At 59.6% G+C, this 112,912-nt stretch carries 105 protein-coding genes, 4 tRNA genes, 1 pseudogene and 1 riboswitch (2 of these 111 running past the window's edge); of the genes and pseudogenes, 67 read left to right on the forward strand and 43 right to left on the reverse strand.

The features are described 5' to 3' along the window. Positions 1-761: pseudogene (locus tag ACA060_RS08025) on the reverse strand (MFS transporter) (it extends 444 nt beyond the left edge of the window). A gap of 234 nt (positions 762-995) precedes the next feature. On the opposite strand from ACA060_RS08025, the gene ACA060_RS08030 reads away from it, so the two are divergent. After that, complete coding sequence (locus ACA060_RS08030; RefSeq protein ID WP_497316487.1) at positions 996-1,625, forward strand: hypothetical protein; 630 nt, start codon at positions 996-998, stop codon at positions 1,623-1,625. Positions 1,626-1,807: 182 nt separating this feature from the next. Here the strand turns inward: ACA060_RS08030 and ACA060_RS08035 are convergent, their stop codons facing one another. From ACA060_RS08035 to gcl, 8 genes are all read right to left on the reverse strand, one after another. Continuing rightward, the gene (locus tag ACA060_RS08035; protein ID WP_497316489.1) at positions 1,808-2,806 is read right to left on the reverse strand and encodes a sulfate ABC transporter substrate-binding protein; all 999 of its coding nucleotides are present in this window, start codon (positions 2,804-2,806) and stop codon (positions 1,808-1,810) included. Positions 2,807-2,898: 92 nt separating this feature from the next. Beyond that, positions 2,899-3,723: an ion transporter gene (locus ACA060_RS08040; RefSeq protein WP_109628617.1), complete on the reverse strand. Its 825-nt coding sequence runs from the start codon at positions 3,721-3,723 to the stop codon at positions 2,899-2,901. A gap of 21 nt (positions 3,724-3,744) precedes the next feature. Then, complete coding sequence (locus ACA060_RS08045; protein ID WP_497316491.1) at positions 3,745-4,659, reverse strand: urea transporter; 915 nt, start codon at positions 4,657-4,659, stop codon at positions 3,745-3,747. Positions 4,660-4,806: 147 nt separating this feature from the next. Next, the gene (pyk, locus tag ACA060_RS08050) at positions 4,807-6,222 is read right to left on the reverse strand and encodes a pyruvate kinase (protein ID WP_497316493.1); all 1,416 of its coding nucleotides are present in this window, start codon (positions 6,220-6,222) and stop codon (positions 4,807-4,809) included. Then, entirely contained in the window at positions 6,212-7,492 is a 1,281-nt protein-coding gene (locus ACA060_RS08055; protein WP_497316495.1) for a glycerate kinase type-2 family protein, read from the reverse strand. Before ACA060_RS08055 ends, pyk begins: the two co-directional genes overlap by 11 nt. A gap of 154 nt (positions 7,493-7,646) precedes the next feature. Next, positions 7,647-8,537 (reverse strand): 2-hydroxy-3-oxopropionate reductase, encoded by an 891-nt coding sequence (locus tag ACA060_RS08060; RefSeq protein WP_497316497.1) that lies wholly within the window; start codon positions 8,535-8,537, stop codon positions 7,647-7,649. A 211-nt stretch (positions 8,538-8,748) separates the two neighbouring features. Then, positions 8,749-9,531, reverse strand: a complete 783-nt coding sequence (gene hyi, locus ACA060_RS08065; RefSeq protein WP_109628622.1) for a hydroxypyruvate isomerase — start codon at positions 9,529-9,531, stop codon at positions 8,749-8,751. Between the two features lie 138 nt (positions 9,532-9,669). Continuing rightward, on the reverse strand, positions 9,670-11,445 hold the full coding sequence (gene gcl, locus ACA060_RS08070) for a glyoxylate carboligase (protein WP_497316499.1): 1,776 nt from the start codon (positions 11,443-11,445) through the stop codon (positions 9,670-9,672). Positions 11,446-11,712: 267 nt separating this feature from the next. Here gcl and ACA060_RS08075 point away from each other — a divergent pair, with 267 nt between their 5' ends. Further along, on the forward strand, positions 11,713-12,153 hold the full coding sequence (locus ACA060_RS08075; RefSeq protein ID WP_109628624.1) for a GlcG/HbpS family heme-binding protein: 441 nt from the start codon (positions 11,713-11,715) through the stop codon (positions 12,151-12,153). 215 nt (positions 12,154-12,368) lie between these two features. Next, a complete protein-coding gene (locus ACA060_RS08080) occupies positions 12,369-12,827 on the forward strand; it encodes an REP-associated tyrosine transposase (protein WP_497316501.1) in 459 nt (152 codons plus the stop codon). Between the two features lie 128 nt (positions 12,828-12,955). Here ACA060_RS08080 and ACA060_RS08085 read toward each other — a convergent pair whose 3' ends face one another. Beyond that, complete coding sequence (locus tag ACA060_RS08085) at positions 12,956-13,561, reverse strand: TetR/AcrR family transcriptional regulator (protein ID WP_077748647.1); 606 nt, start codon at positions 13,559-13,561, stop codon at positions 12,956-12,958. A 134-nt stretch (positions 13,562-13,695) separates the two neighbouring features. Between ACA060_RS08085 and ACA060_RS08090 the strand changes: the two genes are divergently transcribed. Further along, positions 13,696-14,610 carry a DUF808 domain-containing protein gene (locus tag ACA060_RS08090; protein ID WP_109628626.1) on the forward strand — a complete coding sequence of 305 codons (915 nt, stop codon included), beginning with the start codon at positions 13,696-13,698 and terminating at the stop codon, positions 14,608-14,610. A 189-nt stretch (positions 14,611-14,799) separates the two neighbouring features. On the opposite strand, the gene ACA060_RS08095 is transcribed toward ACA060_RS08090, so the two are convergent. Next, entirely contained in the window at positions 14,800-15,588 is a 789-nt protein-coding gene (locus ACA060_RS08095) for an MlaA family lipoprotein (RefSeq protein WP_497316504.1), read from the reverse strand. Continuing rightward, entirely contained in the window at positions 15,581-16,879 is a 1,299-nt protein-coding gene (locus ACA060_RS08100; protein WP_109628628.1) for a serine/threonine protein kinase, read from the reverse strand. Before ACA060_RS08100 ends, ACA060_RS08095 begins: the two co-directional genes overlap by 8 nt. Positions 16,880-17,103: 224 nt before the next feature. Here ACA060_RS08100 and ACA060_RS08105 point away from each other — a divergent pair, with 224 nt between their 5' ends. After that, positions 17,104-17,472, forward strand: coding sequence for a hypothetical protein (locus tag ACA060_RS08105; RefSeq protein WP_497316506.1), 369 nt, complete (start codon positions 17,104-17,106; stop codon positions 17,470-17,472). 107 nt (positions 17,473-17,579) lie between these two features. Here ACA060_RS08105 and ACA060_RS08110 read toward each other — a convergent pair whose 3' ends face one another. Beyond that, positions 17,580-19,175 carry a glycoside hydrolase family 17 protein gene (locus ACA060_RS08110; protein ID WP_497316508.1) on the reverse strand — a complete coding sequence of 532 codons (1,596 nt, stop codon included), beginning with the start codon at positions 19,173-19,175 and terminating at the stop codon, positions 17,580-17,582. Between the two features lie 299 nt (positions 19,176-19,474). Between ACA060_RS08110 and ACA060_RS08115 the strand changes: the two genes are divergently transcribed. The 4 genes from ACA060_RS08115 to ACA060_RS08130 all read left to right on the forward strand — a co-directional run bounded on the left by ACA060_RS08115 (position 19,475) and on the right by ACA060_RS08130 (position 23,059). After that, on the forward strand, positions 19,475-20,326 hold the full coding sequence (locus ACA060_RS08115) for a glycine betaine ABC transporter substrate-binding protein (protein ID WP_109628631.1): 852 nt from the start codon (positions 19,475-19,477) through the stop codon (positions 20,324-20,326). Positions 20,327-20,553: 227 nt separating this feature from the next. Then, complete coding sequence (locus ACA060_RS08120) at positions 20,554-20,865, forward strand: DUF485 domain-containing protein (protein ID WP_109628632.1); 312 nt, start codon at positions 20,554-20,556, stop codon at positions 20,863-20,865. Then, positions 20,862-22,520, forward strand: a complete 1,659-nt coding sequence (locus ACA060_RS08125) for a cation acetate symporter (RefSeq protein ID WP_497316510.1) — start codon at positions 20,862-20,864, stop codon at positions 22,518-22,520. Before ACA060_RS08120 ends, ACA060_RS08125 begins: the two co-directional genes overlap by 4 nt. 131 nt (positions 22,521-22,651) lie before the next feature. Continuing rightward, on the forward strand, positions 22,652-23,059 hold the full coding sequence (locus ACA060_RS08130; protein WP_497316512.1) for a hypothetical protein: 408 nt from the start codon (positions 22,652-22,654) through the stop codon (positions 23,057-23,059). A gap of 599 nt (positions 23,060-23,658) precedes the next feature. Here ACA060_RS08130 and gltA read toward each other — a convergent pair. After that, positions 23,659-24,948, reverse strand: coding sequence for a citrate synthase (gene gltA, locus ACA060_RS08135; protein WP_109628635.1), 1,290 nt, complete (start codon positions 24,946-24,948; stop codon positions 23,659-23,661). Between the two features lie 363 nt (positions 24,949-25,311). Here gltA and sdhC point away from each other — a divergent pair, with 363 nt between their 5' ends. From sdhC to ACA060_RS08195, 12 genes are all read left to right on the forward strand, one after another. After that, positions 25,312-25,686, forward strand: a complete 375-nt coding sequence (sdhC, locus tag ACA060_RS08140; RefSeq protein WP_082555868.1) for a succinate dehydrogenase, cytochrome b556 subunit — start codon at positions 25,312-25,314, stop codon at positions 25,684-25,686. After that, the gene (sdhD, locus tag ACA060_RS08145) at positions 25,680-26,048 is read left to right on the forward strand and encodes a succinate dehydrogenase, hydrophobic membrane anchor protein (protein ID WP_007945134.1); all 369 of its coding nucleotides are present in this window, start codon (positions 25,680-25,682) and stop codon (positions 26,046-26,048) included. Before sdhC ends, sdhD begins: the two co-directional genes overlap by 7 nt. A 3-nt stretch (positions 26,049-26,051) precedes the next feature. Next, positions 26,052-27,827 (forward strand): succinate dehydrogenase flavoprotein subunit, encoded by a 1,776-nt coding sequence (gene sdhA, locus ACA060_RS08150; protein WP_008032662.1) that lies wholly within the window; start codon positions 26,052-26,054, stop codon positions 27,825-27,827. An 11-nt stretch (positions 27,828-27,838) separates the two neighbouring features. Further along, entirely contained in the window at positions 27,839-28,543 is a 705-nt protein-coding gene (locus tag ACA060_RS08155) for a succinate dehydrogenase iron-sulfur subunit (protein WP_157711726.1), read from the forward strand. A 254-nt stretch (positions 28,544-28,797) separates the two neighbouring features. After that, positions 28,798-31,629: a 2-oxoglutarate dehydrogenase E1 component gene (locus tag ACA060_RS08160; RefSeq protein ID WP_497316516.1), complete on the forward strand. Its 2,832-nt coding sequence runs from the start codon at positions 28,798-28,800 to the stop codon at positions 31,627-31,629. Positions 31,630-31,671: 42 nt separating this feature from the next. Beyond that, complete coding sequence (gene odhB, locus ACA060_RS08165) at positions 31,672-32,892, forward strand: 2-oxoglutarate dehydrogenase complex dihydrolipoyllysine-residue succinyltransferase (RefSeq protein ID WP_033056077.1); 1,221 nt, start codon at positions 31,672-31,674, stop codon at positions 32,890-32,892. 110 nt (positions 32,893-33,002) lie between these two features. Next, a complete protein-coding gene (gene lpdA, locus ACA060_RS08170; protein WP_077749772.1) occupies positions 33,003-34,439 on the forward strand; it encodes a dihydrolipoyl dehydrogenase in 1,437 nt (478 codons plus the stop codon). A 200-nt stretch (positions 34,440-34,639) separates the two neighbouring features. Continuing rightward, the gene (gene sucC, locus ACA060_RS08175) at positions 34,640-35,806 is read left to right on the forward strand and encodes an ADP-forming succinate--CoA ligase subunit beta (RefSeq protein WP_008148602.1); all 1,167 of its coding nucleotides are present in this window, start codon (positions 34,640-34,642) and stop codon (positions 35,804-35,806) included. After that, a complete protein-coding gene (sucD, locus tag ACA060_RS08180) occupies positions 35,806-36,687 on the forward strand; it encodes a succinate--CoA ligase subunit alpha (protein ID WP_008148605.1) in 882 nt (293 codons plus the stop codon). The genes sucC and sucD overlap by 1 nt, the downstream gene beginning before the upstream one ends. A 457-nt stretch (positions 36,688-37,144) precedes the next feature. Continuing rightward, a complete protein-coding gene (gene brnQ, locus ACA060_RS08185) occupies positions 37,145-38,458 on the forward strand; it encodes a branched-chain amino acid transport system II carrier protein (RefSeq protein ID WP_109628637.1) in 1,314 nt (437 codons plus the stop codon). Between the two features lie 262 nt (positions 38,459-38,720). Beyond that, positions 38,721-39,458 (forward strand): DUF599 domain-containing protein, encoded by a 738-nt coding sequence (locus ACA060_RS08190; RefSeq protein ID WP_109628638.1) that lies wholly within the window; start codon positions 38,721-38,723, stop codon positions 39,456-39,458. Continuing rightward, positions 39,458-39,859 (forward strand): MAPEG family protein, encoded by a 402-nt coding sequence (locus ACA060_RS08195; RefSeq protein ID WP_497316518.1) that lies wholly within the window; start codon positions 39,458-39,460, stop codon positions 39,857-39,859. The genes ACA060_RS08190 and ACA060_RS08195 overlap by 1 nt, the downstream gene beginning before the upstream one ends. 67 nt (positions 39,860-39,926) lie before the next feature. On the opposite strand, the gene ACA060_RS08200 is transcribed toward ACA060_RS08195, so the two are convergent. Then, complete coding sequence (locus ACA060_RS08200) at positions 39,927-40,160, reverse strand: hypothetical protein (protein ID WP_109635983.1); 234 nt, start codon at positions 40,158-40,160, stop codon at positions 39,927-39,929. A 157-nt stretch (positions 40,161-40,317) separates the two neighbouring features. On the opposite strand from ACA060_RS08200, the gene ACA060_RS08205 reads away from it, so the two are divergent. The 4 genes from ACA060_RS08205 (at position 40,318) to ACA060_RS08220 (ending at position 44,024) form a co-directional block, all read left to right on the forward strand. Next, the gene (locus ACA060_RS08205) at positions 40,318-40,794 is read left to right on the forward strand and encodes a PaaI family thioesterase (RefSeq protein ID WP_497316520.1); all 477 of its coding nucleotides are present in this window, start codon (positions 40,318-40,320) and stop codon (positions 40,792-40,794) included. Then, positions 40,791-41,243 carry a PaaI family thioesterase gene (locus ACA060_RS08210; protein WP_497316522.1) on the forward strand — a complete coding sequence of 151 codons (453 nt, stop codon included), beginning with the start codon at positions 40,791-40,793 and terminating at the stop codon, positions 41,241-41,243. Before ACA060_RS08205 ends, ACA060_RS08210 begins: the two co-directional genes overlap by 4 nt. Positions 41,244-41,324: 81 nt before the next feature. After that, entirely contained in the window at positions 41,325-43,229 is a 1,905-nt protein-coding gene (htpG, locus tag ACA060_RS08215; protein ID WP_109635985.1) for a molecular chaperone HtpG, read from the forward strand. Positions 43,230-43,295: 66 nt separating this feature from the next. After that, on the forward strand, positions 43,296-44,024 hold the full coding sequence (locus ACA060_RS08220) for a dienelactone hydrolase family protein (RefSeq protein ID WP_497316524.1): 729 nt from the start codon (positions 43,296-43,298) through the stop codon (positions 44,022-44,024). 159 nt (positions 44,025-44,183) lie between these two features. On the opposite strand, the gene ACA060_RS08225 is transcribed toward ACA060_RS08220, so the two are convergent. After that, positions 44,184-45,044, reverse strand: a complete 861-nt coding sequence (locus ACA060_RS08225) for a pirin family protein (protein ID WP_497316526.1) — start codon at positions 45,042-45,044, stop codon at positions 44,184-44,186. 61 nt (positions 45,045-45,105) lie between these two features. Beyond that, positions 45,106-45,522 (reverse strand): OsmC family protein, encoded by a 417-nt coding sequence (locus ACA060_RS08230; protein WP_109628644.1) that lies wholly within the window; start codon positions 45,520-45,522, stop codon positions 45,106-45,108. Between the two features lie 106 nt (positions 45,523-45,628). On the opposite strand from ACA060_RS08230, the gene ACA060_RS08235 reads away from it, so the two are divergent. From ACA060_RS08235 to ACA060_RS08245, 3 genes are all read left to right on the forward strand, one after another. Next, positions 45,629-46,675, forward strand: a complete 1,047-nt coding sequence (locus tag ACA060_RS08235; protein WP_497316528.1) for an amidohydrolase family protein — start codon at positions 45,629-45,631, stop codon at positions 46,673-46,675. A 148-nt stretch (positions 46,676-46,823) separates the two neighbouring features. Next, a complete protein-coding gene (locus ACA060_RS08240) occupies positions 46,824-48,200 on the forward strand; it encodes a pyridoxal-phosphate dependent enzyme (RefSeq protein WP_497316530.1) in 1,377 nt (458 codons plus the stop codon). Continuing rightward, on the forward strand, positions 48,197-49,375 hold the full coding sequence (locus ACA060_RS08245; protein WP_438660779.1) for a trans-sulfuration enzyme family protein: 1,179 nt from the start codon (positions 48,197-48,199) through the stop codon (positions 49,373-49,375). Before ACA060_RS08240 ends, ACA060_RS08245 begins: the two co-directional genes overlap by 4 nt. 63 nt (positions 49,376-49,438) lie before the next feature. Here ACA060_RS08245 and ACA060_RS08250 read toward each other — a convergent pair whose 3' ends face one another. From ACA060_RS08250 to purM, 3 genes are read right to left on the reverse strand one after another with little or no spacing between them, the layout of a single operon-like run. After that, positions 49,439-50,152 carry a DUF3108 domain-containing protein gene (locus tag ACA060_RS08250; protein WP_109628648.1) on the reverse strand — a complete coding sequence of 238 codons (714 nt, stop codon included), beginning with the start codon at positions 50,150-50,152 and terminating at the stop codon, positions 49,439-49,441. A gap of 8 nt (positions 50,153-50,160) precedes the next feature. Continuing rightward, positions 50,161-50,811 carry a phosphoribosylglycinamide formyltransferase gene (gene purN / locus ACA060_RS08255; RefSeq protein ID WP_497316532.1) on the reverse strand — a complete coding sequence of 217 codons (651 nt, stop codon included), beginning with the start codon at positions 50,809-50,811 and terminating at the stop codon, positions 50,161-50,163. Continuing rightward, positions 50,811-51,869, reverse strand: a complete 1,059-nt coding sequence (purM, locus tag ACA060_RS08260; RefSeq protein ID WP_109628650.1) for a phosphoribosylformylglycinamidine cyclo-ligase — start codon at positions 51,867-51,869, stop codon at positions 50,811-50,813. The genes purN and purM overlap by 1 nt, the downstream gene beginning before the upstream one ends. A gap of 383 nt (positions 51,870-52,252) precedes the next feature. Between purM and ACA060_RS08265 the strand changes: the two genes are divergently transcribed. The 6 genes from ACA060_RS08265 to ACA060_RS08290 all read left to right on the forward strand — a co-directional run bounded on the left by ACA060_RS08265 (position 52,253) and on the right by ACA060_RS08290 (position 57,664). Continuing rightward, complete coding sequence (locus ACA060_RS08265) at positions 52,253-53,314, forward strand: DUF2066 domain-containing protein (RefSeq protein ID WP_109628651.1); 1,062 nt, start codon at positions 52,253-52,255, stop codon at positions 53,312-53,314. A 38-nt stretch (positions 53,315-53,352) separates the two neighbouring features. Further along, a complete protein-coding gene (locus ACA060_RS08270; RefSeq protein WP_497316535.1) occupies positions 53,353-54,426 on the forward strand; it encodes an AI-2E family transporter in 1,074 nt (357 codons plus the stop codon). Positions 54,427-54,656: 230 nt separating this feature from the next. Then, positions 54,657-55,361, forward strand: coding sequence for a DnaA regulatory inactivator Hda (hda, locus tag ACA060_RS08275; RefSeq protein ID WP_010456804.1), 705 nt, complete (start codon positions 54,657-54,659; stop codon positions 55,359-55,361). 229 nt (positions 55,362-55,590) lie between these two features. Further along, the gene (locus tag ACA060_RS08280) at positions 55,591-56,229 is read left to right on the forward strand and encodes a C40 family peptidase (RefSeq protein ID WP_497316537.1); all 639 of its coding nucleotides are present in this window, start codon (positions 55,591-55,593) and stop codon (positions 56,227-56,229) included. A 222-nt stretch (positions 56,230-56,451) separates the two neighbouring features. After that, entirely contained in the window at positions 56,452-56,988 is a 537-nt protein-coding gene (locus tag ACA060_RS08285; protein ID WP_497316539.1) for a C40 family peptidase, read from the forward strand. Positions 56,989-57,010: 22 nt separating this feature from the next. Further along, positions 57,011-57,664: a class I SAM-dependent methyltransferase gene (locus ACA060_RS08290; RefSeq protein WP_497316541.1), complete on the forward strand. Its 654-nt coding sequence runs from the start codon at positions 57,011-57,013 to the stop codon at positions 57,662-57,664. Between the two features lie 132 nt (positions 57,665-57,796). Here ACA060_RS08290 and ACA060_RS08295 read toward each other — a convergent pair whose 3' ends face one another. Further along, on the reverse strand, positions 57,797-59,110 hold the full coding sequence (locus ACA060_RS08295) for a PQQ-dependent sugar dehydrogenase (RefSeq protein ID WP_497316543.1): 1,314 nt from the start codon (positions 59,108-59,110) through the stop codon (positions 57,797-57,799). A gap of 67 nt (positions 59,111-59,177) precedes the next feature. Continuing rightward, a complete protein-coding gene (locus tag ACA060_RS08300) occupies positions 59,178-59,762 on the reverse strand; it encodes a hypothetical protein (RefSeq protein ID WP_497316544.1) in 585 nt (194 codons plus the stop codon). A 153-nt stretch (positions 59,763-59,915) separates the two neighbouring features. Further along, positions 59,916-60,145, forward strand: a riboswitch (cobalamin riboswitch). A gap of 81 nt (positions 60,146-60,226) precedes the next feature. Between ACA060_RS08300 and cobO the strand changes: the two genes are divergently transcribed. From cobO to ACA060_RS08370, 14 genes are all read left to right on the forward strand, one after another. After that, complete coding sequence (gene cobO / locus ACA060_RS08305) at positions 60,227-60,838, forward strand: cob(I)yrinic acid a,c-diamide adenosyltransferase (protein ID WP_010456792.1); 612 nt, start codon at positions 60,227-60,229, stop codon at positions 60,836-60,838. Then, positions 60,835-62,235 carry a cobyrinic acid a,c-diamide synthase CobB gene (locus ACA060_RS08310; RefSeq protein WP_497316546.1) on the forward strand — a complete coding sequence of 467 codons (1,401 nt, stop codon included), beginning with the start codon at positions 60,835-60,837 and terminating at the stop codon, positions 62,233-62,235. The genes cobO and ACA060_RS08310 overlap by 4 nt, the downstream gene beginning before the upstream one ends. Beyond that, complete coding sequence (bluB, locus tag ACA060_RS08315; RefSeq protein ID WP_497316548.1) at positions 62,232-62,882, forward strand: 5,6-dimethylbenzimidazole synthase; 651 nt, start codon at positions 62,232-62,234, stop codon at positions 62,880-62,882. Before ACA060_RS08310 ends, bluB begins: the two co-directional genes overlap by 4 nt. Beyond that, positions 62,879-63,787, forward strand: a complete 909-nt coding sequence (gene cbiB / locus ACA060_RS08320) for an adenosylcobinamide-phosphate synthase CbiB (protein ID WP_497316550.1) — start codon at positions 62,879-62,881, stop codon at positions 63,785-63,787. The genes bluB and cbiB overlap by 4 nt, the downstream gene beginning before the upstream one ends. Then, complete coding sequence (gene cobD, locus ACA060_RS08325; protein WP_497316552.1) at positions 63,780-64,781, forward strand: threonine-phosphate decarboxylase CobD; 1,002 nt, start codon at positions 63,780-63,782, stop codon at positions 64,779-64,781. The genes cbiB and cobD overlap by 8 nt, the downstream gene beginning before the upstream one ends. Next, positions 64,769-66,220: a cobyric acid synthase gene (locus ACA060_RS08330; RefSeq protein WP_497316553.1), complete on the forward strand. Its 1,452-nt coding sequence runs from the start codon at positions 64,769-64,771 to the stop codon at positions 66,218-66,220. Before cobD ends, ACA060_RS08330 begins: the two co-directional genes overlap by 13 nt. A 146-nt stretch (positions 66,221-66,366) precedes the next feature. Beyond that, on the forward strand, positions 66,367-66,888 hold the full coding sequence (gene cobU, locus ACA060_RS08335; protein ID WP_497316555.1) for a bifunctional adenosylcobinamide kinase/adenosylcobinamide-phosphate guanylyltransferase: 522 nt from the start codon (positions 66,367-66,369) through the stop codon (positions 66,886-66,888). Further along, positions 66,885-67,940, forward strand: coding sequence for a nicotinate-nucleotide--dimethylbenzimidazole phosphoribosyltransferase (cobT, locus tag ACA060_RS08340; RefSeq protein WP_497316557.1), 1,056 nt, complete (start codon positions 66,885-66,887; stop codon positions 67,938-67,940). Before cobU ends, cobT begins: the two co-directional genes overlap by 4 nt. Continuing rightward, positions 67,937-68,512 carry an alpha-ribazole phosphatase family protein gene (gene cobC / locus ACA060_RS08345; RefSeq protein WP_497316559.1) on the forward strand — a complete coding sequence of 192 codons (576 nt, stop codon included), beginning with the start codon at positions 67,937-67,939 and terminating at the stop codon, positions 68,510-68,512. Before cobT ends, cobC begins: the two co-directional genes overlap by 4 nt. A 2-nt stretch (positions 68,513-68,514) precedes the next feature. Next, positions 68,515-69,246, forward strand: coding sequence for an adenosylcobinamide-GDP ribazoletransferase (locus ACA060_RS08350; RefSeq protein WP_497316561.1), 732 nt, complete (start codon positions 68,515-68,517; stop codon positions 69,244-69,246). A 202-nt stretch (positions 69,247-69,448) separates the two neighbouring features. Continuing rightward, positions 69,449-69,853, forward strand: a complete 405-nt coding sequence (locus tag ACA060_RS08355) for a MarR family winged helix-turn-helix transcriptional regulator (RefSeq protein WP_109628667.1) — start codon at positions 69,449-69,451, stop codon at positions 69,851-69,853. Positions 69,854-69,905: 52 nt separating this feature from the next. Next, positions 69,906-71,114 (forward strand): MFS transporter, encoded by a 1,209-nt coding sequence (locus ACA060_RS08360; protein ID WP_497316563.1) that lies wholly within the window; start codon positions 69,906-69,908, stop codon positions 71,112-71,114. Next, positions 71,111-71,233 (forward strand): hypothetical protein, encoded by a 123-nt coding sequence (locus ACA060_RS08365; RefSeq protein WP_497316565.1) that lies wholly within the window; start codon positions 71,111-71,113, stop codon positions 71,231-71,233. The genes ACA060_RS08360 and ACA060_RS08365 overlap by 4 nt, the downstream gene beginning before the upstream one ends. A gap of 55 nt (positions 71,234-71,288) precedes the next feature. After that, positions 71,289-71,840, forward strand: a complete 552-nt coding sequence (locus tag ACA060_RS08370) for a glutathione peroxidase (RefSeq protein ID WP_109628669.1) — start codon at positions 71,289-71,291, stop codon at positions 71,838-71,840. Between the two features lie 90 nt (positions 71,841-71,930). Here the strand turns inward: ACA060_RS08370 and ACA060_RS08375 are convergent, their stop codons facing one another. The 3 genes from ACA060_RS08375 to ACA060_RS08385 form a co-directional block, all read right to left on the reverse strand. Then, positions 71,931-73,202, reverse strand: coding sequence for an OmpP1/FadL family transporter (locus ACA060_RS08375; protein WP_109628670.1), 1,272 nt, complete (start codon positions 73,200-73,202; stop codon positions 71,931-71,933). Positions 73,203-73,348: 146 nt separating this feature from the next. Continuing rightward, positions 73,349-73,831, reverse strand: a complete 483-nt coding sequence (locus ACA060_RS08380) for a hypothetical protein (RefSeq protein ID WP_109628671.1) — start codon at positions 73,829-73,831, stop codon at positions 73,349-73,351. A gap of 277 nt (positions 73,832-74,108) precedes the next feature. Next, positions 74,109-74,333: a hypothetical protein gene (locus tag ACA060_RS08385; RefSeq protein ID WP_008031832.1), complete on the reverse strand. Its 225-nt coding sequence runs from the start codon at positions 74,331-74,333 to the stop codon at positions 74,109-74,111. A gap of 941 nt (positions 74,334-75,274) precedes the next feature. On the opposite strand from ACA060_RS08385, the gene ACA060_RS08390 reads away from it, so the two are divergent. Both ACA060_RS08390 and ACA060_RS08395 read left to right on the forward strand, forming a co-directional pair. Further along, positions 75,275-75,598 carry an SEL1-like repeat protein gene (locus ACA060_RS08390; RefSeq protein ID WP_109628672.1) on the forward strand — a complete coding sequence of 108 codons (324 nt, stop codon included), beginning with the start codon at positions 75,275-75,277 and terminating at the stop codon, positions 75,596-75,598. A 175-nt stretch (positions 75,599-75,773) separates the two neighbouring features. Beyond that, the gene (locus tag ACA060_RS08395; RefSeq protein WP_178082342.1) at positions 75,774-77,138 is read left to right on the forward strand and encodes a DNA recombination protein RmuC; all 1,365 of its coding nucleotides are present in this window, start codon (positions 75,774-75,776) and stop codon (positions 77,136-77,138) included. 140 nt (positions 77,139-77,278) lie between these two features. Here ACA060_RS08395 and ACA060_RS08400 read toward each other — a convergent pair whose 3' ends face one another. Together ACA060_RS08400 and ACA060_RS08405 are read right to left on the reverse strand one after the other, a co-directional pair. Beyond that, positions 77,279-80,749 carry a hybrid sensor histidine kinase/response regulator gene (locus ACA060_RS08400; protein WP_497316568.1) on the reverse strand — a complete coding sequence of 1,157 codons (3,471 nt, stop codon included), beginning with the start codon at positions 80,747-80,749 and terminating at the stop codon, positions 77,279-77,281. Positions 80,750-80,981: 232 nt separating this feature from the next. Further along, on the reverse strand, positions 80,982-81,521 hold the full coding sequence (locus ACA060_RS08405) for a TetR/AcrR family transcriptional regulator (RefSeq protein ID WP_497316570.1): 540 nt from the start codon (positions 81,519-81,521) through the stop codon (positions 80,982-80,984). A 91-nt stretch (positions 81,522-81,612) separates the two neighbouring features. Here ACA060_RS08405 and ACA060_RS08410 point away from each other — a divergent pair, with 91 nt between their 5' ends. The 4 genes from ACA060_RS08410 (at position 81,613) to ACA060_RS08425 (ending at position 86,384) form a co-directional block, all read left to right on the forward strand. Continuing rightward, positions 81,613-82,806 carry an MFS transporter gene (locus tag ACA060_RS08410; RefSeq protein WP_497316572.1) on the forward strand — a complete coding sequence of 398 codons (1,194 nt, stop codon included), beginning with the start codon at positions 81,613-81,615 and terminating at the stop codon, positions 82,804-82,806. 42 nt (positions 82,807-82,848) lie between these two features. Beyond that, on the forward strand, positions 82,849-83,160 hold the full coding sequence (locus ACA060_RS08415; protein ID WP_497316574.1) for a cupin domain-containing protein: 312 nt from the start codon (positions 82,849-82,851) through the stop codon (positions 83,158-83,160). 105 nt (positions 83,161-83,265) lie between these two features. Further along, complete coding sequence (locus tag ACA060_RS08420) at positions 83,266-84,411, forward strand: TDT family transporter (protein ID WP_497316576.1); 1,146 nt, start codon at positions 83,266-83,268, stop codon at positions 84,409-84,411. A gap of 98 nt (positions 84,412-84,509) precedes the next feature. Further along, positions 84,510-86,384, forward strand: a complete 1,875-nt coding sequence (locus tag ACA060_RS08425) for an MFS transporter (RefSeq protein ID WP_497316578.1) — start codon at positions 84,510-84,512, stop codon at positions 86,382-86,384. A 122-nt stretch (positions 86,385-86,506) separates the two neighbouring features. Here the strand turns inward: ACA060_RS08425 and sugE are convergent, their stop codons facing one another. The 3 genes from sugE to rdgC all read right to left on the reverse strand — a co-directional run bounded on the left by sugE (position 86,507) and on the right by rdgC (position 88,971). Beyond that, positions 86,507-86,821: a quaternary ammonium compound efflux SMR transporter SugE gene (gene sugE / locus ACA060_RS08430; RefSeq protein WP_010456757.1), complete on the reverse strand. Its 315-nt coding sequence runs from the start codon at positions 86,819-86,821 to the stop codon at positions 86,507-86,509. 119 nt (positions 86,822-86,940) lie between these two features. Further along, positions 86,941-87,906 carry a bile acid:sodium symporter family protein gene (locus tag ACA060_RS08435; protein ID WP_497316580.1) on the reverse strand — a complete coding sequence of 322 codons (966 nt, stop codon included), beginning with the start codon at positions 87,904-87,906 and terminating at the stop codon, positions 86,941-86,943. Between the two features lie 144 nt (positions 87,907-88,050). After that, positions 88,051-88,971, reverse strand: coding sequence for a recombination-associated protein RdgC (gene rdgC / locus ACA060_RS08440; protein WP_109628681.1), 921 nt, complete (start codon positions 88,969-88,971; stop codon positions 88,051-88,053). Positions 88,972-89,131: 160 nt separating this feature from the next. On the opposite strand from rdgC, the gene ACA060_RS08445 reads away from it, so the two are divergent. From ACA060_RS08445 to ACA060_RS08460, 4 genes are all read left to right on the forward strand, one after another. After that, a tRNA-Val gene (locus ACA060_RS08445) sits at positions 89,132-89,207 on the forward strand. Positions 89,208-89,225: 18 nt separating this feature from the next. After that, positions 89,226-89,302: transfer RNA gene (locus ACA060_RS08450), tRNA-Asp, on the forward strand. Between the two features lie 198 nt (positions 89,303-89,500). Beyond that, a tRNA-Val gene (locus ACA060_RS08455) sits at positions 89,501-89,576 on the forward strand. A 19-nt stretch (positions 89,577-89,595) separates the two neighbouring features. Further along, a tRNA-Asp gene (locus ACA060_RS08460) sits at positions 89,596-89,672 on the forward strand. A gap of 85 nt (positions 89,673-89,757) precedes the next feature. Here the strand turns inward: ACA060_RS08460 and ACA060_RS08465 are convergent. Both ACA060_RS08465 and ACA060_RS08470 read right to left on the reverse strand, forming a co-directional pair. Then, positions 89,758-90,891, reverse strand: a complete 1,134-nt coding sequence (locus ACA060_RS08465; RefSeq protein WP_497316582.1) for a catalase family protein — start codon at positions 90,889-90,891, stop codon at positions 89,758-89,760. Next, a complete protein-coding gene (locus ACA060_RS08470) occupies positions 90,888-92,699 on the reverse strand; it encodes a di-heme-cytochrome C peroxidase (RefSeq protein WP_497316584.1) in 1,812 nt (603 codons plus the stop codon). The genes ACA060_RS08465 and ACA060_RS08470 overlap by 4 nt, the downstream gene beginning before the upstream one ends. A 269-nt stretch (positions 92,700-92,968) precedes the next feature. On the opposite strand from ACA060_RS08470, the gene bamJ reads away from it, so the two are divergent. The 6 genes from bamJ to ACA060_RS08500 all read left to right on the forward strand — a co-directional run bounded on the left by bamJ (position 92,969) and on the right by ACA060_RS08500 (position 96,473). After that, a complete protein-coding gene (gene bamJ, locus ACA060_RS08475; protein WP_497316586.1) occupies positions 92,969-93,682 on the forward strand; it encodes a BamJ family beta-barrel-assembly machinery protein in 714 nt (237 codons plus the stop codon). A 293-nt stretch (positions 93,683-93,975) separates the two neighbouring features. Further along, positions 93,976-94,431 (forward strand): YkvA family protein, encoded by a 456-nt coding sequence (locus ACA060_RS08480; RefSeq protein ID WP_109628688.1) that lies wholly within the window; start codon positions 93,976-93,978, stop codon positions 94,429-94,431. 114 nt (positions 94,432-94,545) lie between these two features. Next, entirely contained in the window at positions 94,546-94,887 is a 342-nt protein-coding gene (locus ACA060_RS08485; RefSeq protein ID WP_109628690.1) for a helix-turn-helix domain-containing protein, read from the forward strand. Continuing rightward, positions 94,884-95,255, forward strand: coding sequence for a hypothetical protein (locus tag ACA060_RS08490; RefSeq protein WP_003223109.1), 372 nt, complete (start codon positions 94,884-94,886; stop codon positions 95,253-95,255). Before ACA060_RS08485 ends, ACA060_RS08490 begins: the two co-directional genes overlap by 4 nt. Further along, complete coding sequence (locus ACA060_RS08495) at positions 95,256-95,663, forward strand: SEL1-like repeat protein (protein ID WP_497316589.1); 408 nt, start codon at positions 95,256-95,258, stop codon at positions 95,661-95,663. Between the two features lie 486 nt (positions 95,664-96,149). Then, positions 96,150-96,473: a hypothetical protein gene (locus ACA060_RS08500; protein WP_497316591.1), complete on the forward strand. Its 324-nt coding sequence runs from the start codon at positions 96,150-96,152 to the stop codon at positions 96,471-96,473. A gap of 53 nt (positions 96,474-96,526) precedes the next feature. Here the strand turns inward: ACA060_RS08500 and ACA060_RS08505 are convergent, their stop codons facing one another. Together ACA060_RS08505 and ACA060_RS08510 are read right to left on the reverse strand one after the other, a co-directional pair. Next, the gene (locus ACA060_RS08505; protein WP_497316593.1) at positions 96,527-98,317 is read right to left on the reverse strand and encodes a bifunctional diguanylate cyclase/phosphodiesterase; all 1,791 of its coding nucleotides are present in this window, start codon (positions 98,315-98,317) and stop codon (positions 96,527-96,529) included. Between the two features lie 119 nt (positions 98,318-98,436). Further along, a complete protein-coding gene (locus ACA060_RS08510) occupies positions 98,437-100,518 on the reverse strand; it encodes a carboxy terminal-processing peptidase (protein WP_162556189.1) in 2,082 nt (693 codons plus the stop codon). A gap of 140 nt (positions 100,519-100,658) precedes the next feature. Here ACA060_RS08510 and ACA060_RS08515 point away from each other — a divergent pair, with 140 nt between their 5' ends. After that, positions 100,659-101,621 (forward strand): zinc-binding dehydrogenase, encoded by a 963-nt coding sequence (locus ACA060_RS08515; RefSeq protein WP_497316594.1) that lies wholly within the window; start codon positions 100,659-100,661, stop codon positions 101,619-101,621. Between the two features lie 115 nt (positions 101,622-101,736). On the opposite strand, the gene ACA060_RS08520 is transcribed toward ACA060_RS08515, so the two are convergent. The 6 genes from ACA060_RS08520 to ACA060_RS08545 all read right to left on the reverse strand — a co-directional run bounded on the left by ACA060_RS08520 (position 101,737) and on the right by ACA060_RS08545 (position 107,090). Beyond that, a complete protein-coding gene (locus tag ACA060_RS08520) occupies positions 101,737-102,390 on the reverse strand; it encodes an HAD family hydrolase (protein ID WP_497316596.1) in 654 nt (217 codons plus the stop codon). Positions 102,391-102,424: 34 nt separating this feature from the next. Next, entirely contained in the window at positions 102,425-103,414 is a 990-nt protein-coding gene (locus ACA060_RS08525; RefSeq protein WP_497316598.1) for an ABC transporter ATP-binding protein, read from the reverse strand. After that, complete coding sequence (locus ACA060_RS08530; RefSeq protein WP_403100910.1) at positions 103,411-104,211, reverse strand: ABC transporter permease; 801 nt, start codon at positions 104,209-104,211, stop codon at positions 103,411-103,413. The genes ACA060_RS08525 and ACA060_RS08530 overlap by 4 nt, the downstream gene beginning before the upstream one ends. Next, entirely contained in the window at positions 104,198-105,034 is an 837-nt protein-coding gene (locus ACA060_RS08535) for an ABC transporter permease (RefSeq protein WP_497318202.1), read from the reverse strand. The genes ACA060_RS08530 and ACA060_RS08535 overlap by 14 nt, the downstream gene beginning before the upstream one ends. A 5-nt stretch (positions 105,035-105,039) precedes the next feature. Then, positions 105,040-105,846 carry an alkaline phosphatase family protein gene (locus ACA060_RS08540; protein ID WP_497316599.1) on the reverse strand — a complete coding sequence of 269 codons (807 nt, stop codon included), beginning with the start codon at positions 105,844-105,846 and terminating at the stop codon, positions 105,040-105,042. A 179-nt stretch (positions 105,847-106,025) separates the two neighbouring features. After that, positions 106,026-107,090: an ABC transporter substrate-binding protein gene (locus ACA060_RS08545; RefSeq protein ID WP_497316601.1), complete on the reverse strand. Its 1,065-nt coding sequence runs from the start codon at positions 107,088-107,090 to the stop codon at positions 106,026-106,028. A 349-nt stretch (positions 107,091-107,439) separates the two neighbouring features. Between ACA060_RS08545 and ACA060_RS08550 the strand changes: the two genes are divergently transcribed. Together ACA060_RS08550 and ACA060_RS08555 are read left to right on the forward strand one after the other, a co-directional pair. Next, the gene (locus ACA060_RS08550) at positions 107,440-108,153 is read left to right on the forward strand and encodes a UTRA domain-containing protein (protein WP_010456716.1); all 714 of its coding nucleotides are present in this window, start codon (positions 107,440-107,442) and stop codon (positions 108,151-108,153) included. Positions 108,154-108,393: 240 nt separating this feature from the next. Beyond that, the gene (locus ACA060_RS08555; protein ID WP_497312172.1) at positions 108,394-109,329 is read left to right on the forward strand and encodes an IS110 family transposase; all 936 of its coding nucleotides are present in this window, start codon (positions 108,394-108,396) and stop codon (positions 109,327-109,329) included. Positions 109,330-109,431: 102 nt separating this feature from the next. Here the strand turns inward: ACA060_RS08555 and ACA060_RS08560 are convergent, their stop codons facing one another. The 3 genes from ACA060_RS08560 to ACA060_RS08570 form a co-directional block, all read right to left on the reverse strand. Next, on the reverse strand, positions 109,432-111,600 hold the full coding sequence (locus ACA060_RS08560) for a mechanosensitive ion channel family protein (RefSeq protein WP_109628716.1): 2,169 nt from the start codon (positions 111,598-111,600) through the stop codon (positions 109,432-109,434). A gap of 78 nt (positions 111,601-111,678) precedes the next feature. Beyond that, positions 111,679-111,855 (reverse strand): hypothetical protein, encoded by a 177-nt coding sequence (locus tag ACA060_RS08565; protein WP_178082289.1) that lies wholly within the window; start codon positions 111,853-111,855, stop codon positions 111,679-111,681. Between the two features lie 288 nt (positions 111,856-112,143). Beyond that, a protein-coding gene (locus tag ACA060_RS08570) for a M18 family aminopeptidase (protein ID WP_497316603.1) crosses the window boundary here: on the reverse strand, positions 112,144-112,912 show its 3' portion. 521 nt of this gene lie beyond the right edge of the window; 769 of the gene's 1,290 nt are visible here — the last part of the coding sequence; its start codon lies off the right edge, out of view; the stop codon is at positions 112,144-112,146.

Genomic DNA, 112,912 nt, shown 5'->3' on the forward strand with positions numbered 1-112,912 from the left:
TTGGGTTTGCGACAAGCCATGATTGCGCGCCAGTTCCAGCGGCACGGCAGTCCAGAACAGGCTGAACGTGGCGAACATGCAGCCCTGGTAGAACGCGCGTTGACGCAACACCGGTTGCTGGCGCAACAGCGTCCATAGAGAACCCAGCAACTGGCCATAAGAGGCGCTGTGATCAGGCTGGCGCTTGGGGATCGTCAGTGCCAGCACCACGCTGATCGCCGCCATCAACACGGCCGCGATCACAAACATCGCGCGCCAGCCGAAGTGGTCAGCCACGAGGCTGGACACCGGCCGCGCCAGCAGAATCCCCAGCAGCAACCCGCCCATGATCCCGCCGACGACCCGACCCCGTGACTCTTCCGGCGCAAGGTGCGCCGCCAGCGGAATCAGGATCTGCACCGACACCGAGCTGAAACCCACCAGCAACGAGATCAGCAAAAACGCGTTCGGCTGATCGGTAAACGCCGCACCCAACAAGCTGGCGATCGCCACCACAGTGGTGATGATCATCAGCCGGCGATTTTCCAGCAGACCCCCAGTGGCACCAGGAAGAACAGGCCCAGCGCGTAACCGATCTGGGTCAGCGAAACGATCAGGCTGGCCATGGTGCTGGTCAGGCCGATGTCCGGCGCGATCAGGCCGATGATCGGCTGGGCGTAGTAGATGTTGGCCACAATCGCGCCACAGCAGAAGGCGAACAGCAGCACCATGCCTTTGGTCATTGTCGCGGTGCCGTGGGGCACCTGAGTCGCTGGGTTCATAAGGTGTCTCGCTGAACAAAAGGGAATGCGCGCAGGCTAAAGAGCTATCGAATTCGGCAGAAGAGGGGTTGGAGTGATAGCAATCATTCCTTTGCGGAATGAGTGACGGACGTGAGTGCTGTCCATCGACGAACCTTGCGTCAAAATGTTGAGGTCCGATGATACATTCACTTACATCCTGTTCGATAGCGTGCTTATGTTCTCCTTCACGATTCATAACCGGAAGGCACTTCCATGAATGCGATGTTTCGTCACCTTATTCGCGGCGTTTCAGTGGTCACCTTGATCAGCATGTTCACGGCAGGTTTCGCTCAAGCCGCCGACGCGCCGGGAATGCGCATTGGCGTGCGCGGCGAGATCACCGGGGTCAGCCCCGATGTCTTGAAAGTCCACGTCAACAGCGGTGAAAACGTGGTGATCAACCTGACCCAAGACACCAAAGTCCGCGCTGTTACCCTGGCCAATATCGAGGATATCAAACCCGGCAGCTACATTGGTTCGGCGGCCATTCCACAAGACGACGGCACCTTGAAGGCGCTGGAAGTCCACGTCTTTCCACCGGAACTGGCAGGCAGCGGCGACGGGCATCGACCGTTCGACCTGGCCAAGGGCAGCAGCATGACCAATGGCAGCGTGGGCGATCTGGTGGTCAGCAATGGCCGGGTGTTGACAGTCAACTACAAGGGCGGGCAGCAGAAGATCCTGGTGCCGGAGGATGTGCCGATCGTGAACTTGATGCCGGGGGATCGCAGCTTGCTGAAGGTGGGCGTGAAGATCGTGACGTTTGTGACTCAAAGTGCTGACGGGACGCTGACGGCGCAATCGATCTCGGCCGGCAAGGACGGTGTAACGCCACCAATGTAATGGTTGGTGATAATCCCTGTGGGAGCGGGCTTGCTCGCGAAAGCGGTGTGTCAGTCGACATCAGTGTTGAATGACACACCGCTTTCGCGAGCAAGCCCGCTCCCACAGTTGTTCAGTGGCGTGGCTAAAAACCCACAAAAAAAGGCGACCTCTGCAGGTCGCCTTTTTGTTGGGCTCAGGAATTACTGACCGCTGTAAATCTGATCAAAAACCCCACCATCATTGAAGTGAGTCTTCTGCACAGTCCGCCAGTCGCCAAAGGTCTTCTCCACCGACAGGAAATCCACTTTCGGGAAACGATCGGTGTACTTGGCCAGCACCGCCGGGTCCCGCGGACGCAGGTAATTGGCCGCCGCAATTTCCTGACCTTCCGGTGACCACAGGTACTTCAGGTACTCCTCGGCCGCGGCGCGGGTGCCTTTCTTGTCGACAGTTTTGTCCACCACCGACACGGGCGGCTCGGCTTCAGCGGAGACGCTTGGGTAGATCACTTCAAACTGGTCGCGACCAAACTCGCGGGCAATCATTTCCGCTTCGTTTTCGAAGGTCACCAGCACGTCGCCGATCTGGTTGGTCATGAACGTGGTGGTGGCGGCACGGCCACCGGTATCCAGCACCGGCGCTTGCTTGAACAGCTTGCCGACGAAGTCTTTGGCCTTGTTCTCGTCGCCACCGTTTTTCAGCACATAACCCCAGGCGGACAGGTAGGTGTAGCGACCGTTACCCGAGGTTTTCGGGTTCGGCACGATCACTTGCACGCCATCCTTGAGCAGGTCCGGCCAGTCTTTCAGGGCTTTCGGGTTGCCTTTGCGGACGATGAATACGGTGGCCGAGGTAAACGGTGCGCTGTTGTTCGGCAAGCGGGTGACCCAGTTGTCCGGGATCAGTTTACCGTTGTCCGCCAGGGCATTGATGTCGGTGGCCATGTTCATGGTGATGACGTCAGCCGGCAGGCCATCGATCACCGAACGCGCCTGTTTGCTGGAACCGCCGAAGGACATCTGCAGGGTGATGTTCTCGTTGTGCTCGGCTTGCCAGTGTTTCTGGAACGCAGTGTTGTAGTCCTTGTAGAAATCGCGCATCACGTCGTAAGAAACGTTGAGCAGGGTCGGTGCGGCCTGAGCCACGCTGGTCAGTGCCAGGCCAGCGGCCAGAAGTGAGGCGCCAAAGAGTTTTTTCACTGCGCATTCCTTGTTCTATTTAAAAGTGAGGCAATTTGCCAGCGACTATAGCCGGGCTCGCATAGGCCCTTAAAGATTAAAAAGCTCTTTGCTTATTCCAGTTTCTTAAACAGAGCGTTGCCGCATCGCGAGCAGAATGCCGCACCGTGTTCGTGGCTGTTTTTCTTGCATACCGGGCAGTCGTGTTGCAGCTGTTCACCGCGCATGGCATTGGCCAGTTCGGCGGTGAAAATCCCGGTGGGTACGGCGATGATCGAATAACCAGTGATCATCACCAGCGACGAAATCACCTGGCCCAGCGGTGTCTTTGGCACGATGTCGCCGAAGCCCACCGTGGTCAACGTCACGATCGCCCAGTAGATGCCTTTGGGAATGCTGGTGAAACCGTGTTCCGGGCCTTCGATCACATACATCAGCGTGCCGAACACCGTCACCAGCGTGCAGACGCTGACCAGAAACACCACGATTTTCTGCTTGCTGCCGCGTAGCGCCGACATCAAATAGTTGGCTTGCTTGAGGTACGGGCTGAGCTTGAGGACGCGGAAGATCCGCAGCATCCGGATGATCCGGATAATCAGCAGGTATTGCGCATCGGCGTAATACAGCGCCAGGATCCCGGGCACGATCGCCAGCAGATCCACCAGCCCGTAAAAGCTGAACGCATAGCGTAACGGCTTGGGTGAGCAGTACAGACGCAAGCCATATTCGATGGCGAAAATGACGGTGAAACCCCACTCGATGTACGCCAGCACGTCGGCGTAGTTCTTGTGGACCGTGTCGATGCTGTCGAGCATCACGATCACGATACTGGCGAGGATGATCAACAGCAATATGCCGTCGAAGCGCCGCCCCGCCTTGGTGTCGCTCTGGAAAACCATGACGTAAAGCTCTTCACGCCAGTTTTTGCTGCTGTCCATGGATACCGCCTGAACCAATGATCAGCGAAGCCTAGGTTGATTCTCCTCCAGAGTGCAAGGCGTAAGGGCGACAGGAGTCTTGCCGAGCATTTGAACAACGGTGCGGATCAGCCAGCAGGCGAGGATGAACGGCGCGGTCAGCGTTGGCAGACCGATGGCGGCAAACACCGGCGTCAGCAACAGCGCTGATGCAATACCGAGCAGCGGCAGCCAAGGTTTCTGGCGTTGCGAGCTGAAGGCGAGGGCAGCGAGTACGGCGTTATAGCCACCGAGGCCGATCAATGCGGTATAGAAGTCGTGATGCAGCAGGCTCCAGCCCATGCCCGCGACAGACGCCAATAACGCCCAACAGAATGCGCGGCGATCAGCGATCAGCAAACCCACGGCAATCATCGCGCCGGCCAGGGGATGGCCGAGGAACATCACCTGGCCAAGGCCTTTGAGTGGTGCGATGAGCATGTTCAGCGTATTGATTTCGATCAAGTGTGGAGTTGTCGAGGGCGTGGCGAAGCACAGCAGCAACCAGCCCAGCCCCACAAAGGGCGCGGTGTAGGCAGGCAGGTAGTGGCTGACCCGGACGCGTTTGAGCCACTGTTGAGTGACCATCGCACTCAGCCCACCCGCAGCGATGACCAGCGGTGGCAACAGCGCGGACCAGGGGAAATAGAGGCTCAGCAGCAGGCCGAGCAAGACACCGTTGTAACTGAACAGCCCGGCCTGGCGATCGGCCTTGGCATAGCCGCGACGTTGCGCCGTGAGCAACCCGGCGACACCGCCCAGCAGTGCACCGCCGAGCAGGGTGGGCGCGGTGAGAAGAATCGCCAACAGGCACAGCAGACCGCAAAGCGGATGACGCTGGAGGAAGATCTGGCTGAAACCGTTGAGCAGGGCAGTCGCCCAATCGGGGCAGTGGGTGTTGAAGTGGTTGGCAGGCATGGCAGTTCTAAAAGACAGTGAAACCGAGTCGCCTTCATCGCCAGCAGGCTGGCTCCCACACTGAATCTCAGTTCAGTCTTGATTCAGTGATCGACACAAAACCAATGTGGGAGCCAGCCTGCTGGCGATGAGGCCGGTATGGGCGCTCTAGATCAACGTCTCGATACGCAGTGAGTTAGTCGACCCCGGCTGCCCAAACGGCACACCCGCGGTGATCAACAACGTGTCCCCGCGCTGCGCCATTCCCTGCGCCTGCGCAATCTCCAGCGCCGTCGAGCACACCTCATCCACCTGGCGCAGCCGATCATTGACCACCGAGTGCACGCCCCACGCCACGGTCAAGCGGCGCGCGGTCTGCAGGTTCGGCGTCAGGTTGAGGATCGGCACGGTCGGCCGTTCCCGCGCCGCACGCAGGCTCGACGTCCCCGACTCGCTGTAATTCACCAGCACCGCCACCGGCAGCACGTTGCTGATGCGCCGGATTGCGCAGCTGATCGCATCGGAAACCGTCGCCTCGGCCTTCGGCCGGCTCACGTCCAGTTGTGCCTGATAATCCGGACCGTTTTCCACTTGGCGAATGATCTTGCTCATCATCTGCACGGCTTCCAGCGGGTACTCGCCGGACGCGGTTTCCGCCGACAGCATCACCGCATCGGCCCCTTCGGCCACGGCATTAGCCACGTCGGTGACTTCGGCGCGGGTCGGGGCCGGGGAGAAGCGCATCGATTCGAGCATCTGCGTCGCCACCACCACCGGTTTGCCGAGTTCGCGGCAAATGCTGATGATGTTTTTCTGAATCTGCGGCACGCTTTCCGCCGGCACTTCCACGCCCAGGTCACCGCGAGCGACCATGATCGCGTCGCTCAACTCGGCGATCTCGCGCAGCTGAGTCACGGCCGAGGGCTTCTCGATCTTGGCCATCAAAAACGCTTTGTCGCCGATCAGTTCGCGGGCTTCGCGGATGTCTTCCGGACGCTGCACAAACGACAGCGCCACCCAGTCCACACCCAGTTCCAGACCGAAGCTCAAGTCACGACGATCCTTGGCGGTCAGCGGGCTCAATTCCAGCACCGCTTGCGGCACGTTCACGCCTTTGCGGTCCGAGAGTTCGCCGCCGTTGAGCACGGTGGTATCGATCGCGTCGGCGTACTTGGTGACCACGCGCAGACGCAGCTTGCCGTCGTCCAGCAACAGGTCCATGCCGGGTTCCAGCGCGGCGATGATTTCCGGGTGCGGCAGGTTGACCCGACGCTGATCACCCGGCGTCGTATCGAGGTCCAGGCGCAGGGCCTGGCCGCGGTGCAGTTGCACCTTGCCCTCGGCGAACTTGCCGACCCGCAGTTTCGGGCCTTGCAGGTCCATCAGGATGCCCAACGGGTAATTCAGTTGGCGCTCGACCTCACGAATCCACTGATAACGCTGAGCGTGGTCGGCGTGATCGCCATGGCTGAAGTTCAGGCGAAAGATGTTGACCCCGGCCTGCACCAGCTCACGGATGTCGTCGATCCCGTCGGTGGCAGGACCGAGGGTGGCAAGGATTTTAACCTTCTTGTCAGGCGTCATTTTCAGGGCTCTCGAGGATCAGGATGGCGCGGAAGTCGTTGACGTTGGTGCGGGTCGGTTCGGTGACGATCAGTGCGTCCAGCGCCTCGAAATAGCCGTAGCCATTGTTGTTGTCCAACTCGTCGCTGGCGCTCAAGCCGAGGGCGGCGGCCCGGGCGTAGCTCTCTGGCGTCATGATCGCGCCGGCGTTGTCTTCGGAGCCGTCGATGCCATCGGTGTCACCGGCAAGGGCGTAGACGCCGGGCAGGCCTTTGAGGCTGTCGGTCAGGCTGAGCAGGAATTCGGCGTTGCGTCCGCCACGGCCATTGCCGCGCACGGTGACGGTGGTTTCGCCGCCCGACAAAATTACGCACGGCGCCGCCAACGGCTGGCCATGCAGGACCACCTGGCGGGCGATGCCGGCGTGAACCTTGGCCACTTCGCGGGATTCGCCTTCCAGATCGCCGAGGATCAGCGGACTGAAACCGGCCTGACGGGCTTTCACCGCGGCCGCTTCAAGGGATTGCTGAGGACGGGCGATCAACTGGAAATGGCTGCGTGCCAGACTCGGATCTCCGGGTTTGACGGTTTCCGATTCCGGGCTCTGCAGCCAGTTGCGCACCGAGGCCGGAACGTCGATGCCGTAGCGTTTGAGGATCGCCAGGGCTTCAGCCGAAGTGCTCGGGTCGGCCACGGTAGGGCCGGAGGCGATGACCGTGGCGAGGTCGCCTGGCACATCGGAAATCGCGTATGTATAAACAGTGGCTGGCCAGCAGGCCTTGCCGAGGCGGCCGCCCTTGATCGCCGAGAGGTGCTTGCGCACGCAATTCATCTCGCCGATGGTGGCGCCGGATTTGAGCAGGGCTTTGTTGATCGATTGCTTGTCGGCCAGGGTGATGCCAGCGGCCGGCAAGGCCAGCAGGGCAGAACCGCCGCCCGAGAGCAGGAAGATCACGCGGTCGTCTTCAGTCAGGTTGCTGACCAGTTCAAATACACGCTTGGCGACGGCTTGACCGGCGGCGTCCGGCACCGGGTGAGCGGCTTCGACGACTTCGATTTTTTCGCACGGGGCGCCGTGGCCGTAACGGGTGACCACCAGGCCGCAGACTTCACCCTGCCAGCAACGCTCGACGACTTGGGCCATGGCGGCTGCGGCTTTGCCGGCGCCAATGACGATCACCCGACCGCTGCGATCCTGGGGCAAATGGGCTTCGAGGACTTGCTGCGGATGGGCCGCGTCGATGGCTGTGGCAAACAGCTCGCGCAGGAATTGTTGCGGATTGACCGACATGGCGGGCTCCCGGGAATTCTTGTTATTCGAAAGGGCAACTCAGATCCCTGTGGGAGCTAGCCTGCTAGCGATTCAGGCGCCCAGGTCTATCAGACACACCGCGTTGATTTCATCGCTAGCAGGCTAGCTCCCACAGGTTTTGTGCAGGGCTTTGTTACTTATCGCGAATCGAGAAGTTCGCCATGTGTTCCAAGCCCTTGATCAGCGCCGAGTGGTCCCAGTTGCTGCCACCGATGGCCGCGCAAGTGCTGAACACTTGCTGGGCGTTGGCGGTGTTCGGCAGGTTGATGTTCAGCTCTTTGGCGCCTTGCAGGGCCAGGTTCAAATCCTTCTGGTGCAGGCTGATGCGGAAGCCCGGGTCGAAGGTGCCTTTGATCATGCGCTCGCCATGTACTTCGAGGATCTTCGACGAAGCGAAACCGCCCATCAGCGCTTCACGCACCTTGGCCGGATCGGCACCGTTTTTCGCGGCGAACAACAGCGCTTCGGCTACGGCCTGAATGTTCAGCGCGACGATGATCTGGTTCGCTACTTTCGCGGTTTGACCGTCGCCATTGCCACCGACCAGGGTGATGTTCTTGCCCATCGCCTGGAACAAAGGCAGTGCGCGTTCGAAAGCATCGGCATCGCCACCGACCATGATGCTCAGGCTTGCAGCCTTGGCGCCGACTTCACCGCCGGACACTGGCGCATCGAGGTATTGCGCGCCTTTTTCGTTGACCTTGGCCGCAAAGGCCTTGGTGGCGGTCGGCGAGATCGAGCTCATGTCGATGACGATTTTGCTTTTGCCCACGCCGGCCGCAACGCCATCGGCGCGGAACAGCACGTCGTCGACCTGCGGGGTATCCGGCACCATGATGATGATGACTTCGGCTTCTTGGGCGACTTCTTTCGGGTTGGCCAGGGCGACGGCACCGCCGGCAATCAGGTCAGCAGGCGCGGGGTCGTGGTGCGCCGACAGGAACAGGCTGTGACCGGCTTTCTGCAGGTTCAACGCCATTGGGTGGCCCATGATGCCAGTGCCGATAAATCCGATTTTAGCCATGAGAAATTCCTCTTGTTTTTGTGTTGCAAAATAATGTGCACGTAGCTGAGGCGACCACTTTCTGTGGCGAGGGAGCTTGCTCCCGCTCGGCTGCGTAGCCGTCGCAAAACCTGAGAACCGGTTCTGCCTGATACACCACGGTGGATGGCTTTGGGGCCGCTTCGCGACCCAGCGGGAGCAAGTACAAGGCCACAAAAGGCCTGCTTTAGTGTCAGATCGCGTTGTGGGTTTTCAACCACCCCAAGCCCGCTTCAGTGGTGGTCAGCGGCTTGTATTCACAGCCAACCCAACCCTGATAACCGATGCGGTCAAGGTGTTCGAACAGGAAGCGGTAGTTGATTTCACCGGTGCCCGGTTCGTTGCGCCCCGGGTTGTCGGCCAACTGGATATGGTTGATCTCGCCCAGGTGCGCAGCCATGGTGCGGGCCAGGTCGCCCTCCATGATTTGCATGTGGTAGATGTCGTATTGCAGGAACAGATTGGCGCTGCCGACCTGTTCGCGAATCGACAGGGCCTGCGCCGTGTTGTTCAGATAGAAGCCCGGGATGTCGCGGGTGTTGATCGCTTCCATCACCAGTTTGATGCCCGCTGCTTGCAGCTTGTCGGCGGCGTATTTGAGGTTGGCGACGAAGGTTTTTTCCACGGTGGCATCGTCGACGCCTTGTGGACGAATACCGGCCAGGCAGTTGACCTGGGTGTTGCCGAGCACTTGCGCATAAGCGATCGCCAGATCGACACCGGCACGGAACTCTTCGACACGGTCCGGCAGGCACGCGATACCGCGTTCGCCCTTGGCCCAGTCACCGGCCGGCAGGTTGAACAGCACCTGGGTCAGGCCACTGGCGTCGAGCTTGGCCTTGATCTCGGCGGAGCTGAAGTCGTAGGGGAACAGGTATTCGACACCACTGAAGCCGGCCTTGGCGGCCGCTTCGAAACGGGCAAGAAAATCCTGCTCAGTGAACAGCATGGACAGGTTGGCTGCGAAACGCGGCATGGTGGTCTCCCGAAAGTATGTGCAGATCCCCTGTGGGAGCCAGCCTGCTGGCGATAGCGGTGGGACAGTCAACATCAATGTTGAATGTGCCGGCCTCATCGCGAGCAGGCTCGCTCCCACAGGGAGAGCGTTCAGCTGTTAATCAAGCAACGAAATCGCGGTCGGCGCATCGTTGCCGACCAGCGCCAGGTCTTCGAATTCGTTGACGGCGTTGATCTCGGTGCCCATGGAAATGTTGGTCACGCGCTCCAGGATAATCTCGACGATCACCGGCACCTTGAACTCTTCGATCAGCTCCTGGGCCTTGCGTAGGGCAGGCTGGATCTGACCCGGTTCGAACACTCGCAGCGCCTTGCAGCCGAGGCCTTCGGCAACCGCGACGTGGTCGACACCGTAACCGTTGAGTTCCGGAGCGTTCAGGTTATCGAAGGACAGCTGCACGCAGTAGTCCATGTCGAAACCGCGCTGGGCCTGACGAATCAGCCCCAGGTACGAATTGTTGACCACAACGTGGATGTACGGCAGCTTGAACTGCGCGCCCACCGCCAACTCTTCGATCATGAACTGGAAATCATAGTCGCCCGACAGCGCCACGACCTTGCGGGTCGGATCGGCCTTGACCACGCCCAGTGCTGCCGAAATGGTCCAGCCCAACGGACCGGCCTGACCGCAGTTGATCCAGTGACGCGGCTTGTAGACGTGCAGGAACTGCGCGCCGGCAATCTGCGACAGACCGATGGTGCTGACGTAGCAGGTGTCTTTGCCGAACACCTGGTTCATCTCTTCGTACACACGCTGCGGTTTGACCGGCACGTTGTCGAAGTGAGTCTTGCGCTGCAGGCTGGCTTTGCGCTGCTGGCAGTCTTGCAGCCAGGCGCTGCGGTTTTTCAGCTTGCCGGCGGCTTGCCATTCGCGAGCGACTTCGATGAACACGGTCAGCGCGGCAGCGGCGTCGGAAACGATGCCCAGGTCCGGGTTGAACACGCGGCCGATTTGCGTCGGCTCGATGTCGACGTGAATGAACTTGCGGCCTTCGGTGTACACGTCGATCGAACCGGTGTGACGGTTGGCCCAACGGTTGCCGACGCCCAATACCACGTCGGACTTCAGCAGGGTGGCGTTGCCGTAACGGTGCGATGTCTGCAAGCCCACCATGCCGACCATCAGCGGGTGATCGTCCGGGATGGTGCCCCAGCCCATCAAAGTCGGGATCACCGGGATACCGGTCAGCTCGGCGAATTCAACCAGCAACTCGCTGGCGTCGGCATTGATGATGCCGCCACCGGCGACCAGCAATGGACGCTCGGCCTGATCGAGCATGGCCAGGGCCTTCTCGATTTGCACGCGGTTGGCGGTTGGCTTGGCCAGCGGCAGTGGTTGGTAGGCATCAATGTCGAATTCGATTTCAGCCATCTGCACGTCGAACGGCAGGTCGATCAGCACCGGGCCCGGACGGCCGGAGCGCATTTCATAGAAGGCTTTCTGGAACGCATACGGAACCTGGCCCGGTTCCATGACGGTGGTTGCCCACTTGGTCACTGGCTTGACGATGGTGGTGATGTCGACGGCCTGGAAGTCTTCCTTGTGCATACGGGCGCGGGGTGCTTGCCCGGTGATGCACAGAATCGGGATCGAGTCGGCCGAGGCGCTGTAGAGCCCGGTGACCATGTCGGTGCCGGCCGGGCCGGAGGTACCGATGCACACGCCGATGTTGCCGGCCTTGGTGCGGGTGTAGCCCTCGGCCATGTGCGAGGCGCCTTCAACGTGGCGCGCGAGGACGTGATCGATGCCACCGACCTTCTGCAAGGCGGAGTACAGCGGGTTGATCGCGGCGCCCGGGATGCCAAAAGCGGTATCAACCCCTTCACGGCGCATCACCAGAACGGCGGCTTCGATTGCTCTCATTTTGCTCATGGTTTTGTGCCTCTTACGTTTTGTAATTGTATACAAGTGGCTTTGCGCAGAGTGTATTCACGGCGGACGGCGCAGGTCAATCCATTTTCTCAAGCGACTGTTTCATTCGTCGGAAGCCCAGTCTACTGTGGCTTTTCGTCGCGTGTGGCGCTTTTCGAGAATTATTGTATACAAAAAAATAACTCATTGTGTTCTATTTGTTGCATCGGACTGCGGCACAACCGCGCAGGCCACTGGCTTTCCCTATAACAAAATGAGGACGGCACCATGAGCGCTTTAACCTTGAAAGTTGCAGTCAACCTGATCAATCAGGCCATCACCGCCGGGCGTGCAATCTCCGCGGCGCCACTGACCATCGCGGTACTGGATGCCGGCGGGCACGTGATTAGCCTGCAACGCGAAGACGGCGCGAGCCTGCTGCGCCCGCAGGTCGCCATCGGCAAAGCCTGGGGCGCCATCGCCCTCGGCAAAGGCTCACGCCTGCTGGCACTGGACGCCCAGCAACGCCCGGCCTTCTTCGCCGCGCTGAACAGCCTGGGGCAGGGCAGCGTCGTGCCGGCACCGGGCGGTGTGTTGATTCGGGATCAGGACGGAAACGTGCTGGGGGCAGTGGGGATCAGCGGGGATCTGTCGGATGTTGACGAGCAGTGTGCGATCAGTGCGATCGAGGCGGTGGGGTTGAGGGCGGATGCTGGGGTGGTGGCTTGATTCTGTATTGATTGATCTATCGCCATCGCCAGCAGGGCTGGCTCCCACAGGGGATGTTTGTCGCACACGAATTTTGTGTTCACAGAGATCCAGTGTGGGAGCCAGCCTGCTAGCGATGACGGACTACCAGACACATCCAGCTAAATGTATGCCCCGCCCTTGGGTGATATCAGGTCTAGCCTTCCAGATGAATTAATCATGCAAGGGGCAAAGGAATGCCTGATCTACCCGCTTCAAATCGCTTGCGCATCGGCCGCTATACCGAATCCAATCGGATTTACCTGCTGACTACCAATACACACGACCGAAAGCCAATATTCAAAGACTTCACCTTGGGTAGAGTGGTAGTTAATCAATTTCGCTGCGCTCAGGATCAAGGCATCGCGAATTCACTGGCCTGGGTTGTCATGCCCGATCATTTCCATTGGCTGGTCGAGTTACAGCAGGGATCGTTGGGTAATCTGATGCAAAAGACCAAATCACTGAGCACCAAAGCGGTGAATCAGTTCACTGGCCGCAAGGACAGTCTCTGGCAGAAAGGCTTTCATGACCGTGCACTGCGGCGGGAAGAGGATTTGGTGAAATTGGCCCGGTATGTCGTGGCAAATCCGTTGCGGGCTGGGCTGGTGGAAAAGCTTGGCGACTATCCGTTGTGGGATGCTGTTTGGGTTTGAATCGGCACCGAGTTGCCTTCATCGCTGGCAAGCCAGCTCCCACAGGGATTTGGGTCGTTCTCAACATTTGAATCCAACACAGAAACTTGTGGGAGCTGGCTTGCCAGCGATGGCTGCACCACCGTGTATCAATCCGGCTCACACCCTTTAAGCACCAACCGGATAATCGTCTGCGCCGCCGCTTCATAGTCCTCTTCATCCAGCTTGGCCTTGCCAGTGATGGCAGTGATCTGCCAGTCAAAGTCGGCGTAGGTCTGGGTCGCGGCCCAGATGCTGAACATCAGGTGGTTGGGATCGATCGGGGCGATTTGCCCGCGGTCGATCCAGGTCTGGATGCAGTCGATGTTGTGCTTGGCCTGGCCGTTAAGCTGTTCGACCAGGTCGGCGCTCAGGTGCGGGGCGCCGTGCATGATTTCGCTGGCGAACACTTTGGAGGCGAAGGGCAGGTCGCGGGAGATGCGGATTTTCGAGCGGATGTAGCCGCTCAGCACTTCGCTCGGCACGCCGTCGGCGTTGAACGGCGTCGAAGCCTGCAGAATCGGTTCGATGATGCTTTCCAGGACCTCACGGTAGAGGTTTTCCTTGGATTTGAAGTAGTAATAGACGTTGGGCTTGGGCAATCCCGCCTTGGCTGCGATATCACTGGTTTTGGTCGCAGCGAAGCCCTTGTCGGCAAATTCTTCACTGGCGGCACGCAGGATCAGTTCTTTGTTGCGCTCGCGGATAGTGCTCATAAACCAGGGGGTTCCTTGCCTGTTCTGGCGGTTGCGCATGGTAGCACCGGCCTCGCGCAGCGCTCAAGAATGCCCCGTGTGGCGCTCGGTCGCGCTATGCTGCGCAGCATTCATTCCAGAAGGACACCTGATTCATGGCAGGAAGCAGTTTGCTGTTGCTGATCGACGACATCGCCGCCGTTCTTGACGATGTGGCGTTGATGACCAAAATGGCCGCCAAGAAGACCGCTGGCGTACTCGGCGATGATCTGGCGCTCAATGCCCAACAGGTTTCCGGCGTACGCGCCGAGCGGGAAATCCCGGTCGTATGGGCGGTGGCCAAAGGCTCGTTTCTCAACAAACTGATCCTGGTGCCGTCAGCCCTGGCCATCAGCGCATTCATTCCGTGGCTGGTCACGCCGTTGTTGATGATCGGCGGCGCGTACCTGTGCTTCGAAGGTTTCGAGAAGCTCGCCCACAAATTCCTGCACAGCAAGGCTGAAGACCAGGCCGAGCATGCGGAGTTGGTCGAAGCGGTGGCCGATCCGGCTGTTGATCTGGTGGCGTTCGAGAAAGACAAGATCAAGGGCGCCATCCGCACTGACTTCATTCTGTCGGCAGAAATCATCGCCATCACCCTCGGCACCGTGGCGGATGCGTCGTTGACCCAGCAGGTCATCGTGCTGTCGGGAATCGCCATCGTCATGACCATCGGCGTCTATGGCCTGGTGGCGGGCATCGTCAAGCTTGATGACCTGGGCCTGTGGCTGACCCAGAAGCCTGGGCAGATGGCCAAAAGTATCGGCGGCGGGATTCTGCGCGCAGCGCCGTACATGATGAAAAGCCTGTCGGTGATCGGTACAGCAGCGATGTTCCTGGTGGGCGGCGGGATTCTGACCCATGGCGTGCCGGTGGTTCATCACTGGATTGAGAGCGTCAGTGCAGGGGCGGGCGGTGCCGGGTTTATCGTGCCGACGTTGCTGAATGCGGTGGCGGGGATTGTGGCGGGGGCCGTTGTGTTGGCTGGTGTGATGGTCGTCAGCAAACTCTACAAGGCGCTGAAAGGCTGAAGGCGGACACTGTCCAAATGTGGGAGCGAGCCTGCTCGCGATAGCGGAGTGTCAGTCAGCATAGATGTTGACTGTGCTGGCCCCATCGCGAGCAGGCTCGCTCCCACAGTGGTTTCGTGGTGCTTGAAAAATACCCATTAAAAAGGCCATTCGATCTGCATCGAATGGCCTTTTTTGTTGCCGCCGGATTTACTCGGCAATCTGCAACTTGCGTGACTCGGTGTACACGTAACGCACTTTCTCGTACTCGAACGGCGAGTTCAGCTGGCCGTAGCGGAAGCTGTTCTGGTAGCGCTTGTCGACGCCGCGCAGGGCCCAGACTTCAGGATGGTTAGAGCTGACTTCCGAGACGTTCAGGAAGTTGATCGCCGATTCGGCGCTGAAGTCCACCACCAGGCCGCCGGTGTCGCGGATGTTCGAAGGGCCGAGGATCGGTAACACGAAGTAGGCGCCGCCCGGTACACCGTAGAAGCCCAGGGTCTGACCGAAGTCTTCGGCCTGGCGCGGCAGGCCCATGGAGGTGGCCGGGTCCCACAGGCCGGCAATGCCGATGGTGGTGTTGAGCAGCAGGCGCGCGGTGGTTTCCATCGAACGCTTGCCTTTGAACTGCAGCAGGCTGTTCATCAGGTTCGGCACATCGCCGATGTTATTGAAGAAGTTGCTAACGCCGGTGCGCAGGAAACTTGGGGTGATGTAGCGATAACCGTCGACCACCGGCAGAAACACCCATTGGTCGAAGCGGTAGTTGAAGTGATAAACCCGGCGGTTCCACTCTTCCAGCGGGTCGTAGACGTTCAGCGCGTTGAGCGTGGAACGTTCGAACTCGCGCTGATCCAGCCCCGGGTTGAACTTGAGTTTGCTCAGCGGTTCCTTGAAACCGTCACTGTCGACCACGACAGGGGCGTTGGCTTTGCTGTTGTCTGCATTGGCGACGCCTGCACAGAGTAACGCAGCGATAAGCAGGAGGTATTTAGCCACGGAAGAACTCCAGCATAGCGTCGCTGTTGACGCGGTAATTTAGGTTGCCGCAATGGCCGCCCAGTGGATAAACGGTCAGACGGTCGCCGAAGGTCTTGCGCAGGAAACCGAGGTCGCCTGGGCCGAGGATCACGTCGTCGGCGTTGTGCATGACCGCGATTTTCGGGCTGTCGTGCAGGTAATCCTTGAGAGCATACAGGCTGACCTGATCGATCAGTTGCAGCAGGCTGCCGCCGTCGGTGCGGGCGCGCCACATCGGGATAACCTGCTCGGTGATGTAGCAGTCGAAGTCGCATTGCAGCGCACGCTTGAGGAACGGCGTGAGGCTGGTGCCTTCGGTGATCGGGTATTTCGGCGGGGTGATCAAGCCGCGACGGTTGATCAGGTCCGAGGTGAAGGCAATGTCGGCCGCAGAAAAGCGGAACGAAGTGCCGATCAGCATGGCCATCTGTTCGTTGGTCAGGTGCTGCTTGGACTGCTGGAAGTCGTAGAGCAGGGCATCGTTGAGGTCGATGTAGCCTTTTTGCTGGAAGTAGCGGGTCAGCTTGTTCAGCACCAGTTCATAGAACGTGGTGCTGTTGTTGATGCCCTTGACCTCGGTCTGGACCAGCTTGTCCAGGTTGGTGATCGAGGTGTAGAGGTTGACCGGCGGGTTGAGCAGCAAGACTTTCTTGAAGTTGAAGCTGCGACGGGTTTCGTCCAGGTGCGCGACGAAGGCCGCGTCCAGCGCGCCCAGGCTGTAACCGGTCAGGTAGTAATCAGTGACGGGGACGTTCGGGTTTTGCGCCCGCACGGCCTGCATCACCCGGTACATGTCTTCGGCATCTTCCTTGGTTATACCCGGTGTGGCAAAGCGTGAAGCCGCGCTCATGAAGTCGAAGCTGGTGGGCGACGACAGCTGCACCACGTGATAACCGGCCTTGTAGTAGAGCTTTTTCAGGTATTCGTTGAGGCTGCTGTCATAACGCGCGCCGGTGCCGGCGATCAGGAAGATCAGCGGCGCTGCCTTGTCTTGCGTGGCAATGCGGTAGGTCAGCTTTTTGACCGGCCAGAAATTGTCTGGCAGTTCGAATGCACGCTCCGGGCGCAGGGTCACGCTGCGTGTCTGTTGGTCGATGTCGTCGTCCAGCGGCAACTCCGGACGCAGGTCCGGCGGAGTCGTGGCGATGGTCGCCTCGAACGGGTTGGTCAAGGGGTAGCCATAACTGGCGGCGTCGATATCGACCGCCAGTGCGGACGCACTCAAAATAAGGCCGCCAAACAAGGCGGCGAAGCGCAAGGAACGGAGCATGACTAGATCCCTTAGAGGAAGGTGCCGAATGAAGTTTGCAGGCTATGACCACGGGGGTTGCGCCAAAGTGCCATGCTGCGGCACCAATCAGGGCGTATTTCGGATCAATAGTAGTTGGACGATACACTTTGCAGCTATTTCGTGACCAATTATCTGCTATGCGCGTTTGCTAAGCGCTGTCGGGGGATTAAGCTGGCCGCCGTTTTCGCTTATTGGAGTGCTTCATGTCCCGCCGTCTGCCTGTGATTCTGCTGCTTGTTTTGCTGCCTTTATGGCTGGCCGCCAGTTATGGCGCGCGTTATGGCTTTATGGAGGATGCGCAGTGGGTTGGCATCTGCGTGGACGAGGCGAGCCGCTGGGAATGCCAGATTCGTTCGAGCCTGGGCTTGATGATTCACTTCAAGATGTTGGGCTACGCCGCATTGGCCGCCGCGATCATCGGGTTTGTGGTGCCGGGTCGGGCGGGGTGGTGGCTGGCGGTGCTGGCGCTGGTGTTCGGGTTTCCGGCGTTGGCGTTGTACAACACTACTTTGGCTGTTTTTGCGGTGGTGATTGCTGCTCTGCGTCTGGTCAGGGCTTCCCGCAGCGCCTGACAGTCCGTTATCGCGAGCAGGCTCGCTCCCACAGGGATCATCTGAGCGACAGAGATCAACTGTGGGAGCGAGCCTGCTCGCGATGAGGCCGGTAGCCGCGCTGAAGATCAGGCCTTGCGAACCCGCAAACTGCGCCACAACGCGGCAACCATCAACACACTCACCAGCGCCCAACCCCAGGCCTGCTGGTTCTGCAAGCCTTCAACGTACAGCTGCGGCGCAATGCCGGCGCCGATGATGAAGGTCAGCAGGGCGATTTCACGACGGGGCACGCTGACCGGGCGGCACAGGTAAACCAGTGCTGGCAGGATGAACGCGACACTCGGGAAACTGCGGTAGCGCGGATCGAACACCAGCTCCAGCATCATCACCGCCGCCGCAAAACCTGCCGCAGCGACCAGCCAGCCGGCTCGACGTTCCAGTGCATTGAACGCCCGCTCACGCCAGCCAGTTCGGGCGCTCAGCGTCAGCGCGGCATGCGCCAGTACCAGCAGATTCAACCCAGTCAGCAACGCCACCCACAACCATTCACTCGCAAATCGGGTAGTGACACGCGCCAGATCGCCCCAGGCGCCAATCGAGCACGCCGCCAGTGCGCCGAGCAGCGGCAGCACCAAGGCGGCGCGCGTGGTGCGTACACGCCCGCCGAGCATCAGCGTGCCAAGGAAGATCAAGCCGCCAACGGCCAGCCACTGCAACCAGTACGGCACGTTCGACACAGGGCCGGCCAGCACGCCTTTGTCCTGGCGATCAGCGTCGAACAGCCCCCAGTAACCACCGACGGCACCTTCGCTGGCGCGTTTCCAGGGCTGGTCGAAGGCTTCGATCAGGTTGTAATGCCAGCCTTGCTGTTCGGCCATGATGACAAAACCACGGATGAACTTGGCTTCGTTAACCCGGCTCGGCAGCGCGGTTTCGCGCTGGCGGCCTTCGCTCGGCCAACCGGTTTCGCCAATCACCACGTCCTTGGGCGCGAATTTGTTGCCGAACACCTGACGCACTTCAGCCACGTGCTGCAGCGCTGCGTCGATGTTCGATGGATCGTCTTCCCAATACGGCAGCAAATGGATGGTCAGGAAATCCACCGCCGGGGCGATTTCCGGGTGCTTGAGCCAAAACTCCCAGACGTCGGCGTAAGTGACCGGCTGCTTGACCTGACTTTTGACTTTATTGATCAGCTTCGCCAGTTGCGCACCGGTGATTTCCTTGCGCAGCAGGGTTTCGTTGCCGACGATCACCGAAGTCACCACGTCCGCATTGGCGTTGGCCGAGGCGATCAGCAGGTCGACTTCTTTCTCGGTGTCCACCGGGTTGCTGTTGACCCAGGCACCGATCATCAGTTTCAGACCATGCTTGCGGGCCAGATCGGGCAGGGCCTCGAGACCGGTCATGGAATAGGTGCGAATGCATTCGAAGCTTTTGGCCAGCAGCGCCAGGTCGGCGTCCATGCGCTCGGGGCGCAATTTGAACGGCACGTCGAACGGCGACTGGTCTTTGTCGAACGGGGTATAGGAGGCGCACTGCAGCTTGTGCGTCGCACTGGCCACGTCCGGCAGAACCACCGGTTTACCGAGGCCATACCAGAAGCCGCCAAGGGCAAACAGCCCCAGCAGGCAAGCGAAGAGATAAGCCAGAAAAGGAAAGCGGGATGTCGCGGGCATGGTCAGGCCGTCTGGGAGCAAAGCCGCGCATGTTACCTGCATTTACCCCGCACTTGGGCCCTTGCATGATTTTGACATGCAAAGTTCAGGCGGATTGGCCGGTGTGCTTTCTGTGCACTAGATTAATGGCGATCTGATGTCGTTTCTCGATGCCTTGAGGTCGCTGACAGAGCAGGTCGCGGTTGTCGTCAGGTTGATGATCGACGCATCAGTGCTCTCATTGAAAATCACGCTGATGTTCGAACGAGTTTGCGGTGGGTGTGATGGGGGCGCTGTGCACCATAACAATACGTTGACGCGACTCGGCACCCGTCGAGCGCAGCACTTTCGGGGAAGTAACGATGAAGATGCGACGACTTTTAGGCGCCGGTGCCGCTCTGGTGCTTGCGATTGGCTCCACGATGGCCAATGCCGAGAGCAAAACCCTGAGCATCGGTTACGTTGACGGCTGGTCCGACAGCGTCGCGACCACCCATGTGGCCGCCGAAGTGATCAAGCAAAAGCTGGGTTACGACGTGAAACTTCAAGCCGTCGCCACCGGGATCATGTGGCAGGGTGTGGCCACCGGTAAACTCGACGCCATGTTGTCGGCCTGGCTGCCGGTGACTCACGGCGAATACTGGACCAAGAACAAGGATCAAGTCGTCGATTACGGTCCGAACTTCAAGGATGCAAAAATCGGCTTGATCGTGCCGGAATACGTCAAGGCCAAAACCATTGATGATCTGAAAACTGACGACACCTTCAAAAAACGCATCGTCGGCATCGACGCCGGTTCGGGCGTGATGCTTAAAACCGAGCAGGCGATCAAGGATTACGATCTGACCGGGTATCAACTCAAGGCCAGTTCCGGCGCCGGCATGATTGCCGAGTTGACCCGTGCCGAGAAGAAGAACGAATCCATTGCCGTGACCGGTTGGGTGCCGCACTGGATGTTCGCCAAGTGGAAACTGCGCTTCCTGGACGACCCGAAAGGCGTTTATGGCGCGGCTGAAACCGTAAACAACATCGGCAGCAAAGAACTGGCGACCAAGGCACCCGAAGTTGCCAAGTTCCTGAAGAACTTCCAGTGGGCGTCGAAAGACGAAATCGGCGAAGTCATGTTGGCGATTCAAGATGGCGCCAAGCCTGAAGCCGCGGCGAAGGATTGGGTGGCAAAACACCCTGAGCGCGTTGCAGACTGGATCAAGTGATTTGAGCTGAAGCCTCTAATCAGCACCTCTCAAGGCCCTTTGGCAGTTCTGCCAACGGGCCTTTTTCTTTTCCGCAGGAGAAGGGTGCAAAGCTGGCTAATTATTATCTGCTGGAAAATGGCCAGACCGTCATGTCGTTCTAATACTAAGGTCGTCTGGAACCAGTTCCGCAGCCGCATAGAGTGGATAACGTTCCAACTTTAATCTGTGCTGCGAGGATAAAAACAATGAACGACAGCATTTACCTCTCGATTCAAAACAGCCCGCGCTTCAAGGAGCTGGTTAGTAAGCGAGAAAGGTTCGCCTGGATTCTTTCGGCGATCATGCTTGGGCTGTACTCCGGATTCATCCTTTTGATTGCTTACGGGCCGCATATTCTTGGGGCGAAAATCAACCCCGAGTCTTCGATTACCTGGGGGATACCGATTGGTGTCGGGCTGATTCTCTCGGCCTTTGTCCTGACTGCAATCTACGTACGACGCGCCAATGGCGAATTCGACGACCTGAACAATCTGATTCTCAAGGAGGCTCAGCAATGATCCGGCGTCTATTGGCTCTATTGAGCGTTGCAGCATTCGCACCGGGTGCCTGGGCGGCTGAAGCCCTGACCGGCGCCGTGCAGAAACAACCGCTGAACGTCGCCGCGATCCTGATGTTCGTGGCGTTTGTCGGCGCGACTTTGTATATCACCTACTGGGCCTCCAAGAAAAACAACTCGGCGGCCGACTACTATGCGGCTGGCGGCAAGATCACCGGTTTCCAGAACGGTCTGGCGATTGCCGGTGACTACATGTCCGCGGCGTCCTTCCTGGGTATTTCCGCTCTGGTGTTCACCTCCGGCTACGATGGCCTGATCTACTCGATCGGCTTCCTGGTGGGCTGGCCGATCATTCTGTTCCTGATCGCCGAGCGCCTGCGTAACCTGGGTAAGTACACCTTTGCCGATGTGGCGTCCTACCGCCTTGGGCAAACCCAGATTCGCTCGCTGTCCGCTTGCGGTTCGCTGGTGGTGGTGGCGTTCTACCTGATCGCGCAAATGGTCGGGGCCGGCAAGCTGATCCAGTTGCTGTTCGGTCTGGATTACCATGTAGCCGTGATCCTGGTCGGCGTCCTGATGTGCATGTACGTGCTGTTCGGCGGCATGCTGGCGACCACTTGGGTGCAGATCATCAAGGCAGTACTGTTGCTGTCCGGTGCCTCGTTCATGGCGCTGATGGTGATGAAGCACGTCAACTTTGACTTCAACACGCTGTTCTCCGAGGCGATCAAGGTTCACGCCAAAGGCGAAGCGATCATGAGCCCGGGCGGTCTGGTGAAAGATCCGGTTTCCGCGTTCTCCCTCGGCCTGGCACTGATGTTTGGTACCGCTGGCCTGCCGCACATTCTGATGCGCTTCTTTACCGTGAGTGACGCGAAGGAAGCTCGCAAGAGCGTGCTGTACGCAACCGGCTTCATTGGCTACTTCTACATCCTGACTTTCATCATCGGCTTCGGTGCGATCCTGCTGGTCAGCACTAACCCGGTCTTTAAAGATGCGGCTGGCGCGCTGTTGGGCGGCAACAACATGGCGGCGGTGCACCTGGCCAACGCGGTGGGTGGCAGTATTTTCCTGGGCTTCATCTCGGCGGTAGCGTTCGCGACCATTCTGGCGGTGGTTGCCGGTTTGACCCTGGCCGGTGCTTCGGCGGTGTCTCACGACTTGTATGCCAGCGTGATCAAGAAAGGCAAGGCCAACGAGAAGGACGAGATCCGTGTCTCGAAAATCACCACCATCGCTTTGGCGGTGCTGGCGATCGGTCTGGGCATTCTGTTCGAAAGCCAGAACATCGCGTTCATGGTGGGCCTGGCGTTCTCCATCGCGGCGAGCTGTAACTTCCCGGTGCTGCTGCTTTCCATGTACTGGAAGAAACTGACCACTCGCGGTGCGATGATCGGTGGCTGGTTGGGTCTGATCAGCGCTGTTGGTTTGATGGTGCTTGGGCCAACCATTTGGGTGCAGATCCTGCATCACGAGAAGGCTATCTTCCCGTATGAGTACCCGGCGTTGTTCTCGATGGCCATTGCGTTTGTCGGGATCTGGTTCTTCTCGATCACTGACAAGTCCGCGGCTGGCGTTAATGAGCGTGCGCTGTTCTTCCCGCAGTTTGTTCGTTCGCAGACCGGGTTGGGGGCGAGTGGGGCGGTTTCTCACTAAGGCTTCGAGTTTGTCTGTGTAAGTTGCGTTAAACGAAAAATGCCCCGGTCGAGAGATTGGGGTATTTTTTTGGGCGTTGGGTTGAATCTGTGGGAGCTGGCTTGCCTGCGATGGCGGCCTGATAGCCGACCATGTTCTTTCAGGTGTACATATCCATTCCTGCGGTAACGGCGGCTGGCGGTTTCGCCCTTACGGCGACTCACTTTTTTTTCAAACGCCAAAAAAAAGTAAGCAAAAAAAGGCTCGCCCCGAACGTCCGGCCCCTCGCCTGGGCTCGGCGTACCTTCGCTCCGGTATCCATCCGGGGACACTGCCCTCCGGTCTGCTTCGCGACGACCTACATGCAGCGTGTTCGACTGCGTCGAACGGCGCTGCGCGCCACTCCCCGGATGAACACCTCCACTCAGCCTGCCGAAGGGGCGGGTGGATCAAGATCAAGAGCTGCAGGCGAGCTAACGCTCGGCCTGATGAGTGGTGAGAAGCAGGTGTACGTCGATCTGCTTTATGTGGGAGTGAGCCTGCTCGCGATGGCGGCCTGACAGCCGACCAATCTCTTGCAGGTATACACCGAACCCTGTGGGAGCTGGCTTGCCTGCGAAGGCGGCTTGGTAGCCGACCTGTACTTGCGGATGTACGCAAGCTTCCCGAAGGCTTTGGCTTTGGCTTTGGCTTTGGCTTTGGCTTTGGCTTTGGCTTTGGCTTTGGCTTTTGACGTTGATCTTGATCTTGATCTTGATCTTGATCTTTCGCCCCTTCGGCAGGCCGAGCGTAGGTGTTCATCAGGGGGTTAGGCGCGTAGCGCCGTGCGGCGAAGCCGCACACATCGAGAGGAGGTCGTCGCGAAGCAGACCGTAGGCGATGCCCCCTGATGGACACCGTAGCGAGGGAACGCGGAGCCTCAGCGAGGCGCCGTACGCCGGGGCGAAGCCTTTTGCTTACTTTTCGGCGTCTGGAAAAGTGAGTCGCTGTAAGAGCGAAACCGCCAGTAGCCGTCACCGCAGAAACGGATATGCACCCAACCCAAAACCCAGTCGGCCCACTGGCCGCTGATACCACTGAAACCACACAAACAAAAACGGCCTCTATATAAATAGAGGCCGTTCCCGGTACAACTTAAGACGTTATCGCAAGACAGGTCTTATTTGCGGTCTTCCAGCTTGGTAATGTCACGCGACTCGTAGCCAGTGTACAGCTGGCGCGGACGGCCAATCTTGTACGGGCTGGAGAGCATTTCTTTCCAGTGGGAGATCCAGCCGACAGTCCGCGCCAGAGCGAAGATCACGGTGAACATGCTGGTTGGAATGCCGATCGCCTTGAGGATGATCCCCGAGTAGAAGTCGACGTTCGGGTACAGCGAGCGCTCGATGAAGTACGGGTCGGTCAGCGCGATCTCTTCCAGGCGCATAGCCAGTTCGAGTTGCTTGTCGTGCTTGATACCCAGTTCCTTCAGCACTTCGTCGCAAGTCTGCTTCATGACGGTAGCGCGCGGGTCGCGGTTTTTGTAAACGCGGTGACCGAAGCCCATCAGCTTGAACGGATCGTTCTTGTCCTTGGCCTTGGCGATGTACTTGTCGATGTTCGACACATCGCCAATTTCGTCGAGCATGGTCAGAACAGCTTCGTTCGCGCCGCCGTGGGCAGGGCCCCACAGTGCAGCGATGCCGGCGGCGATACAGGCAAACGGGTTGGCACCCGAAGAGCCGGCCAGGCGTACAGTGGAAGTCGATGCGTTCTGCTCGTGGTCGGCATGGAGGATGAAAATCTTGTCCATGGCGCTGGCGAGTACCGGGCTGATCGGTTTGATCTCGCACGGGGTGTTGAACATCATGTGCAGGAAGTTTTCCGCGTACGTCAGGTCGTTGCGCGGGTACATCATGGGTTGGCCCATAGAGTACTTGTAAACCATCGCTGCCAGGGTCGGCATCTTGGCAACCAGGCGGATCGCGGAGATTTCGCGATGCTGCGGGTTATTGATGTCGAGGGAGTCGTGGTAGAAGGCCGAGAGGGCGCCGACTACACCGCACATGACGGCCATTGGGTGGGCGTCGCGACGGAAACCGTTGAAGAAGGTCTTCAGCTGCTCGTGAACCATGGTGTGGTTCTTCACGGTGCTGACGAACTGGGCCTTCTGTTCTGCGGTCGGCAATTCGCCGTTGAGCAGCAGATAGCAGGTTTCCAGGTAGTCCGACTTTTCAGCCAGCTGTTCGATCGGGTAACCGCGGTGCAGCAGAATGCCGTTGTCGCCGTCGATATAGGTGATCTTCGACTCGCAGGAAGCTGTCGACATGAAACCAGGGTCAAAGGTGAAACGGCCCGTGGCCGTCAGGCCCCGAACATCGATTACATCGGGACCAACGGTGCCGGTTAAAATGGGCAGCTCGACGGGGGCTGCGCCCTCGATGATCAACTGCGCTTTTTTGTCAGCCATGTGGCCTCCTATTTATGCTTGAAATCATCAGACAGACCCCCCACGCAGGGCCCGCACCACTATAGTGAGATAAATTCGAATGTCAATTTGCCTAAAGTCTTGCTCCAGAAGGCTTTAACCGGACTTTTTCCTCGAAATTGACTGCCATTTACGCCTTTTATCCAACTTGTGCAATGAGCTATTAGGGGAAGGTGAACGCGTTGTCATTAGTAGCCTAACTGTCTATACTCGGCCTCCGACCGCCAGGGGCTTTTGGGCCTGCTTTACTGGGGGTCGCACTCCCTGGGTGGTGGGTACCTGACCAGTGCACTCCCCAACAACTTTGCCCTGATTGTTAGGGGCTCTTCAGTGTGAAAAAAAGCCGTGAATAGCCAACGACCTGTAAACCTAGACCTAAGGACCATCAAACTCCCAGTCACTGCTTACACGTCCATTCTTCACCGAATCTCCGGAATCATTCTCTTCGTCAGCCTGGCCATCATGCTTTATGCATTGGACAAGTCGCTCGACTCGGAAGAAGGCTTCGGTCAGGTGAAAGCGTGTCTGACCAGTCCGCTAGCCAAGCTAGTGATTTGGGGCATCCTGTCCGCCTTGCTGTATCACCTGGTTGCCGGTGTGCGCCATTTGATGATGGACATGGGCATCGGCGAGTCGCTTGAAGGCGGCAAACTGGGCTCGAAAATCGTTATCGCCGTTTCCGTGGTGGTAATCGTTCTGGCAGGAGTCTGGATATGGTAACTAACGTCACGAACCTGTCGCGTTCGGGCCTCTATGACTGGATGGCACAACGTGTGTCTGCGGTCGTTCTCGCGGCTTATTTCATTTTCCTGATCGGATACGTCGTCGCCAACCCTGGCATCGGCTACGCCCAATGGCATGAACTGTTCGCAAGCAACTGGATGCGTATTTTCAGTCTCCTGGCCCTCGTTGCCCTCGGCGCTCACGCCTGGGTCGGCATGTGGACCATCGCGACCGACTACCTGACGCCAATGGCGTTCGGCAAGTCCGCGACTGCAATACGTTTCCTTTTCCAGGCAGTATGCGGCGTTGCGATGTTCGCTTACTTCGTCTGGGGTGTGCAGATTCTCTGGGGTATCTGATTCATGTCTACTACCGTTAATACGCTTTCGTTCGACGCCATCATCATTGGCGGCGGCGGTGCTGGCATGCGCGCTGCGCTGCAGCTGGCACAAGGTGGTCACAAGACTGCCGTGGTTACCAAGGTTTTCCCGACTCGTTCGCACACTGTATCCGCCCAGGGTGGCATCACCTGCGCCATCGCCTCGGCTGATCCGAACGATGACTGGCGCTGGCACATGTACGATACCGTCAAGGGTTCCGACTACATCGGTGACCAGGACGCTATCGAATACATGTGTTCCGTAGGCCCGGAAGCTGTTTTCGAACTTGAGCACATGGGCTTGCCGTTCTCCCGTACCGAGCAGGGCCGCATCTATCAGCGTCCGTTCGGCGGTCAGTCGAAAGACTTCGGTAAAGGTGGCCAGGCTGCACGTACGTGCGCCGCTGCCGACCGTACTGGTCACGCGCTGCTGCACACCCTGTACCAGGCCAACCTGAAGGCCGGCACCGTATTCCTCAACGAATACTACGGCGTCGACCTGGTGAAGAACGAAGATGGTGCCTTTGTCGGCATGATCGTCATCTGCATCGAAACTGGCGAAACTTCCTACGTCCGCGCTAACGCCACCGTACTGGCGACTGGCGGTGCAGGTCGTATCTACTCGTCCACCACCAATGCCCTGATCAACACCGGTGACGGCGTCGGCATGGCCCTGCGTGCTGGCGTGCCGGTACAAGACATTGAAATGTGGCAGTTCCACCCGACCGGCATCGCCGGCGCTGGTGTGCTGGTTACTGAAGGTTGCCGCGGTGAAGGCGGTTACCTGATCAACAAGCACGGCGAGCGTTTCATGGAGCGTTATGCTCCGAACGCCAAAGACCTGGCTGGTCGTGACGTTGTTGCTCGCTCGATGGTTAAAGAAATCATCGCCGGCAACGGTTGCGGTCCGGATGGCGACCACGTAATGCTGAAACTCGATCACCTCGGTGAAGAAGTTCTGCACAGCCGTCTGCCAGGCATCATGGAACTGTCCAAGACCTTCGCCCACGTCGATCCAGCCGTGGCGCCGATTCCGGTCGTTCCAACCTGCCACTATATGATGGGCGGCGTAGCCACCAACATTCATGGCCAGGCAATCACCCAGGACGCCGACGGCGTCGACCAGATCATTCCTGGTCTGTTCGCAGTGGGCGAAGTGGCGTGCGTATCGGTTCACGGTGCCAACCGTCTGGGCGGCAACTCGCTGCTCGACCTGGTGGTATTCGGCCGTGCGGCCGGCCTGTTCCTGGAGCAGACCCTGAAAGAAGGCGTTGATTACGCCCGTCCTCGCCAGTCCGACATCGACGCAGCCCTGGCTCGTCTCGATGGCCTGAACTCGCGTACCGAAGGCGAAGACGTCGCCACCCTGCGTAAAGAGCTGCAAAGCTGCATGCAGAACTACTTCGGTGTATTCCGTACCGGCGAATACATGCAGAAGGGTATTGCCCAGCTGGCTGATCTGCGTGGCCGTATCGCCAACGTCAAGATCAACGACAAGAGCCAGGCGTTCAACACCGCTCGAATCGAAGCCCTGGAACTGCAGAACCTGCTGGAAGTGGCCGAAGCCACTGCCATCGCTGCAGAGATCCGCAAAGAGTCCCGCGGCGCTCACGCCCGTGAAGACTACGAAGATCGCGACGACGAAAACTGGCTGTGCCACACCCTGTACTTCCCGGGTGACAAGCGCGTGACCAAGCGTGCTGTGAACTTCTCGCCGAAGACTGTTCCGACTTTTGAACCTAAGATTCGGACTTATTAAGGGTGGCCGCCATGTTGCAAGTCAGTGTTTATCGCTACAACCCTGATCAGGACGCTGCGCCGTTCATGCAGGAATTCCAGGTCGACACCGGTGGTAAAGACCTGATGGTGCTGGACGTGCTGGCCCTGATCAAAGAGCAGGACGAAGGTTTCTCCTATCGTCGCTCTTGCCGTGAAGGTGTTTGCGGTTCCGACGGCATGAACATCAACGGCAAAAACGGCCTGGCGTGTGTCACGCCGCTGTCTTCTGTCGTAAAAGGTAACAAGCTGATCGTTCGTCCGTTGCCAGGTTTGCCGGTTATCCGTGACCTGGTCGTCGATATGAGCATCTTCTACAAGCAATACGAGAAGGTTAAGCCATTCCTGCAGAACGACACGCCGGCTCCGGCCATCGAACGTCTGCAGACTCCTGAAGAGCGTGAAAAGCTCGACGGTCTGTACGAGTGCATCCTGTGCGCTTGCTGCTCGACCTCTTGCCCGTCCTTCTGGTGGAACCCGGACAAGTTCCTGGGTCCAGCTGCCCTGCTGCAAGCGTACCGCTTCCTGGCAGACAGCCGCGACACCAAGACTGCCGAGCGTCTGGCTTCACTGGATGACCCGTTCAGCGTATTCCGCTGCCGCGGGATCATGAACTGCGTCAACGTCTGTCCGAAAGGCCTGAACCCGACTAAGGCCATCGGTCACGTACGTAACATGCTGCTGCAAAGCGGCGTGTGATTCAGAAGGCAGGACCGCTGTACCCGTAGATGCTACGGCGCAGGCTTCAACCGGCGCCGTAGTTTTAACCTGAGCAGCAGCTTATAAGGCTGCGGCTCTTATTTTGAAGAAATGAGACAAGCAGGGGCATCCGGGCTGGTACCCGGACTATCAGCGTGATCCTAAGTGGCTTGTTTTGGTCGCTGCATTCGGACTTCTGCAAGTTTGCTCGGTGTCGACGCCGGTGGTGTTCCCCTAACCGAGGGTGACCAAGCATGCAAGAAAGCGTGATGCAGCGCATGTGGAACAGCGCCTACCTATCCGGTAGTAACGCTGCCTATGTGGAAGAGCTTTATGAGCTCTACCTGCACGACCCTAACGCTGTGCCAGAAGAGTGGCGCACCTACTTTCAGAAGTTGCCGGCTGACGGCAACCCTGCCACCGATGTTTCGCACTCCACAATTCGCGATCATTTCGTGCTGCTGGCAAAGAACCAGCGCCGCGCCCAACCGGTTTCCGCCGGCAGCGTGAGCAGTGAGCACGAGAAGAAGCAAGTTGAAGTGCTGCGATTGATCCAGGCCTACCGTATGCGTGGCCACCAGGCAGCCCAGCTTGACCCGCTGGGGCTGTGGCAGCGTCCTGCACCTGCAGACCTGTCGATCAATCATTACGGCTTGACCAATGCCGATCTTGATACGACCTTCCGTGCCGGCGACCTGTTCATCGGCAAAGAGGAGGCGAGCCTACGCGAAATTCACGAAGCGTTGCAGCAGACATATTGCCGCACCATCGGCGCTGAATTTACGCACATCACCGATTCCGAGCAGCGCCAGTGGTTCCAGCAGCGTCTGGAAAGCGTGCGTGGTCGCCCGACGTATTCCGCCGACATCAAGAGCCACTTGCTTGAGCGTGTTACTGCCGGCGAAGGTCTGGAAAAATACCTGGGCACCAAATACCCGGGCACCAAGCGTTTCGGTCTGGAAGGCGGCGAGAGCCTGATTCCGATGCTCGACGAACTGATCCAGCGTTCCGGTTCCTACGGCACCAAGGAAATCGTCATTGGCATGGCCCACCGTGGCCGTCTGAACGTGCTGGTCAACACCTTCGGCAAGAACCCGCGCGAGCTGTTCGACGAGTTCGAAGGCAAGAAGAAGGTCGAGCTGGGTTCCGGTGACGTTAAATATCACCAGGGCTTCTCGTCCAACGTCATGACCACCGGCGGTGAAGTTCACCTCGCGATGGCCTTCAACCCGTCTCACCTGGAAATCGTATCTCCAGTGGTCGAGGGTTCGGTTCGCGCCCGTCAGGATCGTCGTAACGACCCTACCGGCGAGAAGGTTCTGCCGATCTCCATCCACGGTGACGCGGCATTCGCCGGTCAGGGCGTGGTGATGGAAACCTTCCAGATGTCGCAGACCCGCGGTTTCAAGACCGGCGGCACTGTGCACATCGTGATCAACAACCAGGTTGGTTTCACCATCAGCAACCCGCTGGACTCGCGTTCCACCGAGTACGCGACCGACGTTGCGAAAATGATCCAGGCGCCGATCCTCCATGTGAATGGTGATGATCCGGAAGCCGTTTTGTTCGTGACCCAGCTGGCCATCGATTACCGCATGCAGTTCAAGCGTGACGTGGTGATCGACCTGGTCTGCTACCGTCGTCGCGGCCACAACGAGGCCGACGAGCCAAGCGGCACCCAGCCGATCATGTATCAGCAGATCACCAAACAGCGCACCACCCGTGAGCTGTATGCCGATCGTCTGACCCAGGGCGGCGTACTTGACGCAGAGCGTGTTCAGGCGAAAGTCGACGAATACCGCAACGCGCTGGACAACGGTCTGCATGTTGTAAAAAGCCTGGTCAAAGAGCCGAACAAAGAGTTGTTCGTGGACTGGCGTCCGTATCTGGGCCACGCCTGGACCGCACGTCATGACACCCGCTTCGACCTGAAAACCTTGCAGGAACTGTCCGCCAAGCTGCTGGAAATTCCGGAAGGCTTCGTGGTTCAGCGCCAGGTCTCGAAAATCTACGAAGACCGTCAGAAGATGCAAGCCGGCGGCCTGCCGATCAACTGGGGTTACGCTGAAACCATGGCGTACGCGACCCTGGCGTTCGAAGGTCACCCGATTCGCATGACGGGTCAGGACATCGGTCGCGGTACGTTCTCGCACCGTCACGCTGTCTTGCACAACCAGAAAGACGCGGGAACCTACGTTCCGCTGCAAAACCTGTACAAGGGCCAGCCGCGTTTCGACCTGTACGATTCGTTCCTGTCCGAAGAAGCCGTGCTGGCGTTCGAATACGGTTACTCGACCACCACGCCTGAGGCGCTGGTGATCTGGGAAGCCCAGTTCGGCGACTTCGCCAACGGTGCCCAGGTGGTTATCGACCAGTTCATCACCAGTGGCGAGCACAAGTGGGGCCGTCTCTGCGGTCTGACCATGCTGCTGCCGCACGGTTACGAAGGTCAGGGGCCGGAGCACTCGTCGGCACGTCTGGAGCGTTACCTGCAACTGTGCGCCGAGCACAACATTCAGGTGGCTGTACCGACTACCCCGGCGCAGATCTATCACTTGCTGCGCCGTCAGGTGATTCGCCCGCTGCGCAAGCCATTGATCGTTCTGACTCCGAAGTCGCTGCTGCGTCACAAACTGGCCGTATCGACCCTGGAAGATCTGGCCGAAGGTTCGTTCCAGACCGTGATCCCGGAAATCGATGCACTGGACCCGAAAAAGGTCGAGCGCGTTGTTCTGTGTAGCGGCAAGGTCTACTACGACCTGCTGGAAAAACGCCGTGCCGAAGGTCGTGATGACATCGCCATCGTGCGTATCGAGCAGCTGTACCCATTCCCTGAGGACGACTTGAACGAAGTCCTGGCTCCGTACACCAACCTCAAACATATCGTTTGGTGTCAGGAAGAGCCGATGAACCAGGGTGCCTGGTACTGCAGCCAGCATCACATGCGCCGCATCGTTGGCAATCACAACAAGTCGCTCGTACTCGAATACGCCGGCCGTGATGCTTCTGCTGCACCTGCTTGTGGTTATGCATCGATGCACGCTGAGCAGCAGGAAAAACTGCTGCAAGACGCCTTTACTGTTTAACGCCTTCGCGCACCTGAAACCGAATTTAAGGACTCACAGATAATGGCTATCGAAATCAAAGCCCCCACTTTCCCGGAATCGGTTGCCGATGGCACCGTTGCCACCTGGCACAAACAACCGGGCGACGCTGTAAAGCGTGACGACCTGATCGTCGACATCGAAACCGACAAGGTTGTGCTGGAAGTGTTGGCTACCGCCGACGGTGTGCTGGGCGCTATCGTCAAGAACGAAGGCGACACCGTTCTGTCCGACGAAGTCCTGGGCTCCATCGAAGCGGGCGGCGCTGCTGCCGCCCCAGCTGCTGCCGCTGCTCCGGCCGCCGCACAAGCTGCTGCTCCAGCCGCTGAAGGCGAAGACGATCCTGTTGCTGCACCGGCTGCTCGCAAGCTGGCTGAAGAAAACGGCATCAACATCGCCTCCGTTGCCGGCACTGGCAAAGGCGGTCGTGTGACCAAGGAAGACGTGGTTGCAGCCGTTGCTGCCAAGAAAGCCGCTCCGGCTGCCGCGCCTGCCAAGGCTGCAGCCCCGGCTGCCGCTGCTCCTGTGTTCGCCGCTGGCGACCGCATCGAGAAGCGCGTTCCAATGACCCGCGTTCGCGCTACCGTGGCCAAGCGCCTGGTAGAAGCGCAGTCGAACATGGCGATGCTGACCACCTTCAACGAAGTCGACATGACTGAAGTCATGGCCCTGCGTTCGAAGTACAAGGACCTGTTCGAGAAGTCCCACAACGGCGTACGCCTGGGCTTCATGTCGTTCTTCGTCAAGGCTGCCACCGAAGCGCTGAAACGCTTCCCGGCTGTCAACGCGTCGATCGACGGTGCCGACATCGTTTACCACGGCTACGCTGACGTCGGTGTGGCTGTTTCCAGCGACCGCGGCCTGGTTGTACCGGTTCTGCGTAACGCCGAACTGATGAGCCTGGCTGAAATCGAAGGCGGCATCGCCACCTTCGGCAAGAAGGCTCGCGACGGCAAACTGTCGATGGACGAAATGACCGGCGGTACGTTCACCATCACCAACGGTGGTACCTTCGGTTCGATGATGTCGACCCCGATCGTCAACCCGCCACAAGCGGCCATCCTGGGCATGCACAACATTCTGCAGCGTCCTATGGCGATCAACGGTCAGGTCGTAATCCGTCCGATGATGTACCTGGCTCTGTCCTACGATCACCGTCTGATCGATGGCAAAGAAGCTGTGACCTTCCTGGTTACCATCAAGAACCTGCTGGAAGACCCGGCTCGTTTGCTGCTGGATATCTGATTTCGTTGCACGGGCCGGCCAGTGATGGGCGGCCCTCCTGTAATGACCAGCTTCGTCCCACGACAATCCCCAAAAGGGATTGTCCGGTTTGATTCGAGAAGGAATGACACATGACTCAGAAATTCGACGTGGTAGTGATTGGCGCGGGCCCTGGCGGTTACGTGGCTGCCATTAAAGCAGCGCAACTGGGCCTCTCCACTGCCTGCATCGAGAAATACACCGACAAGGAAGGCAAACTGGCCCTCGGCGGTACTTGCCTGAACGTCGGCTGCATTCCATCCAAGGCGCTGCTGGACAGCTCCTGGAAATACAAGGAAGCCAAAGAAGGCTTCGCCATCCACGGTATCAATCACGCTGGCGTGACCATGGACGTGGCGGCAATGGTTGGCCGTAAAGCCAACATCGTCAAAGGCCTGACCTCTGGCGTTGCTACCCTGTTCAAGGCGAACGGCGTTACTTCCCTGCAAGGCCACGGCAAACTGCTGGCCGGCAAGAAAGTTGAACTGACCAAGCCGGACGGCACCGTCGAAATCATCGAAGCCGAGAACGTGATTCTGGCTTCGGGTTCGCGTCCGATCGACATTCCACCGGCTCCGGTTGACCAGAACGTGATTGTCGATTCGACCGGCGCGCTGGAATTCCAATCCGTACCTAAGCGTCTGGGCGTGATCGGCGCTGGCGTCATCGGTCTGGAACTGGGTTCGGTGTGGTCGCGTCTGGGTTCGCAAGTGGTTGTCCTGGAAGCGCTGGAGAAGTTCCTGCCAGCCGCTGACGAAGCCGTTTCCAAGGAAGCCTTCAAGACCCTGACCAAACAAGGTCTGGACATCAAGCTGGGCGCTCGCGTCACCGGTTCCAAAGTGAACGGCGACGAAGTCGTTGTGAACTACACCGATGCCAACGGCGAACAGAACATCACCTTCGACAAGCTGATCGTTGCCGTTGGTCGCCGTCCAGTGACCACCGAACTGTTGGCTGCCGACAGCGGTGTGAACATCGACGAGCGCGGTTTCGTATTCGTTGACGACCAGTGCGCCACCAGCGTGCCGGGCGTTTACGCGATCGGTGACGTGGTTCGCGGCATGATGCTGGCGCACAAGGCGTCCGAAGAAGGCATCATGGTGGTTGAGCGCATCAAGGGCCACAAAGCCCAAATCAACTATGACCTGATCCCGTCTGTTATTTATACTCACCCGGAAATCGCGTGGGTCGGTAAAACCGAGCAGGTCTTGAAGGCTGAAGGCGTTGAAGTTAACGTTGGCACCTTCCCGTTCGCAGCCAGTGGCCGTGCCATGGCAGCCAACGACACCGGCGGTTTCGTGAAAGTCATTGCCGATGCCAAGACTGACCGCGTATTGGGCGTCCACGTGATTGGCCCGAGCGCTGCAGAACTGGTTCAGCAGGGCGCGATCGGCATGGAATTCGGCACCAGCGCTGAAGACCTGGGCATGATGGTTTTCTCCCATCCGACCCTGTCCGAAGCCTTGCACGAAGCAGCTTTGGCTGTGAATGGCGGCGCCATCCACATTGCCAACCGCAAGAAGCGTTAAGACAAGACAATAAGAAACCACGGCGGAAGGCCCGTCGTGAGCCTTGCGTGCAAGACTCACCGCGGAATGTCCGCCGGACGCAGCCTTGCGTAGTCTCACCGGTTATCCGGAACACCTACGCAAGCAGCAGTCACAGGTGGTGCGGCACTTGAACAAGTGCAGCACCGAATGCGCAGTACCTAACGAAGACGGTAATAAGCATGAATCTTCACGAGTATCAGGGTAAGCAGCTGTTCGCTGAATACGGCCTGCCAGTATCCCAGGGTTTCGCCGTAGACACCCCGGAAGCAGCAGCAGAAGCGTGCGACAAAATCGGCGGGACCGAATGGGTTGTCAAAGCCCAGGTTCACGCAGGTGGTCGCGGTAAAGCGGGCGGCGTAAAGCTGGTTCGCAGCAAAGAAGACGCCAAGGCCTTCGCACAGCAGTGGCTGGGCAAGCGTCTGGTGACTTACCAGACTGACGCCAACGGCCAGCCAGTCACCAAGATCCTGGTTGAATCGTGCACTGATATCGCTAAAGAGCTGTACCTGGGCGCTGTCGTTGACCGTTCGAGCCGTCGCATCGTGTTCATGGCTTCCACCGAAGGTGGCGTGGACATCGAGAAAATCGCTCACGACACACCAGAAAAAATTCTGAAAGCCACTATCGATCCACTGGTTGGCGCTCAGCCATTCCAGGGTCGCGAGCTGGCATTCCAGCTGGGTCTGGAAGGCAAGCAAGTTGCTCAGTTCGCCAAGATCTTCGTAGGTCTGGCCAAGCTGTTCAAGGATCACGACCTGGCTCTGCTGGAAGTGAACCCGCTGGTGATCAAGGCTGACGGCGATCTGCATTGCCTCGACGCCAAGATCAACATCGACGCCAACGCCATGTACCGTCAGCCTAAGCTGAAGACTTTCCACGATCCGTCGCAAGACGATCCGCGCGAAGCGCACGCTGCCAAGTTCGAACTGAACTATGTAGCGCTGGAAGGCAACATCGGTTGCATGGTCAACGGTGCTGGCCTGGCCATGGGTACCATGGACATCGTCAACCTGCATGGCGGCAAACCAGCCAACTTCCTCGATGTGGGCGGCGGTGCTACCAAAGAACGCGTTACCGAAGCGTTCAAGATCATCCTGTCCGACACTAACGTCGCTGCAGTACTGGTCAACATCTTCGGCGGCATCGTTCGTTGCGACATGATTGCCGAAGGCATCATTGGCGCCGTGAAAGAAGTCGGCGTGAAAATCCCGGTTGTTGTTCGCCTTGAAGGCAACAACGCTGAGCTGGGCGCTAAAGTACTGGCAGAAAGCGGTTTGAACATCATCGCTGCTACCAGCCTGACCGACGCTGCTCAACAAGTCGTTAAAGCTGCGGAGGGCAAATAATGAGCGTCCTGATCAATAAAGACACCAAAGTTATCTGCCAGGGTATTACCGGTTCGCAAGGTAGTTTCCACACCCAGCAAGCCATCGAATACGGCACCAAGATGGTTGGCGGCGTAACTCCTGGCAAAGGCGGCACCGAGCACCTGGGCCTGCCAGTGTTCAACACCGTGAAAGATGCTGTAGCTGCCACTGGCGCCACCGCCAGCGTGATCTATGTTCCAGCTCCTTTCTGCAAGGACTCCATCCTGGAAGCAGCATTCGGCGGCATCAAGCTGATCGTTTGCATCACTGAAGGCATTCCTACCCTGGACATGCTGGATGCCAAGGTCAAGTGCGACGAACTGGGCGTAGTCCTGATCGGTCCTAACTGCCCAGGCGTGATCACTCCAGGTGAATGCAAGATCGGCATCATGCCAGGTCACATTCACTTGCCAGGCAAGGTCGGTATCGTTTCCCGTTCCGGCACCCTGACCTACGAAGCTGTTAAGCAGACCACTGACGCCGGTTTCGGTCAGTCGACTTGCGTCGGCATCGGCGGTGACCCGATCCCGGGTTCGAACTTCATCGACATCCTGAAGCTGTTCCAGGAAGACCCGAAGACCGAAGCGATCGTGATGATCGGTGAGATCGGCGGTTCGGCTGAAGAAGAAGCGGCTGCCTACATCAAGGCACACGTGACCAAGCCGGTTGTTTCCTACATCGCTGGTGTGACTGCCCCTGCGGGCAAGCGCATGGGCCATGCTGGCGCAATCATCTCTGGCGGCAAAGGTACTGCAGACGAGAAGTTTGCTGCCCTGGAAGACGCAGGCGTTAAAACCGTGCGTTCGCTGGCAGACATCGGCAAGGCTTTGTCCGAGCTGACCGGTTGGGCGATCAAGTAAGCCTCGCGCTTACCTGACGCTTCACCAAACAAAGGCCACCTTCGGGTGGCCTTTGTCGTTTCTGGAGATTGTGATGGGCCGTTGTGGCGAGGGGATTTATCCCCGTTCGACTGCGCGGCAGTCGTAAAACCATTGTATGCGGTGCATCTGATACACCTCGAATGCAGGTTTTGGGGCCGCTTCGCGACCCAACGGGGATAAATCCCCTCGCCACGGGGTTCTGTGCAAGTAAATAAAATATGTAAACGCGACACAGAAATGTCGCGTATCGGATAGATCGCCCCTTAACAGTGCGTTTGTCGGGCAAATTCGTTAGGCTAGCCGCCATTTTTGCGTTTGCGTCCCACAAGGAAGCGTCGCGCTAAACGGGTCAGTCCTATACGGACCGACAGCATTTCCCTCACCCCTCAGGGAAATCCCTCTCTAAATTCCGATTCAGTAGTGTGGTATTTCCTTAATGAAAGTGTTGAAAGGCCAGGACATCCTGGCACTTGGTTTTATGACGTTTGCCCTGTTTGTCGGGGCTGGCAACATCATCTTCCCGCCTATCGTCGGCTTACAGTCCGGGCCCAATGTCTGGATGGCGGCACTGGGCTTTCTGATCACAGCGGTCGGTCTGCCGGTCATCACGGTGGTTGCACTGGCCAAGGTCGGCGGCGCGATGGATGCGCTGAGCAGCCCGATCGGCAAAGTCGCCGGCGGTTTGCTGGCTGCGGCGTGTTACCTCGCGGTTGGCCCGTTGTTCGCCACGCCGCGCACCGCAACCGTGTCGTTCGAAGTGGGCCTGGCGCCGCTGACCGGCGAAAGCCCGTTGGCGCTGTTCCTCTACAGCTCGGTGTACTTCCTGCTGGTGTTCTTCATTTCGCTGTATCCGGGCCGTTTGCTGGATACCGTGGGACGTTTCCTCGCGCCGCTGAAGATCATCGCCCTGGCCGCCCTCGGCATCGCCGCGTTCGCACTGCCGGCCGGCGATATTGGCGTGGCCACGCCTGAGTATGTCGCGGCACCGTTCTCCCAGGGGTTCATCAATGGTTACCTGACCATGGATACCCTTGGCGCGCTGGTGTTCGGCATCGTCATCGTCAACGCGATCCGCTCCCGTGGCGTCGAGTCTCCAGCGCTGATCACCCGTTACGCGATCATCGCCGGTTTGATCGCTGGCGTGGGCCTGGCGCTGGTGTACGTCAGCCTGTTCCGGCTGGGTTCCGGCAGCCATGAAGTGGCGGCGGGTGCAACCAACGGCGCCGCGGTGCTGCACGCTTATGTTCAGCATACCTTCGGTTCGTTGGGCAGCGGCTTCCTGGCGGTGCTGATCTCCCTGGCCTGTCTGGTCACGGCGGTCGGTCTGACCTGCGCTTGCGCTGAATACTTCAGCCGTGTGCTGCCGTTGTCTTACAAGACATTGGTCATCATCCTCGCCGCATTCTCCCTGCTGGTGTCCAACCTGGGCCTCACCAATCTGATTGCGTTCTCGATCCCGGTGCTGACCGCGATTTACCCACCGTGCATCGCCCTGGTAGCGCTGAGCTTCTGCAAGGACTTCTGGCATGAACAGGGCCGTATCGTTGGCCCGGTGATGCTGGTGTCGTTCATCTTCGGCATGATCGATGCGCTCAAGGGCGCGGGTCTGGCGGACTGGATGCCGACTCAGCTGTCCCACTTGCCACTGAGCGAGCAGGGCCTGGCGTGGCTGGTGCCGTCGGTGATGACCCTGGTGGTTGCGGTGGTGTGCGACCGTCTGCTGGGCAAGCGCGAAGAAGCGCTGGCTTAAGCGGCTTCATGGCCCGCCACAAGCGGGTCTTGAGCCTCTACAGAAATGCCCCGTATCAATCGATACGGGGCATTTTTTATGCGCGTGATGCGGTGTCTTTTTTTGTCAGCTAACGTCGAAACACTGCAAATCCCCTGTGGGAGCGGGCTTGCTCGCGAGGCGGTGGGTCAGTCGACATCAATGTTGAATGATAAGCCGTCTTCGCGAGCAAGCCCGCTCCCACAGGGTTTCGGTGTACCGATCTCACATCACAAGGACCTGCATGTCGTTCATCCACGCCAACATCATCCACATCCTCGCCGCCGTCTGGTTTGTCATCTGCTGGGGCGGTTACACCCGATACGCCTCGTGGAAAGGCCGCGACACCGCGTGCCTGGCCAGTGTGCTGCACTTGTACCGTGAAGACTGGATGCGCCGTATGCTGCTGCGCGATAACCGCATCGCCGACGCCAGCGTGGTCGGCAATCTGGAGCGCAACGCCTCGTTCTTTGCTTCCAGCACGCTGATTATCCTGGCCGGTATTCTTACGGTGCTCGGCGCGTCCGAACGGGCCGTGTCGTTGCTGGCGGATATTCCGATGGTGCAGCAGGCGTCGCAAGGCATGTCCGAGATCAAGTTGCTGTGTCTGGCGCTGGTGTTTGTCTACGCGTTCTTCACCTTCAGTTGGTGCATGCGCCAGTACAACTTCGCCGCCATTTTGATCGGGTCGGCGCCAATGGTTGGCGAGCGCCACGTGTCTGAACAAGAGCGCAAAGCCTTTGCGGCCCGCGCGGCCCGGGTTATCTCCATGGCCGCCAACCAGTTCAACTTTGGCCTGCGTTCTTACTACTTCGGCATGACCATGCTGGCCTGGTTTGTCAGCCCGTGGCTGTTCATGTTGATGAGTGCCGGCGTGGTGCTGGTGTTGTATCGCCGGGAGTTTCATTCCGACGTTCTCGATGTGATGGTCTATACCCCTACAGAGGCGCCATTGCCCGAAGCCAACAAAGAGGCCGCTTGATGAGTATTCCGTTCTGGTGCGTGTTTATCAGCGCCTTGCTGATTTACGTGGCAAAGATTCCGGTGGCCAAGGCCATGAAAGAGCAGGGCGGTTACGACAATCACCTGCCGCGTCAGCAACAAGCGCAACTCACAGGCTTTGGCGCCCGCGCGGTGGCGGCTCATCAAAACTGCTTCGAGGCATTCATATTATTTGCGGTGGGAGTGTTGATGGCGCACACCACGCAAACGGCCGGGTGGCTGGTCGATTCGCTGGCAATCATCTTCGTGATCACCCGGATCATTTATTTGCTGTGCTATTGGGCAGATCTTGCCTGGCAGCGGAGTCTGGTGTGGTTCATCGGACTAGTGTGTTCGTTGCTGCTGATGATTAGTCCGACTTTTAGAACTATTTTGCTCTAGCGGGACAAATCACAGGCAAAAGAAAACCCGCACTTGGCGGGTTTTCTTTATCACGCTAAAAACTGTTTTAGTTTTTAGGTGCTTCTTTTGCTGCCGCTGCATCCGATTCAGCCTGAGCTTTGGCGGCTTCGGCGTTTTCTTTCGCAGCGTCGTTCACTTTATCCTGAGCTTTGTTCATGTCTTGCTGAGCTTGCTCGGCATGTTGGTTAGCATCTTGAGCTTTGTCCTCGGATTTTTTATCGCAAGCAGCGAGACCGAGGGAAGCGGTCAACATCAAGGCAATAGCTAAAGTCTTACGCATGGGGTGTATCTCCTTATGGAAAATATCTACTGGCCTTTCGAGCACAGCTATCAGGGTTAAGTTCCTCAATTCGTTCAGATATATAAGATTATTCCCACGGGAACTTTTACGAATACGCTGAATACGATTTTCGAGTACTAAAAAGAGTGTTTATCACATGGCCGAAAACCCCGTTTTTGAGCGCGCGACGCGATTTCTTTCCGCGCTCAGGCATTGTCAGGTATTGGGTTTGCGCGTTCACAGCGCCAGCAGCGACGGACTGACGGTCATCCTGCCGTACAGCCCGCAAATCGTAGGCAATCCGCGAACCGGGGTGATCCATGGCGGAGCGCTGACCTCACTGATGGACACCGCCTGCGGCATGTCGACCCTCTGCGTCCTGCCCGAATTTGAAGTCTGCCCGACCCTCGATTTGCGCATCGACTACATGCACGCCGCCGAGCCTCACAAGGATGTCTACGGTTTCGCCCAATGCTACCGGGTGACCACCGACGTGATCTTCGCCCGCGGCTTTGCCTACCAGGACGATCCCGAGCAGCCGATCGCCCATGTCGTCGGCACATTCATGCGCATGGGCAAGGCCGTCAAAGGCACCAAGGGTTTTGGCGGTGCGATCGCCGGAGGTGCGAAATGACTGACACGTTCAAGGAACAACTTCAGCAGGCCCACGAGCAGGGCGATTACGCCTCGCTGCTGCATTTGCTTCCCTACGCCAAACTGATCGGCGTCGAGTGTTCGCGTGTCGGGGATGAGTTGCTGTTTCGCCTGCCGGCCAACAAGGACAACATTGGTAACCCTTTACTGCCCGCCATCCACGGTGGGGTGATCGCCGGGTTCATGGAGCTGTCCGCAGCGCTGCACCTGCTGATTTTCACCGGTTCGCCCGGTGTGCCGAAGATCATCGACTTCTCCCTCGACTACCTGCGAGCCGGGCAGTTTCGCGACACCTGGGCCAAATGTCAGGTTTGCCGCCAGGGCCGGCGCGTGGCAAACGTGGCGATTACGGCCTGGCAAACCACCGAAGGCGAACCGATTGCCACGGCCCGCGGCCATTTCAAAATTGAAGAGCCCTTGAAATCCTGAACTCAGCCCCAAACTCTGATGACAACCCGCCGCCGACCCTCAAGGTCGCGGCCACTGCCATCTGATTGGAGTTTGATGACCATGAGTGTGGAAACTCAAAAGGAAACCCTGGGCTTCCAGACCGAGGTGAAGCAATTGCTGCACCTCATGATCCATTCGCTGTATTCCAACAAGGAAATTTTCCTTCGCGAATTGATCTCGAACGCCTCTGACGCTGTCGACAAATTACGTTTCGAAGCCCTGTCCAAGCCTGAACTGCTGGAAGGTGGCGCCGAACTGAAAATCCGTGTGAGCTTCGACAAGGACGCGAAAACCGTCACCCTCGAAGACAACGGCATCGGCATGAGCCGTGAAGACGCGATCACCCACTTGGGCACGATCGCCAAATCCGGCACTGCCGACTTCATGAAACACCTGTCTGGCGATCAGAAGAAAGACTCGCACCTGATCGGTCAGTTTGGTGTTGGTTTCTACTCGGCCTTCATCGTTGCCGACAAAGTCGACGTGTTCAGCCGCCGTGCCGGTGTTGCCGCCAGCGAAGGCGTGCACTGGTCGTCCAAGGGTGAAGGCGACTTTGAAGTGGCCACCGTCGAGAAAGCCGAGCGCGGTACCCGTATCGTTCTGCACCTGAAGTCCGGTGAAGACGAATTCGCCGATGGCTGGCGCTTGCGCAACATCATCAAGAAGTACTCCGACCACATCGCTTTGCCGATCGAGTTGCCGAAAGAAGTGGCAGCCGTCGAAGGCGAAGAGAAGCCGGCCGTTGAATGGGAAACCGTCAACCGCGCCAGCGCCCTGTGGACCCGTCCTCGCACCGAGATCAAGGACGAGGAATACCAGGAGTTCTACAAGCACATCGCTCACGATTTCGAGAATCCGCTGAGCTGGAGCCACAACAAGGTCGAAGGCAAGCTGGAATACAGCTCGCTGCTGTACGTGCCGACCCGTGCTCCGTTCGATCTGTACCAGCGTGAAGCGCCGAAAGGCCTGAAGCTGTATGTGCAACGCGTATTCGTCATGGACCAGGCCGAGTCGTTCCTGCCGCTGTACCTGCGCTTCATCAAGGGCGTGGTCGATTCCAACGACCTGTCGCTGAACGTGTCGCGGGAAATTCTGCAGAAAGACCCGATCATCGACTCCATGAAGTCGGCGCTGACCAAGCGTGTTCTGGACATGCTGGAAAAACTGGCGAAGAACGAGCCTGAGCAATACAAAGGCTTCTGGAAGAACTTCGGTCAGGTCATGAAAGAAGGCCCGGCAGAAGACTTCGCCAACAAAGAGAAAATCGCTGGCCTGTTGCGTTTCGCCTCCACTCAGGGCGAAGAAGGTGAGCAGGTTGTGGGTCTGGCGGATTACCTGGCTCGCGCCAAGGAAGGTCAGGACAAGATTTACTACCTGACCGGCGAAACCTACGCGCAAGTCAAAAACAGCCCGCACCTGGAAGTCTTCCGCAAGAAAGGCATCGAAGTGCTGCTGCTGACCGACCGCATCGACGAGTGGCTGATGAGCTACCTCAGCGACTTCGACGGCAAGAGCTTTGTCGACGTGGCCCGCGGTGACCTGGACCTGGGCAACCTGGACTCGGAAGAGGACAAGAAAGCCGCGGAAGAAGTCGCCAAGTCCAAAGAGGGCCTGGTTGAGCGTCTGAAAACCGCGCTGGGCGACTCCGTTGCCGAAGTGCGTGTTTCCCACCGCCTGACCGACTCCCCGGCGATTCTGGCCATCGGCGAGCAGGACCTGGGCATGCAGATGCGTCAGATCCTCGAAGCCAGCGGTCAGAAGGTGCCGGATTCGAAGCCGATCTTCGAATTCAACCCGGCTCACCCGCTGATCGAGAAGCTCGACAACGAGCAGAGCGACGAGCGCTTCGGCGACCTGTCGCACATTCTCTTCGATCAGGCGGCCCTGGCGGCCGGCGACAGCTTGAAAGACCCGGCCGCGTATGTGCGCCGCCTCAACAAGCTGCTGGTTGAACTGTCGGTTTAACTGAGTTGTACAAAAACCCGCTTCGGCGGGTTTTTTCATTCTGGTGTCTTTTGCTGGGAGTTAGTCATGAGCCAAATCACTGTTCGTTCCGTCGCTTATCAGATTGATGGCCAGGCGTATGAAAGCCGCCTGGCGTTCGATGCCGGCCACAAAGGCCCACGACCCGGTCTGTTGATGGCGCCAAACTGGATGGGCGTCAGTGCCGGTGCCGAGGAGATTGCCAGGTCGGTGGCAGCGAAGGGTTATGTGGTGCTGATCGCGGACCTGTACGGTCAGTCGTTACGCCCGCAGAACGCCGACGAGGCGGGTGCAGCGATGATGCCGCTGAAGAACGACCGCGGGTTGCTGCGCACGCGCATGCAGGCGGCGTTCGAACAGTTGCAAGGGCAGGGCGAGGCGGCGGTCGATACCTCGAAGCTGGCGACTTTCGGTTTCTGTTTTGGCGGTTGCTGCGCACTGGAACTGGCCCGCACGGGCGCGCCGGTCAAAGCGGCGGTGTCGTTCCATGGCACGCTGGATACGCCGAACGTCAACGATGCGAAAAACATCAAGGGCTCGGTGCTGGTGTTGCACGGCGCGTCCGATCCGTTGGTGCCGAAAGAGCAATTGCCGGTGTTTGAACAGGAAATGAACGCAGCGGGCGTGGATTGGCAACTGCTGAGCTACGGCGGTGCGGTGCATTCGTTTACGGATCCGCATGCGGACGTGCCGGGCAAGATGATGTATGACGCGAAGACGGCGGCTAGGGCGTTTACCTCGATGCACAATTTGCTGGATGAAGTTTTTAAAGACTGATAGCTGATTCCGCCCTGAGACTCTCGGTGTCAGTGCCGACCTCATCGCGGGCAAGCCCGCTCCCACAGGGAATTGTGTCGTATGCAACTTTTGAATACGACTCGGCAAACTGTGGGAGCGGGCTTGCCCGCGATGGCGCAATGACTGACGCAGAAGATCTTAAGGCAGTTCAATCCGCTCGCTTTCCCCGGGCACCGTCGGCCAATCCCCAGCCGCCCAGCGCCGCCGCGCTTCATCGATCGCCGCCGGATCGCTCGCCACAAAATTCCAGTTGATCCGCCGCGGCCCGTCCAGCGGCGCCCCGCCAAACAGCACCGCGTGACAGTCGCTCTCGGCGAACAACGTCATTTCCTCTCCGGCAGGCAACACCACCAGCGCATGCGGTTCCAGCAGTTCGCCATCCAGCTGCGCTTCGCCACTGAGCACATACAGCGCCCGTTCTTCATGCTCGGCCGGAATCAGCAAGGTGGTCGCAGTTTGCAGGTTCAGCTCCGCATACAGCGTCGGAGAAAGCACCGGTACCGGCGATTCCAGGCAAAAGCCTGACCCGGCAATCATCCGGATCTTCACGCCAAGGTTATCGCTGACCGGCAACGTCGCCGCCGGGTGATGGCTGTAGTGGCCTGGGCCCTGTTCATGCTCTTTTGGAGAGGCGAGCCAGATCTGCAAGCCATGCATGGTGAAGCCGCTTTCTTTCAAGGCATCAGGGGTACGTTCAACGTGAGCAATCGCACTGCCCGCCGTCATCCAGCTGACATCACCGGCTTCTACCACCTGATCGGAGCCAAGGCTGTCCTTGTGCTGGATTTTGCCTTCGAACAAGTAGGTGAGCGTGGACAGGCCAATGTGCGGATGCTGACGGATGTTCATGCCTTTACCCGCCGGATAACGGGTTTCGAGCATGTGGTCGAAAAACACGAAAGGCCCGACGCTGCGGCATTTGGCCGACGGCAATGGGCGGAGAATGGGCTGGCCTTCGACATCTTCGGCGCGAGGGCGGATCACGAGCGGAGTGTTCATGGTGCATTCCAGGCTGAGCGGGTGACGCGTGGAGCATAACCCGCTTGCGCAGCCCTTGCCGCTATTGGCTGAAGGCACCTTCGGACAGGTGGGTTTCGATGCTGACTTCAGAGCTGGTCATCAGCTTGTGCACCGGGCAGCGGTCGGCCACGCGGTGCAGCTCGTCGCGCTGTGCGTCGGTGAGCACACCCTTGAGGGTCAGCTTGACGTGCAGGGCGTATTTGCCTTTCTGCTCTTCGCTGTTGTCACGTTTGACTTCGACCGTGACGCCAGTCAGCGGAATGTCTTTCTTCTTCGCGTACATCTTCAGCGTCAGGGCCTTGCAGGCACCCAGGGCAGCGTCGAAGTAATCGTGTGGCTCAGGGGCCGTGCCTTCGCCGCCGGATGTGGTCGGCACATCGGCAAAGAGTTCGTGGTCATCGATCTGGACGCTGTGGCGAAAACCTTCGGCGGAAACGGTATTGACGGTAACGGTCATGAGAAGCCTCCCAGGCTAAAAAGTCATTCGATCAAAAAAGACCTTGAAGGTATAGAGCATTCCTACTGGTGCGCGTTCCACTTTATTACAGGATGAACCGCTTCGAGTGCGCGGAGGTCTACGTGTTTCCTGCCCCCGGAGATTGCCCGTGCCCTTGTTCCGTTTGAGCCTTGTCTGTTTGCTGGCGCTGTCCAGTGCTTACGCCAATGCACGCGAATACGCCTACAGCGACGCGCACCTGCATTACGTGGACTTTTTCCAGGAAACGGCCGGCATGCCGACATTGCTCAAGGCCATGGACGACAATGCCATTGAGCACGTGATGATTTCCGGCATCCCGGTGGCGAAGAAATGGCACGAAGACGAACCGAAGCGCCCACGCTATTACGCCGGTGATGACGCCGATGCCTATTGGTACAGCGCCACTGATGTGATCGTTGCGGCGGCGGTGAACAAATTGACGCCCGAGCAGCGCCAGCGTTTTCACCCGTTCCTGTCGGGCTTCAACCCCAACGACAAAAACTCCGCGGCGCACATCCAGCGCATGCTCGACCTTAATCCGGGGTTGTGGCAGGGGATTGGCGAAGTGTTCACCCGGCACGATGACCTGACCGCGCTGACTTCCGGGGACACGCCACGGGCCAACAACGAAGCGATGACGCGGATCTATCACCTCGCGGCCGAGAACGACTTGCCGGTGATGCTGCACTCCAACATCACCTCCAAGCGTGAGAAAAATCCGCTGTACCTGTCGGAAGTCGAGGAGCCGCTGCGCAATCACCCGCACACGCGATTCATTTGGGCCCACGCGGGGACCAGCGCTGAAGTCCATCGGCATCAGACCCAGCTGGATTTTCTGTTGCCGACCCTGACACGAATGCTCGAGGCTTACCCCAATCTGTACATCGACCTGTCCTGGAGCATGCTGACGCCTTATTTGCTGGATGAGCAGGGCAAACCCTCGCAAGCCTGGCTGAAACTGGTGGAGCGCTTCCCGGATCGCTTCATGCTCGGCTCTGATGTGGTGGGACGTTTCAACAAGCTCGGTAAGGAAATGCGCAGCTTCGATCCGTTTCTCGACGCCTTGCCTGAAGAGGTTGCGAGGAAAGTCGCACGGGACAATTTCCTGTCGATTCTGCCGCGTAACCGTTAAGGCGGCCAGGTGACCGATTGGCTGCGGGCGGTTGCGGATGACGCAATCCGTGCCTATGTTCCAAGCGAGGCATTATTGGCGACTCGCGTGCGATGACCCGCCGCAGTCGCTGTCCATCCAGTGCGGATTCTCGCAGCGAGGTTACGACATGCCAAACGACTCCCGCCCTGCCGTGCTTGAACTGATCGGCAATACGCCGCTGGTGCGCGTCAGCCGCTTCGACACCGGCCCGTGCACACTGTTTCTCAAACTCGAATCGCAGAACCCCGGCGGTTCGATCAAGGATCGCATCGGCCTGGCGATGATCGACGCCGCCGAACGCGATGGCCGTCTGCAACCCGGCGGCACCATCGTTGAGGCCACCGCCGGCAACACCGGCCTCGGACTGGCCCTGGTCGGCCGTGCCAAAGGTTATCGAGTGGTGCTGGTGGTGCCGGACAAAATGTCCACCGAGAAGGTCTTGCACCTCAAGGCCATGGGCGCCGAGGTGCACATCACCCGTTCCGACGTCGGCAAGGGCCATCCCGATTACTATCAGGACGTGGCGGCGCGGCTGGCGCAGGAAATTCCCGACGCGTTCTTCGCCGATCAATTCAACAACCCGGCCAACCCGCTGGCCCACGAGTGCAGCACCGCGCCGGAAATCTGGGCGCAGACCCAGCATGATCTGGACGCCATTGTGGTCGGCGTCGGTTCGGCCGGCACGCTGACCGGGCTGACGCGCTTCTTCCAGCGCGTGCAGCCGAACCTGGAAATGGTGCTGGCCGACCCGGTCGGCTCGGTGATGGCCGAGTACAGTCGCAGTGGCATCCTCGGCAAGGCCGGGTCCTGGGCGGTGGAGGGCATCGGTGAGGATTTCATTCCGTCGATTGCCGACCTTTCCAGCGTGCGTCATGCCTATTCGATCAGCGACGAGGAGAGCTTCGATCATGCCCGCCAGTTGCTGCGCGCCGAAGGCATTCTCGGCGGCTCCTCGACCGGCACATTGCTGGCGGCGGCCCTGCGTTACTGCCGTGAGCAAACCGAGCCGAAGCGCGTGGTCAGCTTCGTCTGCGACACCGGCACCCGCTACCTGTCGAAGGTCTACAACGACCAGTGGATGAACGATCAGGGCCTGCTGCAATACAAGCGCTACGGCGATCTGCGCGACCTGATCGCGCGGCGCTTCGAGGATGGCCGCGTGATCAGCGTCGGCCCCGACGACACGCTGCTTACGGCCTTCCAGCGCATGCGCCTGGCGGATGTCTCACAACTGCCGGTCCTGGCAGACGGAAAGCAGCTGATCGGCGTGATCGACGAGTCCGACATTCTGCTGGGTGTGCACCAAGACGCTTCGCACTTGCGCATGCCCGTGGCCAGCGCGATGACCGACAAGTTGCAAACCCTGCCGGCTGACGCCAGTCTGGCCGAACTGCAGGCGGAGCTCGATCGCGGGCTGGTGGCGATCATCGCTGATGCCTCGGGCTTCCACGGCTTGATTACACGAGTCGACATGCTCAATCACTTACGGAGATCCCTTTCATGAGTCAGCACGATGAATCCGGCGCGCCACGTGCCTTCGGCACCCGTGTGATCCATGCCGGACAGACGCCGGATCCTTCCACCGGGGCGCTGATGCCGCCGATTTATGCCAACTCCACGTACTTGCAGCAGAGTCCTGGTGTACACAAGGGCCTCGACTACGGGCGCTCGCACAACCCGACACGTTTTGCGCTGGAGCGTTGCGTGGCGGACCTCGAGGGCGGGACCCGGGCGTTCGCCTTCGCCTCCGGGCTGGCGGCGATTTCCACCGTACTGGAGTTGCTCGACGCCAACGCGCACATCGTCTCCGGTAACGACCTGTACGGCGGAACGTTCCGACTGTTCGATAAGGTGCGTCAGCGCAGTGCCGGGCATCGTTTCAGCTACGTCGACCTGACCGACCTGTCGGCCTTCGAAGCGGCGTTGCAGGACGACACGCGCATGGTCTGTGTCGAGACGCCGAGTAATCCTTTGCTGCGCCTTTCTGATCTCGCCGCCATTGCGCGCATCTGCCGCGAGCGAGGCATCCTCTGCGTCGCCGACAACACATTCGCCAGCCCGTGGATACAACGCCCGCTGGAGCTGGGTTTCGATATCGTGGTGCACTCGACGACCAAGTACCTGAACGGCCACTCCGACGTGATTGGCGGCATCGCGGTGGTCGGGCAGAACGCCGAACTGGCCGAGCGCCTGGGCTTTTTGCAGAATGCGGTGGGCGCTATCGCCGGGCCGTTTGACGCGTTCCTCACCTTGCGTGGGGTGAAGACCCTGGCGTTGCGCATGGAGCGCCATTGCAGCAACGCGCTGGAGCTGGCGCAATGGCTGGAGCGTCAGCCGCAAGTGGCGCGCGTCTACTATCCGGGCCTGCCGTCGCATCCGCAGCACGAATTGGCTCGACAGCAGATGCGTGGATTCGGCGGGATGATTTCCCTCGACCTGAACAGCGACCTGGCCGGCGCCAGACGCTTCCTTGAAAGTGTGCAGATTTTCGCTTTGGCCGAAAGCCTGGGCGGGGTGGAAAGCCTGATCGAGCACCCGGCGATCATGACCCACGCCACCATCCCGGCAGACACGCGCGCGCAACTCGGCATCGGCGATGCGCTGGTGCGCTTGTCCGTGGGCGTCGAGGATGTTGAAGACCTGCGCGCCGACCTGGCCCAGGCGCTGGCGCGGATTTAGCTTTCAGCAGGCATAAAAAATCCGGAATCCTTGTCGGATTCCGGATTCTTGTGTCGAACCGGATCAGCTGCCTTTGACAGTCTTGCCGTTGACCTTGCCGTCGAGGAGCATGATGTTGTACTCCTTGCCGTCGGTTTCGACCTGTTGCAGGCGGACCAGCAAGTAATCCCAATCCTTGGCGAACCACAGCACGGTGATGCGCTTGCTTTGTGTCGGGTCGCGCACGCGCTCGACCTTGATCGCATCGATCTGGCCGGCCTTGGTGTCGACTTTTTCCGAACCCAGCACGCGGAAGTCATAGGTATCGACTTCGCCATCATCGACGACCTGATAGCTCATGCTTTTCTTGCCGGCGGCCACGTCGTGCTGCAGGGCCAGCTGATACGTGGATTTGTCGACCATGCCGCGATTGAGCGGGATCTTGACTGCGTCGCCGCGATCGGTGCCGGTGACCATTTTGTTGGTCCAATCGAAGTCCAGGTCGGCTTTCTTGGCTTTACCCAGGCCACCGCGTTCGAAGTGGTAGGACTGTGGCAGCAGGGTGTCCTTGTCCACAGTCAGGGTGCTTTCTTCGGTCAGGCTGGCGATCATCATCGAAGCCTTGAAGCTGAGCTTCCAGACACCGTTGGCTTCCTTGGTCAGGCTGCGTTCGGCCGTGCCGCTCATGGGCAGCTGTTTCCAGTCGGCAGTGTAGCTGGCGGAGAACGGTTGAAGTTCTGCAGCCTGCGCAAAAGGCAGTGCGAGCAGAGCGCAAGCGAAGAGCAGGGCGCGACGCATAAAATCTCCTAGTTTCGAATCAAGTGGCCGCTGGCCGCGAGTAACTGTCCATCCAGTAAAGCACCTTGCTCGCCGAGCGATAAACGACCCTCGGCAAACCAGCGTACGGCCATCGGGTAGATCAGGTGTTCCTGAGTGTGGACCCGCTGCGCCAGACTCTGCGGCGAATCGTGCAACTCTACCGGTATTACTGCCTGTACGACCAGTGGTCCGCCATCGAGTTCCTCGGTGACGAAGTGCACGGAGCAGCCGTGTTCCGTGTCGCCGGCTTCCAGCGCGCGCTGATGAGTGTGTAACCCTTTGTATTTGGGCAGCAGCGAGGGATGGATGTTCAGCAGGCGACCCGCGTAGTGGCGTACGAAGTCAGCGCTGAGAATGCGCATGAAACCGGCCAGTACCACGAGTTTGGGGTTGAAAGCGTCGATCAGTTCGATCAGCGCGGCATCGAAGGCTTCGCGGCCTTCGAAAGCCTTGTGATCCAGGGAGCGGGTGTCGATACCCGCGTCCCTGGCGCGTTGCAGGCCGTAAGCGTCGGCGCGGTTGGAAATCACCGCGGCGATGCGGACCGGGCTGTCGCCGGTCCGCGTGCTGTCGATCAAGGCCTGCAAGTTACTGCCGGTGCCGGACAACAGCACCACCACATCACAGGTCTGGGACATCAATGAGCCTTGAGGTTCTTCAGTTCTACCTGAGCCGCGCCTTCGGCAGCGGTGGCGATCTGACCGATGACCCAAGGCTGCTCGCCGGCTTCACGCAGGACGTTCAGCGCAGTCTCGACATGCTCCTGGCCAACGCAGATGACCATGCCGACGCCGCAGTTCAGCACGCGGTGCATTTCGTTTTCGTCGACGTTGCCTTTCTCTTGCAGCCAGTCGAATACGGCAGGACGGGTCCAGCTCGCCACGTCAACCACGGCTTGGGCGCCTTTCGGCAGCACGCGCGGGATGTTGTCCAGCAGGCCGCCACCGGTAATGTGCGCCATGGCCTTGACCGCGCCGGTGTCCTTGATCAGCTTGAGCAGCGGCTTCACGTAGATGCGGGTCGGGGCCATCAGCAGGTCGGTCAGCGGTTTGCCGTCGAGCTGGATGTTTTCGATGTCGGCACCGGACACTTCGATGATCTTGCGGATCAGCGAGTAGCCGTTGGAGTGCGGGCCGGAAGACGGCAGGGCGAGCAGGGCATCGCCGGCAGCGACTTTCGAACCGTCGATGATTTCGGATTTTTCCACGACGCCGACGCAGAAGCCGGCCAGGTCGTAGTCTTCGCCTTCGTACATGCCAGGCATTTCAGCGGTTTCGCCGCCGACCAGGGAGCAGCCGGACAATTCACAACCAGCGCCGATACCGGTCACGACCTGGGTCGCGGTTTCGACGTTCAGTTTGCCCGTGGCGTAGTAATCGAGGAAGAACAGCGGCTCGGCGCCGCAGACCACCAGGTCGTTCACGCACATGGCCACCAGGTCGATGCCGATGCTGTCGTGCTTGTTCAGGTTCAGTGCCAGGCGCAGCTTGGTGCCCACGCCGTCGGTGCCGGAAACCAGTACGGGCTGCTTGTAGCCGGCCGGGATTTCGCAGAGGGCGCCGAAACCGCCCAGGCCGCCCATGACTTCCGGGCGCGCAGTGCGCTTGGCGACGCTCTTGATGCGTTCGACCAATGCTTCACCGGCGTCGATGTCTACACCGGCGTCCTTGTAGCTCAGGGAGGGTTGCTTGCTCATGATCCAGGCCTTTAGGGGGGATTCAGGGGTAACGACCGAGTCCAGTGGGACCGCCGAAACAGACGAAGGCGAGTGCCGTCCGCGAATTTCAGGGTGCCCGGCTGTTGCCGGTCTGCGAAGGCGCGCGATTTTATCAGGCTTGAGGGGCAGCGGCCATCCTCACGCCGACGGCAGGGGCATATCGGCTGAAAAAAACCGTTATTGCCCATGTTGGTCGCAGCCTCGATGGCTGTATAAGGTATCGCGATTAACCGTCTATCGTTATGACAGTGCGAAAACTTAGTCAGATCGTGGTGAATGTTTTGCGCAGGGACGTGGTCACAGCCTTGCTCGATCATCTTCATGCGGTCTGTTCCAGCCGCTCTCGTCGTCAGGAATCTTCCATGCGTTTTTTTTCCAGATTTTTATTTGCAGGCTGTTTGTCACTGGTCAGCCTGGCGAGCCATGCCGAAACCGTCAAAGGCTTGTATCAAGTGCGCGAGCCTGTCAGCAGTCAGTCGGCCGAGGAGCGCGATCAGGCGACCCAGCGCGCGCTGGACACGCTGGTGCTGCGCCTGACCGGCGACCCGAAGGCTGCGCAAAGCCCGGGGTTGGCGGCACTGCGTAAAGACCCGCAGCAGATCATCAGTCAATACGGTTTTGATGCCGGCCCGCCGGAAGTACTGAAGGTCGATTTCGACCCGGCCAGCACCGAACAGGCCTTGCGCCGCGCCGGGTTGTCTTTGTGGGGGGCGAATCGACCTTCGATCCTGAGTTGGTGGCTGAACGATTCCGCCGAGGGTTCCAGCCTGGTGGGTGATGGCCAGGCCAGCGCCGCGCCGTTGCGTCGCGCGGCACAACACCGTGGCCTGCCGTTGCGTCTGCCGCTGGCGGACCTGAGTGAGCAACTGGTCGCTACGGCGCCGAATCTTGAAGGGGCGGATGCCACGCCGCTGCGCAGTGCCTCGGACCGTTACAACGCTGACGCCTTGCTCGCGGTGCATGCCCGGGAAGAGGGTGGCCAGTGGCAGGCCAAGTGGAATTTGTGGCTGGGCGACAAGAAGGAAGCGGGCAGCGTACAGGGGGCGGACCAGGCCGCGGTGGCCGATGCGGTGATGCTGGCGGTGAGCCAGCGTCTGGCGCCGCGGTTTGTCGTCAAGCCGGGGGCTTCGGGGGAACAATTGCTGGAAGTGCAGGGCATGAACCTGGAACGCTACGCCGCCCTTGGTCGTTTGCTGGAGCCTTTTGGGGCGCGCCTGCAAACGGTCGACGGCGATCGCATTCTCTATCGGGTCAATGGCAGTGCCGAGCAGTTACGCTCGCAGCTGTCCCTGGCGAAGTTGCAGGAGGTTCCGGCCGGTGAGGCGCCAGCTCCGGCAGCGCCTGTTCAGCCGGTGGCCGATGGTTCGGCGCCTGTGGTTGCGCCAACCCCGGCACCGGTGCCGCAGTTGAGATTCCGTTGGTAAGGTTTTCTTTCTTTATATAGATGCAGATGGAGTGGTACATGGCCGATACGCGGCGTTGGTTTTGGTTGGGTGGGGTGGTTCTGCTCTGCGTGTTTGTCTGGTTGTTGCATCCGATCCTGACGCCTTTTCTGGTCGCGTTGCTGCTGGCCTATCTGTTCGATCCGCTGGTGGATCGGCTGGAGAGGGCCGGTCTGTCACGGACATGGGGCGTGGTGGCGGTGTTCGCGTTGTTCACCTTGATCTTCACGACATTGCTGTTGGTGTTGGTGCCGATGCTCGCCAAGCAGCTGTTTCGCTTGTATGAGCTGGCGCCGCAGATGCTCGATTGGTTGCAGCACACCGCACTGCCGTGGGCGCAATCGAAATTTGGACTGTCGGATAATTTCTGGAAGTTCGACAAGCTCAAGGCTGCGATCAGTGAGCACATGGGCCAAACCACTGACATTGTCGGTGTTGTGCTGAGTCAGGCAACGGCCTCCGGCCTCGCATTGATTGGCTTGCTGGCGAATCTGGTGCTGATCCCGGTGGTGGTCTTCTATTTGCTGCGGGACTGGGACCTGATGATGGCCAAGATCCGCAGCCTGCTGCCCCGTGATCGCGAAGAGCGTGTTGTGACCCTGGCAGGTGAATGCCATGAAGTGCTGGGTGCATTCGTGCGCGGGCAGTTGCTGGTGATGGTGGCGTTGGGCGTGATCTACGCGGCGGGCTTGATGCTGTTGGGACTGGAGTTGGGGTTGTTGATCGGTCTGATCGCAGGCCTGGCGGCCATTGTACCGTACATGGGTTTTGTCATCGGCATCGGCGCGGCGTTGATTGCCGGCCTGTTCCAGTTCGGTGGCGATCTGTATCCCATGATCGGCATCGTCGCGGTATTCATGGTTGGGCAGGCGCTGGAAGGCATGGTGTTGACGCCTTTGCTGGTGGGCGATCGTATCGGCCTGCACCCGGTAGCGGTGATCTTCGCCATTCTGGCGGGGGGTGAACTGTTCGGCTTTACCGGCATATTGCTGGCGTTGCCGGTGGCGGCGGTGATCATGGTGTTGGTGCGCCATGTTCATGATTTGTATAAGGATTCGGATATCTACAGTGGCGTCGACGAACCGGAGTTATAAAGGTCGTTGAAGTCTCATGGCGGGCGGCCTGGTGTCATGCCAGGCAGGCCCGTATCCCTCGCGCTGCTGTCACATGCGCCGCCAAAGAAACTGTCATGAAACCAGGGCGTTAACGCAAACCTTTGATTTTGCTTGTGGTCTGTCGCATTGTGCGACCCGCCTCACGGGTATAAACTTCGCAAACTTTACACAGAGGCCACTAACGGTTCCTTTGGAACTGTTCAGTCAGCATGAAACCGATTCAGCTGCCCCTAGGTGTGCGTCTGCGTGATGACGCTACCTTTATCAATTACTACCCAGGCGCCAATGCCGCTGCACTCGGCTATGTCGAGCGGCTATGCGAAGCCGACGCCGGCTGGACCGAAAGCCTGATTTATCTCTGGGGCAAGGACGGGGTAGGGCGTACGCACTTGTTGCAGGCGGCCTGCCTGCGCTTTGAGCAACTGGGGGAGCCTGCGGTGTATCTGCCGCTGGCCGAGCTGCTGGATCGCGGCATCTCGATTCTCGACAACCTCGAACAATACGAACTGGTCTGCCTCGATGATCTGCAGGCGGTCGCCGGCCGGGCGGATTGGGAAGAGGCGCTGTTCCATCTGTTCAATCGTCTGCGCGACAGCGGTCGGCGTCTGCTGATTGCGGCATCGACCTCGCCGCGCGAACTGCCGGTGAAACTGGCTGACCTGAAATCGCGCCTGACCCTGGCACTGATCTTCCAGATGCGTCCACTCTCCGACGAAGACAAACTGCGCGCGCTGCAGTTGCGTGCTTCCCGTCGCGGCCTGCACCTGACCGATGAAGTCGGGCATTTCATTTTGACTCGCGGTACCCGCAGCATGAGCGCGCTTTTCGAATTGCTTGAGCGACTCGATCAGGCCTCCCTTCAAGCTCAGCGCAAGCTGACGATTCCCTTCCTTAAAGAAACGCTGGGCTGGTAAAAAAAAGCCTGGTGAAACTCAAGCCTGGCGGGGGTTTTGGCATGTTTCAGGCGCCAGAAAATCCGCTTTCCTACAAGTCGCAGGCAGCGCAGGCGTTTAGAACGGGCTTAAGCGCTTAGATGTAATCGCGAAACCAGGAAGTCACATAAAGTTCGATTGAATTTGCAAATGAGGATGATAGCGGGCATAGTCGCGGCTTCTTTACCCACTATCAGCCACGGTCGTGCCCATGCTAAAGCGCTTCGCACCCCTCGTGCCTCTCGCACTCGTCACCCTGTTGTTCGGTTGCGCTGCCCACTCCCCAGTGGTCCAGCAAGAGCAACAACAGCAGGTCAAGAATTCAGTTACTGCACAGTCTTCCGTTCTTTTCCAGGAAGCTCTTTATCAAGACGGCGTGGCCACCGATAAAGAACTGGCCAACTTCGCCGACGGCAAGTCGTACCAGCTTCCGGTTCTGGCCGACAGCATCCTCGAACGCGGCATGTCCCTGATCGGTACCCGTTACCGTTTCGGCGGCACCTCTGAGGCTGGCTTTGATTGCAGCGGTTTCATCGGTTATCTGTTTCGTGAAGAGGCCGGCATGAACCTGCCGCGCTCCACTCGCGAAATGATCAACGTGGACGCTCCGCTGGTGGCTCGCAGCGCGCTGAAGCCGGGCGATCTGCTGTTCTTCGCCACCAATGGTCGTCGCGGTCGTGTCAGTCACGCCGGGATCTACCTGGGCGACAACCAGTTCATTCACTCCAGCAGCCGCAAAAGCGGTGGTGTCCGGGTCGATAGCCTGGGCGACAGCTACTGGAGCAAGACCTTCATCGAAGCCAAACGTGCACTCGCAATGGCGCCGACTGTGGTCACCGCGCGCAAGTAAATCTTCAGCCTGTCGCCACCTCTGGTGGCGACAAAACGCCTCTTCGCAACGAAGTAGGCGGACAGTTTGTAAGGCGAACTTAAAGTCTTACTTGAAGTTTGGCCGATAGCCGCTAGAATCCAGATCTATTATTGATGGCAAACCGCCTGCGTCCTGCGCAGGCGGTTTTCTTTTCTGCCTTTTCGGCAGGAAAAGCCGCAGCCAGATCAGGATGTTCTGCTTATGACGATGTCGGCCCGCCTCACCATCATGCTCTTCGCAGCCCTGCTCAGCGCCTGCGCCAGTCGCACGCCGCCACCCGCGCCGGTGATTCGCGCCCCCATTGTTTTTGGCAACCCGCAACCCTTTTCCCCCGAGGCGGAAGACGTGCTGTTCCGCGCGCTTGGCCTGGTGGGTACGCCGTATCGTTGGGGTGGCAACACGCCGGATTCGGGCTTCGATTGCAGCGGCCTGATCGGTTACGTCTACCGTGACGTCACCGGTATTTCCCTGCCGCGTACCACTCGCGAGATGATCAGCATGCAGGCGGCCAGCGTCGGCAAGGAAGGGCTGCAAACCGGTGACTTGATCTTCTTTGCCACCAATGGCGGCTCCCAGGTCAGTCATGCCGGGATCTACGTCGGCGAAGGCCGCTTCGTTCATGCGCCGGCCACTGGCGGCACGGTCAAGCTCGACAGTCTGTCCAAGGCTTACTGGCAGAAAGCGTATCTGAGCGCCAAGCGCGTTCTGCAGCCTGAGCACTTGGCGCGCAACCCGTAGCATTCTGTCCGAAGAGGTTGTCATGACCGCTCGCACGCTCAATCTCGACGATTCCCTGTACCAATACCTGCTCGACGTTTCCCTGAGGGAAACGCCGCTGCTCAAGCGCTTGCGCGACGAAACCCAGGCGCTGCCGATGGCGCGCTGGCAGGTGGCACCGGAGCAGGGGCAGTTCCTCGCGCTACTGGTCAAGCTCATCGGCGCGAAGCGCTTGCTGGAAGTCGGCACGTTCACCGGTTACAGCGCCTTGTGCATGGCTTCAGCGTTATCGGAGGACGGCTCGCTGATCTGCTGTGATATCCCCGGCGACTACAACGCTATCGCACGCCGTTACTGGCAGGAGGCGGGGCTCGCCCATCGTATTGATCTGCGCCTGGCGCCTGCGCTGGCAACCTTGGCTCAGCTGAATCAGCCGGGGCAATTCGATCTGATCTTCATCGATGCCGATAAAGCTAACTATCCGGGCTATCTGGAGCATGCGCTGCGTTTACTGCGCGTTGGCGGGCTAGCAGTGTTCGATAACACGCTGTGGAGCGGGCGGGTGCTTGAGCAGAGTCCCGAGAGTGCAGATACCCGCGCCATCCAGGCGCTCAATCGCGCCTTGAAGGATGACACGCGGGTGGATCTGTCGTTGTTGCCGTTGGGGGATGGTTTAACGCTGTGCCGCAAAAGGTAGGCGCTGAACCGATCTAATGTGGGAGCGGGCTTGCTCGCGAAGACGTCATAACAGTCGACATTGATGTTGAATGTAATGCCGTCTTCGCGAGCAAGCCCGCTCTCATATTGGTTAGATGTTGGCAGTTGAGACCTATTTAGCGGTCGAAACCCGCCACACCTTGTTCCCGACATCATCGGCCACCAGCAAACCTCCCTGCTGATCAATCACCACTCCCACCGGCCGGCCCATAGCCTTCTCATCCTTATTGAGGAAACCAGTCAGCACATCCACCGGTTGCCCGGTCGGCTTGCCTGCGCTGAATGGGACGAAAATCACTTTATAACCACTGTGCGGTTTGCGGTTCCATGACCCGTGCTGGCCGATGAAGGCGCCTTCCTTGAACTGCGCTGGAAGTGTGTTGCCCTCGGCAAACGACAGGCCCAGCGACGCGGTATGCGGGCCCACCGCGTAGTCCGGGGCAATGGCCTTGGCCACCAGGTCCGGGTTTTGCGGCTCGACGCGAATGTCGACGTGCTGGCCGTAATAGCTGAAGGGCCAGCCGTAGAATCCGCCGTCCTTCACTGACGTGATGTAGTCCGGTACCAGATCGCTGCCGATCTCGTCACGCTCGTTGACTGCCGTCCACAGCGCGCCGGTCTGCGGTTCCCACGCAAGGCCGTTTGGATTGCGAATCCCCGAGGCGAAGATCCGGTGGTTGCCGGTGGCGCGATCCACTTCCCAGATCGCCGCCCGACCTTCCTCCTGATCCAGACCATTTTCGCCAACGTTGCTGTTGGAGCCGACCGTGACGTACAGCTTGCTCCCGTCCTTGCTGGCGATGACGTTTTTGGTCCAGTGATGATTCAGCGTGCCGCCCGGCAGATCGACCACCTTGATCGGCTGCGATTTGATCGCGGTATCGCCATTTTCATAGTGAAAACGCAACAAACGATCGGTGTCGGCGACGTACAGGTCATTGCCAACCAAGGTCATGCCGAAAGGGGAATTGAGGTTTTCCAGGAACACCGTGCGGGTTTCGGCGATGCCGTCGTGGTCCTTGTCCCGCAGCAGCGTGATGCGGTTCGGGCTGGGGACGCCGGCACCAGCGCGGCCCATGACTTTGCCCATGACCCAGCCGCGAATGCCTTTGCCGTCATCGGGTTTCGGTGGCGCGTTGGTTTCAGCCACCAGCACATCGCCGTTGGGCAGCACGTAGAGCCAGCGCGGGTGATCGAGCCCTTCGGCAAAGGCCGCCACCTGAGTGCCAGCTGCAGCGGTGGGTTTCGTACCCTCCGGCCAGCCAATCGCCGGGGCGATATTCACCGTCGGGATCAGGGTCTTGTTCGGTTCGGGCAGCTTAGGTGACGGGCCGGTGCCGTCGGAGACTTGCAGGCTGGAGGTTTCACCACAAGCGGCGAGCCCTCCGGCGAGCGCGATGACAAGAACGAGCTGGGGCTTGCGCATGCTGGACTTCCCTATGAATGCATTGACTTAATCATAGAGAAGCTTAGATGCGCGATGGTTCAACCGGTCAGCCGCGGGCTTCCTTGAACAGGACGGCGATGCCAGGGTGATAGTTGCCGGCTTCGTTGCGCAACTTGCGATAGGCGTACGGGAAATACCAGGCCACGGCGCAGCTGTGTTCCTTTTGCAGGTCGTCGACCATGTCCTGGAGTTCTTCCGGCGTCGCGCTCTGCTGGGCCTTTTGTGGCGCAACGAACAGGCAGCCGAGTTTCAGGTCGCTGGCGTAGCTGATGCGTTTGGCGTCGCTGGTGATGTCCTGCAATGCCTGGGTCAGGTTCAGGCTATTGACCTTCGGCCAGCGTTGCGTGGCCTGCAGGTAGGCGCGTTCTTCGGTGGTTGCGATAAACAGATCGGCGCGGCTGTTGCGTTCGCCTTCTTCGTTCTGTTTACGGGTCGGCGTTTGTTGCAACGTGACCATTTCCGCCATCCAGGCCGCGGCGGAGAGCAAGCCAAGGTTGGCTTTTTCGTCGTACCAATAAGGCGTGTCGTTATCGCCGCGCACCGCATTGTAGCGGTCGATACAGTCAAACCAGCGTTCCAGCACCGGTCGCAGGAATTCCAGCTTCGGATTGCTGATGATCATGCCTTGCATGTGCTCACCCTTGTAATTGTGTTGTTGGGTTGTGGCGCTTTGATATCACTGCTGACAGTGTGGTGCAAGTTGGGGTGTCAGTAAATTGACCGGCGGCAGTATATCGCTCGCCCTGGCTTTGTCTTCAATTGACGCTCCACCCCCAACCCTCTAACCTTCGCGCTTGTTTCAGGTGCTCTGTGGCGAAGCCGACAGAGTGAAACAGGGAAGCCGGTGAGTGACTATCTTCACGCGACGAAACGTCACGATCCCGGCGCTGCCCCCGCAACGGTAAATGAGTGAACACTGCGTCTTGAGCCACTGTGTCGACTGACATGGGAAGGCGCGCAGTCCGGCGCAAGCCGCTCATGAGCCCGGAGACCGGCCTGATTCATCCAACGGCATCACGGTGGGCGATGCCAGGCTTCTTGCCGTCTATTCTTGTGCCTGCCCGCCGTTATCCAGCCTCAACGGAGAGCTCCCCCATGACTGATTCCCCTGATCGTGACGAACGCCACCTTGCGCGCATGCAGCGCAAAAAAGCCGTGATCGACGAACGCATCGCCAACTCGCCGAACGAGTGTGGCCTGCTGCTGGTGCTGACCGGCAATGGCAAAGGCAAAAGCAGCTCGGCCTTCGGCATGCTCGCCCGCTCCATGGGCCACGGCATGCAGTGCGGCGTGGTGCAGTTCATCAAGGGCCGCAACAGCACCGGCGAAGAACTGTTCTTCCGCCGCTTCCCGGAGCAGGTGCGTTTTCATGTGATGGGCGAGGGCTTCACCTGGGAAACCCAGGACCGTCAGCGCGACATCGCCGCCGCCGAGGCCGCGTGGGCGGTGTCCCAGGAACTGTTGCGTGACCCGTCGATCGGTCTGGTGGTGCTGGATGAGTTGAACATTGCCCTGAAGCACGGCTACCTCGATCTGGATCAGGTACTCAGTGATTTGCAGGCACGTCCGCCGATGCAACACGTGGTGGTCACCGGTCGCGGCGCCAAGCCGGAAATGATCGAACTGGCCGACACGGTCACCGAAATGGGTGTGATCAAGCACGCGTTCCAGGCCGGGATCAAAGCGCAAAAAGGCGTCGAGCTGTGAATCAACCCCGTCATTGCCCGGCGGTATTGATTGCCGCGCCGGCCTCCGGTCAGGGCAAGACCACCGTCACCGCCGCGCTGGCCCGTTTGCATCGCAATCAGGGCCGCAAGGTGCGCGTGTTCAAATGCGGCCCGGACTTTCTCGACCCGATGATTCTCGAGCGCGCCAGCGGTGCGCCGGTGTATCAACTGGACATGTGGATGGTCGGCGAGCAGGAAAGCCGTCGACTCTTGTGGGAAGCGGCCGGGGAGGCCGACCTGATCCTCATCGAAGGCGTCATGGGCCTGTTCGACGGTACGCCGTCCAGCGCTGATCTGGCGCGGCACTTCGGTGTGCCGGTGCTCGGCGTGATCGACGGCACGGCCATGGCGCAGACCTTTGGTGCGCTGGCGCTGGGGTTGGCGAAATATCAGCCGGACTTGCCGTTTGCCGGTGTGTTGGCCAACCGCGTGGGCACGCTGCGTCATGCGCAATTGCTCGAAGGCAGCCTGACGGAAGGCTTGCGCTGGTACGGCGCCTTGTCGCGGGAGACCGGGATCGAACTGCCGAGTCGGCATCTCGGTCTGGTCCAGGCCAGTGAGTTGAACGATCTCGACCTGCGCCTCGATGCGGCGGCCGAATCGCTGGCCAGCAGTTGCGATGTGGCGCTGCCGCCCGCCGTGGAATTCGCCGGGCCCGATGTGATCGCCGCCGAGCCTTTGCTTAAAGGCGTGCGAATCGCCGTGGCCCGTGATGAAGCGTTCGCCTTCACCTACGGCGCGAGCCTGGATTTGCTGCGGGCCATGGGCGCTGAATTGTCGTTCTTCTCGCCGATCCGCGATGCTGATTTGCCAGAGGCGGACAGCCTTTATCTGCCGGGCGGCTATCCGGAACTGCACCATGTGGCGCTGTCACAAAACACCTCGATGCTCAATGCGATCCGCGCCCATCATGCTGCCGGCAAACCGTTGTTGGCCGAGTGTGGAGGGATGTTGTACCTGCTCGACTCCTTGACCGATGTCGAAGGCACTCGCGCCGAGCTGGTCGGCTTGCTCAAAGGTGATGCGGTGATGCAAAAGCGTCTGGCCGCGCTGGCGTTGCAAGCGGTTGAGTTGCCGGAAGGTTCGCTGCGCGGGCACACCTATCACCATTCGCTGACCAGCACCGAGCTTGAGCCGATTGCTCGTGGGCTGAGCCCGAATGGCGGGCGAGGGGCGGAGGCGGTTTATCGTGAAGGGCGAATGACAGCTTCCTACGTGCACTTCTATTTCCCGTCCAATCCGAACGCGATCGCTGCACTCTTTCTTCCCGACCTTAAGGACGCCTTCGCGAGCAGGCTCGCTCCCACAGTTGAAGATGTGTTGCCTGAAGAAACTCGTTCCACTGTAGGAGCGAGCCTGCTCGCGAAGAGGCCATGACCGACAACGCATTCTCCGAAGCCGAACGCGAAGCGGTCTATCGGGCAATCGCTGAGCGCCGCGACATGCGCCACTTCAGCGGCGGCACCGTCGAGCCCGAGTTGTTACGGCGCCTACTCGAAGCCGCCCACCAGGCCCCCAGCGTCGGCCTGATGCAGCCCTGGCGGTTCATCCGCATCAGCGACCGGGCCCTGCGCGGCAAGATCCAGCAACTGGTGGAAGAAGAACGCATCCGTACCGCCGAAGCCCTCGGCGAGCGCACTGATGAATTCATGACGCTCAAGGTCGAAGGCATTAACGACTGCGCCGAGGTGCTGGTCGCCGCGCTGATGGACGATCGCGAGCGCCATATCTTCGGTCGTCGCACCTTGCCGGAAATGGACATGGCCTCGTTGTCCTGCGCGATCCAGAACCTGTGGCTGGCCTCCCGCGCCGAAGGTCTGGGCATGGGCTGGGTGTCGCTGTTCGAGCCACAAGCGCTGGCGGACTTGCTGGGTCTGCCGCCCGGGGCCAAGCCGTTGGCGGTTCTTTGTCTCGGTCCGGTCAAGGAATTCTATCCGGCGCCGATGCTGGTACTCGAAGGGTGGGCGCAGGTGCGTCCGCTCAGTGAGTTGCTGTATGAAAATTATTGGGGAGTGAGTCAATGAGTGTGGCGTTATTGAGTGTCGCCGCGGTTGCGCTGGACGCGCTGCTGGGTGAACCCAAACGCTGGCATCCGCTGGTGGCGTTCGGCCGTTTTGCCGACCGCATCGAGCAACGTTTCAACGGTGAAGGTCGTGGCTGGCGTAGTCATGGCGTCACCGCTTGGGTGATTGCAGTGTTGCCGCTGACCTTGCTGGCCACGGCGTTTTCCTGGGCGCCCTATGTCGGCTGGATTGTCGAGATTCTCGCGCTCTATTGCGCCCTCGGCATGCGCAGCCTAGGTGAGCATGTCGAGCCAGTGGCCAAGGCCTTGCGCAGTGATGATCTGATTGAGGCGCGCATACGCGTGGGCTATCTGGTCAGCCGTCAGACCAGCGAACTGGACAAAACCGAAGTCGCCCGCGCCGCCACCGAATCAGTCTTGGAGAACGGCAGCGATGCGGTGTTCGCCGCGCTGTTCTGGTTTGCCGTGGCCGGCGCGCCTGGCGTGGTGCTCTATCGCTTGAGCAACACCCTTGATGCGATGTGGGGTTATCGCAACGAGCGCTTCGAGCGTTTCGGCTGGGCGGCGGCGAAAATCGACGACGTCCTCAACTACATTCCTGCGCGCTTGGTGGCGTTGACCTACGCACTGCTGGGCAAAACCCGACGGGCGTTGAAATGCTGGCGCACCCAGGGCCCGACCTGGGACAGCCCGAACGCCGGGCCGGTGATGGCGGCCGGTGCTGGTGCGCTCGGCGTCGAGTTGGGCGGGGCGGCGATCTATCACGGTGAACTGCATCAGCGTCCGCAACTGGGCGAAGGCATGCCGGCGGATGCCGACTCCATCGACCGTGGCTGGCAATTGGTCCAGCGCGGGGTATGGTTATGGCTGCTGATTCTCTGCGTGGGAGCTGAATTCTATGCTTGAGCACGGTGGCCGGTTGCGCAAGGCGGCGCTCGAGTACGGCATTGCCGAAGCCGATTGGCTGGACCTGTCGAGCGGGCTCGCGCCGTGGCCATTTCCGGTTCCGGAGATTCCACTGCGGGCCTGGGCGCGCTTGCCGGAAACCGATGACGGTCTGGAGCAGGCGGCCTGCGATTATTACGGCGCCGCCCAGGTGCTGCCGGTTGCCGGCTCGCAAATGGCTATTCAGTTGCTGCCGCGTTTGCGTCGGGCCGGCAAGGTCGGCGTGCTGTCGCCGTGTTACGCCGAGCACGCGCAAGCCTGGCGGCGTAACGGCTACATCGTGCGCGAAGTGCTGGAGCAGGAAGTCGACTTCTATATTGACAGCCTCGACGTGCTGGTGGTGGTCAACCCCAACAACCCGACGGGCTTGAGCCTGACTCCGAGCCGTCTGCTCGACTGGCATGCCCGGCTGGCGTCGCGCGGTGGCTGGCTGGTGGTGGACGAAGCGTTCATGGACAACACACCGACGCTGAGTCTGGCGCCGTTTGCTCATCTGGTCGGCTTGATCGTGCTGCGTTCCTTCGGCAAGTTTTTTGGCCTGGCCGGTGTGCGGCTGGGTTTTGTCCTCGCTGAGCGCAAGCTGCTCAAATTGCTCGCCGAGCAGGTGGGGCCGTGGGCGGTCAGCGGGCCGACACGCGTGTTGGGCCAAGCCTGTTTGCTGGACACTGAAGGCCATGCAAGGCAGCGGGTGCGCAGCGAAGCGGCCAGCGAGCGTCTGGCATTTTTGCTCGGGCAGTATGGTTTGCAGGCGCAGGGTGGCTGCGCGTTGTTTCAATGGCTGATCACCGAGCATGCTGAAGCGCTTCACGAGTTCATGGCGCGGCGCGGCATTTTGCTGCGGCTGTTCACCCACAACAGCAGCGTGCGTTTCGGCTTGCCTGCCGAGGAGGCCGATTGGCTGCGTCTCGAACAAGCACTTCAGGCCTTCGCCAAGGAAACACAATGTCCACGTTAATGGTGCAAGGCACCACCTCCGACGCCGGTAAAAGCACCCTGGTGACGGCGCTGTGTCGCTGGGTCACGCGTCAGGGTGTGCGCGTCGTGCCGTTCAAGCCGCAAAACATGGCGCTCAACAGTGCCGTGACCGCCGACGGTGGCGAGATCGGTCGCGCCCAGGCGGTGCAGGCCCAGGCGGCCAACCTTGAACCGCACACCGACATGAACCCGGTGCTGCTCAAACCCAACAGCGACACCGGCGCCCAAGTGATCATCCATGGTCGCGCGGTGACGACGATGAACGCGGTCGCCTATCACGACTACAAAACCATCGCCATGCAAGCGGTGCTGGCCTCCCATGAGCGATTGAGCGCGGCGTATCCGGTGGTAATGGTCGAAGGCGCGGGTTCGCCGGCCGAGATCAATCTGCGTGCCGGCGACATCGCCAACATGGGCTTTGCCGAAGCGGTGGATTGCCCGGTGGTGTTAATTGCCGACATCAATCGTGGCGGGGTTTTTGCGCATCTGGTGGGCACGCTGGAACTGCTGTCGCCGACCGAACAGGCGCGGGTCAAAGGCTTCATCATCAACCGTTTTCGCGGTGACATCGCCTTACTGCAACCCGGCCTCGACTGGCTGGAAGCACGCACCGGCAAACCGGTAATCGGCGTGCTGCCGTATGTGATGGATTTGCACCTGGAAGCCGAGGACGGCATCGATCAGCGCCAGACCGACAAGGCTGAGCGCGTGCTGAAAGTGGTCGTACCGGTGCTGCCGCGCATCAGTAACCACACCGACTTCGATCCGCTGCGCCTGCATCCGCAAGTGGACCTGCAATTCATCGGCCCCGGCCAGGCGATTCCTGCGGCCGACCTGATCATTCTTCCCGGCTCGAAAAGTGTGCGCAGTGACCTTGCGTATTTGCGGGCTAGTGGCTGGGACACGGCCGTCAATCGTCACCTGCGTTATGGCGGCAAAGTGCTGGGGATTTGTGGCGGTCTGCAAATGCTCGGTGAGCAGGTGCACGACCCGCTGGGCCTCGAAGGTGCGCCGGGTTCCAGTACCGGCCTGGGTTTGCTGGCGTTCGAAACGCAGCTCGAAGAAGAGAAGCAATTGCGCAATGTGCGTGGTCGTCTGGCGCTGGAAAATGCTGAAGTCAGCGGCTACGAAATCCATGCCGGCGTCACCACTGGGCCGGCACTGGAAAACGCCGCGGTGCAGCTGGACGATGGTCGCTGCGATGGCGCGCAAAGTGCTGACGGGCAGATTTTCGGCACCTACTTGCATGGCCTGTTCGAGTCCCCGGCGGCATGCAGTGCGTTGTTGCGTTGGGCGGGTTTGCAGGATGTGCAGGACGTGGATTACCACGGGTTGCGCGAGCGGGATATCGAGCGGTTGGCGGATCTGGTGGAGAAGTATTTGGATACCTCGCTGCTGCGTGAACTCTGTGGGATTTGAGGTGGCTGTGCCGGCCTCATCGCGGGCAAGCCCGCTCCCACAAGGATGGAGGCTGCTCACAAATAGGTGTCCACCACAGAAACTGTGGGAGCGGGCTTGCCCGCGATGAGGCCAGTCGCCTCACCGATGATTTTAAGGAATGAACCATGCTGCAACTAATCCTTGGCGGCGCCCGCTCCGGCAAAAGCCGCCTCGCTGAAAAACTCGCGACAGACAGCCAGCTTCAGGTCACCTACATCGCCACCAGCCAACCGCTGGACGGCGAAATGAACGAGCGAGTCGCCCATCACCGTGCCCGTCGCCCGGCCGAATGGGCGTTGATTGAAGAACCGATCGAACTCGCCCGCGTATTGCGCGAAAGCGCCCGCGCCGAGCGTTGCCTGCTGGTGGATTGCCTGACCCTGTGGATGACCAATCTGCTGATGCTCGAAGACGCCGAACGCCTCAACGCCGAACGCGAAGCCCTGCTGGACTGCCTGGCCTCGTTGCCGGGTGAAATCATTTTTGTCAGCAACGAGACCGGAATGGGTGTCGTGCCGCTGGGCGAATTGACTCGCCGCTATGTCGATGAAGCCGGTTGGCTGCATCAAGCCCTGGCCGAGCGCTGCCAACGTGTCGTCCTGACCGTCGCCGGCCTGCCCCTGACTTTGAAAGGAACTGCGTTATGACTCAAACCTGGTGGCTGAACCCGTGCAAGCCGGTCGATTCGCAAACCGTCGAACTGGCGCAGGCACGTCAACAGCAACTGACCAAACCCGCCGGTTCCCTCGGTCGACTCGAAGCGGTGGCCGTGCAGTTGGCGGGGCTGCAGGGGCAGGTCAAACCGAGTCTCGATCAGCTATGGATTACCATTTTTGCCGGTGATCATGGCGTGGTGGCGGAAGGCGTGTCGGCGTTCCCTCAGGAAGTCACCGGGCAGATGCTGCACAACTTCGTCAGCGGCGGCGCGGCAATCAGCGTGCTGGCGCGCCAGCTCGGGGCTTCTCTGGAAGTGGTCGACCTCGGCACGGTAGCGCCGTCGTTGAACCTGCCGGGCGTGCGTCACCTCAACATCGGTGCGGGCACCGCCAATTTCGTCAAAGGTCCGGCCATGACGCAGGCCCAGGGTGAACTCGCTTTGCAGGCCGGTCGCGACAGCGTGCAGCGTGCGGTCGCCGCCGGTGCGCAGCTGTTCATCGGCGGCGAGATGGGCATCGGCAACACCACGGCGGCCAGCGCGCTGGCCTGTGCCTTGCTCGATTGCCCGGTGGTGCATCTGGCTGGGCCGGGTACGGGTCTGGACGCTGCGGGTGTCAGCCACAAAGCCCGGGTCATCGAACGTGCCTTGGCATTGCATGGCGCTCAGCGCGGCGATGCGTTGCAGACGCTGTTCAACCTCGGTGGGTTTGAGATTGCGGCGCTGGTTGGCGCGTATCTGGCGTGCGCCCAGGAGGGTGTTGCGGTGCTGGTGGACGGCTTTATCTGCAGCGTCGCCGCGTTGGTGGCAGTGCGCTTGAACCCGCAATGCCGTGAATGGCTGTTGTTCGGCCATCGCGGCGCCGAGCCGGGTCATCGTCATGTGCTGGAAACACTGAACGCCGAGCCGTTGCTGGATCTCGGCCTGCGTCTGGGCGAGGGCAGTGGTGCTGCGTTGGCTGTGCCGTTACTGCGTTTAGCCTGCGATCTTCACGGGCAGATGGCAACCTTCGCCGAAGCGGCAGTGGCGGACCGCCCGGCATGACGTTGCGTCTGGACCTTCTGCGTCATGGTGAAACCGAACTCGGCGGCGGTCTGCGCGGCAGCCTCGACGATGCGCTGACCGCCAAGGGCTGGGAGCAGATGCGCGCAGCGGTGGTCGAGAAAGGGCCATGGGATCGGTTGATCAGTTCGCCGTTGCAACGTTGTGCGCGGTTTGCTGATGAACTCGGTGCGCAGCTGGGACTGCCCGTGCACCTCGACAAAGATCTGCAAGAACTGCACTTTGGTGCCTGGGAAGGGCAGAGCGCGGCGGCGTTGATGGAAACAGACGCCCAAGGGTTGGGGCTGTTCTGGGCCGACCCCTATTCCTTCACGCCGCCCTTGGGTGAGCTGGTCGGAGATTTTTCGACGCGGGTGCTGACGGCGGTTGAGCGTCTGCACATGGCGTATGCGGGCGAGCGGGTTTTGCTGATCAGCCATGGCGGCGTCATGCGTTTGTTGCTGGCGCAGGCCCGGGGTTTGCCTCGGGAGCAGTTGCTGAATGTCGAGGTCGGGCATGGCTCGCTGTTTTCGTTGAGCGTCGAGTCAGGCGCCATTCTCAAGGAAACGATCTGACCATGTTGCCCTTCTGGATCGCCCTGCAATTTCTCAGCAGTTTGCCGATTCGTCTGCCCGGCATGCCGGCGCCTCAGGAACTCGGACGTTCGCTGTTGTTTTATCCGCTGGTCGGGCTGCTGTTCGGCGTCATTTTATGGGCGCTGAACTGGCTGTTACTGGGCACGCCGTTGTTGCTTCACGCCGCGCTGTTGCTGACGGTTTGGGTGCTGCTCAGCGGCGCGTTGCACCTGGACGGCCTGGCCGATAGCGCCGACGCGTGGCTCGGTGGTTTCGGCGACCGCGAGCGCACGCTGACGATCATGAAAGACCCACGCAGCGGGCCGATTGCGGTGGTGGCGCTGGTGCTGGTGTTGCTGCTCAAATTCGCCGCGTTGCTGGCGTTGATCGAGCAGCAGGACACTGTTTTGCTGATCATCGTTCCGCTGATGGGTCGTAGCGCGATGCTGGGGTTGTTTCTGACCACGCCGTATGTGCGTGCCGGCGGGTTGGGGCAGGCGCTGGCCGATCATTTGCCGCGCTCGGCGGGTAAGCAAGTGTTGGCGGTCAGTGCGTTGGCGTGTGTGCTGATCGCAGGGTTCAGCGGTGTCTGGGCGCTTGTTCTGGCGGGCGGGATGTTCGTTTGGTTGCGGCAGGTGATGCTGCGGCGATTGGGCGGGACGACGGGCGATACGGCCGGGGCGATGCTGGAGTTGTTGGAGATGGTGGTGCTGGTAGGATTGGCGTTGGTCTGATGGTTTGTGGGCAGGATGTACCGGCCTCATCGCGAGCAGGCTCGCTCCCACATTTATTGCGTCGTACATGAATTCAACATTCACTGAAGATCTACTGTGGGAGCGAGCCTGCTCGCGATAGCGGTCGGCCTGACATTTCTATATCGCTGATTGAACCCATCTGTAACTTGATTTAACACACTCGCGGGTATATACACGCACCATGCTCGACTCTCAATGTTTATGCACCAACCTGCGACGCGCCGCCCGTGGCGTCAGCAGGCATTATGACGGCGCTCTCGATGGCTTCGGAATCAACGTCGCCCAGTATTCTTTGCTGTGCAATCTGCAGCGTCTGAATGAACCGAGTATTTCCACCCTGGCCGAAGCCATGGGCCTGGACCGTAGCACCCTGGGGCGCAATCTTCGGGTGCTGGAAGGTGAGGGGCTGGTGGCGCTGGTCGAGGGCGAGGACATGCGTAACCGCATCGTCCGCCTGACCCAGGCGGGTGCTGATCGCCTGACAGCGGCCTTGCCGGCGTGGGAAGCGGCACAGCAGCGGTTGATCGACCGTCTGGGTGCCGAGAAACGCGAAACCTTGTTGCGACTGCTGGACGAACTGGCGTGATGCCGGTTTTTCCGATCATAAGCGGGTATATACCCGCTACCGGAGAATAAGAATGACCTCGATGTGGCGTACATGCGGTTGGGTGTTGGTGGGGAGTGCGCTGATCCTGGCATTGTCGTTGGGCGTGCGACACGGCTTCGGCCTGTTTCTGGCACCGATGAGTGCCGAATTCGGCTGGGGACGGGAGACGTTTGCGTTTGCCATTGCCTTGCAGAACCTGATCTGGGGCCTGGCGCAGCCGTTCACCGGCGCGCTGGCCGACCGCTTTGGCGCGGCGAAAGTGGTGTTGGTCGGTGGTGTGCTGTACGCCTTGGGCCTGGTGTTCATGGGCTTGTCCGACTCGGCGGTAACCTTGTCCCTGAGTGCGGGCCTGTTGATCGGCATCGGCCTGTCGGGCACGTCGTTCTCGGTGATCCTCGGCGTGGTCGGTCGCGCCGTGCCGCCGGAGAAACGCAGCATGGGCATGGGTATCGCCAGCGCCGCCGGTTCGTTTGGTCAGTTCGCCATGTTGCCCGGTACGCTGGGGTTGATCGGCTGGCTGGGCTGGTCCGCGGCATTGCTGGTGTTGGGCCTGCTGGTGGCGCTGATCATTCCATTGGTAAGCATGCTCAAGGACAAACCGCTGCCTGTGCTCGGCCATGAACAGACCCTTTCCGAAGCGCTGCATGAAGCCTGCTCCCATTCGGGTTTCTGGCTGTTGGCGTTCGGCTTTTTTGTCTGCGGTTTCCAGGTGGTGTTCATCGGCGTGCACTTGCCGGCGTATCTGGTGGATCAACACCTTCCCGCCACGGTGGGCACCACGGTGCTGGCGCTGATCGGGCTGTTCAATATCTTCGGCACGTACACCGCAGGATGGCTTGGCGGGCGTATGTCCAAGCCGCGTTTGCTCACCGGTTTGTATCTGCTGCGGGCGGTGGTGATTACGCTGTTCCTGTGGGCACCGGTCACCACGACCACCGCGTACCTGTTCGGCATGGCGATGGGCTTCCTGTGGCTGTCGACCGTGCCATTGACCAACGGCACGGTGGCGACCTTGTTCGGTGTGCGAAACCTGTCCATGCTCGGTGGGATTGTTTTCCTTTTCCACCAGCTCGGCTCATTCCTCGGCGGCTGGTTGGGCGGGGTGGTGTATGACCGGACCGGGAGCTATGACTTGATCTGGCAAGTGGCAATCCTCTTGAGCCTGTTGGTCGCCGCCCTGAACTGGCCGGTGCGTGAGCAGCCGGTAGCGCGCCTGCAAACCCGGTTGAGTGCGATATGAACCGTTTCTGGCCGCAAATAGCGGTCGCCGCTCTCGGCGCCTTGCTACTGGCGCTGGCCTGGTGGGGCTGGCATCAGGGCGGATTGGCGCTGATGCAGTTGGGCATGGGCGCTTGCTAGGAACAGGCGAGGGCGAGTAACTTCGTTTGTGACCATTATTCAAGGATGCACCGACATGCTGATGCGCTGGATTGCAGTCCCCGCGTTGCTGGTGGCGTTTACCGGATTGGCACAAGCGGCCGAGTGCCCGGAGCTGTTGCAGGGCTCGTTGCCCAAGCTGCGCGCCAAGGAATCCATCGACCTGTGCCAGCGGTTTGAGGGTAAACCGCTGGTGGTGGTCAACACGGCGAGTTTCTGTGGTTTCGCCCCGCAGTTCAAAAGCCTTGAGGCGCTGAATCAGCGTTACAAGGATCAGGGGCTGGAGGTGATCGGCGTTCCGTCCAATGACTTCAAGCAAGAGTCCAAGGACGGTGCAGAAACCGCCAAGGTTTGCTACGTGAACTACGGCGTGACGTTCACCATGACCGAGCCACAGAAAGTCCGCGGTGACGACGCGACTCACCTGTTCAAGGTCCTCGCCAAACAGACCAGCGCGCCGAAGTGGAATTTTTACAAATACGTGGTTGATCGCAAGGGTAAGGTGATCGCCAATTTCTCCAGCCTGACCAAACCCGACGACCCTGAGTTCATCGAGGCGGTGGAAAAAGCACTGGCCTCGCAACCCTGATTGACGCCCACTAAAAAGCCCCGCCTCTGTACAAGAGCGCGGGGCTTTTTTTGATTCAGGTGGCGAGCGTTTCAGGCTCGCCGTGAATCATCAGAAGCGGTAGGTCGCGCCTACACCGAAACCGTTCGCATAGTTTTCATACTTGGCGTTGTAGTTCTGGCCACGGTTGTTGCTGTTGTCAACTTTGACCGACTCTTCACGCAGGTACGAGTACGCGACGTCGATGGTCAGGTCGTCAGTCGGGCTCCAGCCAGCGCCCAGGCTGAAAATCTTGCGATCGCCAGTCGGAATGCGTGGGGAACGGTCGGTGTTGTTGGTCGGCGCCTGGTCGACGGACAGACCGGTACGCAATACCCATTGCTTGTTCAACTGGTAGGACGCGCCGATGGCGTGAGCCCAGGTGTCGTGCCAGTTCTGTTCTTCGGTGATGGTGCCGAACTGGCCGTTCAGGATCGCCGGAACACCTTTGTTATCAACGGTGATTTCTTTCAGGCGGCTCCAGCGAGTCCAGGTGCTGCCTGCGTAGAGGGTCCACTTGTCGTCCAGCTGGTGAGTGACCGAGAAGTCCACCGATTCAGGCGTGGTCAGGTCCAGCGAGGCATCGTACTTCTGGCTTGGGTTCTGACCCACGGCAGCGAGGACGTTGTAGTCGACCTTGGTGTTGCCCTCGAGCTTGTACTTCACTTTCGAGTGGTAGGTCAGGCCGACGCGAGTGCTGTCGGTGGCTTGGACCAGCACGCCGATGTTGTAGCCCAGCGCAGTGTCGTCACCTTCGATCTTGACCTTGCCATCCGGCGCGGCCTGGGTGATCGACAGGTTCGATTCCAGGGTGCCGTCGACGCGGTTGATGGTCGGGCCGAAACCGATGGAGACCTTGTCGTTGAAGGCGTAGCTGACAGTTGGTTGCAGGGTCACGATCTTGACTTCGCTCTTGCTGCCGAAGTAACGGCCGGCAAAGCCTTTCTCGTAGTCGGTCACCAGGCCGAATGGAGCGTAGACGCCGAAACCGACTGCCCAGTGGTCATCGATTGGCTTGACGTAGTAGCCCATCGGCACGCCCATGAAAGGGACCATGTCACCTTTGTTGGTACCGCCATTCGGACTGGAGCTGGCGTCACTGATGTCAGTGTGCGCGTCGATGAATGCAATACCGCCGGTCACTTGTTCGCGCTTGAGGCGGGACATGCCGGCAGGGTTACCAGCAATGGTGGATGCGTCGTCGGCAGAAGAAGATCGCCCGGCAAAACCTGTTCCCATCCCGCTGATGCTTTGTTCGTTGAGGGCAAAGCCACTTGCGAAAATCTGGGTGGATGCCATGGCAACGGCGAGGCTAATGGTGGTTTTGAGCATTACTTTTTTCATTATTAGAACTCCTGGTGATCACCGGGGCGAAAATTACCAACATTTTCGTCCCAGCGCTATAGGCTGTATCGCTTGAGTTAGAGCGGTTTTGTAGGACAATCCAACCAGATTCGCGACCCGTTACAGGATCTTTGGAAACCGGTGGGTCAGCAGGCGACCTGATTCATTGGTGAAACACAGGTTTGCCAAGCGTAGGTGAAGTCGCGAAGGCGACCTTGAGGCTGAAAAGTCTGGCGCCAGATTCGGGCCATTCCCAACAAGTCATCTGCGGCGGGGAGGGGAGTATTCTGTTCTTCCACCAGCAGCCAGGCGATGGCAGTGGCGTAACGCAGGTTGACGGTCAATTCCAGGTGCGGTCCGCTGAGAAAGGCATGCTGGCTGGCCAAGCCGCGCACGAGACTTGCGCGCTCCGGGTCCAGGGCCAGGTAATGATCCCAGAGAGCCTGGTGGCGGGGTTCGGCAATTCGGTACAGGCCGTGCCCACGGCGGTCATGCAGGGCGGAACCAAGGGCTGACTGACTGGCGGCGATGCCCAGCAGCAAGGATTCGGCAGTTGCGCTATGGCGCCCTAGGTAAATCAAAGTCGGGCGGATCACATAACGGCACAGTTCGCTGGCAGCGATACCCATAAAGCCCTCGGAACATGAAGTGGTCGGCGATACCTGAAGGGAGCGTTGGCAGCTGGTGAATCGAATCAGGCTCGCCGGAAGCGGAACAAGCCGCTTGAGTTGAAGTGTAGTGTCATATTCGCGCTGTAAAGGACTGTTTTTAAAATATTTCCGGCTTCGAGTTATAACCGTTATATCGGTTAGTGCTTAGCCGCAGGCTGCCTGAGGGGAAATAACAGGCAATAAAAAGCCCCGCTTTTTGAGCAGGGCTTTTGAGGTTTTCAGTCTTTCTGGCGTATCAGGCAACCAGTGCCTGACGGGTACGCTCGATCACGGCCTGCAGCGGTTCTGCGCTGGAGTATTGATCGGGGTAGAGGCGTTCGCTGTGACGAGCGATGCCGTGTTCGTTGACCAGAGTGAAGCTGAAGCAGCCTTTGCGAGCAGCCATGATCAGGCAGTTCATTGGTGCAAAAGCGTTGGTTAGGGTGCGGATGGCATCCTGGGTGTGGATTTGAGTAGTCATTAAATGGGTGTTCCTACAAGCGACACGGATAAGAGCCGTGCAAAATTAAAACGTTCCAGTGACGACGACCACCATTGGTCGAACGAAGAACCCGACTGGAACAAAGCAGCCAGTTTGAAGCGCTGATAATTGGCGCGCTTGGGCTGGCAGGTAGGTACTTAGGAGGGCAGGCAACACATCAAGGGCAAAGGTTCTGGGCCCGGGGTGAAGATCCTGATCAATTTGCAGGCTGGTTCGGTCAGAGTAAGTGAGCTTCGCAACACCCTTTGCTTTCGATTCAAAGGCTGTGTTGGCGCAAGGTTTACCTGGAAACCATCGAGGTGGTCGATCCCGCTTGTTCGGTAGAGGCTTCCGTTGGGAAGGCTGACCGGGAGGATTTGTTCGACCAGAATTGACTTTCAGCTTGGTACTAACGCCGCGGATACTAACGGATCGAGTGGGCGAAGGGAAGCGTGAAAGCAAAATAATTGCAGAGCCCCGCAATCTCGCTCCGCATTGGGCCGATTTCCGACCACTGGTCATCTGTCCGGCACAAGCCTGGGACAAGGGTTTGCCAAGGTTATCCCCAGAAACGGTCTGCAAAACGCTCCGAAAAAGCGCATCGATATAACTGTCGCGAAGGTACTTGTGCACATAAGTTGCGCAGACTGTAACCGCACTGTCATCCGCGAATCGATCACAGTGGGTGCCTGTATTGAAAATTTAAGTCAATGAAAAACATCGCTTTTTTTTACTGGTGAAAAAATCGTCAGTTTGACTGCGAGCCCCATTCCACAGGGCTTTGCGAGAGTTCAAGGGCGGTTGTCCACTGAGTTATCCACAGCTTCTGTGGATTGTCCCGAGCGCTTGCTCTAGGACGGGCGTGCCGGGTTTTTTTAGGCTTTACCTGTAAGAAAAAAAGAGTAGAGTGGCGCGCCTTCCGATCTGCCCCACAGTGCTTTATGAAGTTTCGCTCCGTATCAGTTTCTGCGACCTCCACACCTCCCGGTGTTACCCCTCCCAAACGCTTTTCGATGCGAGTGGCGGAGTGGTTGCTCGATAGCCCGCGCCTGGGTGAAAACACCAACGTCAAACACTTCGCCGGGCGTTTGCTCAAGCAGCCTGCCCGTGAAGGTGTCGTGGCCGCGCAAAGTCGTCTTGGCCAGCTGATGTGCCGCGAATGCGGCAATGCCCGCGATCGCCGCATTGGCCAGGACCTGCTGCGCCAAGCCGCGCGAGCAGGGGATCGGCGCGCCCTACAGGAACTGGGCCTGGTCGAAGACTGAGCTGTCCAAGTTCTGACGCCTTGGTTACCCTTCAAGCTTTATCTCATCGGCAGGAGTCGCTATGGCTATGGACTTGACCAGCATTTTGCTTGGTCTGGCGGGCGCTGCATTGCCATTGCTGGTACTCGCCTGGCAGATCCAGCGCCGGGCGAGCGCGGGGCAGGCCGAGGTGGCCTTGCTGGAAGAGCGTCTGGCCATGTCGCAACTGGCGCAGGACGGTTTGAACGCTCAGCTCGAAGCCTGCCGCGATGAAATCGGTGATCTGAGCCAGGCCAACGGTGCCAAGCAAGCAGAGTTGGCCGCCATGCGCCGTGAAATCGAACTGCTGCAAATCGAGCGCGACGACGCCCGCGATGCATCTCACGCCTGGAACATCGAGCGCGCCGGCAAAGAAGCCGAGCTGCGGCGCCTGGACGCCCGGGCGGCCTCGCTCACCGCCGAACTGCGTGAGCAGCAGGACAGCCATCAACAACGCCTCAACGACCTGCAAGGCTCGCGTGACGAGCTGCGAGCTCAGTTTGCCGAGCTGGCGGGCAAGATCTTCGACGAGCGTGAACAGCGTTTCGCCGAAACCAGCCAGCAGCGCCTGGGCCAATTGCTCGATCCTTTGAAGGAACGCATCCAGTCTTTCGAAAAACGCGTTGAGGAAAGCTATCAGGCCGAAGCCCGCGAACGGTTTTCCCTGGCCAAGGAGCTGGAGCGCCTGCAGCAGCTGAACCTGCGCCTGAGCGACGAAGCCACCAACCTCACCCGCGCCTTGAAAGGGCAGAAAACCCAAGGCAACTGGGGCGAGCTGATTCTTGAACGCGTGCTCGAACACGCCGGGTTGGAGAAGGGCCGCGAGTACCAGACCCAAGTCACGCTCAAGGGCCCGGACGGTGAGCGTTTCCAGCCCGACGTGATCATTTATCTGCCGGGCGACAAGCAGGTCGTGGTCGACTCCAAGGTCAGCCTCACGGCCTATCAGCAATACGTGGCGGCCGAAGACGATGCCATCGGCCAGATCGCCATCAAGCAGCACGTCCTGTCGCTGCGCAATCACGTCAAAGGCCTGTCGGGCAAGGATTACAAGCGACTCGACGGCTTGCACAGCCTGGATTTCGTCTTGCTGTTCGTGCCGATCGAAGCGGCGTTTTCCGCTGCCTTGCAGGCTGAGCCGACACTGTTCCAGGAAGCCTTCGACCGCAACATCGTCATCGTCAGCCCGACTACGTTGCTGGCGACCCTGCGGGTCATCGACAGCCTGTGGAAGCAAGAGCGCCAGAGCCAGAACGCCCGGGAAATCGCCGAGCGTGCCGGGTGGCTGTACGACAAGTTCGTGTTGTTCATCCAGGATCTGGATGAAGTCGGCAATCGCTTGCAGCAACTGGACAAGGCCTACAGCTCTGCGCGCAACAAGCTGACAGAAGGGCGCGGCAATCTGGTCAGTCGCAGTGAGCAGTTGAAATTGCTGGGTGCGCGCGCCAGCAAGAGCTTGCCGGCTGATCTACTGGAGCGAGCGATGACCGATGTCGATGGATTGGCTGAGTTGCCTGAATAGGTCAAAAGCTTCGCGAGCAAGCCCGCTCCCACAGGTTTTTTGGCTTGCTCACTCGATGTGTGCAACAACTCCGATTCCCTGTGGGAGCGGGCTTGCTCGCGAAGGCGTCAGCACTGCCGCCAAAGAGCTCAAGCCCTCCATCACAACGGCAAATGCCGACTCAACAACGCCCGCAACGCCGCCGGTTTCACCGGTTTGGCCAGGTACTCCAGGCCCGCCGCATGCACCTGGGCCACCGTCTCGGGCCGGCCATCGGCACTGATCACCACCCCTGGCACCGGCTCTCCCAATTGAGTGCGCAACCACGCCATCAACTCGGTCCCGGTCTCGCCATGGTCCAGGTGGTAATCCACCAGCGCCAGCTGCGGACGTACACCGTCCTTCAGCAGCGCCGCGCATTCGTCGCGGTTGCGCGCGGTCCAGACCTGGCAACCCCAGCGTGTCAGCAAGCTGTTCATGCCGATCAGGATGCTGTCTTCGTTATCGATGCACAGCACCTGCGCGCCGCTCAACACATGGCCATTGAGTTCGCTGACCTTGGCCGGCGCGACAGTCTGAGCCCGCGCGAGCGGCACGCTGACACTGAACACGCTGCCACGCCCCGGCCAGGACCGTACGCGCAAGCTGTGACCCAATACGCGACACAGCCCGTCGGCAATCGCCAGTCCCAGACCCAGGCCTTTCTCGGCGCGCGTCTGGTGGCTGTCGAGGCGTTTGAACTCCTCGAAAATCACCTGCAGTTTGTCTTCCGCAATCCCCGGCCCACGGTCCCAGACCTCCAGGCACAACTCGCCCTTGCGCCGCCGGACGCCAAGCAGCACCGGCCCCTTGGCATAGCGGAACGCGTTGGTCAGGAAGTTCTGCAGAATCCGTCGCAGCAGTTTGATGTCGCTGTCGATCCGCAACGTGCTGCCCCGAACCCGGAATTTCAGCCCTTGCTCCTGAGCCAGTGCCTTGAACTCGGCACCGAGCGCATCAAACAGTTCGTTGAGCGCGAAGGGTTTGGGGTCCGGGTTGATCTTGCCGTTTTCCAGGCGGGAAATGTCCAGCAGATCGCTGATCAAGTCCTCGGCAGAACGCAGCGAACTGTCCAGGTGATGCACCAGTTTCTGCGCCTCGCTGGACAGACCGTCCTCTTGATGGGAAAGAGCGGCGGAGAACAGGCGCGCGGCATTCAGCGGCTGCATCAGGTCATGGCTGACCGCTGCCAGAAAGCGGGTTTTCGACTGGTTGGCCGATTCTGCGGTGCCCTTGGCTTCGGTCAGCGCCACGTTGAGTTGTGACAGTTCATGGGTCCGCTCGGTAACGCGTTGCTCCAGGCCTTCGTTGGCTTCGGTCAGGGCCTGTTCGGCCTCTCGGAACGCGGTGATGTCGGTGAAACTCATGACGAAACCGCCGCCGGGCATCGGGTTGCCGATCAGCTCGATCACACGCCCGTTGGGGAACAGTCGTTCAGAGGTGTGGGCGCGGCCCTGGCGCATCCAGTGCAAACGGCGAGCGACGTGCACTTCGGCCTCGCCGGGGCCGCACAGCCCGCGTTCAGCGTTGTAGCGAATGATGTCGGCAATCGGTCGGCCAAGCCTGATCAGCCCGTCCGGGTAATTGAACAGCTCCAGATAGCGCCGGTTCCAGGCCACCAGTTTCAGCGACTGGTCGACCACGCTGATGCCCTGAGTGATGTTTTCGATAGCGCCTTGCAACAGGGCGCGGTTGAACTGCAGCACCTCCGAGGCTTCGTCGGCGATGCGGACGACATCCTCCAACTGCATTTCCCGACCTTCGATGGCGGCCTTTACCACCGCGCGCGTCGAAGAAGCGCCGAGTACACCGGCCAGCAACCGTTCAGTGTGAGCAATCCATTCACCGTCAGCGTTCTGGTTCGGGTTGAAGCCTTTGCCTTGGCGGTAGGCAAAACGGATGAAGCTCTGCCGCGCCCGTTCTTCACCGACGAAGCGTGCAGCCAGTTGCAGCAAATCGTTGATCTGCACCGCCAGCATCGAGCGGGCGCTGGGGCGTGCGCTGATTTCCTGGCCGATGAAACGACCGGCCTGCCAGTGCTCCGACACCCGCGTGCGTGACAGCACGGATACCCAGGCGAACAGCGTGAAGTTGGCCGCCAGCGACAGCACCACGCCTTGGGTCAACGGGGTCAGCGGCAGGTTCAGCGGGTTGCTGTGCAACCAGGCCAGCCCTGGAAAGCTACTCAAGGACAAACCGAGGCTGTGGGCGGCGATTGGCAGAATCAGGGTGTAGAACCAGAGGAATGTCCCGGCGGCGAGGCCAGCGAAAACCCCTCGGCGGTTGGCCTGCTTCCAGTACAGCGCGCCGAGCATGGCCGGGGCCAGTTGGGTCACGGCGGCGAAGGCGATCTGGCCGATGGTCGCCAGGCTGGCGGTCGAGCCAAGCAGGCGATAACTGACATAGGCCAGCAACAGAATCACCACGATGCTGACGCGGCGCACCGAGAGCATCCACTGGCGGAACACTTCGAACGGTCGCTCAGCGTTGTTCCGCCGCAGCAGCCACGGCAGCAACATGTCGTTGGAAACCATGGTCGACAGCGCCACGCTGGCGACGATCACCATGCCGGTCGCCGCTGAGGCGCCACCGATAAAGGCCAGCATCGCCAGGGCCGGGTGGGCTTGGGCCAGCGGCAGGCTGATGACGAAAGAGTCCGGCAGTACCGAGCTGGGCAGCAGCATCTGACCAGCGAGGGCGATCGGTACGACGAACAGCGCGGCCAGCGCCAGGTAAGCCGGGAACACCCATTTGGCCAGGCGCAGATCCTGGGGATCAATATTTTCCACCACCGTCACGTGGAACTGCCGGGGCAGGCAAATGATCGCCATCATTGCCACGCCGGTCTGCACCACCATCGACGGCCAGTTGATGGTTTCCTTCCAATACTCTTCGAGGCGCGGGGCGAGCATGGCCTGGTTGAACAGGTCGTCGAAGCCGTCGTACAGGCCGTAAGTCACGAATGCCCCGACCGCGAGAAACGCAAACAGCTTGACCAGCGATTCAAAGGCAATCGCCAGCACCATGCCACGGTGGTGTTCCGTGGCGTCGAGGTTGCGGGTACCGAAGACAATGGTGAACAGCGCCAACACCAGCGACACGATCAGCGCCGTGTCCTGAGCGCGGGTGCCCATGGCGTCGGCACCGGCACCGATCAGCAGGTTCACCCCGAGCACGATGCCCTTGAGCTGCAAGGCGATGTAAGGCAGAACGCCAACCATGCAGATCAGCGCCACCACCACCGCCAGCGATTGGGATTTGCCGTAGCGGGCGGCGATGAAGTCGGCGATGGAGGTGATGTTCTCCTGTTTGCTGATCATCACCATTTTTTGCAGGACCCACGGCGCGCAGACCAGCAACAGGATCGGCCCGAGGTAGATCGGCAGGAATGACCAGAGCTGCTCGGCGGCCTGGCCGACAGCGCCAAAGAAGGTCCAGCTGGTGCAATAGACCGCCAGCGACAGGCTGTACACCCACGCGCGCACTCGCGGCGGCAACGGTGTGCTGCGACGGTCGCCGTAAAAGGCGATGGCGAACATGATGGCCATATAGGCCAGGGCGACGACGGCGATCAGCCCGCTGGACAGCGACATGGGAACTCCCGACAAAAGACACCCGGGACTCCCGCCCGGTCAGACAGTCTCGCACGATGGCCGGGGTTAGTCAGTGTCGACCAAGGTCGTGGCGTGGTGGGGTGTCGCAGGGTGTTTGTCAGTTGGATTTTTAGTGTTTGTGCTGGCCTCTTCGCGAGCAAGCCCGCTCCCACATTGGATTTGCGTCGTTCACAAATTCCCTGTGGGAGCGGGCTTGCCCGCGAAGACGGCCTCACTGACTCAACGCAATCTCGATCAACTGATGCAATTCCCCAACCTCCAACGGTGCCGCCGAAAACAGGATGCGAAACACCGTCGGTGCCGCCACCAAATTGATCAATCGATCGACACTCGGCTTCGGCTGATCCGGGTAACGATCCAGAATCGCCTGCAACTGCCCGCCAATGATCGTCGCGCAGTAAACCGGTGTGATGCTGCATTGCACGTCGCGCAGCATGTTCCGGCCGGGCTCGGAACTCATCTCGTCCAGATACTGCTCCGCCCAGGCCCGCACATCACCGCGCAAGCTGCCGGTGACGGCCGGTTCGCTGTCCGGGCGCAGGCGGGCGAGGGCGACGTCGGCCAGCAACACCGACAAATCGCCCCAACGCCGATAGATCGTCGACGGCGTCACCCCCGCGCGCGCAGCGATTTGCGGGACGGTCACGGTGGCGCGATCCTGCTCTTCAAGCAGATCGCGGACAGCCGAATGAATCGACTCTTGCACCCGGGCGCTTCGACCGCCGGGGCGTAAACCTTCTTTAATAGCCATACGGCGGACCTTAACACAAAGAATTTGCTTTAAGCGCTGGCCAGTAGCACACTCCGCAAACGCAATAAATTAGCTTTTGCGGAGTGTGCGCATGTCCAGCTCGATATCAAACCGTTCCAGCCTGTGGTTTCTGGCGATTACTTTACTGAGTTTTCTTGCCGCTTCCACTGCGCCAACGCCGCTGTACCACTTGTATCAGGAACACCTGCAATTCTCGGCAGCGACCCTGACCCTGATCTTCGGCGTCTACGCCATCAGCCTGCTCGCGGCGTTGCTCACCGTCGGTTCGCTGTCGGATTACCTGGGGCGAAAACCGGTGATTTTCACCGCTGTGGTGCTGAACATGCTGGCTATGCTGCTGTTTATCAATGCCGACAGCGTCGCCTGGTTGATCAGCGCCCGAGTGCTTCAAGGCTTTGCTACTGGAATGGCCACGGCTGTATTAGGTGCCGCGCTGCTCGACACTGATCGCCAGCAAGGTCCGCTGGTCAATAGCGTCGCGCCGCTGCTCGGCATGGCGGTGGGTGCCATGGGCTGCGGCTTGTTGGCCGAGTTTGCGCCGTTGCCGCTGCAATTGACCTTTTGGGTGTTGCTCGGACTGTTCGGGTTGCAAGCGCTGTACGTCTGGCGTCTGCCGGAAAGCGTCAGCCCACAAGCGGGGGCATTGGCTTCGCTGTTTCCGACCCTGCATGTGCCGGTCCAGGCTCGGCGTGGGTTGTGGCTGGTGCTGCCGCTGAACACCGCCGCGTGGGCGCTCGGCGGCTTCTTTGCCTCCCTCGCGCCGTCCCTTGTACGGACGGCCACCGGATCGACCTCGAATCTGATTGGCGGCGCGACAGTGGCTGCGCTGACCGTCACCGGCGCATTGATGATCTACACCTTGCGCAGTCGCCCGGCTGACAAAGTCTTGCGGATCGGCGCAAGCATTCTGCCCGTGGGTGTAGCGCTGATTTTACTGGCGGTCCACAGCGCCAGCCTGCTGCTGTTTTTCATCGGAACGCTGGTGGCCGGATGCGGTTTCGGGGCCAGTTTCTTGGGTTCGTTGCGCAGTGTCGTGCCGCTGGCCTTGCCTCACGAGCGGGCCGGGTTGATGTCGGCGTTTTATGTGCTCAGTTATCTGGCGTTCTGTCTGCCGTCGTTGCTGGCGGGGAACCTGACGCGAGCCTTTGGTCTGGTGGCGACGACCGATGGTTATGGCGCGGTGCTGATTATCCTGTCGGTCAGTGCTCTGCTCGCGTTGATGCGTCAGCAGCCGGTCAAAGTCTGTGGCGCCGATGTTCGATGACCGCTAGCCTTGGCACCGCCACTCATTTCGACGGACCACCCGATGAAGATCATTCGCAGCAAATCCTTCACCGCTGACCGTGCCTGGGGCGCCCTGGATATCGCCAACATGAACGGCATCACCACCCGTTTGCACTGGACCGACCAACCGTATAAATGGCACGTCAACGATGGGCAGGAAGTGTTCGTCGTGCTGGATGGGCAAGTGCGGATGCACTACCGCGAAGAGGGCGTCGAAAAGGAAACACTGCTGGACGTGGGCGATATTTTCTATGCGTCGGTCGGCACCGAGCACGTCGCTCATCCACAAGGTGCGGCGAGGATCCTGGTGATCGAAACGGAAGGCAGCGTCTGACGCTATATCTGCTAAACAGATAACAGTTAGAGATATTACCCGTTATATAGATATTCGATTCGGATCTACCATGAATTCCACCTCACAAGAGGAGAGGAATTCATCATGACATGCCACAACACCACCGGTTTCAAGCCACTCAGCCATTTGCCACACCCGCTTGAGGCTATTCGCCAATTCACGCCCAACTGGTTCGCCGCGACCATGGGCACAGGCGTGCTGGCATTGGCGCTGGCGCAATTGCCCGTCGCCATACCCGGCCTGCACGCGGTGGCCGAAGGCCTCTGGCTGCTCAACATCTGCCTCTTTGCATTGTTCACCGCCGCCTACGCAGCACGCTGGGTGCTGTTCTTCGATGAGGCTCGGCGGATTTTCGGCCATTCCACGGTCTCGATGTTTTTCGGCACCATTCCCATGGGGTTGGCGACCATCATCAACGGCTTCCTGGTGTTCGGCTTGCCGCGCTGGGGCGACGGAGTGATTCATGTCGCCGAAGTGCTGTGGTGGCTGGATGTGGCCATGTCTCTGGCCTGCGGCGTATTGATTCCGTACATGATGTTCACCCGTCAGGAACACAGCATCGACCAGATGACAGCGGTCTGGCTGTTGCCAGTGGTCGCGGCGGAAGTGGCTGCCGCCAGTGGAGGTCTGTTGGCACCGCACCTCGCCGATGCCCATTCGCAACTGGTGGTGCTGACGACCAGCTACGTGCTGTGGGCCTTTTCCCTGCCGGTGGCGTTCAGCATTCTGACGATTTTGTTACTGCGCATGGCGCTGCATAAATTGCCTCACGAAAACATGGCCGCCTCCAGCTGGCTGGCGCTGGGGCCGATCGGCACCGGGGCCTTGGGCATGTTGCTGCTGGGCGCCGACGCGCCGGCCATCTTTGCGGCCAACGGTCTGCCGGGCATCGGTGAAATTGCTGAAGGGCTGGGCCTGGTGGCCGGGATCACGCTGTGGGGCTTCGGCTTCTGGTGGATGCTGATGGCTGTGCTGATCACCGTGCGTTACCTGCGCGACGGTATCCCGTTCAACCTGGGCTGGTGGGGTTTCACCTTCCCTTTGGGCGTCTATTCTCTGACGACGTTGAAACTGGGCAGCACCTTGAACCTGGCGTTTTTCAGTGTCTTTGGCTGCGTGCTGGTGGCGATGCTGGCGGTGATGTGGCTGATCGTCTCCAAACGCACGGTGCAAGGCGCGTGGCGCGGCGAGTTGTTTGTCTCGCCGTGCATTGCAGGATTAAAGAAATAAGCGGCAAAGATTAGGTAATGTGTGGCCTGAATCGACGTTCGACATTCCAATAACAGTCGCCAAGCCACTCTCTACCCAACATCAGGGACACATGGAAGATGAGCCACCCCTCGCAGTTCACCTTGCTTCGCACCCGGCGCTTCCTGCCATTCTTTATTACGCAGTCCCTCGGGGCGTTCAACGACAACATCTTCAAGCAGTCGTTGATCCTCGCCATTCTGTACAAGCTGTCCATCGAGGGTGACCGTTCGATCTGGGTCAACCTGTGCGCGCTGCTGTTTATTCTGCCGTTCTTCCTGTTCTCGGCGCTGGCCGGCCAGTTCGGCGAAAAGTTCGCCAAGGACGCGCTGATCCGTCTGATCAAGCTCGGGGAAATCGCCATCATGGCGGTCGGCGCGGTCGGATTCCTGTTCGATCACCTGTCGCTGATGCTGGTGGCGCTGTTCGCCATGGGCACCCACTCGGCGCTGTTCGGGCCAGTAAAATATTCGATCCTGCCCCAGGCCCTGCGAGAAGAAGAGCTGGTGGGCGGCAACGGGCTGGTGGAAATGGGCACGTTCCTGGCGATCCTCGCCGGCACCATCGGCGCCGGGATCATGATGTCCTCCAGTCATTACGCACCCATCGTTTCCACCGCGATCATCGGTATCGCGGTGCTCGGCTACCTGGCCAGTCGCAGCATTCCCCGAGCGGCCGCTTCATCACCCCAAATGCGCCTGAACTGGAACATCTTCAGCCAGTCCTGGGCCACCTTGAAACTGGGCCTGGGGCAAACGCCTGCGGTGTCGCGTTCCATCGTCGGCAACTCGTGGTTCTGGTTTGTCGGGGCGATTTATCTGACGCAGATCCCGGCCTATGCCAAGGAATGGATGCACGGCGACGAGACCGTGGTGACGCTGATTCTGACGGTGTTCTCGGTGGGTATTGCCCTCGGTTCGATGCTTTGCGAAAAACTCTCCGGACGCAAAGTCGAGATCGGCCTGGTGCCGTTCGGTTCCTTTGGGCTGACGGTGTTTGGCTTGCTGCTGTGGTGGCATTCGGGCGGTATTCCAGACAGCGTTGATGGCCATGGCTGGATCGAAATCCTTGGTTTCGGCCACACCTGGCTGGTGCTGTTCGACATTCTGGGGCTGGGGATATTCGGCGGTTTCTACATTGTGCCGCTGTATGCGCTGATTCAGTCGCGCACCCCCGAGAACGAGCGGGCGCGGGTGATTGCCGCCAACAACATTCTCAACGCACTGTTCATGGTGGTGTCGGCGATTGTCTCGATCGTTTTGTTGAGCATGGTCGAGCTGTCGATCCCGCAGCTGTTCCTGGTGGTGTCGCTGCTGAACATCGGCGTCAACGCCTACATCTTCAGCATCGTTCCTGAATTCACCATGCGCTTCATGATCTGGCTGCTCAGCCATTCCATGTACCGCGTGGAGCATCGCAACCTCGATCTGATCCCGGATGAAGGCGCGGCGTTGCTGGTCTGCAACCACGTGTCCTTCGTTGATGCGCTGCTGATTGGCGGCGCGGTGCGTCGGCCGATTCGCTTTGTCATGTACTACAAGATCTACAACCTGCCGGTGCTGAACTTCATCTTCCGCACGGCGGGGACGATTCCGATTGCGGGGCGCCAGGAAGACATTCAAATCTACGAAAAAGCCTTCACACGTATTGCTCAGTATTTGAAGGACGGCGAGCTGGTGTGCATCTTCCCGGAAGGCAAGTTGACCGCTGACGGGGAGATGAGTGAGTTCAAGGGCGGGCTGGTGCGCATTCTCGAAGAGACGCCGGTGCCGGTGATTCCGCTGGCGTTGCAGGGGTTGTGGGGGAGTTTTTTCAGCCGCGATCCGGGCAAGGGATTGTTTCGTCGGTTGTGGTCGCGGGTGACATTGGTGGCTGGCCCGGCGGTGGCGGTTGAGGCGGCGGAGCCAGCGAAGTTGCAGGCGATGGTTGGGGATTTGCGTGGGACCGTTAGATAGTTGGCGAGTGTGGTGGCCTCATCGCGGGCAGCCCGCTCCCACAGGTTTTTTGGCGTGCCACAGATGGCAGGCATAAAACTGAACCCTGTGGGAGCGGGCTTGCCCGCGATAGCGGTAGTGGCTTAGGCGCTAACCTTGAGGCCAATCAACCCGGCAATAATCAACGCAACGCTGGCCAGCCGGAACAGCGCCATCGACTCGCCAAACAAAATAATCCCGGCGATGACCGTGCCCACGGCACCCACACCGGTCCAGATCGCATAGGCCGTGCCCAGCGGCAATTCCTTCATGGCAAGGCCCAGCAAACCAAGGCTGATCGCCATGGCGGCAACGGTCAATGCGGTCGGGAGAGGGCGGCTGAAACCGTCGGTGTACTTCAGGCCAACGGCCCAGCCGACTTCGAACAGACCGGCGAAAAACAGAATGATCCAGGACATGAAAGACCTCCATCGATTGACGGGGTCGTCCCCAGATTAATGACTCGATCGAGCCGCGAGGTCGTCCTCGCGTTGCGCCATAGAGTGCCCATCATTAATCCGGGGATCAAGTTTGCGGATCACTCGGCAGCTTGTTGTGCCGCGGTTTCGCGGTCTTGTTTCTCGCTCATGCGGCGGAAATACGTCGAAAGCAACGCCCCGGAAATGTTGTGCCAGACGCTGAATAGCGCGCTAGGCACCGCCGCCAGTGGCGAGAAGTGCGCACTGGCCAACGCGGCGCCCAGACCGGAGTTCTGCATGCCGACTTCCAGCGCCAGGGATTTGCGCTGGGCCAGTGGCAAGTTGAACAGGCGCCCGGTGAAGTAACCCAGCAAATAACCGAAGCTGTTGTGCAGCATGACCACGGCCATGATCAGCAGGCCAGACTCGGCGATCTTCGCCTGGCTGGCGGCCACCACGGCGGTGACGATGATCACGATGCTCACCACCGAAATCAGCGGCAACACTTCCACCGCATGGCGCACCCGATCACCCAGCAGGCGTTGGGCAACCACACCGAGCACGATCGGTAGCAGCACGACTTGCAGGATCGACCAGAACAGCTCCATGAAGGACACCGGCAGCCACGCCGAAGCCAGCAGCCAGATCAGCGCCGGCGTCAGCAACGGAGCGAGGAGGGTGGTGACAGCGGCGATGGCCACCGACAGCGCCAGGTCACCGCGCGCCAGCCAGGTCATTACGTTCGACGAGGTGCCGCTTGGGCAGCAGCCGACGAGAATCACGCCGACGGCGATTTCCGGCGGCAGGTGAAACGCCTGGCAGAGCAACCACGCCACGCCGGGCATGATCACGAAATGTGCAACCACGCCCAATGCCACGCGCCATGGATGGCGAGCGACTTCGGCGAAGTCTTCGAGTTTGAGGGTCAGGCCCATGCCGAACATCACCAGGCCCAACAGCGGCACGATCGCGCCTTTCAGGTCGATGAACCACGCCGGCTGCAAGAACGCCACGACGGCGAAAATCAGAACCCAGTAAGCGAAGGTGTTGCCGACAAAACGACTCAATGCAGCAAGGGCGCGCATGGCCTGATCCTTTTTATTAAGTAACACCACAAAACCAATGTGGGAGCGGGCTTGCTCGCGAAGAGGCCGGTACATTCAACATTTATGTTGCCTGTAAGACCGCCTTCGCGAGCAAGCCCGCTCCCACATTTAGACCACGTCGGTTTAGATCCCCTGCGGAAGCTCTTCGCCGCCCAACGCTTCAACCAGTGCCGGCAGGAAGTCGCCGAAGGTCAGCATCATCAGGGTGAAGCTGGCGTCCAGCTGGCCGAGGGCTTCTTCGCCACCGTCCTGTTCCGCCTGGTCTTGCAGCAGGTCTTCGAACTTCAGGCGCTTGACCACCATCTTGTCGTCGAGGACGAAAGACAGCTTGTCTTGCCAGGCCAGCGACAATTGAGTGACCACTTTGCCGGTGCTCAAGTGCAGCTGGATTTCTTCGCTCGTCAGGTCCTGGCGCTTGCAGCGCACGATGCCACCGTCTTCGTGGGTGTCGCGCAGTTCGCACTCGTCCAGCACAAAGAAGTCGTCCGCGGCTTTCTGGGTGGTGACCCACTCAGTCATGGTCGCGGTCGGCGACATTTTAACGGTCAGTGGACGTACTGGCAGTGTGCCGATCACTTCACGCAAAGTGGACAGCAGGTCTTCGGCACGTTTCGGGCTGGCCGAGTTGACCAGGATCAGGCCCTGTTTCGGTGCGATGGCGGCGAAGGTCGACGAACGACGGATAAAGGCACGCGGCAGGAACGCCTGGATGATTTCATCCTTGATCTGGTCGCGTTCCTTTTTGTAGACCTTGCGCATTTGTTCGGCTTCGATCTCTTCGACCTTTTCCTTCACGGCGTCACGCACGACGCTGCCCGGCAAGATGCGTTCTTCTTTACGGGCGGAGATCAGCAGGAAGTCGCCGCTGACGTGCACCAGGGGTGCATCTTCGCCTTTGCCGAACGGCGCGACGAAACCGTAGGTGGTCAACTCCTGGCTTGCACATGGACGCGCCAGTTTGGTGGCCAGTGCAGTTTCCAACGCCTCGGCATCAAAAGGCAGATCTTGGGTCAGGCGATAGATAAGCAGGTTTTTGAACCACATGGGGCGAGTCTCTCCTTTATACAAAGGGGGGCATTATTCTCTTAGCGAAGCCATAGGCCAACCCTTCTCTAAGCCTTTGGAAGGGCTGCAAAAATTATTTAAAAAAGTGCTTGCCAGAGGTGGGGTCGCTCCGTAGAATGCGCGCCACACCGAAAGTGAAGGGTGATTAGCTCAGCTGGGAGAGCGTCTGCCTTACAAGCAGAATGTCGGCGGTTCGATCCCGTCATCACCCACCATTCGCTTTAGTGTTACGCGCAGCGGTAGTTCAGTCGGTTAGAATACCGGCCTGTCACGCCGGGGGTCGCGGGTTCGAGTCCCGTCCGCTGCGCCATATTCGGTAACCTGGAATGCTGAACGCCAGGTCACCACGGAAAAGCCCGCTAACGCGGGTTTTTTTCTGCCCAAAGTTTGTACGTTGTTCCTGCAGGTCGTGTCGTTTCACCGGATTTCAGATTTTTTGAAAAATTATTCAATTAAATCAACACTTTACGAAAATCTGTGGCACAATGCGCCCCGCAACGAAGGTAAAGGGTGATTAGCTCAGCTGGGAGAGCGTCTGCCTTACAAGCAGAATGTCGGCGGTTCGATCCCGTCATCACCCACCACTTACTTTCAACGCTACGCGCAGCGGTAGTTCAGTCGGTTAGAATACCGGCCTGTCACGCCGGGGGTCGCGGGTTCGAGTCCCGTCCGCTGCGCCATATTCGGTAACCTGGAGCGCTGAACGCCAGGTCACCACACAGAAAGCCCGCTTTATGCGGGCTTTTTGCTGTCCGGGATTTGGCTTTATTGCTCGGCGTTGCGGCTGTGGCGGTAATCGCTGACCGCTTCGTACACCGCTTTGCGCAAGCGGTTGATGCCACCAATCGGCCGATGAGCCTCAAGCCCGAACCACGGATTGAACGACTGGTTGTCGCATTGCAGGTTCAGCGCCGGCGTATCGAAGTCCTGAGCGGGCAGTTTGATCCGGGCCACGGTTTCGAACGTCGCATCCTTTTCCTTCCACTCGATACTTGTGTCCTCGATCGGCATGTACTTGCCCGGATCCTGGCGCTGGATCTGCAAGACGAAGCACGCCGGCACCCGATCCGTCGACAATTGCTGATTCAGCGCATTACGCAAAAAATTCGGCAGCTTCTGGTTCTGCACCGGCAGGGTGTAGGCCGGGCAATTGTCGGGATCCGGCGTCACCCGAAACTTCGCGTTGGCGTCACCAAACTTGTAGGGCGAAACTGAAAAGTATGTCGTCTGCGTCGGACTTTCCGGGGCAGGGGAGAGCGTCGCCAGGGCAATGAACAGATGACGAACCTGCCACGTGCGCGGATCCCAGCCGGGGAAAAACGCCATCAGCTTCTTGCCATCGGCCTGGGCGGCCACATTCTGACGGTATTCGGCGACATCGCTGACGAAGAAGTTCGGGTGGCTGAACATCACAAAGTCTTGTTCACCACGGCTTTTTTGATCGGCGAGCAGTTGTTTGCCGGGCACATCGAGCAACTTGATCGCCATGCCCCGGGCATCGCGGATACTGTCGAACTGTGGATAAGCATTGCCATTGGACAGCCGCACCGTCGCGTTCCAGGTTTTGCCGGGTTCGCTGAACACGCCCTGACGCAGCTCATCCGCCAGATCCGGCAGCACTTGGACTTCGGCCTTCACGCAACCGTGCGCCTTGGCATGCGCATCGCGCAGGTAGCGGGTGTTTTCACGGTGCTGATCGACGATGCGCACGGCCGTCTGGATGATGTCCTGAGTCATCGCCGCTTCGCCGTTCGGGATCAGTTCTTCAGCCGAGACCGGTCCCCGGTGCTGCCAGGCAAACCACGCCGTGGCCAGTGCCCAGCCGAGTAACCCCAGGCCCAGCAACCACAACAGGGTTTTGCCGAGGAAGACGCCAAACCACCTCCAGAGTCTGCTCATGGCAATTGTGCCTCCAACGGGCCGCCCAACACTTTTAGATATTCCAGCAGCGCCCAGCGCTCCTCCGGTTGCAGCAGGCGACCGATCACGCCGTTGCCGCGCTTGCCAGCCCGGAATTCGTGGCCACTGTTGTGATTGCCGGTGATCCACGTGTCGAACTTGAAGCCATTGGTGAACGCTTCGGTGCGATAGCCCAGGTGCCTGGGGTCGTACTCGAACGTGCCTTTGTAGAAGGTCGTTGCGCGTTCATCCTGGGGCGAGAGCAGTTGATAGATGCTTGGTACCGAACCGTTGTGCAGAAACGGCGCCGTCGCCCAGACCCCGGCCAATGGTCGGGCTTTGTAGTCGCGCAATTCACGCACGCCAATCGGCAGGCCGAAGCCATCCATGTCCGGGCGCTCGGCCTCGGGAATTTTCGCCTCGCGGTAAGCGCGGTTTCCTACGAACGCGGTGACGTAGGCCAGGCCTTTGGCTGACGAGAGCTTGCTCATGTCCAACGGCTCGGTGGGCGGCGGCTGCAACTGCACATCCAGTTTCGCCAGCTCTGCCGGGTCCCATTGCAAGGCGCTTAGGTCGAAGCGATGGTCGGCGATGTTGTTGGCGGCGCCCGGGTCTGTGCCGATGTAGTCCACCGGCAGCATTTTCAGGTGTTGCACCCAGCGCCCGTTGGTCTGGACCGATCGAGGCACATGGCAACCGGCGCAGTTTTCACTGAACAATTCGCGCCCTTTGGCGGCCAAGGGCTTATCGACAGCGCCGAGCACGTCTTCCGGCCAGGCAGGTGGTTTGAGCCGTTGCAGGGTTTGTTCGATCTGGTGCAGGTCGCGCAAGCGGACACTCGACGGGTAGCGCGCGTCACCTTTCAGCGGTTGGCCGTTGGCGTCGAAGAAGCTCAGGGTTGCGCCGACGCCCAGCGCCTCGCCGATGTTGCGGGCCATCGGTTGCTGCGCCGAACCGTTCCATTGCACCCAGTCAAAGGTCCACATGTCCCACAGTTGCGGGTAGTCCACCGGTGCGTTGGCCACGCGGTAGTTATCGGTGGAAATCGCGTCGCCGAAGCTGGCATTGGCAATTCGCCCGAAGGCATCGGTGCGGCCGGGGCCTTCCTCGGTCGGGTAGAGCCCGCGATGGGTATCGTTCCACGCCACTTTTACAAAGGTATCAAGCGAGGTTTTGAAGTCTTTTCGTAGTTGTTCGCGGCGGGCGTCGTAGTCCTCGCCAAGCACGTTGCGTGCGAAGCGTTCGAATTTCCACGGGTTGTAGTACGTCGAGGCCAGACTGGCGACAAGCGCTTGTCCGAAACTGCCACCGCGCAATGTAGGAACGCTGGAAGGCAGGACATGCTGCGCCGAACCTCCGTCGATGCGTACGGCCTGGCCGTTGAAACGCAATTCACCGGTGTGGCAGGCAGCGCAGGTGATATCGAGGAACTCGTCCTGACTGTCGGGGTTTTGATGGCGGGCAAACCCCACGGGCAAGTTGCCAGGGTTGTTGTTCGGCGTTTCCTTCTGGTCGCGGTCGATCAGAAAACCAAAGCGCGCGAGATACTCGGGGGCGGCGAATCGTTGTTCCGAGAAGGGCAGTTCGAGTTCCTTGAACCAGTCATAGCGCAAGCCCTTGACCTGAGTGCCTTGGGGGGTGAAGTAGTAAGTCTGGCGGTCGGCGGCGCTCCACTGCTCCAGGTAATGCACCTGTTGCGCGGGTGACCAGGTCGGCAGTTTCGGGTTGGCGACGTAGTACAGCACCACGGCCAGGCCCAGTCCCAACAGCACAGCAAGCAACACCAGCAGGCGGAATAAGAGGCGCAAGATAAACATCCTTGTCGATTTGTAGCTCTCTTATGCCTCAGTGCCTGAGGTGCGGCAAGTGGCCATTACGCCAGATGCTGTGGGATCCGGTATCCATCCCTGTGGGCCCAAGATGACAGAAGCTTCATCCTTCCAATCCCGAAATGCGTTAAAACCCCTGAACTTATCAGAAGTTTCCTGCTCTCATGCCGGTAGCCATTGGTCGTGGCCGCCTGATAAGCTCGCGGCTTTACTCGATTGCCCTTTAGGCGCATGAACAAGGAAATAGCATGAAACAGCATCGGTTGGCGGCGGCGGTGGCCCTGGTTAGCCTGGTACTTGCGGGTTGTGATTCGCAGACCAGCGTAGAGCTGAAAACCCCGGCGCAAAAAGCTTCCTACGGAATTGGCCTGAACATGGGCAAGAGCCTGGCTCAGGAAGGCATGGATGACCTGGACTCCAAAGCCGTAGCCCAAGGCATTGAAGATGCCGTCGGCAAGAAAGAACAGAAGCTGAAGGATGACGAGCTGGTTGAAGCCTTCGCAGCACTGCAGAAGCGTGCTGAAGAGCGTATGGCCAAAATGAGCGAAGAGTCGGCAGCCGCCGGCAAGAAATTCCTCGAAGACAACGCCAAGAAAGCGGGTGTCACCACCACTGCTTCGGGCCTGCAATACGAAGTGGTCAAGAAAGCGGATGGCGCACAGCCTAAGCCGACCGACGTAGTGACTGTTCACTACACCGGCAAGCTGACGGACGGCACTACCTTCGACAGCTCCGTCGACCGTGGCAGCCCGATCGATCTGCCGGTCAGCGGCGTGATTCCGGGCTGGGTCGAAGGCCTGCAACTGATGCACGTTGGCGAGAAGTACAAACTGTACATCCCTAGCGAGCTGGCCTACGGGGCCCAAAGCCCAAGCCCGGCGATTCCAGCCAACTCGGTGCTGGTTTTCGACCTGGAACTGCTGGCGATCAAGGATCCAGCAAAAGCAGACGCCGCTCAGTAATCAGCGTCGGCTTTAAAAACAACGCCTCGCTTTTTGCGGGGCGTTGTTGCATCTGGCGTTCGGCAAGGGTAAACAAAGCGAACGGACGCTGTACGTTGCAGTCATAGCCATTGAGGACGCCGTGCTAGCCGCGCCGGCGCGCCAAGTCAATGAAATCTTGGGTTTTTTTATGTGAGTAAAAAACGCCCGATCTGAGTTGAGCCCTTATGAAACGGGGCTTTCAGCCGTGAAATATAGCTCTGTTCACAAGGTTATCCACAATTTGTGTGGATAACATTTCAGCGGGAGGAATGATGAAAGCACCCTGGAATTTTGCTCGTTTCCTGCCACTAGCCGGACGCCTGCTTGCCCGTGGACGCTTGCCGACCCTGCTGTTCGCCGTCGCCAGCAAAGGTGCCAGCCAGGGCAACCGCCTGGGCAAGCTCAAGGACGATTTGCGCCTGTTACAGGCCCTGTGCCTGGCCTACTGGCGTGGCGAGTACCGCGCCATCAGCCCGAAGGCAATAATCTCGGTGGTGGCCGGCCTGATGTACTTCCTCAGCCCGGTGGATGCGATTCCGGACTTCATCCCGATGTTCGGCATGCTCGATGACATCGCCGTGCTGGCCTGGTTGATGAAAGTCCTCGACGACGAACTCAATGCCTTCCGTGCCTGGCGCAAACGCCAGGTGCCGGAGAAGCTTGCGGTGGTCGAACGTCTTCCCGATACCCCTGAGCAACTTCAGCTTCAGGGCCCGAAAAAAACCTGATTCGATTGAGGATCGTCCTTATATTCATACCCCCCGCGACCGTGGCCGCTGTTAGGATTACACTTCTAGGGAAAAGTGCCGACTCGCTAAGTGTCGTTGTCCTACGGGGAAGTCATGGATATTCAGATAATCACACGCGAAGGCGAGCCCGAATACGCGGTTTTGCCGTGGGCTCAGTACCAGGCTCTACTGAAAGCAGCAGGCATCAACCAACAACCGGCGCCCGACACGCCGGTGCGTCACGCAGCATCACCCGACCCGATTCTTCCGGGTCTGGATCAACTACGCAGTTTGCGCGAAGGGAAGGGCATCGCCATTGAGGCGCTGGCCCGCACGGTAGGCATCAGCCCGTCTTATCTGGCCCTGATCGAAAGTGGCGAGCGTCAACCCGACGCTGCGATTCGCCGCAGTCTGGCCTGGGAGCTGACGGTGCCAGGGTGGAGGGATGAATCGTGAGCGTACGCATCAGTCGTCAACATTGGGACGGGTTGCTCGGTGAGCTGGATCAGGCTCGTCGGCAGCGCCATCTGCTGACTTATCGAGCCTTGCTGGAACGTTTGCAATTGCCCACGCCGGCCATGCAAACCCTCACCGCCGCGCTTGAGCACCTGGCCGCGCTGGACGCCAAGGCCGAGCAGCCGCTGCGCAGCTCCCTGGTGATCAGCCAAGGCGCCAGCCGCCTGCCACGCACCGGTTTCTTCGAATGCGTCGAACGTCTGGGGCGTTTCTCCGGTCCGTCCGACGGCGTTGCTGCCGCCTCGTGGCACGCCTCGGAAGTGGTGCGCGTGTTCGAATACGAGTACCCGGAATCGGCGGAGGCCTGAGTGTTTCTGAAACTCAAGGCGCGGGCCGGTTACTGGCTGGCCCGCCGGTTGTTTCACTGGTCGTGGTTCGTGCGTCAGCCGCGCGGCTGGAGCTGGCTCGAAGGCCAGTTCGCCCGCATGGCCAACTTGGGTGACGTCGGCGCGCAGAGCTTCTACGGCCACATCCTGACCTTTCGCGGCGTCGGCCTTGGGGCGCGTGAGGAGGGTGTGCGATTGCTGCGCCTGGCGGCGTTGGCGGGGGATGGCAAAGCGGCGTATCAGGTGGGCGTGATCAGTTTGGCGGGATCGCCGAGCAAGGCGCCGGATCCGGATGAAGCGGCTCGCTGGTGGGGCATGGCCGCGAAGGCCGGGCATCCGTTGGCTGAGATGAAACTGAAAGAGTTGGCGTCTCGTGATGCTTCCAAGTAGCCCCATCGTTTTCTGAAATACATAACGTGGCGTGAGGGAAACCTCTCGCCACGTTTGCGTTTCTGACTGTTCGTTAATGAGTGGCGGCGTATTAGAGAATTGCCCTACACCAACATCGTCCGTTGCTGACTTCTTTCCTGATTGATCCCCCGCAAAGTGCTGCGCGTTTAATACTGTGTAAATTCAAAGGAGATTTCCTTCGAGTTGTGGCGGCTTTCATGAACTGGTGCGCGACGTGTCTCATCGATAGTCTTCTGGCTGTCACTGCAAGTTCAGTGACAGGGTGTGGAAGCCCTTCTATCGTTAGGCGCGTCAAGCGCCACCAGTTCGGCGTTTTTTCGTTTGAGTTTTATGGTGGCTGTGCGCGGGGCGCTTTCGAGTGCGCCGAGTGCCTAACGTCTCGGTCTTCCACACCCGCGTTCAGCCGCCACCTATCGCGTGGAAGTGATTTCTGGCGGCTCCAATCCATACGTTAGGAAGTAGACAATGAAAACGCTTACGCCAGATCCGCCTTACATCCCTCTAACGCCTCATCCCGACAACCGCTTCATGGCGCTCACCAGCAACTGCAGCGACATGCCCACCTTGTTCGTCGATACCCACGCGCCACTGGATATTTTGACCGACGCCGCCCGCTACCGAATCCGAGCCGTCACCCAAGTGCTGGAAAACCTGTCCATGCGCGGTTCGATTGAGTGCGATTCCATGATTCTCAGCGACTTCGCGTTGCTCTGCGCCATTCCGTTGCGCGATGGCTGTGATGTGCTGGATGTGGTTGGGCGGCGGTTGGGGGCGCGGTCGTCGGAGTAGCGTCCAGCGCTGATTTGTGGCGCGGGAGCAAGCTCCCTCGCCACAAAAGCAATTCAGCGATGCCCGGCAATCAAGGTTTCTTCGGCCACCGGCACCACCAAACTATCAATCACATGCACGCTATACCCCGGCACATTTTTCGCGTGATGCTTGGCCTGCGATGCCATCTCCGCCAACTGGCTCGCATCGAGTTGTCCACAGGCCTGTGGATGCAAATGCACCACGCCAATCGACAATGACAGCAGCGCAAACTCCTGGCGCACGCCCTGGCGATTCGGTGCGATGAAGCAGCCAGCTTCCAGGTGTTCGCTGCGGTAGAAGCGTCGGCACTGGCTCTGGAAGTCGTCCAGCAGCTGGTTCAAACGTCTGCGCCAGTCTTCCGGACCGAGCACCAGCAGAAAGTCATCACCGCCGATATGACCGACAAAGTCGCGGGACGGGTCGACGCGATCGTTCAGGCATTGCGCCAGGCATAGCAGGACTTCATCCCCACGGCCGTAGCCGTAGATGTCATTGAAGGGTTTGAAACTGTCGATGTCGACGTAACAAATCACCGATTCCCGCTCCTGTTGCAGCAGCCGCGTCAGGCATTGCTGGATGGGCACGTTGCCCGGCAACAGGGTCAGCGGGTTGGCGTAGCGGGCTTGCTGGATTTTCAGTTCGGTAATCAGCTTGAGCACATCGATCACCCGGCCCAATCCCAGATAACCGCCGTTGAGGGTGATGATGAAATCCTCCTCGATGCGTTGCCGCGCGCGGCTGGTGATCAAGCGGCTGACCTGTTGCAGCGACTGGCTCATTTCCACGGCGAGGAAGTCATCGTTCATCAAGCGGCTGATCGGCTTGCGCGCAAACAGGTCGGTTGCAAAGGGCTTGAGCAACGCGTCCGAGAGCGAATGCCGATGGACGATGCCGCAGGGATGGCCTTGCTCGTCGAGCACCGCCAGTGAGTTCAGGTTGGCCTGGCGGCGGAAGGCTTCCAGCACTGTGGCCGTCGGAGTGTCCCGGGCCACGGCCGGTTGGTCGTTGAGCAAGGCGCTGAGGTCGCTGCCTTCGTCATTCAGCGCCACGGCGGTGTTGTCCTGTTTGGGCATCAAGGCCCGGGCGTCGCGAGGTGGATGTTCCTGGGGGCGGCAAAGCAGATAACCCTGGACCAGATCCACGCCCATCTCGGTCAACACCGCGAGCTCTTCCGGTAGCTCGATCCCTTCGGCAATCACTTTCGCCCGCGAGGCCTTGGCGATTTGCAGGATCGAGCCGACGAACTCGCGCTTGAGTGCGTCCTGATGAATACCGTCGATGAAATGCCGGTCGATCTTCACATAGTCCGGACGCAGTTCTGACCACAGCCGCAAGCTTGAATAACCAGCGCCCAGATCATCCAGTGCAATGGAAAACCCCATCGCCCGATAGTGATGCAGGGCGTTTTGCAGTAACTGGAAATCGTCGGTCGGGGTCTGTTCCGTGAGCTCGATCACCACCTGGCTCGGTGGGATGCCAAAGTCCTGCAGCAATTGCAGGGTGCGGCCCGGTTGGTGAGCGGCTTCAAGCAGGGATTCCGGAGAGACGTTGAGAAACAGTTTGCCCGGAAGCTGTTGTTCGTTGAAACGTCGGCAAGCGCTTTCACGGCAGGCGATTTCCAGCTCGCTCAAGCGGCCGGCCTGACGGGCGACCGCGAACAACGCGATGGGGGAGTGCAGTGGACTGTTCGAGGGACCGCGGGTCAGGGCTTCGTAGCCGACAATGCGTCGCTCGGAGAGGGAAATGATCGGCTGGAACAGGCTGTGCAAACCGCTTTGAGTCAGTATTGAACTCAATGCACTCAGCTGTTCGGTCGTGGTCATGGCGATCTCTGGCGATAAAAAAAGGACTGAGCGCCAAAGCGCTCAGTCCTTTATTTCACGACAGAATGATGACTGTATGATGACGCTCCGAAGAGCGTCAGCATTAATTTGCCATCATCTTAATGCTTGGCGACCGCAGTGTTGAGTTTCAGGTAGTCCAACAGAATCCGCCCGGTCTCGCTCAGGTAGGCATCGTCTTCTGGCTTGGTCTTGTCCAGCTCGGCCGCAATCGCGTCTTCGTCTTCTTTCTTGAGCTCTTTGAGCGGTTCTTCGCCCTTGGCCTTGCGACGGAGGTTTTCCATCACCAGTTGCTTGGCTTCTATATCGGCGTGTTGCGCACGACGATCGGCTTCATTGAGGCTGACGGTTTTTTCCGTCATCAGCTTCTGCGCCAGGGCCAGCTTGTCGCGGATGAACACGAACTCTGCGTCTTTGGCCGAACGCACGTCATGCTCGGACTTGAGCTGCGCGATGTACGGTTTGAACGGATCGACCGCCGGCTTGATGGCCGCACGGATGGTGTCCCACGGCATGGCTTCCGGCAGGGCGCTTTCGCCGATTTCCTTGGTGTCGATGATCGACGGGTAATCGATGTCCGGCAGTACGCCCTGATGCTGGGTGCTCTGGCCGGAAACCCGGTAGAACTTGGCCAGGGTCAGTTTCAGTTCGCCATGGTTCAGCGGCTGAATGGTCTGCACGGTGCCTTTGCCGAAGGTCTGGCCGCCGATGATCAGTGCGCGGTGGTAGTCCTGCATGGCGCCGGCGAAAATCTCCGAAGCCGAGGCCGACAAGCGGTTGACCAGCAACGCCATCGGGCCTTTGTAGAACGCACCCGGGTTTTCATCTTCCAGCACGTCAACCCGGCCGTCGGCGTTACGCACCAGCACGGTCGGACCTTTGTCGATGAACAGGCTGGTCAGCTCGGTGGCTTCCTGCAAGGAGCCGCCGCCGTTGTTGCGAAGGTCGATGACCACGCCGTCGACTTTTTCTTTCTGCAACTCGGTCAGCAGTTTCTTGACGTCGCGAGTGGTGCTCTTGTAATCCGGATCACCGGCACGGAACGCCTTGAAGTCGAGGTAGAAGGCCGGGATCTCGATGACACCGAGCTTGTAGTCCTTGCCATCCTGTTTCAGGTTGAGGACCGACTTCTTCACAGCCTGGTCTTCAAGCTTCACCGCTTCGCGGGTGATCGGCACGATCTTGCTGGTCTGGTCGTTTGGCGCATTGCTGGCCGGAATCACTTCCAGGCGCACCACGGTGCCTTTCGGACCACGGATCAGCTTGACCACTTCGTCCAGGCGCCAGCCGACCACGTCGACCATCTCTTTGTTGCCTTGGGCAACGCCGATGATCTTGTCTGCCGGTGCAACCTGTTTGGTCTTGTCGGCCGGGCCGGCAGGCACCAGACGCACGATTTTTACCTGGTCGTTATCGCTCTGCAACACGGCGCCGATGCCCTCGAGGGACAGGCTCATGTTGATGTCGAAGTTTTCCGCGTTATCCGGCGACAGATAGTTGGTGTGCGGGTCGTAGGACATGGCGAAGGTGTTGATGTACGCCTGGAAGATGTCTTCCGCACGGGTCTGGTCCAGGCGCGCCAACTGGTTCTTGTAGCGCTTGGTCAGGGTTTCCTGAATCTGCTTGGAGTCCTTGCCCGCGATCTTCTGCCGCAAGACTTCGTCCTTGACGCGTTTGCGCCACAGGTCGTCGAGTTCGGCGGTGGACTTGAGCCAAGGGGCGTCCTTGCGATCGATCAGCAAGGTTTCCTTGGTGTTGAAGTCGATTTTGTCGACGCCCTTGTTCAGCTCGGCAAGGGCAAAGTCCAGACGCGCTTTGACGCGGTCCAGGTAGCGCTTGTAGATGGTGAACCCGGCGTTCAGGTCGCCGCTTTTGAGGAAGTCGTCGAACTGGGTTTTCCACTTGTCGAATTCGGCAATGTCGCTGGCCATGAAGTAGCTGCGCGACGGATCCAGCAGCTTGATGTAGCTGTCATAGATGATCACGGAGCGCGCGTCATCGAGCGGCGGCTTGCTGTAGTGATGGCGCTTGAGCAACTCGACGACGTTCAGGCTGGCGATCACTTCGTCACGATCAGGCTGAAGCTTGTCCCAGCTATTGGCTGCGAACGTATTGCTCGACATCGGCATCAGGCCGATACCAATGAACAGGGCTAGGGCGGTGCTGGGGAGAAAATGCTTCATGCTGATTCGACGCGGGGACAATTGATCACGCATATTAGGCCGTCTTTGAAGTCGCCGGTTCCACAAAGGGCCGGTCACATAATGCAAGAAAGCCCGGCGCTACAGCTACGGGCTCAGTCCAGACTCACTATGGAGGCACTGTGAAAGCATTGCAAGGCGTGGAAGGTCAAGTGGAGTGGGTTGAAGAGCCCAGTCCTACATGCGATGTAGGACAAGTTCGAATTCGAGTGGCGGCAGCGGGCCTCAATCGCGCCGATTTGTTACAGAAGGCAGGACTTTATCCGCCACCGCCGGGAGCCAGTCAGGTACTGGGTCTTGAGTGTTCGGGGGTGATCAGCGAGGTCGGTGCGGGCTCGTCCTGGCAGGTCGGCGATCGGGTTTGCGCCTTGCTGGCCGGGGGCGGGATGGCCGAGGAGGTGGTTGTCGACGGACGGCATGTGCTGCCGGCTCCCGAAGGTTTGTCCCTGGCCGAGGCCGCTGCGCTGCCGGAAGTGTACGCGACCGTCTGGCTGAATTTGTTTCAACTGGCTGCGCTCAAACCGGGTGAGAAAGTTCTCCTGCACGCCGGAGCAAGTGGAATCGGTTCAGCTGCCATTCAGCTGTGCAAGGCCTTTGGCAACCCGTGCTGGGTCAGCGTTGGTTCTGCCGAGCGTCTGGCGTATTGCGAAGCACTGGGTGCGCAGGGTGGGGTGGTGCGCACCGGCGACCTGGACAGCTTGCGTGATCTGGGGCCGTTCGACGTGATTCTCGATCCGGTCGGCGGCAACTATGCCGCGCTGAATCTGAAAATGCTGGCGCTCGACGGTCGTTGGGTGCTGATCGGTTTGATGGGCGGTCGTGAGGCGAAGCTGGACCTGGCGCAGGTCCTGGCCAAGCGCGTGCAAATACTGGGATCGACCTTGCGCAGTCGCGATGAGCAGTTCAAGGCAGATTTGTTCAGTGATTTGAGCCAGCACGTGTGGCCGCTGTTTGCCGAGGGGCGGTTGAGTCCGCAGTTGGCCAAGACATTCCCGATCAAGGACGCCGAAGCGGCGTTTGCGGAGTTGGCGAGTAATAAGGTGGCAGGGAAGTTGGTGCTGATAATCGACCCAAGCCTGACCTGAAGGACACACTGACCCTGTAGGAGCGAGGCTTGCCCGCGAATGAGGCGTCGCGGTTTACCAGTGAGACCGCGTCATCGTTCTTCGCGGGCAAGCCTCGCTCCTACAGGGGTATCGGTTATTTCCAGAGATGGATCGGCCAGCCGGCCTTTTCGGCGTGCTCCAGCAACACCGGATCCGGATTCACCGCATGTGGGAAATCCACCTTCAATAGCAGCGGCAAATCGTTACGCGAATCGGAATAGAAACTCGCGCCTTCCAGATTTTCCTCTTCCGCATCCAGCCACTCCAGCAATCGAACGATCTTGCCTTCGCGGTACGTCAGCGTTCCAACGGTGTGGCCGCTATACACCCCATGCGCCACTTCCAGTTCAATGCCGAGAATCTCGTCGATGCCCAGCCGGTCGGCAATCGGCCTGACCAGGTGCGTACCCGACGCCGAAATCACCAGGATCCGGTCGCCGGCCTTGCGATGGGCCGCGATGGCTTTGGTGGCGTCACTGAAAATGATCGGCTCGATATAGTCTTCCACCCAAGGCCCAACCAGATGGTCGACCTCTTCCGGTGTGCGCCCGATCATCGGTTCCAGGCTGAAATCCATGTACTCTTCCATCCGCAACTTGCCGTGGCTGTAAGCGTCCATCAGTTCGTTGTTCTGACGCATGAACGACTCGGGATCGACCCAGCCCAGGCGACCCATTTGCTCGCTCCAGAGGGTGGCGCAGTCGCCGTGAATCAGGGTTTCGTCCAGATCAAAAATTGCCAGGGCCATCAGTGCAGTTCTCTCTTCGACATCAACAAAGGCATCAGGCTACCTCACGCAGGGCCGTCGGATCGATGGAAAGTGCCAGGCGCTGACCATCGGGGTGCAGATCGGCCGCCGAGCGGTTCAGTACATCCACCACCAATTCCACGCCCCGGGCTTCGACCCTATAACGAATCACATTGCCCAGAAGGCTGTGGCTGCGCACTTGCGCATCAAGCTCGCCATTGAGGCTCAGCTCGATGGCTTCCGGGCGAATCGCAATGCGATGGCTGATCGGCCGCTGCAGCAGTTTCGAGGCACTGTCGGCGTCCAGCAGGTTGTAGTTGCCGATAAAACCTGCGGCAAACACATCCACTGGCGCCGTGTAGAGGGTTTCGGCGTCGCCGCTCTGTACGATCTTTCCCTGATTCATCAGGAAAATCCGGTCAGACATCGTCAGGGCTTCTTCCTGATCGTGTGTGACGAAAATCGTGGTCAAACCGAGTTCGCGCTGGATCTGACGGATCTGTTCGCGCAGGTGCTTGCGAATCCGCGCATCGAGGGCCGACAGCGGTTCATCCAGCAACAACAGCCGTGGTCGTGTGACCAAGGAGCGGGCGAGGGCCACGCGCTGGCACTGGCCACCCGACAGTTGGTGCGGATATCGCGCGGCGAAGTCCTTCAGTTCCACCAGTGCCAGCACTTCGGCGACGCGCTTTTGGCTGTCGTCGGCGTTGACCTTCTGCATGCGCAAGCCGAAGGCGACGTTTTGCTCTACGGTCATGTTCGGGAACAGCGCGTAGCTCTGGAAGACCATGCCGATCCCGCGTTTCTGCGGGCTCAACGGCACGATGTCGACGCCATCGAGCAGAATCTTGCCGCCATCCACCGACGTCAGGCCGGCGATGCAACGCAACAGCGTGGATTTGCCGCAACCGGAAGGACCGAGGAGTGTGACGAACTCACCTTTCTGGATCTCGCAGTCGATATCGCTGAACACCGGGGTGCCGGCATAGCTTTTTTGCAGGTGTTGGACGCTGACATAGCTCATTCGCTTTTGTCCTTGTTCAAGATATTGGCCGCCCAGGTCAGAACCAGCACAAAGAAGAAGTAAGAAATCACCAGCGCGCTGGTGAAGTGGCCGCTGCTGTTACGCATGTTGTTGAGGTAGACCTGCAGGGTTTCGTAGCGGGTGCCGACCAGGATATTGGCGAACACGAACTCACCGAACAGGAAGGAGAACGACAGCAGCAACGCCACCATCAAACCCTTGCGCAGGTTTGGCAGCACCACCAGGAACGCCGCTTGCCAGGTGCTGGCGCCGAGCAATTGCGCGGCGTCCATCAGGTCGCGCAGGTTGATCGCTTGCAGGTTGTTGGTGATCGCCCGGTACATGAATGGCAGCGCGATGGTGAAGTAGCAGCCGATCAGAATCCACGGCGTACCGACCATCGCAAACGGCCCGGAACCATAGAGCTGCAACAGCCCCACCGATGACACTACCGGCGGCACAGCGAAGGGCAGCAGGATCAGGATGTTCATCAGTGCATCAAGTTTCGGGAAGTGGTAATGCACCACGAACAGCAGCGGCAGAATCAGCACCACCGACAAAATCAGCGCACCGACACACACCAGCAGCGACTGCCCGAAGGCATGCAGAAAACGCGGATCGCTCCACAGCTGGATGTACCACTTGAAGGTAAAACCGCTGGGCAGAATCGTCGCCGACCAACTGCTGGCAATCGAGTAGATCAGCGTCCCGGCCAGCGGCAGCAACAGAATGGCGAACAGCACATACACCACGACGCGGTGATAGACACCGACGGGGCCCAGTTCAGCGCGAGACATGGTAGCTCCTCTTCAACAGCAGTTGATGCACGATGGTCACCAGGGTCATCAATGCCACGAGCACCACGGCCAGGGCGCTGGCCAGGTTCGGATCAAGGGAAATGTCGCCGGACACCATCGCCGCGATGCGGATCGGCAGCACGTTGAAGTTGCCGGTAGTCAGCGCGTAGACCGTGGCGTAGGCGCCAAGGGCGTTGGCCAGCAAGATCACGAAGGTGCCCAGCAGCGCAGGCGTCAGCACTGGCAAACCGATGTGCCGCCAGAACTGCCAGCCGTTGGCGCCGAGCAGTTCGGCGGACTCACGCCAGTCTTCGCGCAGGGCGTCGAAGGCCGGGTAGAGCAGCAGCACGCCCAATGGAATCTGGAAGTAGGTGTAGAGAATGATCAACCCGGTTTTCGAGTACAGGTTGAAGTCCTGAATGATCCCGGCCTGCTTGAGCATGATGGTGAAGCTGCCGTTGAAGCCCAGCAGGATGATGAACGCGAAGGCCAAAGGTACACCGGCGAAGTTGCTGGTCATGTTGGCGAAAGCATTCACGAAGTTACGCAGTTTCGAATCGACCCGGCGCAGGGAGTAGGCGCCGAGTACCGCGATGATGATGCCGAATACGCTGGACCAGAAACTGATCTCGAGGCTGTACTGGATCGCCTGCATATAGAACTTCGAATTGAAGATCTTGGTGAAGTTGGCCAGGCCCCAGCCGAACTCTTCCGATTGCAGGCTGTTGATCATTACCCAGACCAGCGGGGCGATCTCGAACACGATAAAGAACAGGGCGAAAGGTACCAGGCACAACGCTGCCAGCCACTTGCCACGGGTCATGGAGTTCACTTGAGCAGCTCCCGGCAGACAGGTTTGTCGTGGGCCACGCCCAGCAACTCGCATACAGTGCCGCAGATTTGTGTTTGTTTCGGCGCCGCATCGGCATTGAAACTGAAGGCGTCGCCGAGCACGAACAGCGGCACTTCGCGTTCTTCGGGCAGCAGACCGTTGTGAGAGCGGTCGTTGTTCATGCCATGGTCGGCGGTCACCAACACCTGATAGCCAGCATCGAGCCAGCCTTGCAGGTAATCCGCGAGATAGATGTCGGCGAAGCGCGCACTGTTGCGGTATTGCGCAGTGTCGAGGCCGTGCTTGTGCCCGGCGTCGTCGATGTTCATGGGGTGGATCAACAAGAAGTTCGGCGCGTGGCGCAGACGCAGGTTTTCGGCGTCGGCGAACAGGTGCGAATCCGGATAGTGATCGTTCCAGTAGAAGTGACCGTGCTGGATCGGCAGGTCGGGGCTGTCGGTGTGACGATCCCGGGCGGCCACGAACGGCGAGCGGTTATACAGCTCGCTGACCCAGTGATAGGCCGCGGCGGCGGTGGTCAGCCCGGCATCCGTGGCGTAGTGATAAATGCTGCGCTGGTTGGACAGGCGCGAGACGTTGTTGTGGACGATGCCGCTCTCGATCGGCGGGACGCCGGTAAGGATGCATTCGTAAAGCGGTCGGGACAGGGCCGGCAGTTCGCACTCCAGTTTGTAGAGTGCCGCGCGTCCTGCGCCGACATAAGCCTGCAGGTGCCCCATGGCGTGGCGCGCGACCTCGTAGTTGAGGCCGTCGAGCACGACAAGGATGACGTTGTGCTTCATAGGGCAAAACTCCGCGAAACAGATGATTCAGGTACGCAACCAATTCCCCTGTGGGAGCGAGCCTGCTCGCGATGGCGGCGTGTCAGTCAACATATGTGCTGAATGTAAGTCCGCTATCGCGAGCAGGCTCGCTCCCACATTGGATCTCCAGTGGATCTCCAATGTGGGGTTTTACAGGGTTATTTCATCTCGACGAGGACTTCTTCGTTCCACTTCTGCGGCAAAGCCTTGGAAGTCTTTTCCCACGCATCCGCGTCTTTGATCGGCGTGACCTTTTTGTACTGCTCGTTAGGCAGCAGCTTGGCCTGCACGTCTGCCGGCAGCTTGATGTGTTCGGCGCGGATCGGACGGGCGTTGCCTTTCGCCAGGTTGATCTGACCGGCATCGCTGAAGATGTATTCGCGGGTCAGCTTGGCGGCGTTCGGGTTCTTCGCGTATTTGTTGATGATGGTGGTGTAGCCGGAAATCACCGAACCATCGGACGGGATCAGCACCACGTAATCATCCGGGTTGGCCATCTTGGCTTTGTAGCTCAGGCCGTTGAAGTCCCAGACCACGCCGACTTCGATTTCACCCTTTTCCATCGTGGCGATGGTCGGGTTGGCCATGGACAGGCGGCCCTGTTTGGCGATGTCTGCGAACAGCAACAGCGCTGGCTGCAGGTTCTTCTCGTCGCCACCGTTGGCCAAGGCTGCGGCCAATACGCCGTTGGCAGCCTGGGCGGCGGTGCTCACGTCACCGATCGAGACTTTGTATTTGCCGGTTTTCAGGTCAGCCCATTTGGTCGGGGCTTCGGAGCCGTGCAGCAGCTTCTTGTTGACGATGAATGCGATGGTGCCGGTGTACGCCAGCGCCCAGTTGCCGTCCTTGTCTTTGGCCCAGTCCGGGATCTGATCCCAGGTGCTTGGTTTGTAAGGTTGCACCACGCCTTGTTTGACCGCGATCGGGCCGAAGGCTGCACCAACGTCGCCGATGTCGGCGCTGGCGTTGTCTTTCTCGGCGGCGAACTTGGCGATTTCCTGCGCCGAGCTCATGTCGGTGTCGATGTGTTTCAAGCCGTATTTTGTGGCCAGGTCTGCCCAGGTGCCTTTCCAGTTGGCCCAGTCATCGGGCATGCCGACGCTATTGACCGCGCCTTCCGCTTTCGCAGCGGCTTCCAGGGTTTTCAAATCATCAGCGGCCATGGCGGCGCTGCACATGGCAATGGTCGAGCCTAACAGTGATGCCAGGAAAAGCTTTTTCATCCGAAGCTCCTTTGGGCGTTTTCACGCTGCGATTGCGGTTGTGTTGGTCTAGGTCAGCAATACCTGAGCCAATTTAGGCGCCGCTGATGACATTTTGATGTCGACGATCGGTCGGCCTACATTTTTCACGCGGTAACGCTCAGGCTTGCGAGTAAGCGTAGACCATGGCTAAAGGGCTGATCCGAAAGGACTTGGCCGTGAATTTGCAGGTGTCTTGCGCAACCGTTCGGCGGCTTTGTCATCTGCCAGTCACACGCAGTGCCTAGGCTTGCAGGAAGTTGAAGGAGCCGGTTTGAATCATGGTTTCTGCCCCGAAACAGTGCTGGTCTAGTCCAGATAGGTAACGTTGATGCGCATCGAGACCACCAAAGCGGTGACAGCCATCGGGCAGGTTCTGCAAGAACAGCTCGACCATGGCCTGTTGGCGCCCGGGAGCAAACTGCCGGCCGAGCGCAAGCTCAGTGAGTTGTTCGGTACCACGCGCATTACCGTGCGTGAAGCATTGTTGCAACTGGAAGCCCAAGGGCAGATTTATCGGGAGGAACGCCGTGGCTGGTTCGTGTCGCCACCGCGTCTGGCTTACAACTTGATGCAGCGCAGTCACTTTCACGCGATGGTCAGTGCGCAGGGGCGGGTGCCGTCGACCGAGGTGATCTCGGCGCGGTTACAGCCGGCGTCGGCGGCGGTGTGTGCGTGGTTGCAGTTGCCGGCATTGTCCAGCGTGATCCAGATCTGCCGGGCGCGGCGCATTGATGAGCGGCTGGTGTTGTACGTGGAGCACTACCTGAATCCGCAGTACTTTCCGGGGATTCTTGATTTCGATCTGAATCAGTCGATCACCGAGCTGTACGCCAGGCATTACGATCTGCACTACGGCCGGGTGCGTTTCGAGATCGTGCCGACGGCGTTGTCGGTGGATGCGGCGGCAGCGTTACGGGTGTCGGTGGGGAGCCCGGGGTTGCGGATTGCCCGGGTCAATTACGATCAGCATGAGCGGCTGATCGATTGTGACCTGGAGTTTTGGCGGCATGATGCGATTCATGTGGGTGTTGATGTGGTTTAGTCAGATAAACCGCGTCGTGGCCATCGCGAGCAGGCTCGCTTGTATGTTTAGACTTGAAGGGGTGGGTGGGACTACAGACTCGATTCTGACTCTGACCAGTACAGACTGTGGGAGACTTCTCGTCCCGCCCCTTCTACCCAAAGCGCCGATAAGGAATTCATCGGTAAACCGACGATAGAGACAAGCCAGCGCAACGGTAGACCCCAACAAGCACTTAAACCCTAGCTCCGAGGATTCGTCATGACAATCCTTACTTCGCAGACGGTTGTTGGTATCGATATCGCCAAGGCCCAAATTGCTGTCTATCGCACCGACCTGCAAATCATTCAAGACATCAAGAACGATCGAACCGCCCTCAAGCGTTGGCTTAAAACCCTGCCTGCCCAAAGCGCTATCGCCGTTGAAGCCACCAACATCTACCACTTGGACACGGTAGAGCTGGCCCATGAGATGGGTCATCAGGTCTACGTGGTGGATGCTTATCGCGTGAGTCATTACCGCCGTGGCGTTGGCCAACGAGCCAAGAACGATCCCTGCGATGCGCGTTTGCTGGCGCGTTACCTGGAGAATGAACAAAGCAAACTGCGGGTCTGGAGCCCGCCACCCAAGGCCTACAGCTCGCTGAAAAGCCTGCTTCACAGACGTGCAACGCTGATCCAGAACCATGCTGGGCTGATGTTGAGTTGGGCCAATGAACCCTTGTTGAAGAAAGTGCAGGTCGCTCAGCAGAAGGCGTTCAAGCAAGCGGATCAGGCGATTCAGAAACTGCTGCGCAAGGTCAGCAAAGAGGCGGGAATTGAGGCGAATATTGATCGCTGCAAAGCCATCGAAGGCGTTGGGGAACTGACCGCAACCGGGTTGGCGACGACCTTTATGCGGGGCGATTTTGCGAACAGCGATGCGTTCATCGCATTCCTGGGAATGGACTTGGCAGTCGAAGACTCCGGCAAGAAGAATGGGCAGCGGTACCTGACCAAAAAAGGAGATCCGGAGGTTCGTCGTTTGGCGTACAACGCCGCAATGGCGGCGTGTCGCTCGCCTAAATGGAGGCCGTTTTACGAGGCATACCTGGCTAGAGGCTTCTCGAAAACCCAGGCCTTGGTTGCCTTGGCCCGAAAGCTCTGTCGAGTGGCATTTGCCCTGATGAAAAATCAGAGCGAATACCTGTCAGCCTGAGAATTCAGGGTTGCCGGGCAACATAGAATCTCCCACATTGAAATGCACTCCAAAGTGGGAGCGAGCCTGCTCGCGATGGCGGCCTCTCAGCCACCCTATAAATCAGGTAGCGGACACATCCTTCTGCGGGCCACCACCCGCGGTTATCACCTGCACACTCATCCGTGGTGTCGCCAGGTCCATCCCGGCCTCATCCAGATGCCGCTTCAGCGACAAATTGAACGCTCGTGAAACTTCCCACTGTTTGATCGGCGCAGTCTTGAACCGCGCCCGAAGAATCGCGTTGCCCGACTCGAAACTCTCGACACCCTGAATCTCCAGCGGCGACCAGATGTTGCGCCGTTGCAGCGGGTCGGTGCGCATTTTCTGGCCGACTTCGCGCATCAGTTTGATCGCCTCGTCGATGTCCATGCTGGCGGGCACCGCCACCCGGAAGATCGCGTAGCCGAATTCCCGGGAGTAGTTCTTGATGCTTTTGATTTCGCTGAACGGAATGGTATGCACGATGCCGTCGATGTCTCGCAGGCGCACGGTGCGGATGGTCAGGCCTTCGACGGTGCCAAGGTGGCCGCCGACGTCCACGTAGTCGTCGATGGCCAAGGAGTCTTCGATGATGATGAACAGGCCGGTGATCAAGTCCGCGACCAGCGACTGCGCACCGAAACCAATGGCCAGGCCGATCACGCCGGCACCGGCCAGCAGTGGCGTGACGTTCATGCCCATGTTCGCCAGCGCGACGATCAGCGCAATGATGAAAATCGCCACGAACAACACGTTGCGGATCAGCGGCATCATCGTCTGTGCGCGGGCGTTGGCCAGGCCTTTGCGCGAGCGGGTGAGGGCGTGATGCACTGCGGTGTCGCTGAGAATCCAGATCAGCCAGGCAAAAATCAGCGTGCCGGCGAGGCTGAACAGTTTGACGCTGACTTCATGGCCTTCGCCTTCAGTGAAGGCAATCAGCGACATGCCCCAGACCCGCAGGCCCAGTTCGATAAAGACCAGCCAGACCACGAGATGGGCGAGGGTGTAGAAGAAGCTTTTCAGGCGCTCCGAATACAACGCATGACGCTTCACACCCCGTTGCGGTTTCAGCGAATGGCGGCGCACCAGGCCGTTGATGACCATGCACAACACCAGCAACACCGTGCAGATCAGTGCCTGACGCAGTGCGGTGCTGGTGTCGCCGGCAGAGACAAACGTGGCGAACAGCGAGATGCCCACCAACACCAGGGCCGGCACGTACCAGAAGGTGCCGAGAATATCGATGGTGTCGCTGAGCGCGCGGCGGGTCAGGCGTCGGGACAACGGCTGGTTGCGGATCAAGTGGGCGATCGGCCGACGGAAACGCAGGATGAACAACCCGGTGGACAGCGCCGCCAGCACGTTGGCGACGGTGGCGGCGGTGTGAGCCAGGTGACTGCCGAGGCTGGCGACCAGGCGCGGGTCGCTCAGCGCTTCACCGAACGCGGCGAAACTGCCGATCAGCCACAACGGCCGGAAAGCTTGATGGCGCAGAATGTACAAGGCGCGGTGGCGATGCGGGCCGTCGAGCAAGGAAAACGCGATCACGCAGATCGCCGAAAAACAGGTGCCAACCACCAGCGCATAGGCCAGCACCATGGCGAGGCTTTTGCCCAGTGACGAAGGCAAGGCGTAACTCATGTAGACCGTGATGACCAAGGCAATCAGCCACGGCCCGAGTTTGCGCAGTGCGAAGCGCAACATGTCGAGGGCCTTGGGGTGTTGCGGCAGTTCTTCGGTCAGGCCGAAGCGCAGGCGTACCCGGTGACTGACCCAGATCAGCGCAGCCGCCAGCAGGCTCCAGACCATCAGAATCATCGCGAAGGCAAAGATGATCGGCAGCCACTCGCTGGCCGGCAGCATCAGTGCCGCGAGTTCGTCCTTGGCCAGATCAAACTCCTCGGACCAGCGCGTCAGCGGACTGCCCGCCCCGGAGAACTGCTTTTCGAAGGTGGCCAGCGTGCCGCCGATCAGGCCGAGTACGCCTTGTTCAGCGGTCGGCTGGGCTTTTTTGGTGACGTCGCGCAGCTTCTTCAGATCCGCCAGCAGTTTGCTGCGCTGCTGATCGTTCTCCAGCGACTTGATGACTTCGTCCAGCGACTGCCCCAGCGGTTCTTGCGCCTCCGGCTGGGCTTTTGACGAGCTGCCGAGCAGCCCCGGCAAGCCGACCGCCTGGGCAGGCGTCATCGGCAGCAGCGTCATCAGGCAGACAAGGAGGAAACACGGCAGGGCGAAAAGACGAGCGAACACTAGGCGGTCAACCTTGGGATAAACAGATCGGCCGAGTGTACGAGCCCGTCAAAATCAATGCGAGCCAAGGGGGAGGATTTATTCGTTGAGTTTGGCGAGGATCTTGAACACCACGGTGGCGAGGATCGTCAGCATGCCGATCCACATGGCGAACACGCCGGCGTTTTTATCGCGGAAATTGAAGCCGATGGCCAGCATGATCATCCCGGCAAGAATGGGGATGAGCATGGCGTGGAACGAGGACATAGAGATCATGAGCGACTGCCTTGTCGGAGGGAGTATTTAAAGTCTAGGTGGCTTTTGGGGGATCGGTGGTGATGTGTGTCAGCGACGGGCCACACATAAAACGCAATATGTGTAGATGGAAAGCTTCTGTGGCGAGGGGATTTATCCCCGTTCGACCGCGCAGCGGTCGCAAAGCCAGCGAATGCGGTCTGCCTGAGAGACCGCGGTGCCAGTTTTGGGGCCGCTGCGCAGCCCAGCGGGGATAAATCCCCTCGCCACAGATGAATATCCTCACTACAGGTTGGTCGTTGGGTCGAGTTACGGCAATTCCTGGCAGGCGTAGAACGCGCTCAGCACTTTGACCAGGTGGGCCAGGTCATGGCTGCCGCACAGTTCGCGGATCGAGTGCATGGCGAACGTCGGCAGGCCGATGTCCACGGTGCGCACGCCCAGGTGGCTGGCGGTGATCGGGCCGATGGTCGAGCCGCAACCCATGTCGCTGCGCACCACGAAGCTTTGCACCGGCACTTCTTCGGCCATGCACAGATGGCGGAAGAACCCGGCGGTTTCGCTGTTGGTGGCGTAGCGCTGGTTGCTGTTGACCTTGATTACCGGGCCGGCGTTGAGTTTCGGGCCGTGGTTGGCGTCGTGCTTTTCCGCATAGTTGGGGTGCACGCCGTGGGCGTTGTCGGCCGAGACCAGCAGGGACTTCTGAATGGTGCGCACGAATTCGTCACCTTCAGGCAGCAGGCGACGCAAGGTTTGCTCAAGCATCGGGCCATCGGCGCCGCAGGCCGAGCAGGAGCCGACTTCTTCGTGGTCGTTGCACACCAGCACGCAGGTTTCGTCGGTTTCAGCGGTCAGCAAGGCTTGCAGGCCGGCATAGCACGACAGCAGGTTGTCCAGGCGCGCGCCGGCGATGAAGTCGCCGTGCAGGCCGATGATCGCAGCGCTTTGCGTATCGTAGAAGCTCAGCTCGTAATCGAGCACCACGTCGGCATTCAAGCCATGTTCCAGCGCCAGCTGATTGGTGAGCACGGCACGGAAGTCCACGCGCTCGTCACCGGCAAATTGCGCGAGGATCGGC

The organism is Pseudomonas sp. LBUM1671 (genome assembly GCF_059695685.1).

Coding starts and splice junctions, on each gene's coding strand:
- ACA060_RS08030 (WP_497316487.1), top strand. CDS start 996: ATGAATGCGATGTTTCGTCACCTTATTCGCGGCGTTTCAGTGGTCACC.
- ACA060_RS08040 (WP_109628617.1), bottom strand. CDS start 3,723: ATGGACAGCAGCAAAAACTGGCGTGAAGAGCTTTACGTCATGGTTTTC.
- ACA060_RS08045 (WP_497316491.1), bottom strand. CDS start 4,659: ATGCCTGCCAACCACTTCAACACCCACTGCCCCGATTGGGCGACTGCC.
- pyk (WP_497316493.1), bottom strand. CDS start 6,222: ATGACGCCTGACAAGAAGGTTAAAATCCTTGCCACCCTCGGTCCTGCC.
- ACA060_RS08055 (WP_497316495.1), bottom strand. CDS start 7,492: ATGTCGGTCAATCCGCAACAATTCCTGCGCGAGCTGTTTGCCACAGCC.
- ACA060_RS08060 (WP_497316497.1), bottom strand. CDS start 8,537: ATGGCTAAAATCGGATTTATCGGCACTGGCATCATGGGCCACCCAATG.
- hyi (WP_109628622.1), bottom strand. CDS start 9,531: ATGCCGCGTTTCGCAGCCAACCTGTCCATGCTGTTCACTGAGCAGGAT.
- gcl (WP_497316499.1), bottom strand. CDS start 11,445: ATGAGCAAAATGAGAGCAATCGAAGCCGCCGTTCTGGTGATGCGCCGT.
- ACA060_RS08075 (WP_109628624.1), top strand. CDS start 11,713: ATGAGCGCTTTAACCTTGAAAGTTGCAGTCAACCTGATCAATCAGGCC.
- ACA060_RS08080 (WP_497316501.1), top strand. CDS start 12,369: ATGCCTGATCTACCCGCTTCAAATCGCTTGCGCATCGGCCGCTATACC.
- ACA060_RS08085 (WP_077748647.1), bottom strand. CDS start 13,561: ATGAGCACTATCCGCGAGCGCAACAAAGAACTGATCCTGCGTGCCGCC.
- ACA060_RS08090 (WP_109628626.1), top strand. CDS start 13,696: ATGGCAGGAAGCAGTTTGCTGTTGCTGATCGACGACATCGCCGCCGTT.
- ACA060_RS08100 (WP_109628628.1), bottom strand. CDS start 16,879: ATGCTCCGTTCCTTGCGCTTCGCCGCCTTGTTTGGCGGCCTTATTTTG.
- ACA060_RS08105 (WP_497316506.1), top strand. CDS start 17,104: ATGTCCCGCCGTCTGCCTGTGATTCTGCTGCTTGTTTTGCTGCCTTTA.
- ACA060_RS08110 (WP_497316508.1), bottom strand. CDS start 19,175: ATGCAGGTAACATGCGCGGCTTTGCTCCCAGACGGCCTGACCATGCCC.
- ACA060_RS08115 (WP_109628631.1), top strand. CDS start 19,475: ATGAAGATGCGACGACTTTTAGGCGCCGGTGCCGCTCTGGTGCTTGCG.
- ACA060_RS08120 (WP_109628632.1), top strand. CDS start 20,554: ATGAACGACAGCATTTACCTCTCGATTCAAAACAGCCCGCGCTTCAAG.
- ACA060_RS08125 (WP_497316510.1), top strand. CDS start 20,862: ATGATCCGGCGTCTATTGGCTCTATTGAGCGTTGCAGCATTCGCACCG.
- ACA060_RS08130 (WP_497316512.1), top strand. CDS start 22,652: ATGTTCTTTCAGGTGTACATATCCATTCCTGCGGTAACGGCGGCTGGC.
- gltA (WP_109628635.1), bottom strand. CDS start 24,948: ATGGCTGACAAAAAAGCGCAGTTGATCATCGAGGGCGCAGCCCCCGTC.
- sdhD (WP_007945134.1), top strand. CDS start 25,680: ATGGTAACTAACGTCACGAACCTGTCGCGTTCGGGCCTCTATGACTGG.
- sdhA (WP_008032662.1), top strand. CDS start 26,052: ATGTCTACTACCGTTAATACGCTTTCGTTCGACGCCATCATCATTGGC.
- ACA060_RS08155 (WP_157711726.1), top strand. CDS start 27,839: ATGTTGCAAGTCAGTGTTTATCGCTACAACCCTGATCAGGACGCTGCG.
- ACA060_RS08160 (WP_497316516.1), top strand. CDS start 28,798: ATGCAAGAAAGCGTGATGCAGCGCATGTGGAACAGCGCCTACCTATCC.
- odhB (WP_033056077.1), top strand. CDS start 31,672: ATGGCTATCGAAATCAAAGCCCCCACTTTCCCGGAATCGGTTGCCGAT.
- lpdA (WP_077749772.1), top strand. CDS start 33,003: ATGACTCAGAAATTCGACGTGGTAGTGATTGGCGCGGGCCCTGGCGGT.
- sucC (WP_008148602.1), top strand. CDS start 34,640: ATGAATCTTCACGAGTATCAGGGTAAGCAGCTGTTCGCTGAATACGGC.
- sucD (WP_008148605.1), top strand. CDS start 35,806: ATGAGCGTCCTGATCAATAAAGACACCAAAGTTATCTGCCAGGGTATT.
- brnQ (WP_109628637.1), top strand. CDS start 37,145: ATGAAAGTGTTGAAAGGCCAGGACATCCTGGCACTTGGTTTTATGACG.
- ACA060_RS08190 (WP_109628638.1), top strand. CDS start 38,721: ATGTCGTTCATCCACGCCAACATCATCCACATCCTCGCCGCCGTCTGG.
- ACA060_RS08195 (WP_497316518.1), top strand. CDS start 39,458: ATGAGTATTCCGTTCTGGTGCGTGTTTATCAGCGCCTTGCTGATTTAC.
- ACA060_RS08200 (WP_109635983.1), bottom strand. CDS start 40,160: ATGCGTAAGACTTTAGCTATTGCCTTGATGTTGACCGCTTCCCTCGGT.
- ACA060_RS08205 (WP_497316520.1), top strand. CDS start 40,318: ATGGCCGAAAACCCCGTTTTTGAGCGCGCGACGCGATTTCTTTCCGCG.
- ACA060_RS08210 (WP_497316522.1), top strand. CDS start 40,791: ATGACTGACACGTTCAAGGAACAACTTCAGCAGGCCCACGAGCAGGGC.
- htpG (WP_109635985.1), top strand. CDS start 41,325: ATGAGTGTGGAAACTCAAAAGGAAACCCTGGGCTTCCAGACCGAGGTG.
- ACA060_RS08220 (WP_497316524.1), top strand. CDS start 43,296: ATGAGCCAAATCACTGTTCGTTCCGTCGCTTATCAGATTGATGGCCAG.
- ACA060_RS08225 (WP_497316526.1), bottom strand. CDS start 45,044: ATGAACACTCCGCTCGTGATCCGCCCTCGCGCCGAAGATGTCGAAGGC.
- ACA060_RS08230 (WP_109628644.1), bottom strand. CDS start 45,522: ATGACCGTTACCGTCAATACCGTTTCCGCCGAAGGTTTTCGCCACAGC.
- ACA060_RS08240 (WP_497316530.1), top strand. CDS start 46,824: ATGCCAAACGACTCCCGCCCTGCCGTGCTTGAACTGATCGGCAATACG.
- ACA060_RS08245 (WP_438660779.1), top strand. CDS start 48,197: ATGAGTCAGCACGATGAATCCGGCGCGCCACGTGCCTTCGGCACCCGT.
- ACA060_RS08250 (WP_109628648.1), bottom strand. CDS start 50,152: ATGCGTCGCGCCCTGCTCTTCGCTTGCGCTCTGCTCGCACTGCCTTTT.
- purN (WP_497316532.1), bottom strand. CDS start 50,811: ATGTCCCAGACCTGTGATGTGGTGGTGCTGTTGTCCGGCACCGGCAGT.
- purM (WP_109628650.1), bottom strand. CDS start 51,869: ATGAGCAAGCAACCCTCCCTGAGCTACAAGGACGCCGGTGTAGACATC.
- ACA060_RS08265 (WP_109628651.1), top strand. CDS start 52,253: ATGCGTTTTTTTTCCAGATTTTTATTTGCAGGCTGTTTGTCACTGGTC.
- ACA060_RS08270 (WP_497316535.1), top strand. CDS start 53,353: ATGGCCGATACGCGGCGTTGGTTTTGGTTGGGTGGGGTGGTTCTGCTC.
- hda (WP_010456804.1), top strand. CDS start 54,657: ATGAAACCGATTCAGCTGCCCCTAGGTGTGCGTCTGCGTGATGACGCT.
- ACA060_RS08280 (WP_497316537.1), top strand. CDS start 55,591: ATGCTAAAGCGCTTCGCACCCCTCGTGCCTCTCGCACTCGTCACCCTG.
- ACA060_RS08285 (WP_497316539.1), top strand. CDS start 56,452: ATGACGATGTCGGCCCGCCTCACCATCATGCTCTTCGCAGCCCTGCTC.
- ACA060_RS08290 (WP_497316541.1), top strand. CDS start 57,011: ATGACCGCTCGCACGCTCAATCTCGACGATTCCCTGTACCAATACCTG.
- ACA060_RS08295 (WP_497316543.1), bottom strand. CDS start 59,110: ATGCGCAAGCCCCAGCTCGTTCTTGTCATCGCGCTCGCCGGAGGGCTC.
- ACA060_RS08300 (WP_497316544.1), bottom strand. CDS start 59,762: ATGCAAGGCATGATCATCAGCAATCCGAAGCTGGAATTCCTGCGACCG.
- cobO (WP_010456792.1), top strand. CDS start 60,227: ATGACTGATTCCCCTGATCGTGACGAACGCCACCTTGCGCGCATGCAG.
- bluB (WP_497316548.1), top strand. CDS start 62,232: ATGACCGACAACGCATTCTCCGAAGCCGAACGCGAAGCGGTCTATCGG.
- cbiB (WP_497316550.1), top strand. CDS start 62,879: ATGAGTGTGGCGTTATTGAGTGTCGCCGCGGTTGCGCTGGACGCGCTG.
- cobD (WP_497316552.1), top strand. CDS start 63,780: ATGCTTGAGCACGGTGGCCGGTTGCGCAAGGCGGCGCTCGAGTACGGC.
- ACA060_RS08330 (WP_497316553.1), top strand. CDS start 64,769: ATGTCCACGTTAATGGTGCAAGGCACCACCTCCGACGCCGGTAAAAGC.
- cobU (WP_497316555.1), top strand. CDS start 66,367: ATGCTGCAACTAATCCTTGGCGGCGCCCGCTCCGGCAAAAGCCGCCTC.
- cobT (WP_497316557.1), top strand. CDS start 66,885: ATGACTCAAACCTGGTGGCTGAACCCGTGCAAGCCGGTCGATTCGCAA.
- cobC (WP_497316559.1), top strand. CDS start 67,937: ATGACGTTGCGTCTGGACCTTCTGCGTCATGGTGAAACCGAACTCGGC.
- ACA060_RS08350 (WP_497316561.1), top strand. CDS start 68,515: ATGTTGCCCTTCTGGATCGCCCTGCAATTTCTCAGCAGTTTGCCGATT.
- ACA060_RS08355 (WP_109628667.1), top strand. CDS start 69,449: ATGCTCGACTCTCAATGTTTATGCACCAACCTGCGACGCGCCGCCCGT.
- ACA060_RS08360 (WP_497316563.1), top strand. CDS start 69,906: ATGACCTCGATGTGGCGTACATGCGGTTGGGTGTTGGTGGGGAGTGCG.
- ACA060_RS08365 (WP_497316565.1), top strand. CDS start 71,111: ATGAACCGTTTCTGGCCGCAAATAGCGGTCGCCGCTCTCGGCGCCTTG.
- ACA060_RS08370 (WP_109628669.1), top strand. CDS start 71,289: ATGCTGATGCGCTGGATTGCAGTCCCCGCGTTGCTGGTGGCGTTTACC.
- ACA060_RS08375 (WP_109628670.1), bottom strand. CDS start 73,202: ATGAAAAAAGTAATGCTCAAAACCACCATTAGCCTCGCCGTTGCCATG.
- ACA060_RS08380 (WP_109628671.1), bottom strand. CDS start 73,831: ATGGGTATCGCTGCCAGCGAACTGTGCCGTTATGTGATCCGCCCGACT.
- ACA060_RS08385 (WP_008031832.1), bottom strand. CDS start 74,333: ATGACTACTCAAATCCACACCCAGGATGCCATCCGCACCCTAACCAAC.
- ACA060_RS08390 (WP_109628672.1), top strand. CDS start 75,275: ATGAAGTTTCGCTCCGTATCAGTTTCTGCGACCTCCACACCTCCCGGT.
- ACA060_RS08400 (WP_497316568.1), bottom strand. CDS start 80,749: ATGTCGCTGTCCAGCGGGCTGATCGCCGTCGTCGCCCTGGCCTATATG.
- ACA060_RS08405 (WP_497316570.1), bottom strand. CDS start 81,521: ATGGCTATTAAAGAAGGTTTACGCCCCGGCGGTCGAAGCGCCCGGGTG.
- ACA060_RS08410 (WP_497316572.1), top strand. CDS start 81,613: ATGTCCAGCTCGATATCAAACCGTTCCAGCCTGTGGTTTCTGGCGATT.
- ACA060_RS08415 (WP_497316574.1), top strand. CDS start 82,849: ATGAAGATCATTCGCAGCAAATCCTTCACCGCTGACCGTGCCTGGGGC.
- ACA060_RS08420 (WP_497316576.1), top strand. CDS start 83,266: ATGACATGCCACAACACCACCGGTTTCAAGCCACTCAGCCATTTGCCA.
- ACA060_RS08425 (WP_497316578.1), top strand. CDS start 84,510: ATGAGCCACCCCTCGCAGTTCACCTTGCTTCGCACCCGGCGCTTCCTG.
- sugE (WP_010456757.1), bottom strand. CDS start 86,821: ATGTCCTGGATCATTCTGTTTTTCGCCGGTCTGTTCGAAGTCGGCTGG.
- ACA060_RS08435 (WP_497316580.1), bottom strand. CDS start 87,906: ATGCGCGCCCTTGCTGCATTGAGTCGTTTTGTCGGCAACACCTTCGCT.
- rdgC (WP_109628681.1), bottom strand. CDS start 88,971: ATGTGGTTCAAAAACCTGCTTATCTATCGCCTGACCCAAGATCTGCCT.
- ACA060_RS08465 (WP_497316582.1), bottom strand. CDS start 90,891: ATGAGCAGACTCTGGAGGTGGTTTGGCGTCTTCCTCGGCAAAACCCTG.
- bamJ (WP_497316586.1), top strand. CDS start 92,969: ATGAAACAGCATCGGTTGGCGGCGGCGGTGGCCCTGGTTAGCCTGGTA.
- ACA060_RS08480 (WP_109628688.1), top strand. CDS start 93,976: ATGAAAGCACCCTGGAATTTTGCTCGTTTCCTGCCACTAGCCGGACGC.
- ACA060_RS08485 (WP_109628690.1), top strand. CDS start 94,546: ATGGATATTCAGATAATCACACGCGAAGGCGAGCCCGAATACGCGGTT.
- ACA060_RS08500 (WP_497316591.1), top strand. CDS start 96,150: ATGAAAACGCTTACGCCAGATCCGCCTTACATCCCTCTAACGCCTCAT.
- ACA060_RS08505 (WP_497316593.1), bottom strand. CDS start 98,317: ATGACCACGACCGAACAGCTGAGTGCATTGAGTTCAATACTGACTCAA.
- ACA060_RS08510 (WP_162556189.1), bottom strand. CDS start 100,518: ATGAAGCATTTTCTCCCCAGCACCGCCCTAGCCCTGTTCATTGGTATC.
- ACA060_RS08520 (WP_497316596.1), bottom strand. CDS start 102,390: ATGGCCCTGGCAATTTTTGATCTGGACGAAACCCTGATTCACGGCGAC.
- ACA060_RS08525 (WP_497316598.1), bottom strand. CDS start 103,414: ATGAGCTATGTCAGCGTCCAACACCTGCAAAAAAGCTATGCCGGCACC.
- ACA060_RS08530 (WP_403100910.1), bottom strand. CDS start 104,211: ATGTCTCGCGCTGAACTGGGCCCCGTCGGTGTCTATCACCGCGTCGTG.
- ACA060_RS08535 (WP_497318202.1), bottom strand. CDS start 105,034: ATGACCCGTGGCAAGTGGCTGGCAGCGTTGTGCCTGGTACCTTTCGCC.
- ACA060_RS08540 (WP_497316599.1), bottom strand. CDS start 105,846: ATGAAGCACAACGTCATCCTTGTCGTGCTCGACGGCCTCAACTACGAG.
- ACA060_RS08545 (WP_497316601.1), bottom strand. CDS start 107,090: ATGAAAAAGCTTTTCCTGGCATCACTGTTAGGCTCGACCATTGCCATG.
- ACA060_RS08550 (WP_010456716.1), top strand. CDS start 107,440: ATGCGCATCGAGACCACCAAAGCGGTGACAGCCATCGGGCAGGTTCTG.
- ACA060_RS08555 (WP_497312172.1), top strand. CDS start 108,394: ATGACAATCCTTACTTCGCAGACGGTTGTTGGTATCGATATCGCCAAG.
- ACA060_RS08565 (WP_178082289.1), bottom strand. CDS start 111,855: ATGATCTCTATGTCCTCGTTCCACGCCATGCTCATCCCCATTCTTGCC.